Consider the following 114,514-nt stretch of genomic DNA (forward strand, 5'->3'; position numbering starts at 1 on the left):
GAGTCATACCCTCCCTGATTTGGAACTATCTATTTTCCGACAGTCCCTTGTAAAATAATGTAACTTCAAAGGTAAATCTTACCTTTTTTCATTTCACCTTTTTACTCCCCAAAAACCAAGCCGAACAATAAAAAAAGCAGAACATATTGTTCTGCTTCAACCGGAGAGGGTGGGATTCGAACCCACGCGCCCTTTCGGACAAACGGTTTTCAAGACCGCCTCGTTATGACCACTTCGATACCTCTCCGCATTTATTAAGTTGTTGCTGTGTATCAGCGACAAGATAGATAATATCATAGTGATACATTATTGTCAACACTTTTTTTAAATTTTTTTCAATTTCGGAAAAGATAATATTAAATGCGAAAGGAAGCGAAAGCCTCCGGACGCATTATTTTTTTACCTGAAAAGCACAGAAAGAGAGGTGAGAACGTGCGAAACTACCGATATTTGACATTCGGCGACCGCGAGAAAATCGAGACGGAATACGCAGCCGGAGGACGTCCGGCCGACATTGCGATCGACCTCGGCGTCCATGTGGCGACTATCTATAAAGAACTGAAAAGAGGCGACACCGGCCAGCTCGACAAGAACATGCGCCGAGAGTATAGCGCCGAACTCGCCCAGCGCCGACTCATTGAGAGCTTTAAGTGCCGCGGGCGAAAATCCCCCACTATATAAAAAAGAAAGGAGCGACAACATGGCAGCATTACACGAAATAGCTCGGCAGTACGCCGAAGAAATCCGCGACGGTATAGCGTGGGTGATTATATGGAAAACTGGCCGAAGCTGGCACGCTGAAAGCGTCTGGCTCAACCAAGACTCTGACACCTTCGAGCTGGAGGATCTGAGCACTGCCGCCGAAATTTTGGAGCAGGATCCGAACGCTGTCATGGTGAACGGCTACTACTGCGGGCACTTCGGCGAGAACATGACGATCGCAGAACTGGAGGCTGGTATTCTCTGGCACTACGAAGGCGGCTGCAATCTCCTGAAAGACTCAACAGCCTTCCCTCCTGAGCCAATACCTCGCCCGGAAAATCTCCCGGCAGATATGCCATGGTACGGCAAGGAAACCACTGAGGAACCGGATCCATATATATTCGACGGCTACATGAGCGTCGAGGACTACGAGAAACGCCAGCAGCTCATAGCTGCGGATCAGGCGCGAAGCGATCCGCTCCCGGACGAGTCGCCACCAGAACCTCAGCACACAGAGCTCACGATCCAGATCGGCCCACCTGCCGCAACTGCCCTGCTCGGCGCTCTCACCGACGCAATAAAGGCAGCAGCTCACGCAGTCCGGCAACTCATGGACAAGCTCGCGGAGCGGTTCCGGAAGTTCCGGCAATACGCACGAAAGGCCGTGGACACTTTTGTGGACTCCCTACTATATAGAGCCAACACCCACCCGAAATGGTGGCACCTATACAAACACGCACGGAAATGGAGAACCCGGAAGAAATACAAGCGGCTGCTTATGAGGCAGCTATGCAGCAGGCTGGCCGCTGGATAGGAGGTGATCCCATGAACGACTCGCGAAACCTAAGCGGGCCCGTACTCATGCCCGGCGCGACGGCTGCCGCTATGAAGTATGCCAAGAGTGCGGGCTGGACTGGAATGTAAGCAAGCAGGCGGTGATCCCGTGGTACGGCTACAAGTGCCCGATCTGCCGCAGCAAATACAGAAAAGGAGCAAAACCATGAGAAACGAAGTAATTTACGACAAAAACGGGCGCCCGGACATTATGGTGGTTTTTAAACCGTCCGAGCTGGGACTCCCTGACACCCTGAGGGGCCGCAAGGTTAAGGAATACGCGATCAGCAAGTACCAGAACACATTGATCGACGGCGTTCCGTACTCTCTCCCATTTATGAAACCGGCTGTGAATATCAGCCACGACGAAGCGATCCGCCTCTGCGAGAGCAAGGGCGAAGGCTGGCACCTGATCACTAACGACGAATGGGTGGCTCTCGGCTTCTGGAGCTGGGACAACGACACCATGCCGACCGGAAATACTGCGAGCGGAAAAAGCCACAGCCACCCAGAACAGACCGGCACTACATACGAAGGAGGCTGCGGCAAGACGTTGACCGGATCCGGCCCGGTTCAGTGGAATCACGACGGCACGGCCTACGGTGTAGCTGACATGAGCGGTAACATCTGGGAGCACGTCGGCGGCGTTCGGTTTATGGACGGTATGCCGCAGGTGATCCCGAACAATGGCGCAGCCTATGGCGCGGATCAGTCCAAAGACTCTCCAGAGTGGGAGGCAATCTACACCGAGGACGGCGATCCGGTTTACTACAACGTACACAACGGCGAGATCACACTCCAGCCGGTACACCCGGACGGCACCGACTATGACGGCGTAAAGTTCACGGATCTGGAAGTTCGCAGCGACATGGACGCACCGGACAGGCTGAAAGACCTCGGCCTCTATCCTGCCGACGACTACGAAAGCGACGAATACTTCTGGCTCGACTCTAACGGCGAGCGGGTTATTTATCGCGGGGGCAACTGGAGCAACGGTTCGAGCGCTGGTGTGTTCTGCCTCGGCGGCGGCGACTCCCGCGGCGTTGCGCACACGGGCCTCGGCTTCCGTGCCGCTTGCGTTCGGTTTATCTGCGACTCTGACACTCTGGACGATCTGGACTCTGACAAGAAGCAGCCAGAACCAAAAAAGCGTAGCATTTTAGCTCCGGACTTTATCGGACGGATCAAGCAGGCACTCGCCCGGCAGTTTCAGAAGCTCTACGAAGCCGCACACGGCGAGGATCCGGAAGGCTTCGCTGAACTGGCCGAGAAGGCAACAGACGAAGAACTCGCCAAGGCTGCAAAACTCAGCGCCACACTGGCTCAGGTGAACGCAGCCGTGGATATGTACGAGCTGACCGCTAAGCAGTTAAAGCTCGCAGCCACAACCTCGATCACAATCAAAACGGAGGTGAACGACCATGAATGAGCTCCGGGACATATTCACGAAATACAAAGCAGTCGTATTTTTTGACACTGAGACAACCGGGCTCGAAGCTGCCAGATCATTGAACTGGCAGCGATCAGAGTCGAGAAAACCGAACGGGGCACCCTCCGCATGGCCGACAGCGCCGACGTGTTCGTGAAGCTGCCGGAAGGTGAGCGGATCCCTCAGAAGATCGTCGAGCTAACAGGAATCACAGACGAGCAGCTCGAATACGAAGGAATCACCGAGGCTGAGGCTGCCGCTCGCTTCACTGAGTTGATCGGCGGCGGCCGCGTCCTTCTGGTAGCCCACAATGCACAGTTTGATCTCCTGTTTACTGCTGAAATGCTCCGGAGACACGGAAACGGTGGCCCGGAAGCCCTGAAAGCTGCCGACTATCTGGACAGCCTAACCGTTTACAAAGACCGCCGGGCATATCCTCACAAGCTGGCGAACGCGATCCTCACCTATAAGCTGGAGGACAAGGTTCAGAACTCCCACAGAGCGATCGACGACGTGGCGGCACTGTTTGAGGTGTGCAAGGCCATGGACGCGGAACGCTCCGATCTTCTCAGTTATGTGAACGTGTTCGGATATAACCCGAAGTATGGAGTAAGTGGGAAACGGATCGAAAAGGTGGCCTACTGGCCACAGAATTTCAACAAATACATGCAGGCTCCGAGCTATACGCTCCCGGCCAAACTCAGACAAAGAAGGAGGTAACAGAAATGCGAAGCAGCTCGCTGAAAGTATACAGCCCGGTGGAATACACCGGGTACAAAGAAAAAAGAAGCGGCCACCCGTCGGAACCGGGAAGCCGCACAGGCAATCGAAAAACCACGCGAAAGCCTAAGCCTATTTTATACCGGCTGCGCCGTTTTTGCAAGCGCCTGAACTGGAAAAGGATCGGCGGGCTGGCAGTCACCACAGTGGTGATCGTGTTCGCAGTACGCGGCGCCGTGGGTATGTTCTCGGAACACACACAGACAAAAAACGCCCCGACCGCAACCAGCAGCCCGGCGGCCGAAGAACCTCAATCCTACGTTTTCTACTACAAAGACGGGCAGGCCGTAAACTGGGAGGACGTCACAGACGCATGGGCCGCAGAGGCAGGATTCCAGAAGCGCTACACTCTCACCGACGCCGAGCGACTGGAGATCGCTCAGGTGCTCACAGCCGAAGCCGGAGGCGAACCCTTCGCCGGAAAGATCGCAGTAGCTCAGTGTATTCTCCAGACCTGCGAGGACGAAGGGATCCGACCGGACGAAGCGCTGCGCGTGTACGCATATAGCAAGCGCCGACCGGAGCCGACTCAGGAAGCCCTCGAAGCCGTGCAGGACGTGTTCGACTTCGGGATCGTGGCAACGACCGAGCCGATCAAATACTTTTACGCTCCCGCTCTCGTGGACAGCGAGTGGCACGAGTCCCAGATCTATGTAATGACCATTAACGGACACCGATTTTTTAAGGAGGCAACCGAATGAATAACGAAAACAAGCCAAGCGTGATCGCAGAGCTCACGGCTGCACTTGCCAGCATGGCGGAACGTGCCGCCGCTGCTGAGGCCGAAGCCGAGCAGTACAAGAAAAGCTCAGGCGAGTGGTATCAGTTTTTCACCAGCAAAGACAAGGAACTGAGAGACACGCAGGCAGAACTCCAGAAAGCCCTCGAAGCTCTGGAAGCAAAGGAAGGAGAACAGAACCATGGCAACGACAAAGAAAGCAATAGCTGAGGCCGAACAGGCCGCAGAAATCAAAGAAGCAACCGCAGCACCTACCGCAGAGCCGGAAGCTCCGGCCGTAACACTGGACGAGCTGGAAGGCATGGACATGAACATGTTCGATGTGGAGGAAACCGAAAGCGCTCCGCATCCGGTATGGCGTATCACTGACGACGGCTGCGCCGACTGGGCCTGCCAGAAAATCGCAGAAGAAAAGGCTGAGCTCGACCGGATCACCTCACTGGCAGACAGCCAGATCGAAAAGATCCAGCAGCGCGTCGAGGCAGCTCAGCGCAGATATGAAAACGGCACCCGTTTTCTCACCGGAAAGCTCGCGGAATACTTCGAGACAGTTCCACACAAGACAACCAAGACAAAGCACAGCTACCGCCTTCTCTCCGGCACTCTGGTGAAGAAAATCGGCGGCCGCACCATGAAACAGGACGACGACGCACTGCTGGCCTACCTGAAAGCCTCAGACAACGAGGACATGATCCAGACCACAGAGAAACCAAAGTGGGGCGAGTTCAAGAAGCGGCTCGAAATCGTAGGAGGCCAGATCGTAGACAAAACCACCGGCGAGCTGGTGGAGGGCGTGCAGATCATTGAAAAGCCGGACACCTTCACGGTGGACGTGTAAGGAGGTAGCGCATGGCAACAACCAAGGACACAACAGCAGCTAAAACGGCCACAACCCCACCGGTACCGCTGACGCTGCAGCAAAAATTCATCAAGCTGCGCGAAGCCGTTCCCTCTATCACCCAGAAGGCCCACAGCGACGGCGTAAAGTACAAGTTCGCGAAGATCTTCGACGTGTACCAGCTTCTCACTCCGGCCATGAATGAGTTCGGCGTCAATTTTGACATTGTAGGCGAGCAGGCAACCCGGCACAGTGAAAACGGGGATCCGATCTACTACTCCAACTTCACGCAGCACACCAGAAACGGCGACCGCATTGTCTGGGTGTACGAGGCCGACCTCACGATCCGCTGGACGAACGCAGACAACCCGGACGAGACTCTGGAAGTTACCCTCCACGCGATCGGAACGAATGACGGAGGGCCGGACAAGGCCAAAGGCTCCGCGTGGACGTACTGCCTCAAATACTACCTGTTCGAGAAGTTCGGCATTGATCAGGGCGACGACGATCCAGACATGAGCGACCACAGCAGCGAGCCCCCTCAGCAGAGCCAGAAGCAGCACACAGGAGCTCAGAACGGGAACCGGCAGGGAAACACCCAGCCGCAGGCGCAGAACGGCCAGACGGGGCGCTCAGGCGCCGCACGGCCACTCTCAGACGCTCAGCTCTCCCGCCTCTACCGTAAAGGCGAGGACGCCGGGTACTCTCAGCAGTCGATCAACGACTGGATCCTGAAAAAATACGGACAGCAGGATCCGCACAACCTGACGCGGGCCCAGTACGACGAAGCCTGCGCCGCTATGGACAACGCAAAGCAGCAAGGAGGACAAGACAATGCTTAATCATGTGGAGCTTCTGGGCCGTCTGGCTCAGGAGCCTGAAATCAGATACACACAGGGCGGCACACCGGTGGCGAGCTTCGACCTCGCCGTGCAGGTACCGAGCAAGAACAAGGATGCCGCTCCGGACTATATCCCGATCGTTTGCTGGAGAGAACGCGCTGAGTTTTGCGGCCGTTACCTCTCCAAAGGCCGCCAGATCGTAGTCGAGGGCCGGATCTCAACCCGTAAATGGAAGGACGAGAAAACCGGACAGAACCGCAAAGCCGTGGAGGTCACGGCCTCGAACATTTACTTCGCAGACAGCAACGGAGGCAACGCAAATGGCAATTCTCAGCCCGCCAACAATGACGGATTCATGGACATGCCGGACGACGGACAGCTCCCTTTTAACTAATCACACCGACCGGAGGACGACCGGAGGACAGACCGACGGAACTCCACGGCCAAACCAGAAACAAACCACGAAAGGAGGTGCCGACAGTGGCATGGATCCAAATTCACCAACAACTGAAAGACCACCGCAAGGTACTGGCTGCTGCTGACGAGCTCGACATTGAACCGGCTCACATGCTCGGCCTGCTGATCTCGTTCTGGCTCTGGGCCATTGATAACGCACCGGACGGATCCCTCGCTGGAATATCCGACAGAATGATCGCAAGAGCGGCCCAGTGGGACAAAGATCCGGAGGAATTTGTGGCCGCCCTGACCTCTGCGTCTCTGCTGGACGCAACAGAGGACGGCGTTCTGGAGATCCACGACTGGAGCGAGTACACCGGAAAGCTGATCGAACAGCGAGAAAATGAGAAAAACCGTTCGAGAGCCCGCCGCGCTGCTGCTAAGTCAAACGACCGGAGGACGACCGCCGGACAGTCTGCGGACGCAAGCAAGAGCGACCAGAAAAAGACCGCAGGTAGAGTAGACCAAACCAGAGTAAACCAGAGTAGACCAGAAAATAAGGGGGATACCCCCATAACCCCCGCGACCGAGAAGCAGCCAAGCGCTCAGGAGCGACGTTTCGCAGAGTTCTGGACTGCATACCCGAAGAAAGTCGGCAAGAAAGCCGCACAGAAGGCATGGGAAAAGGCAAAGCCTGACGCCGAACTGTTCGAGAAGATCATGCAGGCAGTGGCAACAGCTAAAACCTCGGAACAATGGCTGCGAGAAGGTGGCCGCTTCATTCCCAACCCGTCAACGTGGATCAATCAGGGGCGATGGGACGACGAACCTCTCCCACCTGCCGGATCCGGAAGCTATCAACAGCGACCGGGTGGAAATTGTGGAAAACCTGACACCATGGACGTACTCGCGGGGATAATCGCAGACGAGGAAGGAGGCTTCGAGATATGACAAAAGCAGACGCGGCTCGACTGGTGGCGATCGTCGTCACCGCCTACCCGAATTTTGACAAGTTCAAGGACGCGAAAGCAATCGAGGCCACGGTGAACCTCTGGGCTATGATGTTTGAACAAGACGAATCCGGGATCGTAGCGCTGGCGGTCAAAAAACACATTGCAACAAACAAATGGCCGCCGAGCGTGGCCGAAATCCGGGAGATCATGCTGGAGATCCAGCACCCGGAGCTCATAGAGCCGGACAAGGCATGGCTGGCCGTGAGCGACCTCATGTACAGCGCCGGACAATTCAACCACGGAGATCTCTCCCGCCAGCTCCCGCCTCTGGTGGCGCGGGCCGTTGAGTCAATCGGCTGGACTTCCCTCTGGGAAATGCACCGCAGCGCATACATAGGCGGCAAGCCCGGCATGGATCGGGTAGCCTTCATGCAACAGTACACGCCAATGTACGAACGGGAAAAGGCCCGCAGCATGACACCGGCACAATTAACTGAGAAGATCGACAACGTGGCCGGATCCCTTCCAGACAAAGGCCAACGCCTGATCGGGTACCGAGAAAGCGAACGCCGCAGGAAAGAGCAGGAAATAGCAGCGCTCACCCGCGGAGCCCTTCGGCTGGATAACCAGATCGCCGAAAAGACGAAGCTCGAACTCAGAGGGGAGGTGCTGGGATGATCCTACAAGGCGACGCACTGGAGGAACTCAGAAAGCTGCCGGATAAATGCTGCAGCGTCTGCGTAACTTCACCGCCCTACTACAACGCCAGAGACTACGGAGCAGCCGATCAGCTCGGAACCGAAAGCTCTCCGGAGGAATACATCCGCAAGCTGGTGGAAGCCTTCCGGGAAGTCGCCAGAGTCCTGAAAGACGACGGCACCCTCTGGCTGAATATCGGCGACAGCTACGCGAGGCATATCGAGGACGGAGGGATCAAACGCAAGGATCTGATCGGGATCCCGTGGCTGCTGGCTCTGGCTCTCAGAAGTGACGGCTGGTACCTCCGGGCGGACATTATCTGGAACAAACCCAACGCCATGCCGGAAAGTGCCAAAGACAGACCAACAAGATCTCACGAGTATGTTTTTTTACTCAGTAAAGCGGCCGCCTATTACTACGACGCCGAGGCCGTCAAGGAGCTGGCCGTCGGGTACGATCCGAAAAAGCCCGGCCGGAAGCGCGGCAACGCGAAAACCTTCCGCGGCGGCACTGCCTACACTCACGATCAGGCCAAAGCCAACAGCGCCGAGGTGGATCGAGGCAGCCACGGGCTCCAGAGAAATGAAACCGGCAAACGAAACCGCCGGGACGTCTGGACGATCGCCACACGGCCATATAAAGGCGCCCACCTCTCCACGTTCCCGGAGGAACTGGCCAAGATCTGCATACTAGCCGGGAGTAAACCGGGCGACACGGTTCTGGATCCATTCTCAGGAAGTGGAACCACAGGAGCCGCAGCCCTCAAAGAAGGGCGGAACTATATCGGGATAGAGATTAACCCTGACACCTGCAAAATACAAGAGCAGCGACTCGCTGAGGCTGCTCAGGAAGGAGCCAAACCATGAGACGCGGTGAAATTTATTATATCGAAAGCACATACCGGGAAACCGGAAGCGAGCAGAGAGGCGGCCGTCCTGCGGTGATCGTCTCTAATGACAAGAACAACGAAAACAGCGAGGTTGTGGAAGTGGTATACATGACCACCAAACCAAAGAATGACCTCCCCACTCATGTATTTATCCGGAGCGCACTCTCCCCTTCTACCGTCTTATGTGAACAGGTAAACAGCGTAAGCGTGAAAAGGATCGGGACGCTGATCGGAAAATTGACAAAGAGCGAGCTCGCAGCCGTGGACTCTGCTCTGGCAATCTCTCTAGGGATCGACTTCATGGATCCGAAGCCCGCAGCCAAAGAAACGGAGCATTTACTGGAAGAAATAAGCAAGCAGCCACTCCAGATCGCCCAGCAGGATCCAGACATTGAAAAGATCAAGCTCGAAACTGAGCGCGATCTCTACCGGAATTTATACAATGAGCTGCTGAGCAAAACCATGAAAGGAGTAAGCGCATGAGAAAAAAACTGGTTTACATCTGCTCCCCGTGCCGCGGGGACATTGAAAAGAACATAGAAAAGGCCCAGCGTTACTGCCGCGAAGCCGTCGAACTCTGGGACGACGTGATCCCGATCGCGCCACATGTATATTTTACCCAGTTCCTCGACGACACCAAGCCGGAGGAACGCACCGCGGGCATGGACATGGGCCTCTCACTTCTGGCTATGTGTGACGAGCTCTGGGTTTACGGTATCGAAAATCCGAGCGAGGGCATGAGAAGCGAGATCGAATACGCAAAGCAGCACCAGATCCCGATCCGGGACGCTGCCGAGCTTTACCGGAACCGCGAAGCCGAAACACTTCCGATCGGTGACGCACTGATCGTTCTCCCTTCTCACGTCGGGCACCTGAACGGAGTCGCTGCGATCGAATCCACCACCGTGCGGATCAATGGTGAAATGATCTTAGACCTTGCGATCGAGCTCAGACGACACCCCGGCCACGACATCACACTGGAGGCCGACAAAGGCGCAGGCTCGGAGGTAGATCAATGAGCTGGGACACAGTTCCGGGAAGAAATGGCGAAGGCTACCCGGATCCAACAGCCAGCACAGCCCTTGCACGGGTGCAGCATAGCCAGAAAGGACTCCAGAGCAAGCGAGCCGGTGAACACTTCGAGAATATGATCACCGCAAGCCTGAACTGGTACTGTGACAAGGGCGTGGCCTTCGTTGAAAAAACTCCGGAGCCCATGAAGCCGCTCAGAAAGCCAGATCGACAAGGCCGGTTTCTCGCCTGCTACACCAAAGCCGGGCAGCCAGACTTCAAAGGCACACTCACCGGCGGCCGGGCCGTGGTATTTGAGGCGAAACACACCGACAGCGACAAGATCGACCAGAGCCGCCTCACCCCTGAGCAGGTGGAAAGCCTGACGCTCCACCACAAACTCGGAGCTGCTGCCTTCATCATGGTGAGCGTGGGGCTGGAAAACTTCTACCGGGTACCGTGGGAAGTATGGCGAGACATGAAGCAGATCTACGGGCGCAAACACATGAAGCTCGAAGATCTGGAACCGTACCGCGTGCAATATATCGCCGGGATCCTCAAACTGCTGGAAGGTGTGGAGATCGACTACACCGAGGAAGGAGGCACGCCATGAAATGCGAATACTGCGAGCTCCGCAGAGTCGGGCCTTTTGTAATTTCAAAAGCCTGCGCCATGCTGAGCGGAAAGTTCATAAACAAACAGACGGGCGAACCGTTAAAAATTTGTATGCACCACATGGCCTCCCCAGATCCGTGCATGAATAACGGTATCAACTGCCCCATAAGAAAAGCAACCACCAAGAAGGTGGCCAGATGATCGAGAACTACACCAGACTATCTTCGCGAATATTCACAGCAACGGTGGTCGGAAAGGATCAGAAGGGGAGAAAAATCACAGAAGGCGTGGAAACGTACAAAACGCCAAGCGGAGTATACGAGATCAAAGACTGGGCCCGGCACGTTGAAAAGGCGGCCGAAGCCGACGGCCTGCTCCCGTTGCTGGAACAAATAAAACAGCATGTGAAAGAATACGCATGGATGAAAAACGCCAGCGACATAAATGTGCTGATTTTAGCGGCTGAGTGCCTGACCGGGCACGCTTATGAGCACTGGGAAGGCTTTACCGTACCAGTGAATACACAGGCAGACGAAACAGGACAACTTACATTTTGTTTTTAGTAAAGGAGGAAACCATGGACGGGATCACTAAACAGACACGCCGCCAAAGTTACGACGGCATACGAACACGCAGCGGCGAGCGCTGCAAGCTAATACTGGAAACCCTCGGAAACCGGTCAATGACCGTGGAAGAAATCACCGACGAGCTGGTGGCTGCTGGCCACCTGAAATACTACGACCGCAACTTCGTGGCGCCGAGACTCACAGAGCTGAAAGGCGCCGGAGTTCTGGAAGTCGTCGGGAAGAAACCGAGCAAAAGAACCGGAAAAAATACAGCCGTATGGGCTGCGGTAAGGAGGTAAGCACATGAAAAAGCAGAAAGTACAGGCAAAGATCAACCTCGAAGCTCTCGCAGGCGGAGCCTTCGCCGAGAAACTCAACGAGGCACTCATGCAGGTGGCTGAAAATATTCAGAATCCGAACACAGAAGCAACCACTAAGCGCCAGATCACGGTAAATATTAAATTTACGCCGAACAAAACCCGCCAAATGGTAGGAACCCAGATCGCTGTCACGACCAAGCTCGCAGCTACCGAAGCAATCGACACGCAAATGGTGATGGGCGTCAATATGAGAACCGGCCAGATCGAGATCGCCGAATACGACGGGCAGATCCGTGGACAGATGGATCTCTCCGACTTCACGGACGCCGATCAGGATCAGGAACCAGAGGAAACACAAGCTGCAGCTCCTACACCGGGACAGAATCCGACCGGCAAGCCTCTGGATCTTAAAAACAGGGGAAAACAGGCACCTGCTGCCGCTACTGAATTAGTTCCGGGCCGTGACTACGATCCGGACACCGGCGAGGTATACGAAACCGCTGGACAGTCTACGGACGACCGCCAGACAACCGGCGGACGCAATAACATGAAGGTGGTAAAAATCGCACCAGCAAAAGAAGCATAAGGAGGTCAAGAAAATGGAAGGAATCAAAGAAGCAATCGCATATATCACAGGGTTGGCCGTAAAGGCTGAGAAGCCAGAAACAATCGAGATCAACGGCCGGACATACTGCACGAAGGATCTCAGACGCTACGACGCAGCCGACAAGGCCGAGCCGATCAAAGCGACCACTCTCACCTCTCTGGTGGACTATATCAAGGAAAGCCGCGAGGAACTCCGCGACAGAATGATCATTCAGGTGGTAAGCGCCACAAAGGTGCTGCTCTACTCCGGGCTGCTGGCCGAGCGTGACCGTGAGACTCTGTTCGAGGTCAACGCCCTGCTGCCGCAGTTTGAGTATGGCCGCGAGTATGATCAGGAGAGCTTCCTCGTGGCTATGCAGTCATGCTTCCAGAAAACAGACGACCGCGAAGCCGTCACTATTATGGCGAGCAATATCGTGAACACACAGCAGGGAACCTTCTCAGACGACGGCGTAAGCCAGCAGGCAATCATCAAAACCGGAGTAACCACAAAGGACGCCGCCTTCGTCCCTAACCCGGTGAGCCTGATCCCGTACCGCACATTTTTGGAAGTTCCGCAGCCTGCGAGCGACTTCGTGTTCAGAATCAGCGAGGGACGCGGCGGAGCCCCTGCCTTCAAGCTGGTGGCTGCTGACGGTGGCCTCTGGAAGTCTCAGGCGGTGGACAATGTGAAGAACTACCTCGTCAAAGCGCTGGCAGACGTTCCGGATCGCGAGAAAATCACGATCATTGCATAATGTGGCCGACATAAATGTCGGGAACATACCGGGAGGGCCAAGCTCTCCCGGCAAACCAAAGGAGGACAAGAACATGCTGATCATAAACATAGTGCTGGCCCTCGTGGCTGCTCTCCTGCTTTCTGGAGTTATCGGAGAAAAGGACGGGCTCAGACAGCAGAACATCACGATCGCCTTCGTGGCCGTGATCGTGCTCATTATCGCATTAAATAGATTTTTCTAAGGGAGGACAAAACCATGGAATATAAACCGAAAGTTATCACCGGAAAAGTAACCGGCACCGGCTGGCCGATCGACGGCCATGTGCTCTGGTTCTCACAGTGGGACTACGACAACCGCGAGAGCTGGCACCTCTACGGCTGGGAGGACTCAGAGGACGAGGTAGTCATGCAGACCGTATTCAAGACCGAAACCGAGGCGGGCCTCTGCCTGTTCGACACTCTGGAGAAGTTCGCAGAGAACTGGAAGGCAAAGAAATGGGAGCCGCAGGGCTCGTTCTGCCTACCACTGGACAAGGTGGAAGTTCTGGAGGTAAAGCAGGAAGAAAGCACCAACAACACCCGCGAACAGCTCCGGGCTCACGGCTTCGATCTGGCGCCAAGAAAGCAGACCGACCGGGGCGGGATCCTCTGCCTCCCGCTGGACAAGAACCTGAACGGCGACGTGCAGGCCAAGCACCCGGACTGGGAGCCCGTCGAGTGCCCGACATGCGGCCGGAAATGCTGGAAACACCCGGAAGCCGACCGACTCGCCAAAGAACAGGGCGCGAAAATGCTCTGTACTGAGTGCGCGATCAAGGCTGGGCTCCTGTCACCGTTCCGAAAGGAAGGCCCAAACCGCGCGCAGCGAAGGAGGGCAAAGCGTGAAAGAAGAAAATAACACAGAGGGGCTCTACACCCTCAAAATAGACGCGAGGCACTACTTCCCCGACGGAAAAACAACATGGGACGTGCTGGAGGCACTCAGGTGTAGGAAATACGCAGAAGTGCTGGCCTTCTATCTGGAGTGTGACCTCGACGACATAGAAAAACAAGCTCACAGACTCGCGGAAAGCACCTCGCTGAGTTACTCAGAAGCGCTCCACAAGATCGGCGGAGATATGCTGCGGAGCAAGGAGAAAAAACCGGCCCCACTCTCCCTCTGGCCTATCAGACGGGAACCGGTTCGACCGAACCGCGCAGCCAGACGAGCAGCTAAAAGAAAAGGAGGACGAAATGGACGATAACAAGAACAAGCCTATGGGCTGGCCGATACTCTACACACTGGCAACACTCGCAGGCGTGGCCGTGCTGGCAATTCTGAAAGCCTGTGGCATTATTTCAATGAGCTGGCCCGTGGTGATCGCCGGGCTCGTGTGGGTACCCACCGCGCTGCTGCTGATCACTCTCTGGGTGGCCACTCTCCTGATCTGGATCGGACGAACCGAGAAAAAGATCAGGGAATACAATCGCAGGAGAAAGATCTCCCGCACTCTGGACGAATCCATGAAAGGGCTCACGCTAAACGGCGTCGGCCCCATTTATGGTATTAGAAGAAATAAAGGCGAAAACAACACCGACTACGAGAAAAGGATCCGCGAAAAGCTGGGGCTCTCCCCTCGCAGTCTACCGAAATACGAAACCATGGAACAGCTCACCCTCTCCAATGTGGGCCCGATCTATGGCGTCGTAAAGAAACAGGACGAGAGCTGGAAGCGCTACCGCCGCAGAATACTGAAAGCAGCCCGCACTCTGGACACCGTAAACGTACAGAACGCGCCGAAGCCGCGGAAGGAGTAGCCAATGCCAGAAATATGTGAAAAATGCTGGAACACCGGCTGCAAAGAAAACGAAATCCTCAGAGCGTCAAAGCTGGAGATCTGCCGCGCCTTCGAGTGCGGACTCATTCCAGCAGACGCCGGGGAGTATGTGAGGGAGGACGAATAAATGGACTACAAAACAGAAGCACAGCCAAAGGCAACCGCCGGAGGGGTACCGGTATTCTGCGCCCATGACGCGATCGTGGCCATTGAGAAGCTGATCCCCAACCCGAAAAACCCGAACACACACCCGGACGCACAGATCCAAGCGCTCGGCCGCATTATCCGCCAGACCGGGTGGAGGGCACCGATCACAGTGTCGAAGCGCTCCGGCTTCATAGTAAAGGGCCACGGCCGCCTCGCTGCTGCCAAGCTCGAAGGACTCACCGAAGTGCCGGTGGACTACCAGAACTACACGAACGAGGCCGAGGAATACGCCGATCTGGTGGCTGACAACCGGATCGCAGAGCTGGCAGAGATCGACAACAAGCTGCTGGCTGACATTTTCGCCGACATTGACACCGGCGAGATCCCAATGGAGCTGACCGGCTACACCGACAAGGAAGTGGAAAGCCTCGTCACCGGACTGGCCGAAGCCCTGCACAATGACCTCACAGAACCGGACGAGATCCCGGAAACTCCAGAAGGCGACGGAATGATCACTCAGAAGGGCGACCTCTGGATCCTCGGACGCCACCGCGTTGTCTGCGGCAACTCCACGGACGAGGACGCCATGCGCCTGCTGCTGGACGGAAAGCACCCGGAGATCCTTCTCACAGATCCGCCGTACTGCTCCGGAGGTTTTCAGGAGTCCGGGAAGTCCGTCGGAAGTATCGGAACAAAACAGTCCGACGGAAACGGCGGGCAGAAAACACCAACGATCAGCTCGGACAACCTCAGCACCAGAGGCTACCAAACACTGATGAGGGCCGTCCTCTCCGCTACCGACATAAAGGTGGCCTACATCTTCACAGACTGGAGAATGTGGCTCTATTTGTGGGATCTGGTGGAGGCTTCGGGCCTTGCGATCCGGAATATGATCGTCTGGAATAAGAAAACACCGGGAATGGGTAACGGCTGGAGGGCTCAGCATGAGCTCGTCATGTTCGCCCACAGGACAAAGCCAGCGTGGGACAACCACAAGGGCTACGGGAATGTGATCGAAGCCACCCGCTCCGGGAATGAACTCCACCCGACACAAAAGCCGGTGGAAATACTGGAGAAACTGCTGGACAATACACAGTGGGCCGAGGGTGTCCTCGACACCTTCGGAGGATCCGGCACGACTCTGATCGCTGCGGAAAGCATCGGGCAGCCTGCCTATGTCATGGAAATGGAGCCTGCATTTGTGGACGTGATCGTAAAGCGCTACATAAAGACAACCGGCAAGACGACCGGGATCCGACTGTTCAGGAAGGGCAAAGAGCTGGGCCGCGAGCACTTCGAGAGAATGTTCACGGAATAAGCCAGCGAAAGGAGGTGGAACCCATGCACCAGAACAGTGAGGCAAAACAGCCGAAGGAAACCGACGAGATTAAGAAAAAGCTGGAAAGCTACGCAGCACTCCACCGCAGGATCGACAACCAGATCGAACGGCTGGAGAATCTGGAGGCCGTCATGGGCTCCATATCCTCGCCGAGCTTCGACGGAATATCCGGAGGCGGTGGCGACGGAACCAGCAAACAAGAACGGCAAGTGATCCAGAAGGTAACACTGGAGGAAACGATCCGACGCATGATCGCAGACGAGGATCAGGAACGCAGCGAACTGGAGTCCCTGATCTCCGAAATGAAAAAGCCAGACGAGCAGACCGTGTTAGAAATGCACTACTTCGACGCAGCGAACTGGTGGACAGTATGTGCCGCCCTTCATGGTAGCCGGGAGGACTACGACGAACACGAGCAGCGCTACCTCAAAAGAACATTCAAGCTGCACGGCTCGGCGCTTCAATCGCTGGCCAAAATATACAGAGCAAAACAAGAACAGGGATAACAACGCCCGCCAGAAGCCACAGGAAGGCCGACGGCGGGCTTTTTTGTGTGCCAGAAGAAATACGCACACACTCAGGAGAAAGCCGCAGACGGAGCGCTCACGAGCACACAGGGGGATAAAAAGGGACAAAAAGGGATAAAAGGGGATAAACCACCGTGCTACTCTGTATAACAGCGAAAGCCGTCCGGGGACATGATAAAGATCCGGGCGGTTTTTCCTATGTGCCTACCCTCAGAAAAGAACTGGGAGGGGTGCAAATTTTCCACAGGAAGGAGCAAACACATGGGCGGTCTATTCTATACCGGCCAAAGCCGCCGAACCTCTGGCAGCTTCACCGTGACATGCTCCGGAGCTGAGGACATTGTGAAGCGACTCAACAAACTGGAGAACGGCGGACAGACGGCAATCAAGAAAACCGTCAACGACTTTATGAGCCGTGCGCCTGCGTGGGTATCGAAGGGAATCCGCGAACACTACGGGGTAGACACTGCCGCAATCAACGAGGCCAAACAGCAACCTCGGAGGGGGCAGAGCTCAATCCAAGTGGCGGGGGTTCAAGTTGATAGTGCCTCCCTCATTTATAAGGGGCGGACACTGACGCCAACGCATTTCAAAATGAGCCCAAAGTCCAGACCAAGCGCTCAGCAAAAGAAGCCGATCAGAATCCCCGGCCAACTGATCGCCGGAGCTGGTGACGTTGCAATGGTTCGACCACCGCGTCCGTACCAAGTCAAGGCGACGATCATCAAAGGCTCCCGCGTGAGCCTCGGCTCGAACGTGTTCCTCACCGGTGGAAACGGCGGCTCCATGCTTCCGTTTCAAAAGACTGGGAGGGGACGCTCCCCGATCGAGGCCGTGCGTACTCTGTCCGTGCCTCAGATGATTGACGGCAAAGCGCGCCAGACCATTGAGACAACAATCTCCGAGAAGCTCGGCGAACGCTTCAACCATTACATAGATCAGGTAATGAAGTAGACCAACGCTCCGAGCTCACGAGTCAAAGCCAAGCCAACGATCACGCGCCAAGCAGCAAGCCAAGCGCGAAGCAATCGAACAGCAAAGCCAAAGCGAAACCAAAAGCAACAGCAACAAAGAACAGCGAAACAAAGCGACCAAAGCAAAGAAGCAAAAGGCAAAGCAACTCGACCGAGCAACCGCGCCGAAATTTTTCCGCAGCCCGAAGGTACTGTCCGGGCCGCCAAACGCCTGCGGTGCTGGCGAGCCCAAAACACGCGCAGACTCAGAAAAATTTTTTCAGGCCGTTTCGTTTCGTTTGCCTCAAAGAAAGGAGGTGGCGCCATGGCGGAGGGCAAGCAGAATCTCCAAAACGCTGCCATTATTGCGAAGCTGTTCGGCGTCACCGACCGCCGGATCCAGCAGCTCGCAAAAGAGGGAATTATTCCAGCCGCCCAGAAGCGGCCGTATATGTTCGACCTGCTTCCGACGGTGCAATCTTACATCCGTTACCTGAGTGACAAAGCCAACGGCCGAGAGGCCAAAAGCGCCGACGCCGCTCAGGTTGAAATGGAGAAGCTGCGGGCTGAGGCTGACATGAAACGCAGTAAGGCAGACATGGCAGCCATGCAACTGAAAGAGCTCGAAGGCAAAATGCACCGCAGCGAGGACGTGGAGGCCGTGACGAATGACCTCGTTTACACTGTCCGCAGCATGATAATGGCACTCCCCGGACGTTTGGCCATGGACGTTGTGCAGGCGGCAAGCGCCAACGAAGCCTCGGCACTGATCCGGGCGGAGTGCTACAAAATTCTGAACGAGCTCGCAAACTACAACTACGATCCGGCGGTATATCAGCGGCGGGTGCGGGATCGTGAAGGCTGGAGCGACGTTATAGTGGCCGCTGATGAAGCCGACGACTAAAAAATCCACCGCGAAACTCAACGCAGCCATAGCACCGGCCATTCGCAACTTTAAGCCACCCGAAGATCTGACGGTGGCCGAATGGGCCGATAGACACCGCCGCCTATCCCCGGAGAACTCCGCGGAGTCTGGCCCGTGGCGCACTTCGCGCACGCCGTACCTGCGGGAACCTATGGAAGCGTTCACGGATCCGAAGATCCGTAAGATCGTAATGGTGGCAGCGTCTCAGGTGGGAAAATCTGAGCTGGAGCTGAACATAATCGGCTACATTATCGACCAAGATCCCGGCTCGATCCTGTTCGTCCAGCCTTCCCTCGACGACGCCCGAAAGTTCTCACGCCTCCGTATCGCTCCAATGATACGAGACAGCAAGGTGCTGAGGGCGAAAGTTTCCGACGTCAAAAGCAAAGACTCCGGGAACACAATCCTCCAGAAGTCATTCCCCGGCGGTATGCTCACGATCACAGGATCCAACAGCGCCTCCGCTCTGGCTTCCACTCCCGCCCGCTACATTCTCGGCGACGAGCGCGACCGCTGGGCCGTGTCTGCCGGTGCTGAGGGTGATCCGTGGGCTCTGGCCGAAGCCAGACAGGCCACGTTCTACAATGCGAAGGCCGTCGAGGTATCAACTCCGACCATAAAAGGCGCTTCAAATATCGAAAGCAGCTACTACCTCGGAACACAGGAACGCTGGTGCCACCAGTGCCCTGAGTGTGGAGAGTACGGCGAGATCACCTTCGACCGCGTACACTTTGAACATACGGTGGCCAAAGTCCGCGGGAAAAAGGCGTACAAGATCGTGGGCCCGATTACATGGTGCTGCCCCTCCTGCGGCTGCATAGTACCGGAGGAAAAAATGCGGAAGCAGCCCGCAAAGTGGATCGCCGAGAACCCGGCGGCCTACGACGAGGGCGTCCGTTCCTTCTGGCTGAACGCTTTTTCTTCTCCATGGACTCCGTGGGAAAAGATCGCGCTCAAATTTCTGCAAGCTAAGGACGATCCGCAAAAGCTCAAAGTAGTTTACAACACACTGCTGGGTGAGCTCTGGGAGGATCGCGGCGACATAGCCGACGAGGACACCATGCTGGCCCGGCGCGAGGACTACGGCACCAATGCCGACGGCTCTCCCGTCGAAGTTCCGGAGGGCGTTCTCGTTCTCACCTGCGGCGTAGATACTCAGGACAACCGTTTGGAGTATGAAGTCGTGGGCCATGGCTTCTACGGTGAAACGTGGGGCATAAAAAAGGGCTACATCATGGGAAAGCCAGACACCGACGAGGTATGGCAGCAGCTCGACGACGTGATCGATCACGTTTACCGCTTCAATGACGGAAAAGGGCTGCGGATCTCAATCACCTGCGTGGACTCCGGCGGCCACTACACACAAGAGGTATACACTCGCTGCCGTGAGCGTAAAAACAAGCGTGTTTTTGCTATCAAGGGCAAGGGCGGCGACGGGATCCCGTTCGTGACGCCTCCGTCAAAGGTTCCGATCAAGGACAACAAGCGGATCACCTGCTGGCTCTACACGCTGGGCGTTGACGCTGGAAAAGAAACGATCATGTCGAGCCTAAAGGTTCAGGAAGCTGGCCCGAAATATTGCCATTTCCCGATCCACGAGTCATGCGGCTACGATACCTATTATTTCAACGGCCTGCTCTCCGAGCGTCTGGAGCTCACGCAAACAAAGCGCGGCAACCAGTGGCACTGGGTAAAAATCCCCGGACACAACCGGAACGAGGCCCTCGACTGCCGAAACTATGCGAACGCCGGGCTAAAAATCATAGATCCGGACATGTTCGCGGTGGAGCGACGTCTGAAAAATGTCCAAGAAACGCCGCAAACCAAACCGGCGCAGCGCCGAAAGCCAAAACCGGCAGCCCGGAACTACTTCGACGAGTGGTAAGGAGGTGAACCCATGAGATCAAAAGAAACCATACAGCAAGAGCTCACAGAAACGAGGACGCGACTCAGTGCGTATCTGGCCCGTGAGGCTGACATGCTCAGCAAGGACGGGGTGCAGCTCTACACAATCGGCTCCAGAAACCTGCAACGGTACCAGACTTCGCTCGCTTCCGTTCAGGACATGATCGCGAAGCTGCAAAAGCGAGTCCGTGAGCTGGAGGCTGAACTGGCGGGCGGATCTGCTCGCCGTGCCGTGGGGGTAGTCCCCCGCGACTGGTAAATGGGTAAATGCTGGCCGATCGGCTGGCTTTACTACGGCGACGACTGCGGGACATTTTCGCTCCTTTAGATACCGCGGCCGCTGCCGTTTTTAATTACTTGCAAGGAGGTGAGAAAAACGAAGTACGACCAAACGAGGGGGCTATATCTCCCGGATAACGTACGCCCTCAGAATAAGGGCTACGGAGAGGCGGGCGCAAGCTGGAGAAAAAAAGCCGTGAAAGGTTTCAATGCTCCCAGCGGATCCGCTCACGAGGACATAGACTTCAACAACTACACCATGCGACAGCGTGCCCGCATGTTATACATGGCCGCGCCGATCGCTACCTCGGCGATCAAAACCAACCGCACAAACGTGGTAGGCGTCGGACTCAGGCTTAAAAGCCGGATCGACCGCGAAGTGCTCGGACTCTCACCGGATCAGGCAGAACGGTGGCAGAAAGAAACAGAGCGAGAGTTTTCCCTCTGGGCCAGCAACAAGAGAGCCTGCGACGCCACCGGCATGAATAACTTCTACGGGCTCCAGCAGCTCGCGCTGATCTCGTGGCTGCTCTCCGGCGACTGCATAGGGTTGATCAAGCAGTACGAAACCACTCGGCTGCTCCCCTACTCTCTCCGCGTCCACCTGATCGAGTCCGACAGAATCGCAACCCCGAACAACTACGGGGCCGGGACTACACTCTACTACACGACCGGAAAGAACTCAGAAACGGGCAACACCATATACGACGGCGTGGAAGTAGACAAGAACGGCATGGTGGTAGCGTATCACATACGCAGCAACTACCCGTATGAGCTCGGCGCTCCGGTTACTGAATGGGCCCGCGTTCTGGCATACCAGCAAAGCACCGGTCTTCCGAATGTGCTCCACGTCATTGACACAGAGCGCCCGGATCAGTACCGCGGCGTGAGTTATCTCGCGCAGGTGATCGAGCCGCTGCTGCAGCTTCGCAGGTATACCGAGTCCGAACTCATGGCCGCAGTCGTCGAGAGCTTTTACACTGCCTTCATTAAGACAGAAGCCCCGACTGATGAAATGCCATTCAATGAGGTGGATCCGGTACCACCCGGAGAAATGCGGAACCCGAACGAGTACAGCATGGGGCCGGGCCAGATCAATGTCATGGGGCCGGGTGAAAGCGTAGAATTTGCAAACCCGACGCACCCGAACGGCAGCTTCGACAAATTCGCCGTAGCGATCAGTGCACAAGTAGGCGCCGCGCTGGAAATTCCCAGCGATCTGCTCCTGAAATCCTTCAACGCCTCATACAGTGCGAGCCGTGCTGCTCTACTGGAAGCGTGGAAGGCGTTCAAAATGCGCCGCGAATGGCTGGCGGACGACTTTTGCCGCCCATGCTATGAAGTGTGGATGAGCGAAGCCGTGGCCCGTGGCCGCATATATGCGCCGGGCTTTTTCCAGAATCCAGCGATCCGCGCCGCGTATCTCGGCAGCGAATGGCTCGGCCCGTCTCAGGGACAGCTTGATCCGGTGAAGGAAATCACGGCCGAGATCCTCGCGTGCAGTGAAGGCTTCTCCACTCACGAGCAGAGCACGATCCGCCTAAACGGTGGCCAATGGGACAGCAATGTGGAACAGCTCAGACGTGAAAACGAAAAGCTCGGAGGCAATCCACCAGATCCGCACCAGAGCGGCACCGGAACAGCGGAACCGGACGGCGAACAGGATCCGCCAGAAGGCGACGACAATCCACACAACCCCGAAACAGCTCGCAAGAGGGGCACGGTGGCTCTCCGCAGTCTCGTGATCGGCGAGCAGATAAAGCAAACCATACAAGGAGGATAAGCCAATGAAAACCAAACATAGCGGCCTAATCATGGGCCCGGCTGCTGCTCCACAAGCTCCCGCGGCGACAAAGTTCTGGAATATGGCCAGCACCGGCGACGACGAGGGAGAGATCACTCTCTACGGCGACGTTATGAGCCAGCAGCCCGTTGACTGGTGGACAGGCGAACCGGAGCCCGGCCTTTTTATCACGCCGGAGGGCTTCATGGAGGATCTGGCAGCAGTCAAAGACAAGGGACACATCACCGTCAAGCTCAATAGCTGCGGCGGCGATCTCTACACCGGGATCGCAATCCACAACGCGCTGAAAGCTCTCAGCGGTGAGGTGAACGTCATTGTCGAGGGAATCGCGGCCAGCGCTGCGAGCGTTATCATGTGCGCGGGCGACACAGTGACCGTGTACCCCGGTTCCCTGATTATGATCCACGGCGTAAGCGTTATGCTCTGGGACTACATGAACATGCAGGACATGAAGCAGCTTATGAAAGGAATGGACGCCAGCGAGCGGGCCGTCGCCGAGATCTACAACAGCAAGACAGGGATCGAAGTCGATACTCTCCGCAGCATGATGACCAAGGAGACGTGGTTCACCGGCCGCGAAGCTCTGGAGAAGGGCTTCGCTGACGCAATCAAAGAGGACGAGGACGATCCAGAAATGAGCATGAGCGCCGACAGAAAGGTGCTTTTTGTTAATGGAGTACGCCACAATGTTGACGGGCTCCAGCATGTGCCGGGCACTATCCCGGTGAAAGCAATCGCGACTCCACCGGCTGCAAAGCCCGGAGCAAATAAAAAGAAGCCGACCGCAAAGGCGGCAAAAAAAGAAGGAGGTAACAAACCTATGGACGAGAATGAACTGAGGGCAGCATACCCGGAGATCGTGGCCCAGATCGAGGCCAGCGCAAGAACCGAAGCGCAGAACGCTTCCGGTGAGGCCGTGGCAGCAGAACGCCAGAGAATCGAGCAGATCGACTCTATCGCCGCCTCTATCCCGGATCAGCAGCTCGTACACGACGCCAAGTACGGCGACAACCCTTGCACAGCTCAGGAGCTCTGCTTCCGTGTTATGCAGGCCAGCGCAGCGTCCGGCCAGAATTTCCTCGCAGCATATCAGGCAGAGGGAGCAAAATCCGGAGCCGCAGACGTAGGCGCAGCACCTAACGGCGGCGCACCTGCAAACGCTCAGGAACAGGACGCAGCAGACATTCAGGCGGTAGTTTCTGCCTACAACCAGACCAAAGGAGGTACGAAGTAATGAGTAAAAGACTCGACGAAACGATCGGGGCCGTAGGCTTCGACAACCTGATCAACGGCCAGTACCCGCCCGCAGAGGTTTTCACCGTGAAGATCCGCAAGGAAGCCACCGAGGCCAAAACCTACAAGCGCGGCACTGTTCTGGCACTCTCCGCCGGTACCGCAGGCGACGGCTTGCGTGTAATTCTCGGTACCGCTGCGAAAAGCAACGAGACACTGACAGCCAACTGCGTGCTGGCTGACGACGTGGAAGTCGGAACCGCTTCCGACGCGGTAGCGACTGCATACCGTACCGGCCATTTTAACAAGAACAGCCTGATCACTGACAACAGCCATGCGATCAGTGAAACGGACAAGGAAGCGCTCCGCTCTGCCGGAATCCTGCTCTCTGACGCCGTAGCATACTAAAAAAACAAGGAGGACAGACAAATGGCTTTTAATTTTTATGATACCCACACACTGCTTGCCTCCGTGCAGCAGCTCCCGCCGCTTCACTCTTTCCTTTTGGATCGCTATTTCCCTACTAACGCCGCCTCTGACGTGTTCGCCACTGACGACGTGCTGGTGGAATACCGCAAGGGATCCAAGAAAGCGGCACCTTTTGTAGCACCTCGCAAGGGCGGAATCACGATCCTGCGCGAAGGCTACACCATGAAGCGCTTCACTCCGGCGTATATTGCACCGAAGCGCCCACTCTCCATTGACGACCTGAAAAAGAGAGGCTTCGGGGAGGCTCTTTATGCTAACCTGACTCCGGCCCAGAGACAGGGCGTGATCATGCTCGGAGATCTCGACGAACTCCGCGACATGAACACCCGCAGAAAAGAGGCCATGGCTGCCGAGGTAATCTTCACCAACGGCTGCATTATGCACGAGTACACGAACGACCTCGGCACTTACGAGGAAAAGGAAGTCCGTTACTATGACGGCACCAGCAACCCGGCAAAATATACCCCTTCCGCAGACTGGGCCGACACTGAGGCAGGCGGCAAGCAGATGATCGACGACGTGGCCGCCATGATCTCCATGTTGAGCAAAAGAGGGCTCCCTGCGACTGAGTGCCTCATGGCTCCAGACGTTGCGGATCTTTTCCTCCGCAATCCGTGGATCCTGAAACTGCTCGACAACCGCAACTACAATATCGGAGGCGTAGATCCTGAGACTCTGCCTGCCGGTGCTTCCAAGATCGCCCGCCTGAATATCAAGGGCCGAATGATCGACTTCCTTACTTATGAGGACACATACACCGAGCTGGACGGAACTGTAAAGCAGTATATCCCGCAGGGCATGATCGCGGTAGGCGCTCCGGCTGCTGGCCGTACTGTTTACGGCGCGATCACTCAGGTGGAGCAGGCCGACGGCGAGTTCCATACTTACACCGGCGTGGACGTGCCGAAGTATATCAGCGACGCTGCTCACAACACCCGCGAGCTCACTCTCAGCTCTGCGCCGCTGCCTATGCCTAACAACGAGTGCCCGTTCAGCGTGGCGAAAGTTATCAACTAAGCGTACCGAGTAGAAAGGAGCAAAACCATGAGAAAAATCAGGGTAACAGTGGGAACCGTCGGCTATTATGACGCCAAGCACGCCCACAAGAGAATGACAGCAGCGGACGGCCCATTTGAGTGCGAGGACACTCAGGCGGAGCACTTCGTCTCTGCTGGTGTCGCTGAATACGTCGGCGGCGCAATCGAAGTAGACGAGGCGGACGAGCAGGAAGTGACCGGCCACCTTGCAAAGAGCCAGCTCGAAGAAATGACGATCCAGCAGCTCCAGAACCTCGCCGGTGATCTCGGCGTTGACGTTACCGGCTGCAAAAAGAAAGCCGATTATGTGGACGCGATCGCAGCCGCAGAAGTAAACGCTGGCGGCATGGTTGACGACGAGGACACAGACGGCGACGATCTCCCGGATCTGAACGCAGCAGATCCGGAATAATGGAGGTGAGCACATGATCCGAATGATCAAAGGCACCTACGGGCTCGTTAAAAACGGAACCGTGGAACCTATGACGAAACACTCTCCTGCCTTCTCTATCAACGCAGCCCGCGAGGCTGAGCTGGTGGAGGCTGGCGTGGCCGTGTATGAGGCGGAGCCGGAAAGCACTTTCTCAGAATACAACGGCCTGAACATGACAGAGCTCAGAGAAGCTGCAGCAGCGTATGGCGTAGACGCGAGCGCAGTCCGCAGCAAAAAGGAAGTGATCGCCCTGATCGAGGCAGCCAAGGCCAAAGCCGACAGCTCCGCAAAAATCGAGGCGGAACCTTCCGAGGCGTAAGCTCGTGAGCTTCAAAGACCAAATAAAGCAGGATCTCTCGGACATTTTCCTGAATCTGGACGAGTTCGCAGACCTTCACCGAATCGAAGGGAAGGAAGTCCCGGTGGTAATTGACAGCGACATAATGGCCAAGCTGAGTAAAATCGGCGACAACCGTATTCATGGAATGGACGAGGCCGACATGGTAATCATGGGAAAAGCCTCCGACCTTCCAGAAAATCTGGATCCCGGCCGCCTTCTCAATCTGGACGGCCGCGAGGTGATCGTTGTCACTACCATGTCGGAAATGGGACTCGTACAGATCGCGGTTCGCCAGAATCGCATGAGCTAAGGAGGTGACGGCAGCATGACACTGGTAAACAGTATCGACAAAATAGTGAGCTGGCTCACTGAAAACGTATGCAGCAAGATCACCCTCAAACTGCCGGACGACTACCGGAACGACACCGGCTACGACGTTGTTATGGTAAACCCCGCGGCGTTCCCTTTATACGTTCCGGGAAAGGATCGGCTGCCGCCAAACGTGGCCGCTCCGATCCCTTCCGTCTGCGTGCAGCTCATGGAAGGAAGCGACGAGCTTATTCAGAAAAAGAGGCAGCTCCAGATCCGGCTCTGCCTCGCCTGCTGGAATCCCGGCCAACACGGCGGGGAGATTTTCAACCCTCGCGAAAACGCGAAGGCAACCGGCGGCTACTCCTACTACGTCAATACCGGAGAAGCTGCCAAAACATACTCGCGAAACATGGACGGCTGGCGCGATTACTACAATCTGGCCGACCTCGTACTCCGCGAGATCGAAACTGCGGAATATATCGCAGGCCATAGGCTCGTAAAAGAGCAAGGGATCAAGTTCGGCCCGTTCACAGAGGACGGCAATGTCTGGGACTACTACCCGTACTGGCATAGCTGGATCAGCTTCGCGCTGGAAATCGGAACGACTCCGGCGATCCCGAAAGAATACGAAGAATTTTTATAAGGAGGACTAAAACATGGCATATTTGCATGGCGCATATGGCGAAATCGGCGAAAGCAAAGTGGCTTCCGTCACTCAGGCCGACGTGGTGGCCGCGTATATCGGCACCGCACCGGTGAACCTGATCAGGGGTTACGCTGACAAAGATCTCGTTAATATGCCGGTAAAAGTAACCAATATGAGCGAAGTCCAGAGCCTCGTCGGCTACTCCGACGACTGGGAAACATTCACCCTCGGTTCTGCGTTCGCTGAGCACTTCGACAACACCGTCGGAAATGTGGGCCCGATCTATATCGTGAACGTGCTCGATCCTGCGGTGCATAAATCCGCACAGAAAACCACAAAGGCCCTGACCTTCACAGACGGCAAGGCAGAGTTTGAGAGCGACAAGATTATTCTCGACACCTTCGCGATCGCTGACAAGGCCGAGGGCGTGGACTATGCTCTCTCTTATAGCATGGCAAAGCACACAGTAACCGTGACACTGCTCAAAGAGACTGACGGGGCCGAACTCTCCGCAACCTTCGACACCGTGGATACTTCCAAGGTGCAGGCGGCCGACATTATCGGTGAGAAAACCGAAACCGGAGAATATACCGGACTGGCTTCCATGGCTCTACTCTATCAGTACCACAACGCCGTGCTCAATATTCTGGCAGCTCCGGGCTGGAGTCATATCCCGGCCGTATACAAGGCCATGGTGAGCACTATCCAGAAACTCAACGGCCACTGGGACGGCTTCGTTCACGCCGACGTTCCTCTGGAGGACAAAGGAACCAAGATCGACACGCTCGCAAAGGCTCAGAAATGGGCCATTGACAACGGCTACACCAGCGAGTTCTCGAAGGTATACTGGCCGAAGATTAAGGACGGCAACGGCCGGATCTTCTGGCTGTCCACAGTAGGCGCCGCCACTATGCAGCGCGTAGACCTGAGCCACGACGGCGTTCCGTTTGAATCTCCGTCCAACAAGGAAATCATGGCCACGAGCCAGTATTTCGGCGAGGACTCCAAGAACCGCGGCTTCGATCAGGAAACCGCGAACAAGCTCAACGAAAAAGGAATCACAACAGCCTGCTTCTGGGGTGGCCGCTGGGTATTGTGGGGCCCTCATACTGCTGCGTACAAGTACAACGGCAGCATGGACGCCCGCGCGATCTTCGACGTAAATATCCGTATGCTGGAGCATATCACGAACAGCTTCCAGAAGGATCACGGAACTGAGATCGACAGCCCTATGACTCCGCAGGACAAGGACAGCGTGCTGAATTTTGAAAAGGAAAAGCTCGACACCCTTCTGGGAATCGGTGCCCTGATCGGTACCCCGTCCGTGGAATTTGTGGAGAGCGCGAACCCTACCAGCAACATGCTGAACGGCGACTTCGTTTGGGACTTCTCCGTAACTAACACGCCTCCGTTCAAGTCTGGCACCGCTCGCGTATGCTACACAGACGAAGGCTTCCAGTCCTTTTTTGCTACTGAATAAGGAGGTGCAGAACAATGGCAAAATGGCTCGATATTAAAGGCCCGGTAGTGGCCGACACTGTATACGCGGACAGCACTCTGGTGGCGAAGGATGTCGCCTTCACTCTGCCCGGTATTGAATTTTTAACCGCTGACGTGCAGGCCATGGGTAACATGACCGTGCCACTGATCGGACTTCTGGAGAACATGGAGCTCTCCATTACAAAGATCGGTGTAGACAACGGCCTGCGCCGCATGAACCGCCTCAAAAAGCAGAGCTTCGAGTTCCGCTGGGTTCAGAATGTCGTAAAATCCGACGGATCCACCGCAACCGAAGGCTGCAAGGCTTTTGTGCGTACTATGCCGGGCTCATTCCCTGAGCTGGGCGTCGAAGTCGGCAGCGCAACCGAAGCCGAGAACGCTTACAACGTGACAAGGCTCCAGATCTACGCAAATGGCGTCGAGATCTGCTGCGTTGACCGTTTGGCTCAGATCCTCCGTATCAACGGCGAGGACTACATGAGCCAGATCAACAACCTGCTTTAATGCAGTAATCAAAAAATAACCACGGCCCGCCGGTCAAGCCACTGGCGGGCTCTTTTTTGCTTGAAAGGAGAACAAAATGAACGGAACCCTCACTCTGAAAAATCCCGTGATGATCAACGGGGACAAAATCACAGAAATGAAGTACGACACGAACGAGATCGACGGCGTGCTTTTCGCAACTGCTGAGGCAAAGAGAAAAGCGGCTGCAGGTATGAAGAACCTGTCCGTGTCCGCAGCGGCAGAGTTCGACTTCGGCCTCCACCTCTACCTCGGCTATGCTGCGATCGTGGCCGTGAATCCGACTTATGACTTTTCCGATCTGGAGCGCATGAAGGGCGCGGACGTTGTGGAGGTAATGGCCCTCGGCCGAAATTTTATGCTGAAATCGGAGCCGGAACCACAGGAAAACGACTCCGCAGAGCCTACCGCGACTACGCCAGAGTCTACCACACCAGCACGACAGAGCTCGAAAAAAAGCGAGTAACTGACTTCATCATAGAGTATGCAGAAGCGGCCGAGGATCTCGCAGCCGAAAAAAAACGCGCTGAGAAAAATCGGCCGCTAAACATAAGGAGGCCAAAGCACACAAGGAGGTGAGGACGTGGCAGACCATACTCTACAATCTACGATAGAGATCGCCGGATCCCTCAGCCCCTCCCTTCAATCGGCTATAAACGCGGCCGTCTCTCGTCTGGAGGAAATGAGCAAAGAAACGCTCGAAGCCGCCGGTGCTTCCGCACAGTTGGCGGCAAAGATCAGCACGCAGGAGACAGTCCTCAAAAATCTGGAACAAGGCTACGCCGACTACATTGTGACCGGCCAAGAAGGAACCGAGGAAGCCGAACAGCTCGCGAGTACAATCCAAGAACTGTCCGGTGAACTGACGGAAAATCGCGGCACGTTGGACGCGGCAGAAAAAGCCGCCCGTGCCCTGTCCGAAACCATGGACGACGCAGGCGGAGAAGCTGAAACGCTGCGCTCTACAATCTCCAAACAGGAGGACACCCTCCAACAGTTAAAACAGCGATACGTTGACGTTGCAACCGAACAAGGGGAAACCAGCGACGAAGCGCGGGAACTCGCTCGACAGATCCAAGACCTATCCAGCGAACTGCACGAGAACAAAACCAAGCTCTCGGACGCAGAGTACGCAGCGGACAAGTTGGACAATTCTCTGGAGGAAGTCGAAAGCTCGGCCAAAAAGGCAGACGACGGCTTCACCATGTTTAAGGCTACGTTGGCAAATCTCGCAGCCGACGCGATCATGCGAGCGGTGGACGGTATCAAAAATCTGGTCGGAAACGTCATAGAGTTGGGCCAAAACTTCACCAGCACCATGTCCGAGGTATCGGCAATCAGTGGCGCAACCGGTGAGGACTTCGAGAAACTGGAAGCCTGCGCCAGAGAATACGGCGCCACCACGGTTTTCTCGGCCAGCAATGCAGCCGAGGCCCTCAAATACATGAGCCTCGCCGGGTGGGACGCCGATCAGTCCACAAGTGCGCTGGGCGGCGTTCTGAATCTGGCCGCCGCTTCCGGCATGGAACTGGGAGCGGCTTCCGATATGGTAACGGACTACCTGAGCGCCTTCGCCATGGAGGCCGGAGACGCCGCATACTTCGCAGATCTGCTCTCCTACGCGCAAAGCCACAGCAACACCACGGCCGAAGCACTGGGCGAAGCCTACAAGAACTGCGCAGCCAACTTAAATGCAGCCGGGCAGGACGTCGAAACCGTCACCTCGCTGCTCGAAGGAATGGCAAACCAAGGTTACAAAGGATCTGAAGCCGGAACCGCCATGGCCGCGATTATGCGAGACATAACCAACGGAATGAAGGACGGCGCGATCAAGATCGGGGAAACCTCCGTGGCCGTAATGGACGCACAGGGCAACTTCCGAGATCTCACCGACATTCTCACAGAAGTGGAAGCCGCCACAAATGGAATGGGCGACGCAGAACGAGCCGTCGCGCTATCTTCCACTTTTACCGCAGACTCCACCAAGGGCCTGAACCTGATCCTCAACGAAGGCATGGACAATATCGCCGGGTACGAGGAAGAACTCCGCGGAGCTTCTGGATCCGCTGAGGAAATGGCCAATATTATGAACGACAACCTCAGCGGCGACGTGGCGGCAATGAACAGCGCCTTCGAGGAACTGGGGCTCAAAATTTACGACGCGCTGGAAAGTAAGCTACGAGCAGGTGTGCAGTTTATCACCAACGGCGTGATCCCGGCGATCGAATGGCTCGGCGGACATATCCCAGAAGTGACCATAGCGGTGAGCGGCCTCGGTGCCGTTATCGCGGCTATGAACTGGGGAACCATATCGAGCAAGATCGCAATGGTGAAGGGCGCACTGGTAAAACTCGCTGCAGCACTGGGAGGCGTATCGCTTCCGGCTATTGCTATTATCACAGTGATCACGGCCGTGGCTCTCGCCTTTACGAATTTATGGAAAAACAACGAAGAATTTAGGAACAAGATCACAGCGATCTGGGACGGAATCAAGGCCAAGTTCGACGAGTTCGGGCAAGGAATTGTGGACAGGCTCAACGCGCTGGGGTTCGAGTTCGAGGACATAACCGAAGTAATGAAGGCAGTCTGGGACGGCTTCTGCGAGGTGCTCGCTCCGATTTTCGAGGGCGTATTCCAGCAGATCAGCAATATTCTGAACGAGGCCCTCGACATTCTGACCGGCCTGTTTGACATCTTCGCCGGAATTTTTACCGGTGACTGGGACATGGTATGGCAGGGCGTCCAAGAAGTTTTCGGCGCAGTCTGGGACTTCGTTGTGGCAACCTTCGAGAACTGGATCAGCACGTTCACCTCTCTGGCGGACACCGTTCTGGGCTGGTTCGGCACCGACTGGGAAACCGTCTGGACGAATGTTAAAACATTTTTCTCAGACACATGGAACGCGATCTCGTCGTTTTTCTCCGGAATCCTGACGGGAATCAAAACATTTTTCACGGACACATGGAACGCGATCGTCTCGTTTTTCTCCGGAATTTTATCCGGAATTTATTCGAGCGTTACCGGAACCATGACCGAGATCCACGACACCTTCACGAATATCTGGGACTCAATCACCGGATTTTTGTCCGGAGCATGGGAAACAATTAAAAACATTGTGACCGTCGGGATCATGGCCGTGAAGGAAATTATCAGCGCAGCCTTCCAGATCATCACGCTGCCGTTTCGGTTTATCTGGGAAAACTGCAAGGACACAGTGCTCTCTATCTGGGAGACTATCAAGAGCGTGATCGGCGAAAAAATCGACGCCGTAAAAGAAAAGATCACCACGGTGACGACTGCGATCTCCAACGTAGCAAACGCAGCATGGAACGCAATCAGCTCCACGGCTTCCTCCCTCTGGGAAGGGATCAAAGGCACGATCGGTTCCAAAATCGACGCAGCCAAGGAGAAAGTAAGCACCGCGACGAGTGCGATCACCAGCGTGGCAAGTTCCGCATGGTCAAGCGTAAGCTCCACGGCTTCCTCTCTCTGGAACACAATCAGCTCCACAGTGAGCAGCAAGATCTCGGCGGCCAGTTCCGCCGTAAGCTCGGCAACGAGTACGATCACCAGCGTGGCAAGCTCTGCGTGGTCAAGTGTGAGCTCTACCGCTTCCTCTCAATGGGAAAGCATCCGGAGCACGATCAGCAGCAAACTGAGCAGCGCAAAGTCTACCGTTTCCAGCTTAATGAGTGGAATCACTTCCACCATGAGTTCAGGACTCAGCTCCGCACTCAGCACAGTGTCGGGTAAGTTCTCCAGTATTTACTCGACGATCAGCAGCAAAATGTCGGCAGCAAGGGACGCCGTAGGAAACGCGATCAGCGCCCTAAAATCAAAGTTTAATTTCTCGTGGAGCCTGCCACACCTGAAACTCCCTCATGTGAGTATCAGCGGCAGCTTCTCGATCAACCCGCCAAGCGTACCACACTTCGGTATTTCATGGTACAAGGACGGCGGTATTCTGACGCGCCCGACTATTTTCGGCGCAGCAGGTAACAATCTTCTGGCTGGTGGTGAAGCTGGCGCCGAGGCGGTGGTTCCTCTTGCAACCCTCTGGGATAAGTTGGAAACCATGATCACCTCAGTGTTCAACACTGCAAGCACAACCGGCGGATCTTCTGGCGAAGGACTCACAAGCACGGCCGGAAGGCTTCTGACTCTGGACGACTTCTCTCTCGGAAGTCTGGCAGACAGTGGCGGCGTGGTAGTTTACTACGACTTCTCCGGCTTCACATGGAGCCCACAGATCCAGACAGAAGGAACCGGCGACGACGCGGACGACTTCATGGCGAAGCTCAAAGCCCACGAGGCCGAGTTCTTCGACTGGCTGGAAGAATTTATAAAAATGCGGGAGGTGGCTCAATATGCGTAGAGTAACAGGCTACAAAGACTACACGACACGCGAAGGGGACACCTTCGACGCGCTGGCCCTCGAAATGTACGGGGAGGAAATGCTGGCGCACTATATCGCAGAATTTAACCCCGACTATGCGGACGTGCTGATCTTCGACGCGAACGTGGCCCTCCGGCTGCCGATCGTCGAAGGTGCAGAGACGCCGGAAACTCTGCCGCCGTGGCGCCGGGACTCTGAGGATGAGGACGACAGCGCGTGAACCTCTACTACAACGGGGTGGATATATACGGGGACGTGTCGGTGAACTACTGCGTGCACGAAATGTTCGCAGAAAAGCAAGCCGACACCCTCGTGATCCGCTTCAACGACACCAAGGGAACATGGAGCAAGTGGCAACCGGCCGAAGGTGACACCGTGCAATTCAAAGAAGGCGCGAGTGATACCGGGAAAATGTTCGTGCACTCCATGAAACCAGAAAACGGGCTTTTTACGATCCGAGCCATGTCCATGCCGAAAAGCGGCAAGACAAAAAAGAGTAAAAGCTGGGAGGGCGTCCGGTTCCTGCAACTGGCGAATGAGTTCGCAGGAAATCACGGGCTAACATTCCAGAACTACGGCTGCACGGATCAGGTTTACCCGTATATCAAACAGGACAACGAGACAGACTTCGCCCTATTTCACCGGCTCTGCACTCTGGAAGGCTGCCAAATGCTTATATTTGACGGCAAGCTACTGGCGTATAACGAGCAGTACATAGAGGGCCAGACTCCAGCCGGTAGCCTCTCCGTAGATGAAAACGGCGTTTTCTCCTATGAGGACAACCGGGGCGGAATGTACGGATCCTGCGAAATTGCAAGCGGAAGCTACTCCGGAAAATTTATAGCCGACAGCTCCAACAGCTCAGTGCTCCGCCCTGCGGTGCCTATTCAGGTAACCAGCAATGCAGAGGCGGCACGCTTCGCCAAGGGGCTGCTGCGGAACGCGAACAAGTTCGCCCGATCCGGCTACTTTTCCAAGTCACTTATGACCGGATATGCAGCCGCCAGCATTTTGACACTATCAACACCAAGGGCAACCATGTGGGACGGTACCGTTTTTGTGTATAAAGTCCGGCATGATTTTGTCGGAAATAAATCCACGATCTACTTCCGACACATTCTGGAGGGCTACTAATGGGAAACATCAATAAAGGCACGATCGCCAGCATATCAGGGAACACGGCTCGCGTTGTACCGTCTGACGCCGGGGCCAAGCCAACCGCAAAGATCACGATCCCGTGGCACCTCCGCGGATCCACCGGAAACCTCTCAAAAGGCACGGCGGTGGTTTATGTGGAGTTTGACGACTCCACCGGGCTGCTGCTGGGCCGGGCGGACGGTGAATGGGGGTGCTACCTGCCGAGCCTCTCGGCCGGTAATATCAACGTACCGAAGGGCGACGTCACAGCTCGCGGCATAAGCCTGAGCGGGCACACCCACGGAGGCGTCGAAACGGGCAGCGGATCCACTAAAAAACCAAACTAAGGAGGTACAGCCATGCCAACAATGGCACAGTGGGGCTCAAAAAAATGGGCCGTATCATCAAAGCAAGTCGTCGCGCTGGAGGGGCTGGCCTTTTCCTACGAGCAGGTGGCCGACGAAAACACCAGCACCGAGGACAAAAAGACGACTAACGAACGAGGCACCGAGCTTTTCCCCCTCTCATTCACCACCGTGCTGCACTCAGGCGCAGGCGTTGACGTATGGGCGGAGATCCAGAGCTGGAAGGCTCTCGTCACAAAAGTGAATTATTTCTATCTCGGCGGCAAGAAGCTGGGGCCGAAGCTCCAGCTCCGAAAAGTCGCGGTAAGCAACACAAAGGTGGACGGCAAGGGGCGGCTGCTTCTGGCCACTCTTTCCTTCACATTCAAGGAATACGATCCGGCCACCACCAGCGTGAAGGTAAGCACCACCGCGCTGAATGTGAAAGCGAGCACCGCCTCGAAGTCCGTCAAGAAAACAACCAACACAGCGGCCAAAAAGGCCACAAAGAAAACGATCAAAGTCGGCGACTATGTGAAGCCGACCGGCAGCAGGTACGCAACCGGCCAGAAGATACCAAACTGGGTAAAACAACGAAAGCATAGGGTGAGCCAGATCAAGAGCAGCCAAAATAAGGTGCTACTGGGCCACCCTAACGGGATCAATAGCTGGGTGTATCTGTCCGAAGTAACTCTCGCATAAGGAGGTGACGCCATGAGAGCAAGCGGAAACGGGAGCCCAGAAGTGTGCGCCGCCAATCTACTGAGGATCGTCCGCGGTGAAGTCGCATACGATCGCGTGCGCGGCGTTGACGGGACTCTGATCGACAAACCGAACGCGACCGACGAAGCCGTAGCTGACGCGGAGTGGGTTCTGGAAACCTTCGAGCCCCGCGTGGAGTCTGACAGTATCGCCTCAGATCCGGCGGCTGCCTTCTCTGGCGACTTCGGCATGATCGTGAACATTATCCAAAGAAAGGAGGACGAGGACGCATGAGCGAGCTTAAATTCATAGAGACAACCGACGAAACAATCTACACCGATATACTGGAAGAATTAGAGAACGGCGTCGGCGAGCCTCTCTACCCCGGTGACGAGCGCCGAATCTTCGGCGACACCATGGCGAAGGTGATCGTCACTGTTTACAACACAGTAAACGACGCCTGCCGCCAAAAAATGCTCCGATATGCAAGGGGCACTGTTCTGGACGCTCTGGGAGAAAACAGAGACGTGATCCGTCTCGATCCTACCTATGCCACTACCACCCTACGGTTCACAGTTACCGAAACGGTGGGCTCTAATATCATTATACCGGCCGGACTTCGAGTAACTGGTGACTTCGTTCACTATTTCCTGACAGACACCACAGCCGTGCTTTATGCAGGTAGCCTCTATGTGGACGTGGCAGCAACTGCCGAGGAAGGCGGCACGGACTACAACAACATAGACGAGGGCGAGATCTCCGAGATCGTGGACGTCTCCGACGTTCCACTACTCGACGGAGTAACAAACCTGACCATAACAGAAGGCGGAGGCGACCGTGAGGAGGACGAACCGTACCGTGAGAGAATCCGAGAGGCTGAGAACAAACTCAGCACCGCAGGCCCGGCCAAAGCCTACAAATACTGGGCGCTGTCCGCGAACTCTCTCGTCACGGACGCGGTGGTGGAATCCGAAAAGGAAACGATCACCAGAACCCTGAAAACCTACGCCGGGCACGCCTTCCAAGGTGGTGCCAATCTCCTGCCGGACACTCTGGTAGTTTTCCTGAGCGACGGATCCGAAGCCACAGCAGGGGCAGACTATACGGCCGAGTATGCCGACGAGCTTCTGACTCTCTCACTCTCCGGATCTCTCGCTGGAGCCGAGACGGTAAAGATCCAGATCGGCCGCAATATGTACGGCCGTGTCAAGATCGTGCCGATCTGCGCCGGAGGACAGATTCCGAGCGAGGACGTGCTGGCCGACGTGCTGGCCGCCTGCTCTGCGGACGACGTTCGACCTCTCACTGACATGGTAACGGTGGAAGCTCCAGAAACTCACGAGTATGACATAGAACTCACCTACTACACCACTAAAGCCAACGAGTCCGAAGTGGTGCAGAACGTGGAAGGATCCGGCGGGGCTATTGATCAATATATCAACTGGCAGGGCTCCACACTGAATCAGGACATAAACCCAGACGAGCTCCGGAAGCGGATCCTCTGCCCTGACTGGGCCGACGATCTAATCGGAGCCACCCGCGTGCAGATCATCAAACCGGAATACACCGAGCTCAACAGCACGACCGTGGCCAAGTTCTCCGGTAAAAAGACCGTGAAGCATATCGTCAGAGGATAAAGGAGGTGGACAGCATGGGCGGCATGAAAGTGTCAAACATGGATTTTATAAAACTGCTGCCCGCCTTCATGCAGGACGACGAGGCAGCGATCGCACTCAGCAAGGCCGTGAACAAGCTCATAGGTGAGCCGGGCAAACGTCTGGCCACAATCCGCACATGGGACAAGGTAGACGAGCTCACAGAGGCGGAGTGCAACGAAATGGCGTGGGAGCTGGACATTGACTGGTACGACTCCGAAGGCATGAGCCTGACAGAGAAGCGGAACACAATCAAGCTCGCGCAGCAGATCAAAAGAAAACGCGGTACCAAGTGGGCCGTTGAGCGTCTGATCGGCGCATACTTCGGCGAGGGCTACGTCATGGAGTGGTTCGAGATGGACGACTCCCCGTACACCTTCGCGGCTCTAACCACAAACGCGAACACCGACGGCGAAAATTTTAATAAATTTGTTGACGCCGTTCAGGCTGCCAAAAATGTGCGCTCGCATATCGCGGGCGTTTTCTATTACTGGCAGCAGGGGCCGGATCCCGGCATTGAGTGTGCGCTGAACACGGAGCTGCACCGTTATGATTTTGTGAAATGCGGTACCAACCCGCGAACGGCCACGATCGGCTTCGTGATAAAGCCGAGCATTGAAACAGATCCGGAAGTGAAGCCGTACCTATACGACTACACTCACGCCGGAACCACAACCTGCGGAACATATCCGCAGCCCGGAACACTCGGCGCCGTCGTAAAGCAAGCGGCTGCAGCCGAGCCTGACACCGAGGCGTTCCGCTACAACTACCCTGAATGTGGAATAACTCCACGGCCGGGGACGTTGGGCTCAGTTATAAAACGCGCAGCAGCCACGAACGAAAAGGCGGCCCTGTTCTGCTATCCGTTCGTAAAATGCGGAACTAAGCGCTGCGGGGAATAAACCGAAAGGAGGGCACAAAATGGCATACTTCGGCGAAGCCTACATGGGACGAAGGCGGCAGCAGTGGCTCCGCTCTCTCGCCTATGTCGAGGCTCAGACAAACGGCACATGGCACCACGGAACGATCAACCAGAAAAAGATCGAAGGCGAAAACGTGGTAGTTATGGCGACGTTCCCGACGCTGGACTCTATCGCCTGCACGATCAACGCCTCCCGTCTGATCGACACCTACGGGGAGCAGGCAGCATACCAGCAGAGAACTATCAACAAAGTGGCCGGACAGGGAACCATGATCAAGATCACGATCCCGATCTATGAAGTCACAGCATAAAGGAAGGAGGAAACAGACACATGTATAACGCAACAAAATGGCTCGACAAAGTGGTAGACGTCGATAGCGGCGAGGTCATTCAGGCCGGAACCGATCAGAGCGCCGCCCACTTCAACAACATGGAGAGCGGGATCACAGACGCCAGCGTGGCCGCTGCCATGCTCCTGATCGCAGCCGGAGAGCTCCAGTCTCAGACAGAGATCGAGCGCCACGTCGTAGAACTGAAAAACACGGCGAGCTATCCGTTCAACAACTCCGCCAAGACCGTGAGCCTTGCGATCACTCGCGACAACACAGACTACACCGTGGACGTGGATATTCAGGCCCACACCGGAAATGTCGGCGAGATCCAGATCTACGACAAGCAGCTCAACGGCTTCAAGGTCAAGTACGACGGAAGCGCAGAGAGCGCCACCCTTATTTTAAGAATCAAAGGAGGTAAATAAACCATGGCAAAAATCAACGACGTGCAGGTGATCGAGAAGAACACCGGCGAAAAGATCCAGTGGGAGCAGGACGGCTACCGTCTCAGCTTCGACGACGACGCGCTCAGCATCAAGGTTACCAAGTATCAGGGCGACGAGGCCCGCACCCTCGACGTGTGCATGGATCGCGGCGGTGATCTCATGCTCGGCACCCAGCCCGGCGGCCGCTATGTGGCCCAGATCGAGATCCCGGCCGCAACCTATACCGAGACACCGATCGAACCGCAGGAAGGCGCCGACGAGTCCGGCGATACCAACCGCCAGACCGTAGAGCGCACAAAGAACCCGCTCGACATGGCAGAGGTGAAGCTGATCCTCTGGAGCATTGAATAAGCAGAAAGGAGCACAAGAAAATGGCAAATTTTGACCTCACCAATCTGGCAGTAAAAATGATCTGCCCGAACAACGTCGTCAAGACAGACGACACCGATCTCCCTTCCGTTCTGGTGTATATCCCGAAGTTTAAGAACTCGGACGTACTCACCGGCGGAAATGACAGCACCCACCCGGCCTTTATCGTCAACGGCGTGGAAATCCCCGGCTTTTACTACGGCAAGTATCAGGCCAAGGTTTACAACTCCGTAGCGTACAGCCTGCCGGGCGAAGATCCGACCGCAAGTATCAACTTCGACACCGCACGCGCACGCTGCGAGGCCAAGGGCGCAGGCTGGCACCTGAGCACTAACGCAGAATGGGCCGCGATCGCTCTCTGGTGCAAGAAAAACGGCTTCCTCCCGTATGGTAACAACAACTACGGCAAAGACAGCCGCGAAAGTAATTACAAAGCCGTGCCGAGCTACTACGAAAGCGGCAAGATCGCGAGAGTTGCAACTGGCACCGGCCCGATCTCATGGAGCCACGACAAGACCATGGCTGGTATCTGGGATCTGAACGGCAACGTGTGGGAATGGCAGGGAGGAATCCGCCTTGTTTGGGGCGAGCTTCAGATTCTTGCAAACAACGACGCAGCCGATCCGGACAACCCTCAGAACGCAACGAGCACATGCTGGAAGGCCATCAACGCCGCAGACGGCGCCCTTGTAGATCCTGAGAGCAAGACGACCGACAGCTCCGCCCATGTTTCCGGTAAAACCGTAAAACTGGACTATGTGAACAACAAGTGGACGTACTCTACTTCGATCACCAACGCAAAAGATGAAAGCCGAAGCTGCGCCTTTTATCAGGCTACTGCTGACAGCTCGATCGGAGACGCTGCCAAGGTTATGCTGCGCGCTCTCGCCCTTCTCCCGGACTCCGACGTCACTACTGACGTATACGAGGGCGACTACATGTGGTGGAATAACGGCGTAGCCGAGCGCTGCGTGTCTCGCGGGGGCTGCTGGTACAGCGGTTCGGGCGCTGGTGTGTTCTACCTCAGCGGCGACGACTCCCGCGGCGATGCGGGCACGGTCATCGGCTTCCGTGCCGCTTATATCCCGGAAATCCGGTAATCTGGCAATCTGAAAATCTGGCATGAGGGTGGCACACCAAGCCACCCTCTACCCTTTTAAGGAGTAACAACATGGACAACTTGCAACTGCGGCAGCGTATCGTCCGGAGCATGATCCGGGTGAGCGAACGCACCGCAAATATGCGGAAACCCGAAAAATTCGAGTATCGCAAACACATGACGGCGGCGTTCATGGATATGCTGGAGCTCTGCATTGAGGCCAACAGGGCCAGAGGCTCGCGCCGGGTAGAACTCCAGAATAAAATGGACACCAAGCTGGACGTGCTGCGCTCTCTCGTAGACACGGCAGTCTCTCCGGAGGATCGCCTGATCTCTCCGGGGCTCCACGAAATATGGAGCAAGGAGCTGAACGAAATCGGGCGTATGCTCGGCGGCTGGAAAAAGTCGAACGAGTAAAGCCCGTGGGGAATGTGTCGAGATAAAGGAGGCGCTGCGTGTATCGCGGGGGCAACTGGAACAACGGTTCGAACGCTGGTGTGTTCTACCTCAACGGCAACAACTCCCGCAGCAATGCGAACACGAACATCGGCTTCCGTGCCGCTCTTGCCTTATTTGTTTATTTTCTGAGGGCCAAGGCCCAGCAGAAACGCCAAGGCAAAAGGGATGCATTTCCCGGCCGACAAGGCCAAAGATACACGCTCGTGCTGCTCTGCCGGTGGAGGCCACCGGGGACACCGAGCAAACCGCGCAGGCTGGCCGTTGTCTGCTATGCGGACAGAAGGCAGATCCGGATCCTATGGCGTGGCTGCCATAGCGGAAAGATCTCGCCAAGGATTGTCACACGCGGGCCATTATTATGACAACACAAGGAGGAACGAGGACATGGATCCAAGAAACCAGCCCTCCCTTCTGGAGAGAATATACTCGTGGGAGAATCTTCTGGACGCATACCACGAGGCAGCAAGCGAGAAGTGGTACCGCAACGACGTGACCGCCTTCGCGGCGAATCTGGAGGAAAACCTGATCAGCATACAAAACGACTTGATCTGGCACACCTACAAAGTGGGCCGGTACCGGCAGTTCTACGTCCATGAACCGAAGAAACGGCTCGTCATGGCTCTGGGCTTCCGGGATCGTGTCGTGCAGTGGGCGATCTATCTCCAGACAAACCAGTACCTCGACAATGGCATGATATACCACAGCTACGGGTGCAGGGTGGGAAAAGGAACCACCAGAGCAGCCGACCGGCTTCAATACTGGTGCACGCTCGTGGATCGAAAGCCGGGCAAATGGTACTACCTGAAACTGGATGTATCAAAGTATTTTTACCGGGTGGATCACAGGGTACTGCTCGACATACTCCGCCGGAAGTTCCCGAACGAGGACGGCTACCTCTGGCTTATGGAAACGATTATAAATTGCGACCATACGCCCTTCGGACTGCCTCCGGGAAAGTCCGCCGACGAGATCCCGCCGTCTGAAAGACTGTTCGAGGTAGGTATGCCGATCGGAAACCTAACGAGCCAGCTACTCGCGAACGTCTGCCTCAATGAGCTGGATCAGTATATCAAGCACGAGCTGAAAGCCCATTTTTACGACAGATACATGGACGACATGGCGCTGCTCTATCCTGACGCGGCCACACTGAACCGGTGGAGAGCTGCGATCGAGAAGTATCTGAACGAAGTCCTGCACCTCGAATTGAACAGCAAAACCACGATCGGACTCGTCAAGCACGGGATCACCTTCGTGGGCTGCCGAATCTATCCGGGGTACCGCAAACCGACAGCTCAGTCGGTCAAGAAAATGAAGGCACGTATGCGCTACATAGCAAAAGAGTATAAGGCCGGGCTGATCGACTTCGACGCGGTAGACGCGACCATGCAGAGCTACTTCGGACTTATGAGCCACTGCTCCACTCACGGGCTCCAGAAATGGATCGAGAAAAATATTATTTTCAAACGCAAAGAAATGGCAGACATAGAGCTGCCGCAGGAGGTGACACAATGGGAATTGAATCAGTTTTGATCGCCTGCCTTCCTTCGGCGATCACTGGGTTCTGCTTCTGGTGTATCGAGCAGAAAATCCAGAAACAGAGCAAGAAACTGGAGGAAGAAGAAAAACAGCGACGAGAAGCTCAGGACAAGCGCGAAAAGCTCCACGAACAACAGGAGCTTTTTTTAGTGCAGGGAGTGAACGCCGCGATCGCCCTCGGAGAAGCCACAGCCAGAGCCGTGCAGCGGATCCCGGACGCCCACTGCAACGGTGATATGCACGCGGCCCTCGACTATGCCGCCAAGGTCAAACATGAGCAGAAGGACTTCCTGACAAGGCAGGGGATCGAATCTATTTATGAAAGCTAAGGAGGTGACACCATGACTGAGGAAACACTGGAACCGGTAGAAACCGAAACAGATCCAGAGGAACGGATCCGAGAGCTGACAGCCGAAAACCGTCGGCTCCGGAAGCAGATCAAACGAATGAGAGAGGCTGCAGCCACCAGCAAAAAGGTGGAATTTTCAAAAATTATTTTCTGCGGCGTTTCAATCGTGACGATCTTAATTACCGTTTTTTCCTGCTGGATTATTTACTCCACCATGGACACCTCAGCCCTCGCCTACCTGATCCCGGCCGTGTTCGCTGAAATGGCGAGCGCGACCGGTTTTTACTACACGAAGGCCAAGGCTGAAAACAAAATCAAATTGATGAACGCCAACGGCGTGCAGCCAGAGGCGGACAACTTCAACGACTTCTAAGGAGGTGGAACATGTCACTCACTGGAAAAAACAACGAGGAAAAGATCTGGAATTTCCTCACCGGCAAGGGCCTGAACTCATACGGGGCCGCCGGACTCATGGGGAACCTGTTCGCGGAGAGCGGGCTCAACCCTCACAACCTCCAGAACACCTACGAGAAAAAACTCGGCTATACGGACGACGACTACACCGACGCGGTGGACTCCGGAAAGTATACCGGCTTCGTGCATGACTCCGCAGGCTACGGCCTCGCACAGTGGACATTCTGGAGCCGCAAGGAGGCACTCCTGAATTATGTCAAGGCTACCGGTGCCTCGATCGGAGATCTGGAAACTCAGCTCGGCTTCCTCTGGAAAGAACTCGCCGAAAGCTACGCCACGGTGCTGGCCGTACTGAAAAAAGCCACCAGCGTGAGACAGGCTTCCGACGCCGTGCTACTCAAATATGAACAGCCAAAGGATCAGAGCGCCAGCGTCCAGACAAAGCGGGCCAGCTACGGGCAGACCTACTTCAATAAATACGCAACCAAGACAACCAACAACACACAAGGAGGTAAAACCATGAGCAATAGTTCATTAGTGGACTGCACAGTTTACAGCCCTAACCACAGCGGAAAGAGAACCCACTCGATCGACCGCCTGACACCGCACTGCGTAGTCGGCCAGTTATCTGCCGAAACGATCGGTGCCTGCTTCCCTAAAGGCAGGGACGCAAGCTGCAACTACGGGATCGGGTACGACGGCCGCGTCTGCCTGATCGTGGACGAGTGCAACCGGAGCTGGTGCAGCTCCAGCAACGCAAACGACCAGAGAGCGATCACGATCGAGTGCGCCAGCGATAAGGCCGAACCATACGCCATGAAATCCGCAGTTTATGAGAAACTGATCAAGCTCTGCGCTGACATCTGCAAGAGAAACGGAAAAACGAAGGTGCTCTGGCTCGGCAGCAAGGAGGAGGCTCTCGCATACGAGCCGAAGGCGAACGAGATCGTCCTCACCGCGCACCGCTGGTTCGCAAATAAATCGTGCCCCGGCGACTGGCTTTATTCCAGATATGGGGAGCTCGCCGACAGAATCAACGCACTGCTCGGCTCTACTGACTCCGGCAACTCCGGCGGAAATAATACCCCGTCCGGCGGTTCCGGCGTGAAATACTACGTCCAGACCGGCGCCTATAAGCAGAAAGCAAACGCCGACGCTCAGCTCAAAAAGGTGAAGGCTGCCGGTTTTGACGCCATTCTCAAACAGTCCGGCGGCTTCTACAAGGTACAGACCGGCGCCTACTCCAAGAAAGAAAACGCCGACGCCGAAGTCAAAAAGCTGAAAGCGAAGGACTTCGACGCAATCGTAACGACCGACGGCGGAAACGCTGCCGGATCTGCAAGCTCTGAGATCAAAGTCGGCGACGTGGTTCAGTTCTCTGGTGGCCCTCACTACGGAAGCGCTGCAGCTTCAACTGCTGCCGGATCTCCGAAAGCTGGCCCGGCCAAAGTCACCAGAATTGTGAAGGGCGCAAAGCACCCGTACCATATCGTACACACTGACAGCCAGTCCAATGTCTACGGCTGGGTGGACGCGGCCAACGTCTCAAAATGAGCACGGCTGCCAGTGTCCTGCTGCTGATCGTGGCCATGGCCGTCCATGTGATCTGGATCCGCTCCCTCGTGGAGTGGGACGGCTCACCGTGCGACGCAGCAGACTGTAAAAACTGCCCGTACTATCCGGGAGAAAACAGAAAGGAGAACCAACACCATGAACGAAGCTATGACTCAGATCCTCAACGCAGCGACGCCGATCCTCTGCCTGCTCATTACTGCCGGTGGCGCCTACCTCGTGGCGCTGCTCAAACGCCAGACAGCCCAGATCGAGAAAGATCTGGACAATGAGACAGCCACCAAATACATGAACATGGCAGTGGACGCCGTAGCTCAGGCCGTGGCCTACACGGCCCAGACGTTCGCGGACTCACTGAAAGCCGAGGGCAAATTCACCAAAGAGAAGCAGCTCGAAGCCTTCGAGAAGTCCAAAAACAAGACGCTGGAGATCCTCGGCGACACAACCGTGGCCGCCCTCCGTGAGATTTACGGCGACTTCGACGCATGGCTCGAAACCAAGATCGAGCAGGTATGCAGAGAAACCAAGGCCGCCAGCGAGTCCCAGATCAAGGCAGCAACGGCCGACGCAGCAACAACCGCGGCAAGCGTAGCGGCAACGATCGCCACTACTGCGGTGCAGCAGCTCGCAGCCGAAGCTCCGGCCGCTGAATCTAAAACAGAATAGGCCCCTGACATGTTCAGGACATAAAGAAAGCCCGGCGGGAGTGTTATCTCCTACCGGGCTATTTTTTATAAGCAGGCCAGCGCCGCCTTGTATGCCTTCGATCTCGTGTTTGGCTTCTGGAAGTCGTAGCGATCGCGGCCCTCTACCGACTTCGCAAGAGCGGGATCCGCCGCCACCTGATCGGCAAACTGGCAAAACTTCAAATACTGCGGAGTTTTTCGAGGATCCACCAGACCGGAACCGGCCGCGCTGGCAGCAACCGCATGGGCGAAAAGGATCGCCTTCTCCCTGATTGGAAGCTGGCAAACCATACAGTCAAGCAAGCCGCCCTCTCCGGCCAGCGTAGAAAAGCAAACGCCACAACTCTGAGCATACTCCACAAGACCGGGAGCAGGATCCGGATCGTTTCCACTCTCCGCCCTGCTGATCAACGCGGTGGCGTCCACAACCGTGCAGCCTTCCGGCAAACGAACGCCAAGATCTGCGGCGTACCGCTGCTGCTTTTCAGACGGCGGGAGGAATGGGATCACCTCGACACTCTGCGGATCCACGCAGCCAAGAGTCGCCGCCTTCTCTACTGCTGCCGCTTCCGAAACGGCGTCCACCTTTTTGTACTTTTTCTTTCCTGTCCCCGGATCTTTTCCCCAGATCCCAAAAATTCCATAATTACAAAACCCGCCGAACGGGCCCTTCTTTCCAACCATGCCATGCCCTCCTAATTCTTTTTCGCGTCTATTCGCTTTTAGTCATGTTTGGGATAATTATAGGCGCCCGGCCATGGTAAAGTCAAGAAGCTATCAGTCATGTTTGGGATAAAGGAGGGTGAAAGTTTGAAACTCTACAAGCACACGAACGGAACGTGCAACGCCTCCGGCCCTGCGATCCGGGCCCTCCGAGAAAAGGCGGGAATATCTCAGGAACAGCTCGCCGCCAAGCTACAACTGGCTGGGCTGAATCTGAACCAGAAAGCAGTGAGCCGGATCGAAACCGGCGACCGCGTTGTGCCAGACTTCGAGCTGAGCTACTTCGCGACAGTGCTCGGCGTGCCAGTTTGCACACTGCTGGAATATGAAAAATGAGACGGGAAACCGCCTCTTTTTTTATGCGAAAAAGCGCGAAAATAAAGGAAATGAGCTTGACTATATACACCTATGGGTGTATAATAATATTACAAGGTAAGGGAAAACCTGAGTAAGAAAAAAGGAGGAAAACAGAAAGAACGAAAGGAGGGCACAACGGTGGACGAACAGAAAGAAAAGCAAACAAAAGAACTGCTCGAAGTTCTCGAAAAGGCTTTAAGAAGTGAAGCGGTGGAACGGATCACGATAACAATAAAGCCAAATCAAAAACCTAAGCAGTCCTAAAGGTTCGGCGGTGGGAAATTCCCACCCACCGCCTTTATTATATCCACCGGCTACAACAAAGTCAAGAAGGAGGCCGACACATGGAAATCACGGTAAAGGTAAATTATAAAAACGAAAAACTGCAAAAGCTCAGACAGGCCGCTGGCCTCTCCCAGTCGCAGCTCGCGGAAGCCGCCGGGGTAAACGTCCGAATGTATCAGAAATACGAACAGGGCGACCGGGATATAAGCAAGGCGCAACTCTCCACGCTGCTGCGGATCTGTAAAGCGCTGAGTTGTAAACTCTCAGATATAGTGACAGACGCGGAAACGTCCGAGCTTTTAGCAGAGTATGAGAAATAAGCACCACACATTCAAGGGGGCGGCTTCGGCTGCCCCTCATTTTTTGTATATTGGAGGTAAACCCATGAGAAGATTCAAACACTTAAGTAAATCCGACAGGATCCGGATCGAAACCCTGAACAATGACGGCAAGACTCCGAAAGAGATCGCGGAAGTTGTCGGCGTGCATATTAGCACAATATACCGCGAGCTGCAGCGCGGACAGTACACGCACCGGAATAGTGACTGGACAGAGGAAACCCGATACAGTTCAGACCTCAGCGAAATGAAATACCGGGCCAACCTTGCGGCCAAAGGCGCCGACCTGAAAATCGGAAACGATCACCGCCTCGCTGAATATATAGAAACCAAGATCGCAGACGAAAAGTACAGCCCGGAGGCCGTGCTGGGAGAAATCAAGGCGCAAGGGCTCCAGTTCAACACAGAGATCAAGAGTAAAAACACCATTTACAGTTATATCGAGAAGGGGATCTTCCTCAGGCTCACAAACAAAAACCTCCCGGTCAAGGGTGACAAGAAGCGCAGCTACCACAAGGTACAGACTCAGAAGCGCGCGCCGAAAGGCGAAAGTATAGAAAAGCGCCCGGAGATAATCGGCGAGCGTTCCACCTTCGGGCACTGGGAAATGGACACTGTAGTGAGTGCCAGACCGGGCAAGGCTGCGATCCTCGTCCTGACCGAGAGGCTCACCCGTAACGAGATCACGGCCAAGCTCCCGGACAAGAGCGCGGCCAGCGTAGTGCAAGCCCTCGACGATCTGGAAAAGGAATGGGGCGAGCTTTTTCCTCGCGTGTTCCAAACGATCACCGTAGACAACGGCAGCGAGTTTGCGGACTGCCCCGGCATAGAGCGCAGCATACTGGCGGAGGGATCCCGGACGAAGTGCTACTACTGCCACCCGTACAGCTCATACGAGCGCGGAAGTAACGAGAACCTCAACAAGATGATCCGCCGCTGGCTGCCAAAGGGGACGAACTTCGACGAGATCGGCGCCGAAGTGATCCAGACAATAACAAACTGGCTGAACAACTACCCGCGGAAGATCCTCGGATTTTTGCCAGCCAGTGCAGTATTTCAAGAGCAAATGGACGCCCTTTTGGGGGCCTAATAAAATTTATTTAATTTTTTTCGCATTTACTCTTGACTTTTCCCAATTTTTTTCAATTTCTTTTTTTGATCAGACTTTCTGCTAATATCAGATCTTCTGGCGTTGTAATCTTTATATTCTCATACGAACCTTCTACCAACTTTACTGCACAGTTTTCCATACGCTCTACAACCATCGCATCGTCTGTTATCCCTTTTTCATTTTCTTCATTTTCCATCAATTTAAAATATGCCTGACGAATCAATGCAGTCTCAAATACCTGCGGAGTCTGAATACACCACACAAATCTTCGTTCCGGTGTATTTACTGCGAAATCATTCTCATCTACAATCTTTACCGTATCTTTCGATGGCATTCCTGCCACACATGCCCGGTATTCTTTTACTGCCTGGTAAGTTCGTTCTATGATCGATTCATCAACAAACGGACGTGCTCCATCATGAATAAAGACATAACCTTCCGGTTCTATTTCTCTTAGTGCTTTATATACAGATTCATACCGTTCTTTTCCACCAACCACAATTTTATTAACTTTTGTGATTCCATAAGCTTCTATAATATTTTTCCGGCAATAATCAGTCTTACCTTCTCCTGTCACAAGAACAATTTCATCAATAATCGGAGATGCTGCAAATGCAGCAAGAGAATAGTAAAGTACAGGCTTTCCGCATATTTCCAGATACTGCTTCTGTATTTTTGTACCCATCCGGCTTCCTTTTCCTGCTGCCAGGACTACTGCTGTACATTTTTCCCTGTTCATATTATTCTCTCCTTTTTACCTGCATTTCGTGGTTCGCCCACTCTATCTTTCGCCAAGTTTCAGATTCGGGACTGCATTCAGATCCCATCCATGTCTGGTTCCATTTATGTATTCATAATAAGCCGCCACACCGATCATTGCTGCATTATCTGTACAGAAAATCGGTGACGGATAGTAAAATTCTATTTCATTCTTTTCACATGCCTGTTTCATTGCTGCACGAAGACTACTGTTTGACGCCACGCCTCCCGCAATTGCAAACTTATTAAGTCCATATTCTTTTACTGCATGCATTGCATTGTCTACCAGCACATCAGTAACTGCTTTCTGGAAGGATGCAGCAATATCAGCACGGTTGTATTCAATCCCTTTCATCTTGCAGCCGTTAATATAGTTTAAAACTGCTGACTTCACGCCACTGAAGCTGAAATCATATGGGGAATCTTCAATATGCGCGCGCGGAAATGGGATTGCATCTGGATCCCCCTCTTTTGAAAGCTTATCAATCTTCGGTCCTCCCGGATATCCCAGGCCAATTGCTCTAGCCACTTTATCAAAAGCCTCTCCTGCCGCATCATCTCTGGTTCTTCCAAGAATCTCATAAGTTCCATAATCCTTGACGCATACGAGATGCGTATGTCCCCCAGACACAACAAGACACAAGAACGGTGGTTCCAGTTCTAGATTCTCAATATAATTTGCAGAAATGTGCCCTTCAATATGATGAACTCCAACAAGTGGTAACTTTTTCGCATATGCGATTGCTTTTGCTTCTGCCACACCGACAAGAAGCGCACCAACAAGCCCCGGACCGTAAGTTACACCGATTGCATCAATATCATCCAGTGTAACCTCTGCATTTTCCAGAGCCTCTTCTATTACCTGATTAATCTTTTCAATATGCTTTCTCGATGCGATTTCCGGAACCACACCACCATATAATTTATGTAGATCTATCTGTGATGAGATCACATTTGACAACACCTGTCGTCCGTTCTTTACAACGGCTGCTGCCGTTTCATCACAGGAACTTTCAATTGCCAGTATTAATATATCCTTTTTCTCTGTATCCATATTTTTCCTTCTCTCTACTGCTTTGCTTATTCCGGGAAATCCAGTTCTGTTGTCATACGGTCTTTTCCTGCGATCGCATGTGGAAAGATTGCCCGCACTTCATCCATATATTCTTCCGGATGGCGCAGGGACGGGCTGTAATGCGTAAGCCACATTTCTCCCACCTCCGCCTCTTTTGCCAGGTTTGCTGCCTCATAAAAGGTCATATGCTTATATTCTACTGCCTTTGCCGCTTTTTCTTTTTCTCCGTACATTCCTTCGCAGATAAACAGGTCTGACCCTTTTGCATTCTTCCGGATAGAATCCGTCGGTCTTGTATCTGTACAATAGGTAAGCTTAATTCCTCTTCGAGGTGGTCCAAGGACCATCTCCGGCTTCAGTATTCTTCCGTCAAGCTCTACTGTCTCACCTTTTTGAAGATGTTTCCAGTATTCCTTCGGAATTTTCTGTTCTGTTGCCCTCTGCACATCAAATTTGCCGGCACGGTCGATCTCAATCGTATAACCGTAACAGATCACATTATGTTTTACACGAAATGCTTTCAGACGATATCCATCCATCTCAAAAATCTGTTCTGGCTCTGTAATTTCTCTATAGTGGATTTCAAATGGCAGTTCCGGCGCGATCACTCGCAGAGAACTCACCACTCTCTCCAGACCTTTCGGTCCAATCAGAGTAAGCGGTTCCTTTCTGTCCGCATTTCCCATTGTAAGAAGAAGTCCCGGAAGTCCGCTGATATGATCTCCATGGTAATGTGTGAAACAAATTACATCGATCGGTTTAAAACTCCATCCCTTCTCTTTTAACGCAATCTGTGTTCCTTCACCACAGTCAATCAGCAGCTGGCTGCCGTTATATCTTGTCATAAGTGCGGTCAGCCATCGATAAGGAAGCGGCATCATTCCACCGCTTCCAAGCAAACATACATCTAACATTCTAACTCCTGTTCTCCATATACCGGAATCTGGAAAGATGCTATCCAGGTATCATAACATTCCTCACAGATATCAAATCGATGGAGTTCTCCGTCTTTGTGCGAAAAATATCCCCATCTTTTTTCAACTGTAAGCATCTCTTCCTCCGGTATTCCATTTTTTATTGTGATTTCTTTTTTACATTTATTGCACACAATCTTTGTGACTGTATTTTTTTCTGTCTGAATTTTTTTATAATTACGCATCTTACTTCCTCCTGAGTATCTTTGCAAAAAAAGACTGCCATTTCATTTTTCAGCTCTTTCTATGTTCAGGTACATTATAACGTCACAGACTGACGCCCTCCAGTGGGAAGTCTTGTATATTCTTGCGATTTCTTCCATTTTCTAAACCATACGGCTCATCAGGATTGCATCTTCCGGATTTTTCCCTCCGTAATAGAACTTTCGCTCTCCATCGATTCCAAATTTGTTTTTTTCATAAAAAGCAATCGCTGTCTGATTACTCTTACGGACATCAAGAAGCATTCTTTTCAGTTGCTTTTCATGGCAGATCTGTTCCATAAATCCAAACAGCATCTGTCCAATTCCTCTGCGTCTTTCAGATTCAGCAACTGCAATTCTTGCAATCTCGCATTCATCCAGAACATAATAACACAGAAAATATCCCAGCAGGGTATCCCCTTCCATTGCTGCCGCACAAAAAGTATGCTTCTGTCTGACAGTTGATCTCACTTCATGATAACTCCACGGATCCGGAAATACGTCTGTTTCCATCTGCGCCACCTGTTCCATTCGTTCTCTGTCATTTTCTGTTATCAAAGTAATTTCTATGTTATCTCTATTACTCATGTGTTTTTTCTGCTTTCAGACGTTCTTCTCTTTCCCGTTCTGCCTGTGATACACGCAGATAATCCGGTTTGTGTTCCATTGCGGTTTCTGTTTTTCCTTCTTTATAATACTGAATTCCAAGCATACCGACTGCTGCCGCTCTCTGCTGGTTCATATGTGCCGGTGCAAATGCAATATCATAATTCGTCATCAATTCCTTCTCCAACCTGTCTTTATGCACCGGTACACCGTCTCCAAGAAAGATCACTGGTTTTCCATAAGTACAAAGTTTTTTGGCAAGTTCATCGATTTCGACTGCCATCTGTGCTTCCAAAACCTGCAGTTTATCACCGTCCATCTGATAAATACCAGTATATACCTGATTTCTTCTTGCATCCATGATCGGACAAATGATCCTGTCTGTATAACACAGATTATAAGCAAGTCCGTCTACTGTCGGAATGTGAATCAAAGGCTTCTTCAGTGCCAGCCCCAGTCCCTTTGCAGTTGCTGAACCAATTCTGAGTCCGGTAAATGATCCCGGTCCTCCTGCTACCGCAATCGCATCAATCGTATCCAGATTCATATCCGTCATCTTCACGATTTCATCCAACATCGGTAATAAGGTCTGTGAATGTGTCTTTTTATAATTGATCGTATACTCTGCAATCGTTTTGGAAATTTCGTTTTCTTCTTCAACTACTGCGACAGTTGCAACAAGTCCCGAACTGTCTATTGCTAAAATGCGCATATTATTCTCCTCTTTTCTCTACCGTAATCCGGCGGAAATCAAATCCCTGTTCCAGATCTTTTTCTATCGTGATCTCTGTCCGGTTCGCCGGAAGAATCTCATCAATCAGGTTCGCCCATTCGATCAGGCTTACACCGTCTCCATATACATAGTCTTCAAAACCAATCTCGTCCATCTCTTCAATATCACCAATCCGATACACATCAAAATGATAGAACGGAAGTCTTCCGTCATCATATACCTGGACTATTGTAAAGGTTGGACTGCTGATCGGTTCTTCAATCCCCAGTCCTTTTGCCAGTCCCTGGGTAAATACGGTCTTTCCGACGCCGAGATCTCCTACCAGTGTATAGACTTCTCCTGCTTTTGCATGACTCCCGATCTTCTTACCGAGATCATAGGTTTCTTTGGCACTTCTTGTTTCAATTATCATCTTCTGGTCTGCCTCCTAATTTGCACTGACGTGTCTGATATTGACTTTCTTGGCTGGCATATGTGTAGAAATCATCTGCACTGCTGCCGCATACTGTTCTCCCAGGGATTCTCTTGGAAAAATCAGTGCTCTTACCTTTGTTACATATATAATTACAGACTGACCGGTTGAAACTGCCTTCCGGAAATCTCCCCATTCATTAAGCACACTTTGTTCATCCTGTGAAATGCGGATTCCTTCTTCGTTAAGTTCATAACTAATCGGTTTCTGAAACATCGGGGAGCGCATTACCTGTTCTGCCGCACGTGCTTTTAAATGAAGTGGGTTTCCGATCAGAAAAATTGCGGCAAACAAAAAGAACGTTGCTGCTGTACTGTAGCTTCCAAACATGCATTGTCTGATTCCCAGCACCAGTGTTACACCACCGAAAATCACACCAACGATTCCACTAAGGCTTGTGTAGGAAGTATAGAGCATAAAATCAAACATGGCTTTTTTTGTCATTTTTACTTCAAACTTTATATTCATTCATTTTCCTCCATATCAGATTAAGTCACACCGATTATATCATACCGAATCTTTGGAAACAAGTCGTTACTGCTCACTCCGGGTTTAGAAAAACACTGTCTTTTCTTAACTTGTACTTGTATTTTATATACGCCTGCGCTATAATGTGTTCAAATGAACAAGGAAATTCTTCGGGGTAGGGTGACTTCTTATCGCTATAGTATAAGCAGAATTCCCAACCGGCGGTTACAGTCCGCGACCTGTCAGATTTCTGACAGCTGATTTGGTGCAATTCCAAAACCGACAGTAAAGTCTGGATGAGAGAAGAAAAAGTGATTTTGCAAATAATCCCCCCGACGTATTACGTCGGGGATTTTTTTGCATAGGCTTTCGAAGATTTTCCTCCTCAATTCATCTGATTATGTCAAGAGAAAAGGAGAGAAAAAATGAGTACAGATGTAATGACAAACCCAAAAACAACAACGAAAGAAAAAAAACGTATCAGCACAAAGGTAATTGCACAGATTGGTGTGCTCGGAGCAATCGCTATGGTTCTGATGTTATTTGATATTCCACTTCCATTTGCACCAACCTTTTACAAAATTGATTTCAGTGAAGTTCCGGTCCTTGTCGGAGCATTTACCATGGGACCTGTAGCCGGCGCTTTGATCGAACTGGTCAAAATCCTGTTGAACCTCCTGATCAGAGGTACATCAACAGCTGGTGTTGGAGACCTCGGAAACTTCCTGATCGGATGTGCAATGTGTATTCCGGCTTCCCTGATTTATCAGAAGTTACATTCTCGCAAGGGTGCGATCATCGGTATGGTAACAGGAACTGTTTTTATGACAATTGTCGGATGTTTTATCAATGCATACCTTCTGCTTCCGGCATACGCTGTTGCATTCCATATGCCGATCGACGCACTGGTTGCCATGGGAACCGCAGTCAACAGTCATATCAACAGTCTTCTGACTTTTGTTTTACTTTCTGTTGCACCTTTCAATCTGCTGAAAGGTTTCCTGGTATCATTGATCGTATTCCTGATCTACAAAAAGATCAGCCCGATTTTACAAATGGGACGCGAATAGATTATAATTTTACAAAGCAGCAAAAGGGGTTCGTTATGAGCCTCTTTTTTTATGAAACCAAAAAACAGAGAGAAGTCTGCCCAAGCCGGCATTCTTCTCTCTGTTGAATTTCTTTTGATTATAAAGTATCGTTTCTTCTTACATATCCTGGTTTTTCCGGATCTGCAATCAGTTCCTTTGCATGGACAATCCTTGCACTCTTGTCCACTACCTGCGCTTCAATCCGTGCATCCTCTCCAATTACAACTCCCGGAAGGATAACACTGTCTTTGACAACTGCACCTTTCTTAATTACGCATCCACGTCCGATTACCGAATTCTCAACAGTACCCTCGATCAGGCATCCATTGGAAATTACTGAACTCTTGACACTTGCTCCTTCATAATACTTTGTTGGGCATGAATCATTTGTTCTTGTGTAAATCGGCCAATTCTTATCAAACAAAGTCACTGCATTCTTCATATCGATCAGTGATAAGTTTGCATTATAGTAGCTCTTAAAATCTGTGATAGATGCAAAGAATCCTCGATGTGACACTCCACGTACATCCAGTTCACTGCATGCCATATTCACAATATCATTAAGTGTGAACATGGAAGAAATCTTTCTTCCCTTTTTAACCAGTTCCATAAACAGATCTTTGCGCATTACATAAGTGTCCATGAAAATATTACGGTTTTTCGCGTTACCATGGTTCGGTTCCAATGAAAGGACACCCTTCTGCTTGTTCAGATTAAGTGTTGAACAGTTCAGATAGTATTCTTTTGCATTATCCACACTGTGATATAACAGGGTAATATCTGCACCGGATTCAATATGTGTCTTAAGTAATTCATCATAATTCTGTGTATAAATCATATAACTTGGTGCAATAACTACATATGGATATTTTACAGCTTCAATACACTCCATATTTTCTTCATATGCCGCCAGGTCATTATTGTATACACTCCATTCTGCATTTGCAAAATCAGAATAAAGAATATGAAGACGACCACTCTTTGAGTTGATATTGTAATGACGGCCTGTTCCAAGATGTTCTGTAAGAGAACGCGGTTTTCTTCTTACATAAACCTGAATATGTTCGATTTCACTGTTGCTCATATTAGAGATTGGGAAATCGATAACTCTGTATCTTCCAAGGAATGAAACAGCACCAACCGGACGATAATTCTGCATCTCTCCTACCCGGATATTGTTGCCGGCAAAACTTACGATTCCAAATGCCTGTGCCATATTACTCATCCCCCTTAACACGTTTTGATACTAATTCAATATGTTCACTGTCTGCTGATCCGACAACTGCATTTTTGCCAATCTTTACGCCATCAGCCACAAGCGCTCTTGTTACAACTGCACCTTCTTCTACTTCAACGCCCGGCATCAGTACACTGTCAATAATCTGTGCACCTTCGCCGACTCTTGCACCTGTAAACAATACAGAATTTTTGACTTTTCCATTGATCACACATCCCTGGTTGATAAATGCTCTTTCAATCTCTGCTGTCGGGCCAACATACTGAGGAAGCACAGTTGTATCCTCTGTGTAAATCTTCCATGAATCATCATTCAGATCAAGTTCATTTTTACTATTGATCAGATCCATATTTGCTTCCCACAGGGAATCAATTGTTCCGACATCTTTCCAATATCCTTTGAACTTGTATGCATAGAGCTTTCTTCCATCATTCAGCATAGTCGGAATGATATCTTTTCCGAAATCATGATTGGAATCCTGATTTTTCATATCTGCAAGGAGCATCTTTCTTAAAAGCTTCCAGTTGAATATGTAAATACCCATGGATGCCAGATTGCTCTTTGGATTCTCCGGTTTCTCTTCAAACTCTACAATTCTTCCCTCATCGTCCGTATTCATAATACCGAAACGGCTTGCTTCCTTCATCGGAACCTCAATGACCGCGATTGTTGCATCTGCTCCAGTCTCTTTATGATAATCAAGCATATTATCATAATTCATCTTATAAATATGGTCACCGGAAAGAATCAGTACATATTCTGGTGCAAACATGTCCACAAAATCAATGTTCTGTGAAATTGCATCTGCTGTTCCTCTGTATACATCCAGATCCGCATCCGCTTTTTCACGCGGTGGAAGTACATAGACTCCGCTGTTCTGGGCATCTAACCCCCATCTGCGACCTGCCGCTACATAACTGTTAAGTAAAATAGACTCATACTGTGTCAGGACTCCTACATTATCAATTCCGCTGTTGGCACAGTTGCTAAGTGGAAAATCAATGATTCTGTATTTTCCACCATATGAAACCGCAGGTTTGGCTACTTTATTTGTAAGCTCGTGAAGACGACTTCCTCGTCCGCCCGCCAAGATCATAGCAAGCATATTATTCTGCTTCATAAGTGAATCCTCTCTTTCCTATTTGTCCTGTCTTATATTATACAATTTTTCTGTTAAATTTTCCACTTTTTTGTGCAAAAAATACATAAAAATTTATATTTTTATTATTATGATGTGTTCGAGGATTATGGGAATTGCGTAGCAATAGAACAATCCGGTTACATCAGTGAGCAGCAAAATTTACTTTCGACACTCACATCATCATTATTGTATTATATATGCTTTAAAATCCGAATTTATGTCTATTTTCTTTCCAGATTTTCCCCATTGCATATTCATATGTCTTATCAAAGACAAAAAGTATAAATTGTCCGAATACAACAGACATAAGCATTATTCCTTTTGCGGTCTTTTTTTCAGATAACATACTCCAGAAATATATTAAACCCGGAATATAAAGTACATTAAATACCAGATATTTCATGAGCCAGAAAAAGTTACGGCTTCTGATCCATCCGGAAGCTCTTCCAGAAAAATGCCATATTGTTTCTATAATTAGAATATAAAATCCCATAAATGCATAGGAAACCACATATAATTTATTCGGAGACAGAAGGATTGCCAGCAAAATTCCTGCCAGTAAAAAGCCTGCCCCGCTTTTCAATCCAAATTCCTGAATCACAATCCCGACAAAAAAGGACGCCGCCGCCAGTAAAAAAAGGGTATTCGTTTCGATCACACTGCCAAGCGCAATCCCCACTTCTGTCAGTGCAAGCATAACGCCTGCAAATGCAATCTTTTTTGTATTTAGATGCATGGACACAGATCTCCTCCCATACATTCACATAATGAATCTGCGATCCACAGATCACAGCACATATTTCCAGTTCCACACGGAGAGGAATTACGATTGCCATATCCCTGACCAAACGGATTACTATTATATCTCTGTGCTCCCCAGTTCAGCTGGTTCATCAGCTCTCTGTACTGCGGGTTATTCGGGTCCATATTCACTGCCTGCGCAGCATAATCCCTTGCCAGCACATTGTTGCCTACGCCGGCGTTGGCCATGGAACTTGCATAATACCATTGTGCAGTCCGGTCATTCATACGGTTCAACACATTGATCGCGTCCTGATATCTACGGTTATTGATAAAATTGAATGCCGCCTGCATCTCCGGATTCATATTATTGTACTGCTGATATCTGCCATTGCCATAAGATTGATTTCCATAGGAATTATTACCATAAGAATAGTTCCCTGAACCCGCGCCGTATCCGTAATTATATCCTCCATTCGCCCGCTCTTTCATAATTTCATCATAAGCTTCCTGTACTTCTTTGAACTTTTCTTCAGCAAGATCCTGAAGCGGATTATCCACATTGGCATCCGGATGATATTTCCGGCTCAATTCTCTGTACGCCTTTTTTATCTCCTCTTCCGACGCATTTGGTGATACGCCAAGCACCTCATAAGGATTCTTTGTCATCTTCCTTTTCCTCGCTTTTCTTTTCTTGTATCTTTCTGTAATGTTTCCATACGCCATCATACAGGATATTCCGCAGGATATCCACGTCCAGTATACATGGCAGAATTTCAAAATTTCTTGCGCATTCGCCGATCATCATGCACAGAATGTCTCTGCATCTTTCTTCATATCCGGCTTCTTCATGCATCTTTTTTAATGGATTATAAGTCCCTTTTTCCAGGTCCTTATCCAGATCTTCGTAAGCATCCATAATATAAATATATTTGCCCAGATAGAAACCGATCCCTCGAAGTTGCTGTTCCCAGCAGTCTTCTTTATATACCATCATCTCTTCCATCAGCCGGCCAAAACAGCCTGCCGGATAGTCAACTTCCTGTATACCCTGACTTTCATATTCCGAAAGCTTTGCCATTTCTTCTCTGATCACACGACTCTGCCTTGGATATTTCCAAATTGCTTTTTCTACTTTTCGCTTCAAAGCCATACTCCCGAGAAGCCCTGCTACTTTCTTCTCATCCTTCCAATCATCTTCCAGATGATAATACGCCATGATCAGATTCATATCGGCCGCATACTCTGTGATCTCATTTTCCAGCATTGGCTGTGGCTTTAACGGATGCATCTTACAGCGATGGCTTTCTGCCTTTGTTTCACTTTCATATAAAGAAGTAAGTAAAATGATCACAAATGTCATATCATAGGCAAGCGTAAGCTGACCTGCGCTGCCATACTGTCTCTTCAGTGACTGACAAAGGCCACAGTAATACGCTTTATATTTATGATAATCTTTTACTTTTAATTCCGGCTCATTCGCCGTCACATATCCGAACATGTATTACTGAATTCCTCTCATTGTAAGCTGGATCCGCTTCTTCTGTAAATCAACGCTCATCACCTTTACATCTACAACATCTCCTACGCTGACTGCTTCCAGTGGATGCTTGATAAAACGATCCGTGATCTGGGAAATGTGCACCAATCCGTCCTGATGCACTCCAATATCGACAAATACACCAAAGTCAATGACATTTCGCACGGTTCCTTTCAGAATCATTCCTTCCTTCAGATCCTTCATATCAAGGACATCCGTCCTGAGAATTGGTTTCGGCATCTCATCTCGTGGATCACGCGCCGGTTTTTCCAGCTCTTTGACAATATCCCGAAGGGTGATCTCTCCTATTCCAAGTTCTTCAGCGAGCTTTTTGTAATCTTTGATGGTAAGAGACAGACCTGCAAGTTTGCCGCCTGCAATATCTTCCGGCTTGAAGCCCTGCTTTTCAAGAAGCTTTCCTGCCGCCTCGTAAGACTCCGGATGTACACTGGTTCCGTCAAGTGGATTGGTTCCGCCCTGGATCCTCATAAACCCGGCACACTGCTCAAATGCTTTTGGTCCAAGTTTTGGTACTTTGAGAAGTTCTTTTCTATTCTCAAATTTTCCATTTTCTTCCCTGTAGGCAACAATATTTTTCGCAAGGGTTCCGGAAATACCGGAAATATAAGAAAGCAGCGGAGCCGATGCAGTATTTAGGTCCACACCGACTTTATTTACACAGTCTTCTACCACACCGCCAAGTGCTTCTCCTAATTTTTTCTGGTTCATATCATGCTGATACTGCCCGACACCGATCGACTGCGGATCGATCTTTACCAGTTCGGCAAGCGGATCCTGAAGACGTCTTGCGATGGATGTCGCGCTTCTCTGCCCGACATCAAATTTTGGGAATTCTTCTGTAGCAAGTTTACTTGCTGAGTACACAGATGCTCCCGCTTCATTTACGATCACATACTGCACTTTTTCCGGAATCTCTTTTAACAGTTCTACAATAAACTGTTCTGATTCTCTGGATGCTGTTCCATTTCCCAGGGAAATCAAAGAGATGTGATACTTTGGAATAATCTTTTTCAGCAGATCTTTTGCTGCCTGGATCTTCTTCGGAGTCGTAGGCGCTGTCGGATAAATTACAGTCGTGCCGATTACTTTCCCGGTCGGATCTACCACAGCAAGCTTGCATCCGGTACGGAATGCAGGATCCCATCCAAGCACAACCTGTCCGACGATCGGCGGCTGCATCAGAAGCTGCTCCAGATTCTTTCCAAACACAAGGATTGCGCCATCTTCTGCTTTTTCCGTCAGTTCGTTTCTCAGTTCACGCTCGATCGCCGGTGCGATCAGCCTCTGATAGCTGTCGACCACAACCTCTTTCAAAACCGGTGTTGTGTATGGATTATCCCTGCGGATCACTTTCTTTTCCAGATAACGGAGAATTTCCTCTTCCGGTGCTTCAATCTTAACACTCAGGAATTTTTCTTTTTCTCCACGGTTGAGTGCCAGCACACGGTGTCCGGCTACTTTGCTGACCGCTTCTGTAAAATCATAATACATCTCGTATACAGATTCTGCTTTTTCGTCTTTTGCAGCAGAAACCAGCGTACCCTTTTTGAACGTCAGATCGCGGATCCTCTTTCTGTAATCTGCCTCATCTGAAATATTTTCTGCAAGAATATCTTTCGCACCGTCAATCGCTTCCTGCACATTTTTCACGCCCTTTTCTTCAGAAACATATTTTTCTGCCTCTTTTTCCAGGGGCTCCTTACTATTCTGAAGAGAGATCAGAACCGCCAGTGATTCCAGACCTTTTTCTTTTGCAATTGTCGCACGGGTCCGGCGTTTTGGTCTATACGGACGATAAAGATCGTCCACCAGAACCTGCGTCTCTGCTGCCACGATCTGTGCTTTCAGCTCAGGTGTTAACTTGCCCTGTTCTTCAATACTTGCAAGAACCTGTTCTTTTTTCTCTTCCAGGTTCCGCAGATAGGTCAGTCGTTCATATAATTTACGAAGCTGTTCATCATCCAGTGTACCGTGTGCTTCTTTTCTGTAACGCGCAATAAACGGAATGGTATTTCCTTCATCAATCAGCTTTACAGCCGCATCTACCTGCCACTTTTTTACGCCCAGTTCTTCTGTTATTTTCTGGTTAATATCCATTGATATCCAATCCTCTCTTTTTGTTCGCTATGGATTTAATGATACCATGTCATCTCTTATTTTTCAATTCCCGTTAAAATTACAGAGTTCGCTCGGTTTTCTTGTCTTTTTCTATTAAATATGCTATACTACAGCTAATCTGACTGAAAAATTTTAAGAAAGGATTAACCAAATGTCAAGCGATATTGAAAAAGAGCCACTGTCCAGACAACAGAAAAAATCAAAAGAAACCAAAGCACGTATCTTTCATGCAGCCAAGACAATTCTGCAGAAGCAGGGATACGATCAGCTTTCCATAAAAAATATCTGTGATGAAGCAGGTGTCTCCAACGGCAGCTTCTATCATCATTTTAAAACCAAAGATGATCTTTTATCTTATTATATTGAAGAACAGCCAAGCATCAATCCGGATCTTCTGGATACGCCGGAAGATGCAGATGAGGCAAAGATCGGTATCATCCACGTTTATCTGAATTACGCACAGTACTGCCGGGAACTCGGAGTAGAATTCATGTCCAACTACTACACACCGCGCAACCAGGCACTGAACCCAACGATCCGTACCGAGCGACCGTACCCGATCCTTACCGTAGAGAATTATCTTCGCAAAGCGATTGATGCCGGCATCATTGCGCCAAAGATTTCCCTGGATGAAATCTGCACTGATATCCGTATGCTGGTTATCGGAAATGTATTTGAATGGTGTCTGCATAACGGAGAGACTGATTTTGAAGGTAATATCCGCCGTTCGATCGGGCATTATCTGGATGGCATTTTCTGATTTCACAGATATACCACAGCGTAAAATGAATTTTTCATATTCCTTCGCTGATTTTTTACAGCACATATTTTCAAAAAAGGTGTCATGGATTTTTATGTCCATGGCACCTTTTCGGCTTATCTGTTGTTATATAAACTTGTACATCGTTGTTGTTTCGTAAGTTTCGCCCTTCTCGCATACCGACCCGGCAAAATTCTCTTTATGGATTGCATCCGGGAAGAACTGTGTCTCGAAGCAGGCTGCCTGGCGTTTGTGGTAATGCGCCCCGCCTTTTCCTTTGGCATCAACAATAAAGTTGCCTGTATAAAGCTGCATTCCCGGAAGGTCTGTATAAACTTCCATAGTGATTCCGCTCTCTTCCGAGGACATCTCTGCCACTTTCGCAAATTCTCCTTTATTGTTCAGAACCCAGTTATGATCATATCCTTTCCCGAAATTCAGTGCTTCATAATCTGTCTCGATTTCTTTGCCAATTGCTTTCTTTGTGCGGAAATCCATCGGTGTTCCTTCTACCGGTGTGATCTCGCCTGTCGGAATAGACTCGGCATCGGCTCTGGTAAATGCATCTGCATCAATCCATACTTCCTGATCCAGTACATCTCCTGATGCATGTCCATCCATATTAAAATAGCTGTGATTTGTCATGTTGATCAGAGTATCTGCATCCGGAACTGCATGGTAAGCGATCTTCACTGCATTGTCTTCTGTCAGAGTATATGTTACCTCAATATGTACAGCTCCCGGATATCCCTGATCACCATCCGGGCTGTCCAGTTCAAATGTAATATGATCATCTGCGGTTTCTTTTACCTTCCACATTCTCTGGTTATAAAAATCCATTCCGCTGTGGAGATTATTGCCATTATCATTCTTTTCAAGCTGATAGGTCACTCCGTTCAGTTCAAAGGATGCTCCTCCGATACGGTTTGCACTTCTCCCGACAATTGCGCCGAAGAACAGATCTCCTTCTTCATATCCTGCTGCCTCATCATATCCAAGCACAACATCACACGGCTTGCCTTCTTTGTCCGGTACGATCACCTGTACCAGCGTTGCACCGTAATCGGATACTGCAATCTCCATTCCGTTTTTATTTGTGAGCGTATATAATTTTGTCTCGTCACCTTTAACTGTTGCACCAAAATCTGTTACTTTCATTTTTCCTCTTCCGCCCTTTCTGTTAATTGTGCCTGTAAAACAGACATCTCTTTTACAGGTGTTATTGTAACATAATTTTTTTATTTTTTGCACCCTTTATCGTTGTTCTGCCATTTTGTACATATTGCTGATATTTTTTATCATTTTGTGACAAAATTAACTTATTTGTCTATTTATTAACTTTGCTTGCAAGATTGTACTAAAATGCATACAATATCATTATAAGTGTGTCCATAGAGTTAATCTATAGTATTCAGATGTTTTCCCTATGATTTTCTTCATCTGTCCTGTAGATTAGCAAAAAAAGTTAAAGGAGAAAAAAGCTATGAGTAGACTTGAAATCACTGCACCAGACAAAGCCCAGCTGGTTATCGAAGGGCTCTACAAAGATCTGGAGCGAAGAATCGAATCCAGTCCTCCGGGACTATGTCCTGTTGACATGACTCGTGCTTTCCTGGAGATGTGTCATACACATACCTGTGGAAAATGTGTGCCGTGCCGTGTTGGTCTGTGGCAGCTGAAAAACCTGCTGACCGACGTTATGAACGGAGACGCAACTATGGAAACATTAGACCTGATGGAAGAACTCTCTGTATCAATCATGGAAGGAGCTGACTGTGCGATCGGGTATGAAGCAGCTCACATGGTTTACAAGAGTTTGATGGGATGTCGGGAAGACTATGAAGAACATGTGCGCCAGGGAAGATGTACCTGCCAGTACACACAGCCTGTTCCTTGTGTATCTTTGTGCCCGGCACATGTAGATATTCCGGGATATATCGCTCTTGTCGGAGAAGGACGTTACGCAGATGCGATCCGCCTGATCCGTAAGGACAATCCATTCCCGACCACCTGTGGTTTTATCTGCGAACATCCTTGTGAGGCACGCTGCCGTCGTAACATCGTAGACGATGCAGTCAATATCCGCGGTCTTAAGAGAATGGCTGCTGATTATGCCGGAAAAGTTCCACCGCCGCCATGCGCTCCATCTACCGGAAAGCGCATTGCCGTTGTTGGTGGTGGTCCTGGTGGATTAAGTGCAGCTTACTATCTGCAGCTGATGGGACACCAGACAACCGTATTTGAGATGCTGCCGGAACTTGGCGGTATGCTCCGCTATGGTATCCCGAACTACCGTCTGCCGAAAGACCGTCTGAACGATGATATCAATGCCATCCTTGAGACCGGTGTCAAAGTTGAATTTGGCAAACGGATTGGAAAAGATATGACAATCCAGAGTCTGCGTGAAGAATACGACGCAGTTCTTATTACAATCGGTGCAAGTACCGATAAGAAACTTGGTATCGAAGGCGAACACTCAGAAGGTGTCCTTTCTGCTGTTCAGTTCCTTCGTGATGTAGGAAAGAACCAGAACCCGGATCTTACCGGACAGGAAGTAGCCGTTATCGGTGGTGGTAACGTATCTATGGATGCTGTCCGTACCGCAAAACGTCTGGGTGCTAAAAAAGTCAGCATCGTTTACCGCCGCCGCGTGGCAGATATGACTGCCCTTCCGGCAGAGATTGAAGGTGCTGTTGCAGAAGGAATCGAAGTACAGACTCTGATGGCTCCTTCCCGCATCGAAACAGATGAAAACGGTCATGTAAAAGGAATCTACGTTACACCACAGATGATCAGTAAGATCAAAGACGGTCGTGCAAGTGTACGTCCGACAGGTGCTCCTGACGTATTTATTCCATGCCAGACACTGATCGTTGCAATCGGACAGGATATTGAATACCAGCACTTTGAAGAAGCCGGTGTTCCTGTACAGAGAGGTAAGATCTTAACCGAAAAATACGGCGGATTCGATAACATTCCGGGTGTATTTGCCGGCGGAGACTGTGCTTCCGGTCCTGCATCCGTAATCAAAGCTATTGCTGCTGCAAAAGTAGTAGCTGCTAACATAGACGAATACCTGGGATATCACCACATTATCAGCTGTGACGTTGAGATTCCTGAAGCGCGTCTTGATGACCGCCCGCCGTGCGGAAGAGTAAACATGACCGAGCGTGAAGCCTGCGAACGTGTCTGTGACTTTAACGGTGTAGAAAACTGCATGTCCGAGGCAGAAGCGAAACAGGAAGCCAGCAGATGTCTGCGTTGCGACCACTTCGGCTACGGCATTTTCAAAGGAGGTCGTGAAACATTATGGTAAATCTTACAATTGATAATATAAACGTATCTGTCCCGGAAGGTACTACTATCATGGATGCTGCCAAAATGGCGGATATCCCGATTCCAAAGCTCTGCTATCTGAAAGATATCAACGAGATCGCAGCCTGTCGTGTCTGTGTTGTTGAACTCGAGGGAATGGAACGGCTGGTAACTTCCTGCAACAACGTAGTAAAAGAAGGTATGGTAATCCATACAAACAGCCCAAAGGTTCGTACAGCCAGAAGACAGACTGTACAGCTTATCCTTTCCCAGCACGACTGCAAATGTGCTACCTGTGTCAGAAGCGGTAACTGTACTCTGCAGAGTCTTGCAAATGACCTGAACATCATCGAAATACCATTTAAGCAGCGTCTGGAAGAATTCCCTTGGGATAAAGAATTTCCGCTGATCAGAGACTCACAGAAATGCATCAAATGTATGCGCTGTATCCAGGTCTGTGACAAGATCCAGGATTTACATATCTGGGATGTGACAAGTACTGGTTCCCGTACTACCATTAATGTAACCGGCAACCATAAGATCTCCGAGGTTTCCTGTTCTCTGTGCGGTCAGTGTATTACTCACTGCCCGGTCGGCGCTCTGCGCGAACGTGATGATACAGAGAAAGTATGGGATGCAATCGCTGATGACAAGAAAGTCGTTGTTGCACAGGTTGCTCCTGCTGTACGTGCTGCATGGGGTGAAGCTCTTGGTCTTTCCCGTGAAGAAGCAACTGTCGGCAAGATCATGGATGCTCTGAAGAAAATGGGTATTGACTATGTATTCGATACCTCCTTCACAGCAGACCTTACTATTATGGAAGAAGGAAATGAATTCCTGCAGAGATTTACAAAAGGCGAATTAAATCTTCGTCCGATGTTTACCTCCTGCTGCCCTGGATGGGTACGCTTCCTTAAATCACAGTACCCACATCTGGTGCCACAGCTTTCAACAGCCAAATCACCACAGCAGATGTTCGGTTCTGTTATGAAGAGCTATTTTGCAGAATCCATCGGTGTGAAACCGGAAAATATGTTTACTGTATCTATCATGCCATGTGTTGCCAAAAAAGGCGAAAGTAACATGGAACTGTTCTATGGTGAATATGCCGGACACGAGACAGACGTTGTACTTACAACTCGTGAATTGACACGCATGATCCGTTCTGCACATATTGATCCTGCTTCTTTGGTTGATCGTGAATGCGATCCTCTGATGAAAGAATGGACCGGTGCCGGTGTTATCTTCGGAACAACAGGTGGTGTTATGGAAGCAGCACTTCGTTCTGCTCACTACCTTGTAACCGGACGTAACCCTGATCCGGATGCATTCAAGATTGTCCGCAATCCTGGTGGACAGCCAGGTGTTGTAGAAGCTGAGATCCAGCTTGGAGATGCTACTGTTCGTGCTGCTGTTGTCAGCGGACTCGGAAACACACGTAAACTGATCGAAGCAATCGAACATGGTGAAGTACATTATGATTTTGTAGAAGTCATGGCCTGCCCTGGCGGATGCGTCGGCGGTGGCGGTCAGCCAATCCATGACGGAGAAGAACTTGCACGGACACGTGGTGAAAATCTTTATTTCCTTGATAAGAATGCACCACTTCGCTTCTCACATGAGAACCCGGATGTACTCCGTCTGTACCGTGATTTCTTTGAGAAACCGCTTTCTCACAAGTCACATATGTTGCTTCACACGGATCATAACGCATGGGAGATGCCTAGATAAATCAAATTTTGCCCTCTAAAAGATTGTAACAAATATATAAATAATTTATAGAAGCCAAGTATTCTATAAACTAAGATATAGAAATTGAGCCCTTCTATATCTCTAAAATCCAGAAATGGGAAATGACCTGCCATGTCATTTCCCATTTCTGGATTCAACAAACTAGTATATTCTTTTTATACCTTCTAAGCTCTGTCAGATTCTTCTGTCATCTTCTTATAATACAGAATCAGATCTGCTGCCTGTTCATAGGACAACTCTGTAGTGCTGACCGAAAGATCATAATTCTTCGACATTCCCCATTCCTGTCCGGTATAATCCTTACGAAAAGCGCTTCTTTTCTCATCCACATCCTGGATCTTACGTTTCGCTTTCATTCTGCTTGTAATATGATCACGCTCTTTCACGCGTTCAATTCGTGTTTCCATGTCTGCATGGACAAATACACTAAAAGCTTCTTCTCGGTTTCTCATCAGATAACCTGCGCACCTTCCCATAATAATACATGGTCCTTCTTCCGCAAGCTCTTCAATCAGCTTAAATGGATATGGCTTCTTCTTCGGTTCTGCAAAATTCATTGCGATTGAATAAAGAAGGCTGTCCACCGGCTGTTCATCCAGATACTCCTGCATTTCTTTCTCGTATCCGCGCATCTTTGCAATTTCAAACAGCTTCTCTTTATCGTAAAACGCATAACCGGTACGCTTTGCCAGCAATTCACCGATTTCATGTCCGCCGCTTCCATATTCCCGTCCGATACAGATAATTGTTTTCTCCATATTCTGCACACTCCTCTCTAATACAGGTGATAGAAAATCGATGCACCTACAACCGTCATCAATCCGGCCACTGCAATAGAAAGACTGCTCATTGCTCCTTCAATCTCTCCGATTTCCATTGCCTTTGCCGTTCCCATAGCATGGGAAGCTGTTCCGATTGCCAGTCCTTTTGCAATCGGATGCTCAATTTTGCAGAGCTTACAGATTCCCTCTGCAAACATATTTCCAATAATCCCGGTAATTACGATCGCAGCAACTGTAATCGTCACAATTCCACCAAGCTCTTCTGAGATTCCCATACCGATCGCTGTGGTAATTGATTTTGGAAGAAGCGTTACATAGAACTGCTTCTTCAGGTGGAACAACATAGAAAATACCCATACACCGGCAAGGCTGACAAATACACCTGTTGTAATTCCTGCAATGATCGCTTTCAGATTCTTCTTAAGAAGATTCATCTGCTGATAAAGCGGAATTGCAAGACAGACTGTTGACGGTGTCAGAAGGTAACTCAGTACATTCGCTCCCTTATCATAAGTATCATAATCAATTCCAGTCACTTTTAGCACGATAATTACAAAAACAATCGAAACAAGAAGTGGATTGAAGATACCAATTTTTAACTTTTTACGCAAAAAAATTCCTGCTTCATATCCAAAAAGACTGATCGCCATACAAAAAAAGGTCGATCCATGCAGCATATTACTCATCCTTCTTCTCCTCTTTCTTCAGTACAAACTGAGCGGTTCTTCCACTCACGCCCATAACCAGCACTGTTGTCACTACAATTGTAACCATGATCGGAACAAGAACCGGTTTTAAGTCTCCCCATGATACCATCAGACCTACTCCTGCAGGGATAAAAAGCATCGGCATGATTTCAATCAGAAATCCACCGGCCTCATCAACTGCTTTCAAAGGAATTACTTTTGTCTGCAAACCTGCCAGCAAGATCAGCAAGCCATAAATACTTGCAGGAACCGGTAGTGGAAGGATTGCATGCAAAAGCTCTCCTGCAAAAGAAATCAATATGATAATCAAGAATTGTCTTATAAATTTCACAGTATTACCTCCATTTATTTTATGTTTATTTTTTAACACATGTACCAGAATAGCACTTTTAACACTCTGCCTCAATAAATTTTTGCATTTTTATTGTTTTTTTGACAATATCCTCTCATTCCGATGCTAGAATGAAACTAAATTTACAGAAGTGAAGGGATGACTTTATGTATCATTTTATAGCCAATCCTAACGCCCGCTCGGGTCAGGGACTTGCACTATGGGAAAAGATTAAATTAAAACTGATAGCAGAACATATAGATTACCAGATCCATTTTACACATCACCGGCATCACGCAACGGAAATTGCCGCCGAGCTTACCGCCTCCGGGGATCCTGTTACGATCGTTGTACTTGGTGGTGATGGAAGTGTGGATGAAGTAATCTGTGGTCTGCAGAATTTAAGCCGGGTTACCCTCGGTTACATTCCGATCGGCTCTGGCAATGATTTTGGCCGGGGACTTGCCCTTCCATCCGATACCATGAAAGCTCTGGATCTGGTACTTCATTCTGAACAGACGCGCAAGATCAATCTTGGTGTATTGCACTATCATGACAAGGTTCACCGTTTTGCCGTCAGTTCCGGAATCGGATACGATGCAGCTATCTGCCATCAACTTTGTATTTCCAAGGTTAAAGTCTTTTTTAACCGGCTTGGTCTGGGCAAACTTGCCTATGCAGCCTGCTCACTCTACCGTCTGCGCCGCTGTCAGCCAGATGAGATGGAAATTCTTCTGGACGATACTAAAAGACTTCATTTTAAACGGGTTTTCTTTGCCTCTGCATTTAATCTTCCTTATGAAGGTGGTGGATGCAAATTCTGCCCGGATGCCAAACCGGATGATGATCTGCTGGACTTTATTGTGATTGCAAATGTTCCCAAAATTATTGCTCTTGCAATTCTGCCGACTGTGTTTTCCGGAAAGCATACCCGACTTCCAGGCGTACATATCTTCCGCTGTAAAAAAGCAGAAGTACACTCAAAAATAGCACTTCCGGTACATTCTGACGGCGAACCGATTTATCTCCAGAAGGATGTTTCGTTCTCTCTCGAACCTGAGACACTGAAAATTATTACATAAAAGAAGGGGACTTTTCTATGCTGTTGTTTTGGATTCTTTTAACTGTTGTTGTATGTTTTTTCTTATATTTATATATGATCATGCCGAATACTTCCCGTCGAAGCAAAATCCTCCCTTATCTCAAGCGGGATTATGCCCATCGCGGACTACATGATTCTTCCCGGCTGATTCCCGAGAATTCTATGCTGGCATTTCGTGAGGCAGTAAAACAAAATCTTGCCATCGAACTTGATATCCATCTCACCCGTGATGGAAAAGTAGTCGTATTCCATGACGAGTCTTTAAAGCGGATCTGCAATGCCGAAGGGACAGTTGAGGATTCCACGTTTGATACGCTACAGCACCTGCATCTTTCCGGAACTTCGGAGCATATGCCACTTTTTTCAGATGTCCTTCGCTATGTCAATGGGCGGGTTCCTCTTCTGATTGAACTGAAACTTCCGGACAGCAATATGAAGCTCTGTCCTGCCGCATGGGATATTTTAAAGGATTATAAAGGGCCTTATATGGTCCAGTCTTTCAACTCACTTGGAATCCGATGGTTTCACAAGCATGCGCCTCAGGTTCTTCGTGGACAGCTTTCTTCTGCCCTGACTCGCACGAATCCGGAAAATCCTTTTCTGGCGCGCTTTTGTGTACAGTTCCTGCTGACCAACCTGATCTGTCGTCCGGACTTTATTTCTTATAAACTTGCAGATGCCGGCAATCCTTCCGTCTGGCTGAACCACTATCTGTACCGTATTCCGATGGCAGTCTGGACACTCCGCAATCAAAAAGCTTATAAAACTGCACGGAATAAATATGATATGTATATCTTTGAAGGTTTCTCCGTAAAATAGAGAATAGAAAAAAATATGAATGTTTTATGAAGTCTGTTGTCGAGAAAAATTTTTAATGTTATACTACCTCTAGTAACAAGGAAGAAACATCTTCACCCGAAGGAGCTGATTTTTATCATGAGTCATATTTTTAAAAAATTAAAGACACTGATGCATACATACAGCCATGCATGGGTATTACTATATGCTTTTATTTATTTTCCATGGTTTACTTATCTGGAACGCCATGTGACCGACAATTATTTTGTAATCCATTCGATATTCGATGACTACATCCCGTTTTGTGAATATTTCATCATTCCGTACCTGCTGTGGTTTGCTTATATTGCAGTCACACTGGGATATTTGTTCTTTAATGATAAACAGGGATTTTACAAAGCCTCCGCGATCATGTTCAGCGGTATGACCATTTTTCTGATCATCTGCACGGTATTTCCGAATGGATTGAACCTGAGACCGGAAGTATTTACACGTGATAACTTCTGTATCGAGCTGGTTAAACGGATCTATCAGACGGATACACCTACGAATGTGCTTCCAAGTCTTCATGTATACAACTCTATTTGTTGTTACATCGCAATTTCCCATTGCGAGAAGCTTCAGCACTCCAGACTGATCCAGAAAGGATCTCTTGTTTTAAGCATTCTGATCATTCTGTCAACCATGTTCCTGAAGCAACATTCCGTAGTGGATGTAGTTGCTGCATGTGTGATGGCATATTTCCTGTACACACTAATTTATGCACAGGAAGGTGCAAAGTCACCACGGCTTGCACGTCAGGTGATTTAAACACTTATAATTATTTTGTTTGATCCAAAGAAAGGACATCGCATTTCGCAAAATCGAAAAGCAATGTCCTTCTTTTATTTCACCTTCCATGCGCTAAACGCCGATGGCATGGAATATTCCTTTTGTATTTCTTCCGGATGTGCAAAGATCATCTCTTCTTTGCAGTTCTTCTCCAGTTCATCCACGATCACCTCATACGCAGTCATATGCCATTCAATATGGCTGAAAATATGCTTCGCATTCCGCAGCTTTTTCACACGAATCGGTGCAAGCCCGATAGATTTACTGTAAGCAGTTACTTCGTCCATCGTAAGCTTTCCGTCCAGATTCGGGAACTCATACATACCTGCAAGCAGTCCCTTATCCGGTCGTTTCCGGATTGCCACATGATCACCATCCTTAAAAATCAAAACGGTTCTCTCCTCAATCCTGCGCGCTTTTGCCTTTTTCTTCACCGGCAGTTCATTCTGGATTCCCAGCCTTTTCGCTTCACAGATTCCCGTAAGAGGACAGATTTCACACTTTGCCTCCCCATTCGGCACACAGACAATCGCACCAAGTTCGATCAGCCCCTGGTTAAAATCCGATGCTGCATCTTCCGGGATCACCGGTTCAATCGCATTTTCTATCTTTGTCCTGACGGACGCTTTCATAATATCTTCATCGCTCGCCAGCAGTCTTGATACCACCCGGAGAACATTTCCGTCCACTGCCGGCTTTGGAATTCCATAGGCAAAAGAAGAAATTGCCCCTGCCGTATAATTTCCAATTCCTGGAAGCGCCTTGATCTCCTCATAATTTTCCGGAAATTTTCCTGCGTATTCTTCCTCGATCTTCTGCGCTGCTTTTTGCATATTGCGTACCCGGTTATAATATCCAAGCCCTTCCCAGAGCTTTAAAAGCTTATCCTCCGGTGCCTCGGCTAGATCTTTTACCGTTGGAAGCTCTGTCATGAAACGCTCAAAAAATGGCTTTACTGCTTCCACTCTCGTCTGCTGTAGCATAATTTCAGACACCCATACCCGATAGGCATTTACATAATGTCTCCATGGCAGATCCCGTTTCCGCTCTCTGTACCATTCCACAAGCAGCCCCGGTGCTTCATAGAGCTGTGGATTGGTAAGTACTACCGGAACTTCGTCCGCAATTGCAATGGAATCCTCCGTTACAAAACAGTCCTTTGCGATCACCTGAACCCCGGTTTCCGCTGCTTCTGCAAGAACATCTGCAAATTCTTTGTGAGTCCGTCTGTTTGGTGTAAAATAACGTACTCCTTTCATCTGGACCACAAAGAATACATAAGCCTCGTACCCATCCTGCACCGCTTCTTCCAGCTCTTTTAAATGCTTCACTGCCCGCTCGCTCGGTGCATCCGGAAACTTTACCACGCCTTCTTCTTCCAGCGTAACCCCTTTCACTTCTATAAACGCTTTTTTCTCTTCATATTCCACATACAGGTCAAACCTGGAATTCTTATAGGTAACTTCCGGTCTGACGATCTTAACGTCCTTGAACCATCTCCCGGCTTCAATCCATTCCTGCACCACTTTGTTTGTCACCTGGGAATCCATATTGATCAGCCGGTCAGCCTTCCTGACACTGATCAGATCCCAGCCAGTCTTACGCCCTGCACTTTCAGACTTCCGGACAAACACTTCTGCTCCCGGAACCAGAAGTTCCGCGCACCTCCCTGTGTTCTTCACATGGACCGTTTCTTCTTTTCCATTTATTTCTATTTTTGCTATAAATCGATTAGGGCGCTTTAAAAAGCGCCCCTTTTGTATTCTCTCATATATCATATTATTGCTCCCGGTTTCCGGCTATCACAAGTGGAATCTGTTCATGCTCCGCTTTTCGGATATACTCTTTGCTGATCTGCGAATCCGTAATGATCTTGTATACATCCTTAACCGGACAGATCACGGCTCAAATCCGCAACTCTTACTTTTCCATTTTCTGTTACTTTCTGTAATATATGATTCCGTCTTTCCTGTAACATTTTCCCCTCCACATAACAGGCTATCTCAGATGTACTCTGGCCGGTCCGAGTTTTTTTGTTGCCAATGTCAAAATCGGTACAAACTTGTCCCCAAAATCCGGTTTTGGTACAATCAATTCCTTTTCTGTCTCATAATAAAATCCAATTGTCTTTGGTGTTGTAACTACCTTCTGGATCTGTTCCCATTCATAAGTTTCTTTTTTATCAGCAAACTCTACCTGGATACCTTCATCATTGAAAGTCATTTCATTCGGAACGTGGTAACGTTCAATTCTTTTTACCTGCTTTTTAGAACGGTATTTCAGAAGCAATGGTGTATACACAATAAACACAACCGCTGCTGCCAGATAAAAAATAATCTGCACGGGTTTTATCTTTCCCATAACCAGCATGATGATTCCCATAAAAGCAATCGCTGCTACCAGAATATTTGTCAGAAAACCTGCCAGTTTCGAATAAGTATGATATAACGTAAAGTCAAACAGGTATGTATCTGTCATCCGAACTGTAATTTTCTCTTCCACTTTCCTTTCTTTAATAGTTTTCACCCTTTCGTTCGACAACTATTCTCTATAAAACAAAAGTCCTCTTGTATTGTAACACACAAGAGGACTTCATTCCATAAACAAATTATAACATTTTTATTCTTCCGGTGCAGCTTCACCTGTAGCTTTGTAGTGAGCCCATCCTTCCGGTGAGTAAATACCTTTCTGTTTCTTCTGCATGGACTCTTTACAGGACGTGCTGCATGGGATGCAGATAAATTCGACAAGCTGATACGTGACGCTAAGGCAACCTACGAAGCACAGTAACCGGACTTCTCCAGTACAAAGCAAAATGTGCCTTTTCGATTCACTGAAAATACATATCCCATTAAATTCAAAAGCGGGGCAGTAAAAGGTTTGTCCTTTACTGCCCCGCTTTTCTTTTACCAATCTGTATACAGATCTATATTTCCGGATCCACTTCCGGTATCATATACTTTTCCAGCACCAAGTGACGTCTCTACAACTGTTCCTCTCGGGTAATCATCACTTGCCAAAACAATGTAACCATCGGCATCCCTGATTGTTCCATCACTTGCTATATGGCGTCCTGGAATCGCAAGCCCTCCTCCCGGAAGTACCTTCTGAGAATAGTAAGTCTCGGTATGTCCATTATACCAGATCCTTCCCTTTGACGGGGTAAGACCGCCTGATGGGATCACATAGCCACCGCTTCCGGAATTGGAAGAATCGGAACTAGTATTATTCGATGAATTGTTGTTGGAAGGATTATTATTGCCAGAAGAACTGTTATTCCCCGCTGAACTGCTGTTCCCGGAATTATTGCCCGCAGATGTATTACTTCCGGTGGAAGCTGACGCCTGCTTTGTCTCTTCCTGTGCCTTTTTTGCCAGCTGCTCATCCGCTTTCCTCTGGGCTTCCTCCTCCTGCTTTTTCTGTGCCGCACGTGCCGCCTCAAGCTGTGCATTTACCGTGGCAAGGTCTGTCGAAGTCTCTTCTGCTTTTGCCTGCAACGCTGCCTGTTCACTGTCCAGCTGGCTTTGCAGGTCAAGCAGATCCTGCTGCCTGCTTTTCAGTTCAGCCTCCTGCTCTTCAATACCTTCACGTACTTTCACCATATTCTCCAGCATATCCTTATCGTACTTTGTAATATTCTGGATAAAGTCTACACGGTTCAGGAACTCTCCCATACTTTTTGCTTCACATACCATAGAAAGCAGTGTGTCCGAACCATTTTCATACATGTACTTAATTCGAGTCTTCATGTTTGCATACTGTACTTCCTCGTTATTACGGGAAATCTGGAGCGATGCTTCCAAACGGAATACTTCATTATTAGACTCTTCAATTTTCACTTCTGTCTCAGCGATTTCATTGCTGATCGTAACCAGATCCTGGTTGATCCCTTCCAACTGACTCTGTAGATTACTGGTCTTATCTTCGAGGCTGTCCACCTCTTCTGCATGTACCGACATCCCCGACAGCGCGATACCGAATGCACAGATCAGAGAAAGTCCGCACTGTACGATTCGTTTTTTCTGCATTTTCATAAATGTAATCCTTTCTTGAATGTTTTGGGGTAACACTAAGATAGTATATACTATTTTAATCAAAAGAACAACCTTCTATTTTCCGGAAAGGTCTGTACACAGCCATTTCTTCCCATTTTCAACATACAAAAAGCTTCTTCAGATGCCATTTTTCTCTAAGTGTATGACAGCAAAAAGGAACAGGCTTTTTACTGATTTCAATCAGTTAAGCCTGCTCCCTTTTCAGCAGAGCCTATGCTGTCGGCTCTGCAACTGTTTTACTTTTATCTTTTTTCACTCTGTATCCAGCAGTTGTTCTGCAGATGACCGGATCAAAGATCAGGAACATTGCCGGAAGGACAGTCAGTACTACGATCACACTGATGATCGCTCCCCTTGAAAGAAGTTCACAGATAGAACCGATCATATCAACCTGTGTATAACAAGTCACACCAAATGTTGCCGCAAAAAAGCTCAGTCCACTAGTAATGATCGATGGCATACTGATTCTGTGTGCAATCGCAACAGATTCTTTCTTACTCTTGCCTTTCATACGTTCTTTCTGATATCTGGTCGTCATAAGGATTGCATAATCAACGGTTGCTCCCAGCTGGATTGCTCCGATAACGATACTTGCAACGAACGGAAGACTCTTGCCCTGATAGAACGGAATCGCCATATTAATCGTAATCGCAAACTCGATAACCGAAACCAGAATGATCGGAAGCGAGATGGATTTAAATATAAGCAAAATGATAATAAAGATTGCTGCGATTGAAATAACGTTAACCCTTGTCAGATCGATATCTGTTACATCCTGCAGGTCTTTCATCAGTGGTGCTTCACCGATTACCATTCCAGACTTATCATAGGATTTTACAATCTTATCAATCTGTTTGATCTGTTTGTTGACCTGCGGAGTTGCAGACTCATACTTGGTACATACAAACATCAACTCGGTATCCTTACCCTGAAGCATACTCTTTACATCATCCGGGATCATCGATTCCGGAATAGAAGATCCAACGATGGAGTTAAGTCCAAGTGTCCATTTTACACCTTTGACATCATCAATTTCACTCATCATTGCCTTTTTCTCTTTGGCATCCATGTCTTTATCCAACATAACTATATGCATTGTACTCATATCAAAGTCATCTTTCAGTTCACTGTTTGCCACATTTGATGGAAGTGACTGTGGAAGTGACTGTGCAATATTATAATAAATTTTTGTATGATTATTGCCATAAATAGCAGGAATAAGCAAGATCAGGAAAGCAACGATCCATACTTTGTAATGTTTGGTGATAAATGCTGAAACCTTATCCATGCTCTTGATCAGCGGTTTATGCTTGGTTTTTTCAATCGGTTTATCAAAGATAAGAATCATTGCCGGAAGGATTGTTACACAGCAAAGCACTCCAATGATAACACCTTTTGCCATAACAATACCAAGATCACGACCAAGTGCAAATGTCATAACACAAAGAGCTACAAATCCTGCTACTGTGGTGACAGAACTTCCTACAATGGATTTGAATGTATTAGAAATCGCATGTCCCATCGCACGGTTCTTATCTCCCGGGAAACGGCGCTTGTTCTCTTCGTAGCTATTCAGCAGGAAAATGGAGTAATCCATCGTAACACCCAGCTGCAATACCGCCGTCAGCGCTTTTGTAACGTAACAGATCTCGCCAAGGAAAATGTTACTTCCCAGATTATATACAATTGCTGCACCTATACTGATCAAGAAAAAAATCGGTACCAGGAAGGATTCTCCGGTAATTTCCAGCACCAGAAAAGAAAGAATTGCCGCAATTACAACATAAATCGGGACTTCTTTCATTGCTACATTCTTGATATCGGCTACAACACCTGTCATACCTGCAATAAAACACTGTTTGCTGGCAATCTTACGCATCTCACCGACTGCATTCATTGCTTCGTCAGATGAAGTCGTATTGTCAAATAATGCGAGCATCAGTGTTGCATCTCCGTTGTAGAAGGCTTTTCTCAAATCGGATGGTATCATCTCTACCGGCAGTGAAAGATCTGCCACATCACCATACCATAATACTTTTTCGACATGATCAACCTTATTAAACTGGTCTGCCAGCTTCTGGATATCTTTCATGTCCGTATCCTCTACAACAACCATGGCGAATGCACCCATACCATATTCATCCACCATAACATCCTGTCCTTCTACTGTTTCCAGTGATTCCGGAAGGTAACTGAGCAAGTCGTAGTTAATTCTTGTCTTCGCCATTCCAATAAATGACGGAATCAAAAGCAGTATCCCCAGTAACAAAATTATAAATCTGTGTTTTGCTATCCATTTTCCCGCTTTGACCACAATAATCATCTCCCTGTCTTTACATTTTTATTCTATAGAATATTATACAAAAAAATGACTGATGGTCAATATCAAATAGTCACAATAATTTCATAATTAAAAAATGAATTTTGGTCATTTTTAGCATGGTTAATTTTTTACTATTTTCCAAAAACTATAAACTACAAAAAAACTGCTACTGGCAGTTTTTCTTGCACACAAACATACTAAAAAGGGTGTTTTTCTGGTATATTACAGAGAAACACCCTTTGCTCTTAGCTCTTATTTACGAATCGTAGATACAGAATAGACCAGAATTTTCATACAGATTTCTTTTTCCGGATCAATCTCTACTGTAAGGATTTCACCATCCCGTTCTTTTACTGTTGCGATAATCCCTCCCATTGTAAGAACCTCATCTCCAACCTTGATCGAATCATGGAGTTCCTGCATTTTTTTATTCTTTTTCTTTCCCGGAACTACCATCATAAAATAGATCACTACAAACAATAGTACCGCATACAATAAAATCATCATCTGTGCATTCATACTCTTATCCTGCCTTTTTTGCTTTATTATACTACTTCAGATAAGCTTCTACAATCTTTACAAACATTGCTGATCCTTTGTAGAGCACGTCTTCATCTACATTAAAGTGTGGATTATGATGAGGAACATCCGTATGCTTTACCGGATTAGAAGAACTAAGGAAGAAAAATGCTCCGGGTGCTTTCTGTAAGTAGTATGCAAAATCCTCTCCTGCCATATTTGGTGCCGGAACTTTACTTACAACATCCTCTTCACCTACAACTTCTTTTGCGGCTTCAGTTACAAGTGCTGCCATCTCATCGTTATTGATTACCGGAGGTGCTCCCCAGTCCATCTCAACTTCTGCTGTTCCTCTGAATGTTGCCGCTGTACTCTTTGCAATCTCTTCAATTCGTTTTGCAAGGTACTGTCTTATTGGCTCTTCCAGTGCCCGGATCGTTCCTTCGATTTCTACTTCGCTTGGAATTGCATTATAAGCAACACCACCATGGAAATAACCAATTGTTACAACTGCAGCTTTTACTGCGGAAACTTCACGTGCAATGATTTCCTGCAGGTTAATTACAATATGAGACGCCATTGTAATCGGGTCTGTTCCTTTTTCCGGAGTAGATCCATGACAGCCAGTTCCTTTTACATGGATCACAAATCTGTCGAATGATGCCATACAACATCCAGGAGTAATAATGACCTTTCCTGCCGGGATATCTTTGTTGATGATACTTCCAATATGCTGTCCAAATACAGCGTCTACACCATCCATTGCGCCATCTTTGATCATAATCTCTGCACCTTTGGATAATTCTTCTGCTGTCTGGAACAAAAGCCTTACATTTCCTTTAATCTCTGCTTTGTGTGCATTTAAAACTTTTGCGGCTCCAAGAAGCATTGTAATATGATTGTCATGTCCACAGGCATGCATCAGACCTTCATGTTTGGACTTATAATCGACATCATTTGCCTCCGTAATCTTAAGTGCATCCATATCTGCACGGAGTGCAACCGTCTTACCTGGCTGCCCGCCCTTGATCTCTGCAATGATACTACTGTCTGTTCCTGAACATTTATAAGGAATTCCGAGTTCATCCAGTTTATCTGTTACATATTTCTGCGTTTCCGGAAGATCAAGACCAAATTCCGGAATCTGATGCAGTTCTCTTCGCATTTTTACGAGTTCTTCCTGTAAACCTTCACATTCTTTCCACATACTCATGCTTATTCCCTCTTTTCTCTATGAATCTTTTGCTTTTTATTCATTTCCCGCTAAGCAGTTTTCTTTTCTTTTACATATAACAGTCTTGCAAATCCAAGGCTTCCGAATACAGACACAACGATAAGTACCCATGCCGGAGGAGCAATCGTAAATTTAAGGATAAGCGGAAGTCCCATGCCAAAGATGGCAACTTTAGGATATTTCAATGCATAGGTTCCAAAAGTTCCTCCAAAAATTGCACCTGCTGCATATTTTGTAAGAGCGGATACAATAACATCTGGAAGTACGGATACAACTGCTGATCCTACTAAAACAGCTGCTGTTGTAGCAATCAGGTTTGTAATAATAGAACCACAGATTGCCATTGTAGAAGCCACCTCTGCCTGAAGCGTTCCTGGTTCACTCTCCGTCGTTTCAAGAGCCATTGTTGCACATGGAACTCGCATGTTACCGATATTTCCTGAAAGGAAACTTAAGTATGTACCAGTAAGTCCAAGAGCTGCATAGTAAGAAATTGGTTCAACAACATAGAATGCACCAAATGATAATGCAACCATTCCCCATCCTGCAAGTACTACTTTCGGATCCGGCCAGCAGTTATAGGTAATACACAGCCAGATAACCGGTATAAATGATGTAAATGCTGCGAGCAGGTTTGTAGGAGTACCGATTCTAATACTATTCTTTTTCCATTCTGACATTAATTCTTTATTTTCCATAATCATACCCTCCTATGCTCCAACTGCCATATCATAGATGATTGCAAATAACATTCCGATGATCATTGCAATACCAAGATTGTACTCTCTGATTTTTGGAACTTTCTTTGCTACAAATTTTTCAAGGATTGCCATTCCGATAATACCACCGGCAACGGCTGCTGCATTTCCCCATCCTTTACCAATTTCGTTGACATCCAGATAACCGAAGATACCAAGTGAACAGGCCCCACTCATTACAACCAGCCATTTTGAATCGCCACCGCTCATCTTTGTTCTTAAGTTTTCAAGTGCAGGTGTAAAAAGACCTGTTACAACCAGCCATCCGGCTCCGTTGAGTGCCATTACGAACCAGCTGACAGCCATAACTTTCAGTGTAAATCCAGCTCCTCCAAGCTCTGCGCCTGCCGCTTCAGCACCAAGCGTTGCTGCAGTAAGCTCTGTCGGTGCTGCACCAATGATGGAAAGTCTCTGCCATGCCATTGGACCTCCGATCGAAGTCATAAGACCAACCATTACGATAAATACACCAAGTGCAGGTCCGATTGCGGAAATGAGACCGACTCTGAATGCTGTCTTCGGCACTGTTGTCGGAATGTTTGCCTTCACTGTCATTTTCTTTGCCATTCGGATATAAAGAACAGCCTGGACAAATGCAATTGCTACAGTAATACCACAAAGCAAATACACGATCATTGAATTAGAAATCTCTACATAATCCATATACTCTCTTCCTTTCTTCTTTCATGTTCCTTTTTTGTTATCCAGTTTCCTCTTGTTGATGATAAGTTTACAACTTAATAACTTTTCTTTCTATATATATCATGTACAAATTTATCTTGATTTTTTTATATTCGACATCATTTTTTTGTATTTGTGATATAATTATTTTATCAGTTTTTGTATTTGAGATACAATTTTATTACAAGGAGACTAAAAATGACTGTCGAAGAACTATTAGAACTGCCAACTATTAAGGGATTAAAACTTATTTCCGGAAATCTCGGTGTACACAGAGAAATCTCCACAGTAACCGTCGTTGATACTCCGGATGGCTTCCAGTGGTTAAAAGGAAATGAAGTTGTGATCACAACGACCTATGCCCTGGAAAAGACGCCTAATGCTTTTCTTGATTTCATCAGCAAGCTGTTGTCAAGAAATATCAGTGCACTAATTGTCAAATCGGACCGATACATAAAGGTTATTCCGGAAAATGCCAAAAAACTTTGTGATGAAAAAGCTTTGCCACTGATCTACTGTCCGGCAATCTACGCATTTGCCGACATTATCAATCCAACTCTGTCCGGAATTATATCCAAACAGGCGGAGCAGCTAAAAGAATCTTCCAAGATTCACGAGAGTTTCCTGGAACTGGCAATAAATGACCGCTCTATCCATCAAATTTTGCAGACACTGAGTACTCTGATCCAGGAACCAACTGCCTATGTTGATACTGTTTTCCACAAAGTATATTTTTCTGAAAATGTAAGCGAGGATAGTCTTTATCTGAAGGGATTATCATATGAAATTATTTTAAATGAATACCGAGAGAAATATCAGTGTATCGACGTTGTCAATAAAGAGCAGAAATTTGGATATATTATGCTTCTTTCTGACCGTTCTGACCGGACATATCCGGATACTGACTCCAATATCTACAAAACAGCGATCGAATATGCCAGTATCGTAATTATCCTGCGTATGCAGATCCGAATCAGTAACCGGATGATCGAAGAGAAATATTACTCTTCTTTTGTAGGTGATCTAATGCTTAACAACGTCAAAACACGTGAAGAGATCAATACACGTGCCCATTTATACGGCTGGGATCTGGACGGCGGCGGATTTGTTGCGATCATCGATATAAACAATATTAAAAAGTATTATCTGCGTGATCTGGATACCGGAACAAATGAAAAGCTTCAGAAATATACAGACCGGATTTTTGATACTTCTATTAAGTGTATCAAGCAGGCATTCCCTTCCACTATTTATTATTCACAGAGTGACTTTATTGCTTTTCTGATCACTGGAAAATTGCCTGTCAGCGCCCGTAAAACCCTTGCAGATACATTCAGTCAAATCCAGCACAGTCTGTTGAACGCCGTTCCTTTTACTATTTCAATGGGAGTTGGAATGTATGTAGATGACATTATCAATATTCACAACAGCTACCAACAGGCAAAGCAGGTCATCCAGACTGTCTATCAGATTCAGCAATTTAACCGTCTGTTCTTTTATGATCAGATTGGAATCTATCGTTTATTATTTTCTATTTCATCCAATAACGAGGCAATTGAATTCTGCGATAAATATGTAAAGCCTCTGCAGCAATACGATGACCAGCATCATGCAAACCTGATTGAAACACTACAGTCTATCATCAACTGTGGATGGAATTTAAAGCTGGCATCTGAAAAGCTTTTTTTACATTATAATTCTGTGAAATATCGGTTTCAGAAAATTTGTGATTTACTTGAAATTGATTTGAGAGATAATTCCAGACATACGGAAATAGAACTTGCTCTTAAGATTTATTTGATTCAGAAAAATCAGATATAGCGTGGGATTTTTCGACTAACTCATTCACTCGCGGGATTTCGCCCTATAAATAAGTAAAAAAATACAGGGAAGAAATGCAAGCACTCTTCCCTGATATTATTTACTTATTGCACGGCTCAATGCCATCACGAATATTACTCGATGATTGTAGCAACACGTCCTGATCCTACAGTACGTCCACCTTCACGATACTTTAATCCCGTTTTACCTCATATTTTTTATGGTTTTCTCTCCAAAATACAGTGAAAAACGGCTGAATTGCACCACCTATTTTGATTTGCCTGATTTCTTGGCACCGTTTTGGCACCGGAGAATACTCAAACCGATTTTCTTTTGTAGATACTAGATACTTCTCTACCAACTTTATATTGCACCGGTAATTTTTAACTGTTATAATCGAAACATGGGTGCTACCATAACGGTAGGCGGTTAGTCCTTCTCCAGAGGGACTGTGACCCTCTGATTACATAGAAACCTGTAAAGGAATCCATTGGAAAGGAGGGCTAAGCCAATGAGTATTATTGACTTCATAGCAGTAGTGAGCTTCGGCTTAACCTGCTTTAGTATCGGATATACATTAGGCAAAGATAATCATAAACCACAAAAATAACCGCCCTGGTCTGGTAAACTAAGCGGTTATCTTTGATGATATTCTAAATAGTAAAACGGACTAACCGTCTATCGGTAGCACTCTTTTTCTATAATCATATTAGCACGCATCTGTGGAAATGTCAAAAATTTTCTTCTTTCTCAACTATATCTATTTCCATACATTTTTACAACCTATTTCAAGTGTTCCTCAAAAATTAATTCGAGTTCCTTATTCCCTCTCAAGAATTCATACTCTTTCTTATTTTCAATTTCCGAATACAATTCACGAACAAAATTTTTTCCAACTCCCGAAAAAGCTTTTCCCTGTGCAGTATCTTCATACCTGTAATACAAAGGGGATTGTGTCATATTCCAAGGCTTCTGTGATTCACTTAATAATCGCTTAATTAACTGGATACATTTTTCTACATCTTTTCGATATCCAGCAATCAGCAGATATGGCACTGTGTTGCCGTAATTCCATAGTCCAAACAATGATATCATGTGATCTGTAATCTCAGCAATTTTCTCTGCTTTATCATGATTTCCTGTCTCTTCTTCCATTTCTATTAACTTATACAAGTAGCTTTGGATATTGATAACTGCCTGTAGCAATTTCCCTTCTAAGAATAATGCAGCAGTATCTGTTCCTTCCTGATGTGCTAATACACTTGTTTTCATAATCGTTGCATCAATTACAGTATCAGGAATTTTTTTCAAAAGGACATTTGCTTCTTCATATTTCTCCATTTGGACATATTTTGTTGCAAGTATAAAAACGCTTGAATTTCTCACTCTTTCAACCTGACTATCTGCTGTTCGTTCCAGCCACTCAATAATAGCTGTATTATATTCCATTCGTTCTTCGTCATTAAGATCTGACAAAGTCAAAGATCCGTTCAGAACGGTTGCGATCGTATAAATTAATAAGTCGCAATGAGGATACTCCTGTATTTTACGAGATGCCATCTCGAAAGCCTTTGTAAAGCTGTCCAATGAAACTTCCGAAAGTTCATTCACAAATTGTCCAATCTCTTTTTCGGTCAATTCTTCACGAAACGAAAACAATTCATTCATATCAATTTTCAATAATCGTGCCAAAGCTGGAAGTAATGAGATATCCGGATATGTATTTCCCTTTTCCCATTTATTTACCGCAGGAGTAGAAACACCCAGATAATTTGCCACCTGTTCTTGTGTTAATCCCTCAGTTTTTCGATAGTTTTTTATCTGCTCACCAATACGCATTGTTCACACCTCCTGTCCTTATTTCCATTATAGCGTTCCCAATACATGTTTACAATTGAGCCTTTGTTTACTTATTACTTTCTTTTTTTAACTTTCAATTAATTTTCTCTAATATTTATATCATCAGCAACAAACTGCCCACAAATTTAAGAACGGGCTACTAACCCTCAAACGACAGTGTATTACATTGCATCAGTTAAACCAACCTTGTTATCCTGAATCACCACTCCTTCATCTTCGCTTCATGCCTATTTTTCATAATTTGCAACTGGTATATAATGACAGGAATTAGAAAAATCACAGCAATTATGCCTAAAATAACAGACCGATTTACGGTAGCAAATGCTGCGAGCATAAGCATTAATAAAAGCCAGGGATTTCGCAAATTACTGTAATAATTTGCCCTATCTTCATAGGACGTATGAAGTTCAAAAGGTTTTCCATCATTTTCTTTTTCTACAATCAGCAATTCCCTGTTAAATGTTGTAGTGTTTGTTGCAATACGACCGCCAATTTCAGCCCACGGACGCCAGCGAACTTTGCCAACAGAATAATTAAGATTGATATTTTTATAGAATACGGAATATCCCATTTCTTCCAAGAAATCATGGTAATCTTCAGCATTAGCTTTTGATTTTTGTCCTATAAACTCCACGCAATATTGAACTTGACCTGGCTTACATTTTTCAAATTCATAGAGTAATTTCCCCGTTCGAATAAGGCGATAACCTTTTTCAGCCATCTTATTCAGCCAGTTTTTCTGTACCGTCAATAGCCCACCAAAAAAACGATAACACTTTTTACTCATAGTGTACCTCCTACAATTCCGCTTGCAATGCCTACAAGTTCACGAAGTCTGATAAGTTCTTTTTCAGCTATCTCCTTTCCTTTTACAGTGATAAGATACTCTTTTTTTCTACCTTCACTATCTCCGAAAAGCTCAATCCATCCCTTTTCCTGCATTGAATTTAATGCACCATATAAAGTACCTGCTCCCAATGAAAGCCGCCCACCTGTTTTTTCTTCAATGAATTGCATGACAGCATATCCGTGTTTAGGTGAATAGAGTGAAAGCAAAATATAGAATGTCACTTCTGTGAGTGCACCACTTTTCACATTATCCCTCATAGCATCCCCTCCTTATTACGGTTACTGTAATAACTATATCAGTAACCGTAATAAAAATCAAGAGATGTGAAATAAATCTTAATAAGCAGGATAGTATTGTGCTTTTCCTGTTCAGTCCTTTACAAACAATACTTATATATAAAGTGTTTCTCTCAACACCATTTCTTCTGCACTGGCTTTTATATTATTCATCAGCCTAACCCACTTCATCTGATTCCGTACCTTTAATTCTTCAGTTACACCCTGTTTTTCTGCCATCTGTTCCATAAGCATTTCCACCTGTTCTCTGCTCTCCTGATCGATCTGATTCAGATGTTCCGTCAGCTTTCCAGTCAACAACAAGTATTGATATTTTGCTGATCTGTGTTCCTTCAGAAATTGTTTTCGTAACATTCCATATTTTCCATATGTCGGTTCTTCTTCATTCAGTGCCAAATCTGGCAAATAATAATCTCCTTGCAAAGTATATCTTAATCCGTTCTTTTCATCATAAATGTGTTTTTCCATAATCTTATCTCTCCATTTCTCTGTTTTTTGATTTAGTTTTCTTACGCTGCTGATTCTCCATCTCGCTCTTTTTCATTCCCCATGCCAATCTTTCATGAATATTTCCCTTCGGCATTTGCTCCATCCGTCGCTTTTCTTCCAGGACTTTCTCGTTTTGAATATCCTGCTGTACTGCTGTATCTACAGTTTCTATTCCAAGAACACGCACAACACGATCATACCTATCAGAAACACCTTGTAATATATCTTTTTCTTCTGACAATTTCTGATTGTCTTTACGTATATCATCCAGTTCTCTCTGAATAGCATTATATTTCTGTTTCACCTTTTGATATTTTTTCTTCCACCCTTCCACCTCTTTCGTGAGTTCTTTAACCTGAGCCGCCATTACAGCAACCTTATTCTTTATTTGAAGAAACAGTGGTTTAATTTTTTTGTCTCGATAGGTTACTGCCCGTTCTAGCGTGCCCGCCTCCGGCAGTAACATTTTAACCGTTCCATATTCTTTGATTTCTTTGCTCACACTATCCATAATCGGTTGTAGCTGTTCTCTGCGATCTTCCAGGCTTTTTAGTTCTTTTTCTGCGCTCCCTGCCTTTTGTTCTGCTTCTTGCTTCGCCTTGATTGCCTGTTCCTTATCGTCTTTTAAATTCTGGATATCTGCTCTGGATTCTGCAATTTGTGCTGTTAATTCTTCTTTTTCAGCAGTTAGATGCTCTTTCTCCTGCTCCAATTCCTGTACTTCCTTTTTCCGTTCTTTTTTCTTGAAGTTATAGACATCCAGATGTTCCTCATGAGTACCTTTCTGTTCCCATTCAATTCCATACTGCTTTGCAGTCTCTGCCAGAACTTCTTTTTCATGATTTATCCACTGATTCAGTTCCGTATCATGCTTATTTCCACCTTGAAATCCAAGACTTTTTAATGCCTGTTTCAGTGAAACTCTGGTATCCATTCCTTTTCCTTTCCAGCCCGTCACATAAGGAATAAAGTCAATATGGAGATGTGGAGTAGCCTCATCCTGATGCAGATAGCAACTAAATACCCGAAGTGTCGGATTCCGTTTCTGGAAATCTTTTACATACTCATCCAGTACGTTTACAGCCAGATCTCCTGCTTCTGTTCCAACAGCCATATCTTCTCGGTTTCCAATCTGGAAAATCACTTCATGGAACAACTTTTCCTGTTTTCCCTGCCGGATTTTTTCATAGTAATTTGTAATCTTCCGGTCTTTTCTTTTCCCGGTATTGTATCTCTCCACAGCATCATCAAATAACTCTTTGTAAACTTCTTTCAGATTTTCATTCTGGTAACAAATATTTAATTGTACTCTGTCTGGGTCTACATTCTCTGCGAAAAACTCTCTCCTGTTATGAGCCAGAGAACCTTTCCCAATCATACCGCTAATTGTTCGTTTTATCATAATGTTTCTCACCTCTTTTCTAATCAAGTGCTAGATATGGCACATAATTTTTATTCACGCCAGTAATAGCGATATTAAGAAACTTTCGCCGGATACGGCGGTTTTGTTACTTTTTTCAAAAGTAACGCAAAAGCACTTTCGACAGTCGTACCGTCCATCAAAAGTACCCTTGCGCCCTGCCGGGGGGCTATTCCTCCCGTTGGTCGGTTCACTCCTGCGTTACTTGTATACTGAATTATCCCGGTATCCTTGCCCGGATATATTCCAGATCACCACAATACGGTGTTCCTACAAGATACCATTCTCTTGCAGGATTCATTTCCATTCTAGTCTGAACCCATTCATCATCAAGCAACACTTCCAGGCATTCTCCACAGTGAAATCCTGTATCAATCCATAGATCTGATGATAATAATCCATATCTTTTGTTATAACTGTTATATCCTAATCTTCCTTCTCGCATTATGCCATTCTCCTTTCATTTAGCGTTTCCGCAGGGACGCCCTGAATCAGGGCTCCCTTTTGAAAATTCTCTTCTCCACCAACCAACTCCCGACTACATCTTACCAGCTTTCTACTTGTCTGCTATCTACAGGTGCGTGACACGCTCCTGTAATAAAGTGTTCAGAAAGAACCTTTACCATCGAAAGTTCTCCGGTATTCCCCGTCTGTCCAGATATTCCTGCCGGAACTTTTCTCTTTCTTCTTCCGTTGGTGCTGTTTTGGATTTGCTGTATACTTCACGATTCACCATTGCATCCAGTTTTTTCTCCAATCCCAACCGGATTATTTCTTCGCCATCGTAGTTATCCATCAAAAAATATTGTAGGAGTTGAAAGAATAACTCGTATGGAATCTGTACATTTTTATTTTGCATCTATTCTCCTTTCAAGGTGGCAAGATTCCCTCTTCTTAAGAAATGGTAATCTTGCCATCTTCCATTTTTATTCTGGCAGCATCCAATACCATTGGTTTCCACGTTTTACGGAATCAATTTCAAGTTCCCGTTTGGTGTTCCATAGCGTTTTACTTTTGATTCCTCTGGCTTCTGCTTTTTCTGCAATTTTCTTCTGAGTCATTCCTCCATTTGCCAGTATCTCAAGGAGAAATTCTTTTGCTTTCCGACCTTTCTGTCCTCTGCCATCTCCATTAAGAAGTTCATCGGCACTGATATCATATTCTCCAATCCATTCAAACCCATTATTCTTATCCAGTCTGAATGCAATGGAAGTTCCTTCCGGTGCAAGAGAACTCTTCGTATGACATACCACTCTTACTTCCGGTTCATCTTTCACTCGCCCGACAATCAGAACACTTCTTGCAGCAGCCTGAAAATCAATGGAGCCAAGTCCTCGATAAGAAGATTTGCCGTTGCTGTTTTTGTTCATATGACCGATTAAAATGACTGCACAGTGATATTTTTCTGACAGCACTGCGATACGCTTCATCAGTGGTCTGATCTCATTTGCCCTGTGCATGTCTACCTCTGCTCCCAGGAATCCCTGAATCGGATCAAGAACAACCATTTTGGCTTTTGTCTGCACGATTGCTTCTTCTAATCTGGCATCTGCCATTGTCAGTGGCTGGTCACTGTCATCAATCACCAGCACCCTCGAACAATCTGCACCTGCAGCAAGTAATCTGGGTTTGATAGTATCTCCTAGACCATCTTCCGCTGTCTGATAAATCACATTTACAGGTGACATAAAAGACTGTTCCTGAATATTATCTTTGGCATCTAGATCTTCATTCTCACTACCGACTTCATCACTTCGTTTTTCTTTTGTTGTATCAGTAACAGGAAGAATCGGCTCTCCTCTGGTCAGTTTTGCAATAATCTGAAGTACCATTGTTGTCTTTCCTTCTCCTGGATCTCCCTGTATAATGGTCACTTTTCCATAAGGAATAAACGGATAAAGCAGCCATTCTACCTGTTCCACCTCTACTGAATCCATATTGATCAGTTTCAGTTTTGGTTCTATTCTGCAATTCTTAATTTTGTTTTTTTCATTCATATTCATTCCATCATCTCCTCCTGCCCTTCCGGGCAAGTCTCTGATGAACAGATATTCGGGAATTGTCGTATTTCTCGATTCGTGATATACTGAATCTGCCAAGATGGTATATCAGTTAATCTGATTATCAGAGAACTTGCTCAGATTATTTATCTGGGCTTTTTCTTTTGCCTTTTCAACATTCATCTCTTTCTTCTCCCAATCCGGTAACTGCATTTTCATTATCCAGCAGATTTGCAATCTTCCTCTGCTGATTTGGATAAAGATGTCCATAAGTATTCAATGTGATACGAATATCTTTATGACCCAATCTGTCCCGGATCAGTAACGGTTCTACACCTTTCTCAATGAGATAAGCCACATGACTGTGTCTGAGATCATGCACTCGGATTTTCTTTACTCCTGCCAGTTCAATCTGCCGTTTCATCTTATGCTGTACCGCTTCCTGAACAACCGGAAACAATCTTTCTGTATCCGGCATTCCGTAGTGACCATCTACAAATTCCTTAATTTCCTCTTTCAAAAATTCTGGAATTTCGATTGTTCGAAAGGACTGTTTTGTTTTTGGTTCTGTGATAATATCCTGCATTCCTGTTCGGTAATAAGTCTTATTGATACTAAGCTGATTCTTTTCAAAATTGATATCAGCTTTTGTAATTGCAAGCAGCTCCCCAATCCTGCACCCAGTCCAGAACAGCATCTCAAATATAAGATAATATCTTGTTCCCGGCTCCATTGTCTGTATAAACTGTTTGTACTCGTCCAGTGTCCAGAAGTTCAAACTTCTCGAATCCGAATTTCCCATTCGTTTCACTTTCTTGCATGGATTAACTGGCAAATCATATATTTTAGCTGCATGTGTAAACAGACTGGTCAACTGATTCTGAATCATTCTCAGATAAGAATCTGAATATCCTTTTTTCTGAATTTCATTCTGCCACTGAATAATCTGTGAAGCCTTGATCTCACTCATCATCTGATTTCCAAAGTATGGAACGATATGCTGTTGCATCATATATCTTTTATTTTTGATTGTTCGATCTTTTAGGTCATTCTGTTTGTCTGAAAAATAAATCTCAATAAAATCGCTCAGTTTCATATCCATACTTCGCTCAGTGCTCAACTTTTTACTTCGTTCAAACTCCAATGCTTCTCGCTTTGTTTCAAATCCACGCTTTCTGCGTTTTTTCTTCTCACCCATAACATTTGTCTCAAACCACTGGGCTGTCCATTTTTTTGTGTCTTTTTCTCTGTAAGCCATATTAATCCTCCTTAATTTCCTGCTATTTCATAGCCATACATCTTTTTTGCCCAAAACGCCTTTGGTATTCTTCCAGCCATCGTAATATATCCCTGTGCAGCCAGTTCCTTATTCATAGCTTTCACCAGTTTATAAGCATAAGATTTTGAGCAGTTTAATTCCTGTGCCACTTCATCAGCACTCATCATATAATTGTAGCTTGCCATACTGCATCCTCCTTTCCTCTCCAGATACAGAATACGTTTACTGTATTTCTATATCTGTACGAATTTCGTAAATTGATAATATCATGTATTTATTTCATTGTCAATATTTCGTAAACATATTTTTACGAATTTCGTATATTATTTTCTCTTTATTTTATTCCAGGTCTGTGCTATGATATTCTATAGATTTATGTTTTTCGTAATTTTGCAATATATGAAAAAGGAGGATTCTATGGGTGACGGTAAAAATTTAAAGAAATATCTTGATGAAAAAGGCACAAATGTCCGTAAAATTGCAAAGGCAACCGGAATCAGTGCCACAACCTTATATTCAATTATTCAAAAAGATTCCAATATTCGATTTGATTTTGCTTTAAGACTTGCAAATGAATTACAAATTGATGTGAATGAGATATGTTCTGCCAGTCCATTTTCTGGCACAATTAAGGAAGAAGAGATTTATCCTACACTTCCAGACGGTTTGAACGGAGCATTAGACGCAAGCCGTGTAAAGACTTATTTAAAAAATTCTATGTACCCGTTGATGTATCTTTTCGGTAAGAACAGTATGCCTGATGTAGATAATCTGCTCACATCGTTCTATCAGCTTGATGATGAAGCCAGACAGGAAGTTGTGGAAACGATCCGTCTGAAACTGCAATATCATCGTGATCCGGAACGTGCTGAACAGATCAAACAGATCAAAGGCTGGTAAAAAAATTACTCCTGTGAATAGCAAATATTCGCAGGAGTTTCTTTTTGGCACCGTTTTGGCACCGCTAGACTGATTTTTCAATTTTAAATTTATCCGTATTTCATCTTTCTGATAAACGTTTCACTGTTTCTAATCTGATAATTTTACAAGCAATTCTTTTCTTAGAGTACAGAAAAACCCCAGAAACACAAGGTTTCTGGGGTATCTTACGTTTGGACACAAGTTATCTTGCGATAACAAATCTATTTTCAGATTGTATTACTCGATGATTGTAGCAACACGTCCTGATCCTACAGTACGTCCACCTTCACGGATAGCGAAACGAAGTCCCTGTTCCATAGCTACTGGATGGATCAGTTCGATTGTCATTTCTACGTTATCACCAGGCATGCACATTTCTGTTCCTTCTGGAAGTTCGCAAACACCTGTTACGTCTGTTGTACGGAAGTAGAACTGTGGTCTGTAGTTGTTGAAGAATGGAGTATGACGTCCACCTTCATCTTTTGTAAGAACGTATACCTGTGCAGTAAACTTGTGGTGGCAAGTTACTGAACCTGGTTTACAAAGAACCTGTCCTCTTTCGATTTCGTTTCTCTGAACACCACGAAGAAGAGCACCGATGTTGTCACCAGCCTGAGCTTCATCAAGAAGTTTACGGAACATTTCAACACCTGTTACAACTACTTTACGTGTTTCTTCTTTAATACCAACGATTTCTACTTCATCAGATACGTGAAGTACACCACGTTCTACTCTACCAGTAGCAACTGTACCACGTCCTGTGATAGAGAATACGTCTTCTACAGGCATAAGGAATGGTTTGTCTGTATCACGTTCTGGATCCGGAATGTATGAATCAACTGCATCCATAAGTTCCATGATCTTGTCTCCCCATGGTCCGTTCGGATCTTCAAGAGCTTTAAGAGCTGATCCCTGGATGATCGGAGTGTCATCTCCTGGGAATTCATATTCATCAAGAAGTTCACGGATTTCCATTTCAACGAGTTCAAGAAGTTCGTCGTCGTCTACCATATCACATTTGTTCATGAATACAACGATGTACGGTACACCTACCTGACGAGAAAGCAGGATATGCTCTCTTGTCTGAGCCATAACACCATCAGTAGCAGCTACAACAAGGATAGCTCCATCCATCTGAGCAGCTCCTGTAATCATGTTCTTTACGTAGTCAGCATGTCCTGGGCAGTCAACGTGTGCATAGTGACGTTTCTCTGTCTGGTACTCAACGTGAGCTGTAGAAATTGTGATACCACGTTCTCTCTCTTCTGGAGCTTTATCGATATCTTCAAAGTTCTCTGCTGTGTTTCCTGGTACTCTTGCTGCAAGTGTCTTTGTGATAGCAGCTGTAAGAGTTGTTTTACCATGGTCAACGTGTCCGATGGTACCGATATTACAATGCGGTTTTGTTCTTTCAAATTTAGCCTTTGCCATTTTGAATATCCTCCTTAAATATACCACCCAATAGGGCATTTTAGTTTACGATGTTTTAACTCGGCTAATACTGATTATATTTCATAAAGTACAGTTTTTCAAGCCTTTTTCGTATTTTTTATGCGTTTTTGTTAGATAAAATCTTTTCCTGAACAGACTTCGGAACTGGCTCATATTTTTCGAAGAACATTGAGTAGTTTCCACGTCCCTGAGTTCTGGAACGAAGGTCTGTAGAGTATCCGAACATTTCTGAAAGCGGAACATATCCTCTAACGATCTTTCCACCGCCGAGGTCATCCATACCTTCGATACGTCCACGACGAGAGTTGATATCACCGATAACATCTCCCATGTACTCTTCCGGCATAGTAACTTCAACTTTCATGATAGGCTCAAGGAGTACCGGGTCAGATTTCTTCATAGCATCTTTGAATGCAAGAGAACCTGCAATGTGGAATGCCATTTCTGAAGAATCGACTTCATGGTAAGAACCATCATATACGGTTGCATGAATACCTACTACAGGGAATCCACCAAGAATACCAGCTTTCATGGCTTCTTCAATACCTTCGCCTACAGCCGGAATGTATTCCTTCGGAATTGCACCACCGACAACAGTAGAATCGAATTTGTATGTTTCTTCACCATTGACATCCATTGGTTCAAATTTAACTTTACAGTGTCCGTACTGTCCACGTCCACCTGACTGTTTAGCATACTTGCTGTCAACATCAACTGCTTTTGTGAAGGACTCTTTGTATGCAACCTGCGGAGCACCTACGTTAGCTTCTACCTTGAATTCACGAAGAAGTCTGTCTACGATGATTTCAAGATGAAGTTCTCCCATTCCGGCGATGATTGTCTGACCTGTTTCCTGATCAGTATGAGCACGGAATGTTGGGTCTTCTTCTGCAAGTTTTGCAAGAGATTCACCAAGTTTACCCTGAGAAGCTTTTGTCTTAGGCTCGATAGCGAGCTCGATAACTGGTTCTGGGAATTCCATAGATTCAAGGATTACCGGATGCTGTTCATCACAGATTGTATCACCTGTAGTTGTAAACTTGAATCCGATCGCTGCTGCGATATCTCCTGAATATACTTTATCCAATTCCATTCTCTTGTTAGCATGCATCTGAAGGATACGTCCAACACGTTCTTTTTTATTCTTTGTAGCGTTCAATACATAAGAACCTGAATTCATAGTTCCTGAATATACACGGAAGTATGCAAGCTTACCTACGAACGGGTCTGTCATGATCTTGAATGCAAGTGCAGAGAAAGGTTCTTCATCTGAAGAATGTCTTACTACTTCATTACCATCTTCGTCAACACCCTGGATTGGCGGGATGTCTGTCGGAGCCGGCATATATTCAACGATTGCATCCAGAAGTTTCTGAACACCCTTGTTTCTGTAAGCAGATCCACAGCAAACCGGTACTGCTGTACATTCACAAGTAGCTTTTCTAAGAACTGCTTTGAGCTGATCTACTGTCGGGATTTCGTCCTCAAGATACATCATCATAAGTTCGTCATCCAATTCGCAAATCTTTTCAACCAGTTCTGTATGGTAAAGCTCAGCATCTTCTTTCATGTCATCCGGGATTTCACATACTGTGATGTCATCACCCTTGTCATCATTGTAGATGTAAGCTTCCATTTCCATAAGGTCGATGATTCCCTTGAAATCATCTTCTTTACCGATTGGTAACTGAAGAACGATAGCGTTCTTACCCAATCTTGTCTTAATCTGTTCTACAGCATTGTAGAAGTTTGCACCTAAGATGTCCATCTTGTTGATGAAGGCCATTCTTGGTACGTTGTATGTGTCTGCCTGACGCCATACGTTTTCTGACTGAGGCTCAACACCACCCTTAGCACAGAATACACCTACAGCACCATCCAGTACACGAAGTGAACGTTCAACCTCTACAGTGAAGTCAACGTGTCCCGGAGTATCAATGATATTGATACGATGCTCAAGAGCACCTTTTTTCGGTTTTGTATGATCTTCAAGTGTCCAATGACATGTTGTAGCTGCTGAAGTGATTGTGATACCTCTTTCCTGCTCCTGTTCCATCCAGTCCATGGTAGCAGTTCCTTCATGAGTATCACCAATCTTATAGTTAACACCGGTATAGTATAAGATACGCTCTGTAAGAGTGGTCTTGCCAGCATCAATATGCGCCATAATACCGATATTTCTGGTTCTCTCTAATGGATATTCTCTTCCAGCCAAGATTTTTTCCTCCTATAATTAGAAACGATAGTGAGCAAATGCTTTGTTTGCTTCTGCCATCTTGTGCATGTCTTCTTTCTTCTTTACAGATGCGCCAGTGTTGTTAGCCGCATCAAGAATTTCATTTGCAAGTCTTTCTTCCATTGTCTTCTCGCCTCTGTTACGAGAGTACAGTGTAAGCCAGCGAAGTGCAAGAGCCTGTCTTCTGTCTGCTCTTACCTCGATCGGTACCTGATAAGTAGCTCCACCGATACGTCTTGCCTTTACTTCAAGTACAGGCATGATGTTGTTCATTGCTTCTTCAAATACTTCGATAGCTGGTTTTTCAGCTTTCTCTGCGACTTTGTCAAATGCTCCGTATACAATTTTCTGAGCTACACCTTTCTTACCGTCAAGCATGATGTTGTTGATAAGCTTTGTAACTACCTTGTTGTTGTATAACGGATCCGCTAATACGTCTCTTTTCTGAGTATGTCCTTTACGTGCCACGGTTCTTCCCTCCTTATACATATTGGCAAAGCTTTGCTTTGCGTGAATAATTCATCGGTACTCACATGTGTCTTTCTATGTGTATCGTTGGCGGGACAATCTCCGATGCCTGCCACGTGGCAGGCGATATCTGAATTAAACCCGCAACCAACTATTCTCATAGTTCTGTTTGTGATACGATTTAGTTTCGTTTTACACTAAAATCAAGTGCTTATTTCTTTGCGTCTTTTGGTCTCTTTGCTCCGTATTTAGAACGAGCCTGACGTCTCTTTGCAACACCTGCTGTATCAAGTGTTCCACGAACGATATGGTATCTTGTACCCGGAAGGTCCTTTACTCTTCCTCCACGGATAAGAACAACGCTATGTTCCTGAAGGTTGTGACCTTCTCCTGGGATGTAGCTTGTTACTTCGATTCCGTTTGAAAGACGTACTCTGGCGATCTTTCTAAGAGCTGAGTTCGGTTTCTTCGGTGTAGCTGTCTTAACTGCTGTACACACACCTCTCTTCTGTGGTGCAGATGTGTCTGTAGCTCTTTTCTTCAAAGAATTGTATCCTTTCTGGAGAGCCGGTGCAGTAGATTTCTTTACAGCTGTCTGACGACCTTTTCTTACTAACTGGTTAAATGTTGGCATCTCTTTCACCTCCTATGAAGTAATAATTGGTTACGATTTTAAACAAGTTCTGTTTAAAATGCGCAGAAAAACAGTGCATCGTTTTTCGCACGCTTGTTTATTGTAGTATATTGCAAAAAAAAAGTCAAGGTATTCTGAAAAATATTTTCCAAATCATACCTTGACTTTTTCTTCATTTTTATTCTGTACTTACGGATCCTTCGATTATTTCTCCGTCTTTTACTTTTTTGATCAATCCAATGATCTCAGCCACTGAATTTTCATCCGGATACGTTACATAAAGCTCTTCATCTCCTGAAGAATAGCAGATATCTGTTCCCCCGGTTCCATCCGCTGCCACGGAATAAATATTCCATTTTGCATTGGTTCTGAGCTGAGTCTTGATCAGCGACTGGATCTGGCTGGAAGTAAAGTTCGTATCCACACCATCGCTGACGCTTTCAATAATATCGCTTGCCCCACGGAGCATTGCCGGTGACATCATCTTTTTAATGATTGCAGTGATAACTGCCTGCTGATGGACTCCTCTTCCGTTGTCCCCGTCTGGCAGTGCCTGACGTTCACGGCAAAAAGCAAGTGCACTAATACCATCAAAATGATTCATTCCTTCATTTACATGAATCTCTGCACCCGACTCCCATCCTGTATCAAATTCGAGATCTGATTCAACATCCAGTCCGCCAAGTGCATCAACCACACTGGTCATAGATGTAAAATTAACTCTTCCGAAAAATTCGATATCTGTATCATAAAGTTCTTCCAGCGTCTGCATAGACACATCCACACCATAGATTCCTGCATGTGTCAGTTTGTCGTCCTGTCCTCCGGATACTCCCGGGATTGGTACATAATAATCTCTAGGGGTCGTAATCAGTAATACCTGATGGCTCGTCGGATTAACAACCGCTACGATATTGACATCGCTTCGTCCCTGTTCTGTGATATCACCATTTGTATCAATACCACTCAAATAAACCGCAAATGGCTTTGTAACGCTTTCATCAGATGTATCGCTTTCAATTTCAACAACAATATTGTGCTTATAAATAACCTTTGTATCCTTTGTAAAGGTTGAATACTGTTCCTTGATAATATTACTGTAAGCTGAGTTGTAGATAATCGCATCTACTTCTCCGTCATATAATGCCTGTGCTTCTTCTCCCAGATTACTGTATTCCTGAAGAGTAATGTTCTGTCCCAGTTCCTTTTCAATCTGTTTGACTGCCGACTTCGTCTGGTCTCCACCAGTCGCATACTGAACACCAAATGTATATCCGGCTGCTGCTGATAAAGTATCTGCATTATCATCCGCCTTTACCGCAACTACCATGGAACTTGTTTTCTTATTGCTTCCGGTAATCTTCTGGAATGCATTATTTACTTTTCCTATATAGAAAGAACCCACTCCCAGAATGATGCAGATCAGTATACAGAATATCTTTCCGCCAATTCCTTTTCCTTTTGCCGCTATCTGTGTCAGCAAGGTAATTCCAAGCAGGATCAGCAGTACTCCGATCAGTACCAGGAAATAAGTAGAAGTAAGTACATTGAACAGCATCACATTCACTGCAAGTACTACAGACAGGATAAACTGGATAATTGCAAGTATAATTCCAATCGTTCTGCTTACCCGATTTTTCTTTCTTCCTCTGCGCCGTTTATTTTTACGATTCTTATTATTCTCCGGATCAGACATCTTTCTTATATTCTGATAGTCTTCTTCCGGTCTTCTTTTCTTCTTATCATTCGAAGATGATTTCTTTTTCGGTCGTTCTCTGTAGTAATCTTCCTCATCATCATAATATCGGGCAGATCTTCGGTCTTCTTCATAAGCATACCGGTTCTTCCCCTTAGCCCGTCTGCTTACTTCTCTGCTGTTATTGATACTTCGCATATTTCTATTAGAAGTTCCATCAGACGATCTTCTCCTTGCTGATTTTCTCTGTTCCATATACACTCACTTTCATTTGTTACATAACTATTACACGATATGACACTTTAATTACAATTACATCTCTATATAATATCGTTTTTACCTTATATTGTCAATATTTTCGTGTCAATCCGTATTTTGTGATTCTGCACAATTCTTCTGGAAATTTTTCAATCTGCCAAGGCATATAGTTTTTTTTTCACAGAAAGTTCCATCGGAATTTCTCATAAAACAAAAAGAAAACGAAGAACTCTTCTTAAGTCCTTCGCCTTCTTTATTATATTACTACTTTTTATTTATCTTCTACAAGATGGCATGCCACCTTATGTCCAGGAGCGATCTCTTTCATCTGCGGCATTTCCTTAAAGCAGCGTTCTGTCGCATGCTGACATCTCTCAGCGAAACGACAGCAGTTCTTCGGATTGATCGGGCTTGGGATCTCACCCTTGATCGGAATACGCTGGTTCGCTTTTGCTTTATTCGGATCTGCTTCCGGGATTGCAGAAAGCAGTGCCTGTGTATATGGATGCATCGGATGAGCATAAAGTTCATCTGTCTCAGCAGTCTCGACCATTGTTCCGAGGTACATAACAACTACACGGTCAGAAATATATTTTACGACACTAAGGTCATGCGCGATAAACAGGTAAGTCAGTCCTCTTTCTTCCTGCAGTTCTTTCAGCATATTGATAACCTGTGCCTGGATAGACACATCAAGAGCTGAAATCGGCTCATCACAGATGATGAATTCCGGATCAACAGAAAGAGCACGTGCGATACCGATACGCTGTCTCTGTCCACCTGAGAATTCGTGTGGGAAACGTGACATATGATCTTTATTAAGACCAACTGTAGCAAGCAGCTGCTCTACTTTTGCATCTGCATCCTTTGTTGACATTCCATGCTGTTTCAGACCTTCTCCAACGATATCCTTAACAGTCATACGTGGGTTCAGTGATGAATACGGGTTCTGGAAAATCATCTGTACCTTCTTACAGAATTCTTTCTGCTCTGCATGATTGTATTTGAAAATATCTTTTCCATCATAATATACATTTCCCGAAGTCGGATTGTATAACTTGATCATGGTACGTCCTGTTGTAGATTTACCACAGCCGGACTCACCTACCAGGCTGACTGTCTCACCTTTATAAATATCAAATGTAAGATCATCAACCGCTTTTAAGGTTTCTTTACGGCTGATTTCAAAATATTTACATAAGTTTTTCACCTGTACGAGAGGCTGTTTTTTTTCTGTATTTTCCATTTTACACCTCTCCTTTCTCAGTTACTTTTCTTCTCATGTCTGTATCCGGTGCATATTCATGCTGCAGCCAGCAACAGGTTTCATGTTCTTTTGAAAGCTCATAAGTCTGTGGCGGCATATCTTTACAGATTTCCATGCAGTATTCACATCTTGCTGCGAACGGACATCCTTTCGGAGGTGCAAACAGATCCGGAGGTGTTCCTTCGATTGGCTGCAATTTGTGGCCTTTTGCTGTATCCAGTTTGGCAATTGAATGCATAAGTCCTTTTGTGTAAGGATGTGCTGTATCATAGAAAATCTCATCTACAGATCCACGTTCTACGATCTTTCCTCCATACATAACCAGTACACGGTCGCAAAGCTTTGCGATAACACCAAGGTCATGTGTGATCAGGATAATAGATGTCCCAAGTGTTTTCTGAAGATTTTTCAGTACATCAAGAATCTGCGCTTCAATTGTAACATCCAAAGAAGTAGTCGGCTCATCGGCAATAACGATGCTCGGGCTTCCTACCAGAGCGATCGCGATCATAACACGCTGTTTCATACCACCTGAAAGTTCATGTGGATACTGTTTGTAACGGCGTTCTCCATCAGAGATACCTACCATTTTAAGGATTTCAAGTGCTTTTGCTTTTTTCTCAGCTGCACTCATACCTTTTCTTCCGACGAATACTTCTTCAATCTGTTTTCCGATACGCATTGTCGGGTTCAATGAGGTCATAGGATCCTGAAAAATATAACTGATCTCTTTTCCACGGAACTGACGAAGTTCTTTTTTGTTCATTTTCAGAACATCTTTTCCTTTATAAAGAATCTCTCCGCCTTCAAAGAATCCAGGCGGTTCCGGATTCAGTCTCATCAGGCACTGAGAGGTAACACTCTTTCCACATCCGGATTCTCCAACTATACCAAGAATTTCTCCCGGACGTACTTCAAAGCTGACATCACGAACAGCTTTTACAACTCCACCGTATGTACGGAAAGAGAATTGCAGATTTTTTACTTCCAATAAATTTTCCATCTTCTATACTCCTTCCTACTCGGTTCCTCTAAGTTTCGGGTCAAATGCATCACGAAGCCCATCACCAAGAAGATTCAGCGCAAGCATTGTTGTACAAATCAGGAATGCCGGTACAAATACCTGGTACGGATGAATTCTCAGCTGTGCGATTCCGTCTTTTGCAAGTACACCCCAGCTGCAGTTCGGTGGTTTAATACCCAGACCGATATAGCTCAGGAATGCCTCCTGGAAAATAGCTCCCGGAATAGCCATTGTCAGGTTTGTAATGATAAGTCCCATGATATTCGGTAAAATATGTTTTACAATGATTACGATATCCGGCACACCAAGGATCTTGGCTGCAGATACGAAATCAGATTCTCTCAGTTTTAATACTTCACCACGAACGAAACGACATCCACCGATCCATCCGACGCAACACATAGCAAGAATCAAACAGTGTACACCGTTACCAACAACTACCATAAGAAGAATGGTAACGATCAGACTTGGGATTCCGTATAATACGTCAACGACACGCTGGATAACCATATCGATCTTGCCACCGTAGAATCCTGAGATACCACCCATGATAGATCCAACGATTGCATTGATGATGCTGGCTGCAAAACCAATTGTCAGAGATACTCTCGCACCAGACCATGCACGAACCCAGAGATCACGTCCAAGAGAGTCTGTTCCAAACCAATGTGCTTTTGAAAAGCTCTGGTTCATCTCTGCCACACTCTGTGTTGCAATGTCATATTTGCTGAACATTGGAACAAAGATCGCCATAAGTACATAAAGTCCAATCAGGCACAATGAGAAGAATGCAATCTTATTCTTGCGGATTCGTCTCCATGCATCCTGCCAGTAACCAATATTCGGACGGGAAATAGACTCCATTGTCTTTGTATTTTTTCCTACAACTTTAAACTGTTCTTTTGTAATTTCTGCCATTTCTCGTCACCTACCTTTTTTTACCACTCAGACGGATTCTCGGATCTACAATACCGTATAAGATATCTACAATCAGGATTGACACGATCAGGAATGCTCCGTAGAAGATCGTCATACCAAGAACCAGTGTATAATCTGCCATGTTAATACTGTCTACATAATGTTTTCCCATTCCAGGGATTGCGAAAAGGGCCTCGATTACGAATGTTCCTGTTAATACAGATGCAACTGTCGGTCCCATAATGGTAATGATCGGTGTGATCGCATTACGGATCTGATGTTTAACTGTAATTCGGAAATCCGATAAACCTTTCGCACGTGCTGTCTTTGTATAATCTGAAGATACAACTTCCAGCATACTGGAACGCATCAGACGGGAAATGGATGCCAGTGTATAGAATCCAACCGCGATTGACGGTAAAATTGTGTGCTTAAAGCTTGTGTACTGCGCAACCGGAAGAATCTGCCATTTGATTCCGAAGAAATACTGAAGTACAGATCCCATGATGAAGTCAGGAATCGATGTACCAATGATCGCAATCAAAATACAGACGAAGTCCAGTTTCTTTCCTCGATTCAGTGCTGCTACAATTCCAAGGATCAGTCCGAAGAACAGTGCAAAGCACAGTGAACGGATTCCCAGGTCTGCTGAGTATGGGAATGAGTCAGCAATAATACGGTTAACTGTCTGACTTTCATACTTCATAGAGTACCCCAGATCACCATGAAGCACATTCTTCATATAAGTTATATACTGCTCTGCAAGCGGTTTATCCAAACCATAGTAAGCTTCCAGATTCGCTTTGATCTCCGGTGTCATCTTGTCACTTGAGAACGGATCTCCCGGCATCAGACGAACCAGGACGAATACAACACTTGTAAGTACCAAAAGTGTTACGATGGCTAATGCAACTCGTTTAGCTATATATTTTGCCATTCTTTTGTCTCCCTTCATTTTTCTTTATTTGATAGCTTTGATTATTTCACATACTTCCTATTGGCTGATACATACCAAATCTACCCCTCGAAATAATCAAAACCCTCAAATAAGCAGCCGGTGCGGACCAGTAAGTCCGCGCCGACCGCAAGGTATGTTACCATCCAACTGTATTATTCGCTGATGTCTGCATATACCAGATCGAAGTCATATCCGACAAAGTATACATTGAAGTTAGAAATCTTCGGATTGATCAGATACTGGTCTCTACGTAACTGAAGCGGTACAAGAGCGGAATCTTCTCCAAGGAAGATCTGTTCTGCCTGGAACAGCATATCCTGTCTTGTCTTAGCATCTGTCTCTGTCTGAGAATCTTTAAGAAGCTTGTCGTATTCAGCGTTCGCATATCCAGAGTGGTTATACTGACTATCGCTGATCCACAGTTCCAGATAAGAGTATGCGTCAGAGTAGTCCGGAACCCATCCTGTTACTACCATATCGTAATCTTTCTTAGTTTCCAGCTCCAGTCTCTGTTTGTAAGTTACCTGGTTGATTTCTACTGTAATACCAAGGTTCTTCTGATACTGTTCCTGAAGAACTTCAGCCTGCTTCTTAGCACCATCTGTATCAGTTGTAAGAAGAGTAATCTTGATGTCTGCCGGATTAGAAACGCCCATTTCTTTCATTGCTGCATCCAGATATTCTTTTGCTTTATCATTATCATTTTCTGCCGGGAATGGTGTATATGGATAAGCTTCTCCGTATGTCTGGTCATCTGCCGCCTGCACGTTTGGAAGTACAAGTCTCTGTGCAACGTCATATACGTCATTGTTAACCAGCTTGTTGTATTCTGTTCTGTTGATTGCATAGTTCAAAGCAAATCTCAGGTTCTTGTTAGCAAGCGGTCTGTCTTCTGACATGTTGAGCATGATGTAATCATCTGCACCTGTATAGTAGAATTCAGTATTTTCTGTATACTGATCTGTCATTTCAGTAGGTACAATTGTGATATCAACTTCGCCCTGTTCCCACATAGCAACCGCTGTCTTAGCATCTGCAACTGTCTTTACGCAGATTTCATCAAGCTTGATGCTGTCTGCATCCCAGTAATTTTCATTCTTAGAAAGGATCATTTCATCGCCGTGTTTCCACTCTGTCATCTTGAACGGTCCGTTATAAACAGATTTTTCCGGATCAGCTGCATATTCTTTTCCGTATTTTTCTACATAATCTTTTCTTGTAGGACCGAATGTTGCCATAGCAGCCATACTAAGGAAGTATGTAGCCGGATGTGCAAGTTCGATAACAACTGTCTTGTCATCTGGTGCAGATACGCCAAGTTCATCGACAGGTACAGAACCTTTATTTACTTCTGCACCGTTTTTGAGGATATATCCGATGAATGCGTAATCGCTTGCCATTTCTGGATCCATAAGTCTCTGGATACCATAAACATAATCGCCTGCTTTTACATCTTCTCCGTCAGACCATTTCAGTCCATCACGAAGGTGGAATGTATAAGTAAGTCCATCATCTGAAATATCCCAGCTTTCAGCTGCATCTGGTTTGACTTCGCCTTCCACGTTACGTGTCAGCATCGCATAGGTGCAGATTTCTGCTGTTGCACATGAGATAGAGTTACTGTTCTGTGGATCCATAGAAGGAAGGTCTTCACGAAGTGTGTAAGTAATTCTCTTCTTTCCTGATGAAGCACTGCTGTCATCTTTCTTGGAATCTTTGGATCCCGGTGTACCACAGCCAGCAAACATTGTTACTGTCATTGCTGTAGCAAGTAAAGCTGCTAATAATTTCTTTTTCATAAATGTTGTCCTCCTTTTTCATTTATAATTCTATTAGCTCATGTGTAGCACTGATCAGGTTTTCATATCCGTCTTTTGTGATGATGCCCTGATCCTCAAGTCTGACACCACCCCAACCCGGAATATAAAGTCCTGGTTCTACTGTCATTATGCTGTTCTCCTGTAAGATATTCTCACAGTTCAGTCCGATATTCGGAAGTTCATGGACGAACAGCCCAACTCCATGACCGATTCCTGTATAATTATACGGAAGGTATTCTGTATCTTTGATTGCTTCAAGCGAAGCTTCATAGCAGGAAGTTCCTGTCACACCGGCTCTTACAGATGCTTCTGTATCTTCTGTCATACGACGGCAGAGATCATAAACTTCTCTCTGTTTGGCGTCTGCCTTGCCGACAACTACTGTTCTTGTCATATCTGAAAGATAACCTTTGTACTGGCATCCATAATCCATCAATACGAAATCACCGTATTCGATTGGCTTACTGTCCGGAATCCCGTGAAGCAGAGAGCTCTTTGCTCCTGAAATAACGATTCCACCGTACGGTTTGGTATCTGCACCTTCCATTACCATGTAATGTGCAAGTCTGGATGCGATTTCTTTTTCTGTCACACCCGGACGGATGTCTTTTATAATTTTTTCAAATGCTCTGGATGCGATATCGCAGGCAACGGTAAGGTTCTTGATCTCTTCCGGCGTCTTGATCGCGCGGAAGCCTTCGATTACGTTCAGCGTCGGAACCATCTCAGCACTGAGTTCAGCCTGCATAGAGTTCCATTTTTCAAATGTCAGATGATCCTGTTCAAATCCGATTGTTTTAACTCCATCTTTGGCTGCGCAATATGCAACAGCTTTCCCCATGCTGTAGCCAAAATTGATTCGCCAGTTTACAAGTTCGTAATCCGGACATTCATAAGATGCCTGCTCTGTGTATCTTGCATCAGTGATAAAATACTGATTCGCCTTTGTGATAAAAAGGAATGAGTCTTCCCCCGTAAATCCGCTGATACAACGTACATTCGCCGGCTTTGCAATATAAAACGCATCCAGTCTTTCTTTTTCCATGTACTCTCGCAATTGAGTTAATCTGTCCATTTTTGTTCTCCTCTCATGTACTTTTGTTCTTCTGAGACGGTATATTTACCAGATATGTCCGTCCCTCTGCGACAATGTAATACTTTACTAGACCGCAGTCTAGTAGTGTAAACAAAAGAACGCCATGATTTGCATCATGACGTCCTTGTCTTCTTTCAAAGGTCATAGTTTCACGCTATGACGTCTATGTTTAATTATTAGATTGTCCGTATTGTATGTATAAAATCAATCTTTATACACTTTCGTAAATAACACTGTCTTCAGAGTTGCGTGAATTTCGAAGAAACCCCGTTTTAACAGTTCAATTTTGTAAATTCACTTAGATGAATATTTATTCATATGTGTAATTTTCCTTATTATAGAACCATACTCTAAGATTGTCAAGAGGAATGCTATTTATTTCACAATTTTATTTTCATTCCTTTCAAACCGTCTTGGTACATCCCGGTGATATACCCATATACTGACACAAGGTTCTTTTCCGGGATTGGAAATACTATGACGCTCTCTGCTCTTTATATATACACTGTCTCCCGGATGTAAACTGCAAATTTTTCCTTCCACCTCTACATTCAGAGTTCCTTTTATCACCATACACATTTCCGAAAAGACATGACGATATTCTTCTTTTTTCGCAGATTCTCCCGGTTCAATCGTAATATATTCAAAAATCGATTCTCCCTGACCAAAGTCTGCAACCTCAACCGTCATATTTTCTTCCGGATAAAGATGCTTACTCATTTCTTCTCTGTGTATAACCGTCTTTCCCGGCATTTCCCCTTCCAGTGCATACTGTATATCAATATCCAGTGCTTCACAAATTCGCGCAAGACTGTCCACATTCGGAGATGTCTTATTCTGTTCCAGCATACTCAGATAGCCCGCTGAAAGTCCTGTATATTCTCCCAAAACCCGGATTGTCATCATTTTCTTTTTTCTGCATTCTCTGATCCGTTCACCAATATGAGCTAAATCCAGCATATCACACCCCCTGATTTTCGATTGATTATTTATATGCTACTGTATTTTTTCATATTTTGCAACCCTTTATTTTTGTAAAGTGTTAAAGAATCGGAATTATTTTTCAAATATTTTTGTTTTTCATGTCTTTAAAGCAAGAAAAGCAGACACGCCATTCAACGTATCTGCTTCTCTTAGCATATAAAGCCTATTCTTCAACTGTAACTGTTTCGTCAGCATTTTCTTCGGTTTCAACAGTTTCTGCTGTCTCTGCCGATACTTCAGACTCAGTATCATCATCCATATCAAAATCATCAAAACTGATTTCGTCGTCCATATCCATACCAAGACCTGTATCAAGTTTAACGTCACGGTATTTTCTCATACCTGTTCCTGCCGGAATCAGTTTACCGATAATGACGTTCTCTTTCAGACCGATCAGGTGGTCAACCTTACCTTTGATAGCAGCCTCAGTCAGAACCTTGGTTGTCTCCTGGAAGGATGCAGCTGACAGGAAGGAATCTGTTGCCAGGGATGCCTTGGTAATACCAAGCATGATCTGTTCTCCTGTTGCAGGTTCTTTACCTTCTGTTACCATCTGTTCATTTACATCGTTGAACTCAAGGACATCCACCATTGTTCCCGGAAGGAATTCAGTATCCCCTCTTTCTTCGATGCGGATCTTCTTCAGCATCTGACGAACGATAACTTCGATATGCTTATCATTGATTTCTACACCCTGCAAACGGTATACTCTCTGTACTTCCTGAAGCATGTAGTCCTGTGCAGCACGAAGACCTTTGATCTTAAGAAGGTCATGTGGGTTCACGCTACCTTCTGTAAGCTCGTCACCGGCTTCCAGAACAGCTCCATCCTGTACTTTAATACGTGATCCATAAGGAATCAGATAAGTCTTTGTCTCACCTGTCTGCTGATTGGTAACGATGATTTCACGCTTCTTCTTTGTATCGTTCAGGTTTGCAACACCTGCGATTTCTGTGATGATAGCAAGACCTTTCGGCTTTCTTGCTTCAAAAAGTTCTTCGACACGAGGAAGACCCTGTGTGATATCTCCACCGGCTACACCACCACTATGGAAAGTACGCATGGTCAGCTGTGTACCAGGTTCACCGATTGACTGAGCTGCGATAATACCGACAGCTTCACCAACCTGTACCGGTTCACCTGTTGCCATATTGGCACCATAACATTTCGCACAGATACCAATGTGTGATTTACAGGTCAGGATTGTACGGACTTTCACTTTCTTAAGCGGTGAATTTCCATTTTCATCCACACCGTATTTCATAATCTTTTCTGCACGTTTTGGTGTGATCATGTGGTTTGCCTTTACAAGAACATTGCCATCTTTGTCACAGATTGTATAGCATGAATATCTTCCTGTAATACGTTCCTGAAGACTTTCGATTTCTTCATTTCCATCCATAAATGCATGCAGATACATTCCCGGAATTTCGGCATCTTTGCTTACACAGTCAACCTCACGGATGATCAGATCCTGTGATACGTCAACAAGACGTCTTGTCAGGTATCCTGAATCGGCTGTACGAAGGGCAGTATCTGACATACCTTTTCGAGCTCCATGCGCAGACATGAAGTATTCCAGTACGTCCAGACCTTCACGGAAGTTTGACTTGATTGGCAGTTCGATCGTATGACCGGTTGTATCCGCCATAAGTCCACGCATACCTGCAAGCTGTTTGATCTGTTTGTCAGATCCACGGGCTCCGGAATCTGCCATCATGAAGATATTGTTGTATTTATCAAGTCCTGTAAGAAGGGCTTCTGTAAGCTCATCATCTGTTTCTTTCCAGGTTTCTACAACCTCTTTGTAACGCTCTTCTTCTGTAATAAGACCACGTTTGAAGTTACGTGTGATCTTATCAACCGTTGACTGTGCTCTTGCGATCAGTTCCGGTTTCTGTGGCGGTACAGTCATATCTGAAATAGATACAGTCATAGCTGCTCTTGTAGAGAGCTTGTATCCCATTGATTTTACATGGTCAAGTACTTCAGCTGTAGCTGACGCACCATGTGTGTTAATAACTTTTTCAAGAATCTGTTTCAGCTGTTTCTTTCCTACATGGAAATCCACTTCAAGAACCAGTTCATTTCCTTCTTTTTCACGATCAACAAAACCAAGATCCTGCGGAATGATTTCGTTGAAAATGAAACGTCCAAGTGTAGACTCTACTGTACCGGTCTTCTTTGTTCCATCCGGCATCGTCTTTGTCACACGTACTTTGATTCTTGAGTGAAGAGTTACAACTCCGTTTTCATAAGCAAGGATCGCTTCATTCACACTCTTGAATACTTTTCCTTCTCCCTTGGCTCCCGGTCTTTCCTGCGTCAGATAGTAGATACCAAGAACCATATCCTGTGAAGGAACAGCTACCGGACCACCATCAGACGGTTTCAGAAGGTTGTTTGGTGAAAGCAGAAGGAAACGGCACTCAGCCTGAGCTTCTACAGAAAGCGGAAGATGAACCGCCATCTGGTCACCATCGAAATCGGCATTGAATGCGGTACATACCAGTGGATGAAGCTTAATTGCTTTACCTTCTACCAGAATCGGTTCAAATGCCTGGATACCAAGACGGTGAAGTGTAGGAGCACGGTTCAGCATAACCGGATGCTCTTTGATTACATCTTCAAGCACATCCCATACTTCCGGCTGAAGACGCTCTACCATTTTCTTAGCATTCTTAATATTGTGAGCAGCTCCGCTCTCAACAAGTTCTTTCATAACAAACGGCTTGAACAGCTCGATTGCCATTTCTTTCGGAAGACCACACTGATAGATCTTCAGTTCCGGTCCTACAACGATAACGGAACGTCCTGAGTAGTCAACACGTTTTCCGAGCAGGTTCTGACGGAAACGTCCTGATTTACCTTTCAACATATCAGAAAGGGATTTCAGTGCTCTGTTTCCAGGACCTGTTACCGGACGTCCACGACGTCCATTGTCGATCAGAGCATCTACAGCTTCCTGCAGCATTCTCTTTTCGTTTCTAACAATAATGTCCGGAGCTCCCAGTTCAAGGAGTCTTCTCAGACGGTTATTTCTGTTGATAATTCTTCTGTACAGATCATTCAGGTCTGATGTTGCAAAACGTCCACCATCCAGCTGTACCATCGGACGCAGATCCGGCGGAATTACCGGGATTGCAGTCATGATCATCCATTCCGGTTTGTTTCCTGATTCACGAAAAGCTTCTACTACTTCAAGTCTCTTAACGATTCTTGCTCTCTTCTGTCCGGTAGCACCCTCAAGTCCTGCCTGCAGTTCAGCATAATCTTTTTCAAGATCGATCGCTTCAAGAAGTTCTTTGATCGCTTCTGCTCCCATTCCTACGCGGAAGCCATTGCCCCAGTTTTCTCTTGCTTCCTGGTATTCAGCTTCTGAAAGAACCTGCTTGTAAGAGAGATCTGTCTCTCCCTTATCAAGTACGATATAAGAAGCGAAATACAGTACTTTTTCCAGAGTTCTCGGTGAAAGATCCAGGATCAGTCCCATACGGCTCGGAATACCTTTGAAATACCAGATATGAGAAACCGGTGCTGCAAGTGCGATGTGACCCATACGTTCACGTCGCACAGTTGCTTTTGTTACTTCTACACCACAGCGGTCGCATACAACACCTTTATAACGGATCTTTTTGTATTTACCACAGTGGCATTCCCAGTCTTTGCTAGGTCCGAAGATTTTCTCACAGAACAGACCGTCTCTTTCCGGCTTCAGTGTTCTGTAGTTGATTGTCTCCGGCTTTGTAACTTCACCTCTTGACCATTCCAGAATCTTTTCCGGAGATGCCAGACCTATTTTAATCGCATCAAATGAAATCGGTTGATACGTTGGTTCTTTTTTTGTTTCTGTCATTCTCGGCATCCTCCTATTCTAAATCCATGTCGTCATCAAAATCATCGTTCATATCGCCATCAAAATCGTCGAAGCTGTCATCTTCCTCCGGCTCATCTTCTACATCAACCAGTTCTCCTTCTGAGAATTCCTGCTTGCTGTATCCGTGTTTGCCGTAATCTTCGTCGTTATTGTAGCGTCTGTCTCCTTCAATAATGTGATTCAGGTTTGTATCACCGTAATCTACACTTTCCATGATCTGAACTTCTTCATTGTTCTCATCCAGGACACGTACATCCAGACCGAGTGACTGAAGTTCTTTAAGAAGTACCTTGAAGGATTCCGGAATTCCCGGTTCAGGAATATTTTCACCTTTGATGATTGCTTCGTATGTCTTCACACGGCCAACCACATCATCGGATTTAACTGTCAGGATTTCCTGCAGAGTATAAGATGCACCGTAAGCTTCCAGTGCCCAAACCTCCATCTCTCCGAAACGCTGTCCACCGAACTGTGCTTTACCACCAAGTGGCTGCTGTGTTACCAGTGAGTAAGGACCGGTTGAACGTGCATGGATCTTATCATCAACCAGGTGATGCAGTTTCAGATAATGCATGTGTCCGATTGTTACCGGGCTGTCGAAATATTCTCCGGTACGACCGTCTCTCAGTCTTACTTTACCGTCTCTTGAAAGCGGAACGCCTTTCCACAGTGCTCTGTGGTCTCTGTTCTCATACAGATAATCCATAACTTCCGGAAGAAGTTCTTCTTTATGTCTTGCTTCAAATTCTTCCCAGGACAGGTTAACATAATCGTTCGCCAGATCCAGGGTATCCATAATATCAACCTCGTTTGCACCATCAAATACTGGTGTTGCGATGTTGAATCCAAGTGCTTTGGCAGCCAGAGAAAGGTGGATCTCCAGTACCTGTCCGATGTTCATACGTGATGGTACACCCAGTGGGTTCAGCACGATGTCAAGCGGACGTCCGTTCGGAAGGAACGGCATATCTTCTACTGGAAGTACACGGGAAACAACACCCTTGTTACCATGACGTCCGGCCATCTTATCACCTACAGAGATCTTTCTCTTCTGTGCGATGTAGATACGGACTGCCTGGTTAACTCCCGGTGAAAGTTCATCTCCATTTTCTCTTGTAAATACTTTTGCATCTACAACGATACCGTATTCACCATGAGGTACTTTCAGAGAAGTATCTCTTACTTCACGAGCTTTTTCTCCAAAGATTGCACGAAGAAGTCTTTCCTCTGCTGTCAGTTCTGTCTCTCCCTTCGGAGTAACTTTGCCGACAAGAATATCTCCTGCACGAACCTCAGCACCGATACGGATAATACCTCTCTCATCCAGATCTTTCAGTGCATCATCACCTACGCCTGGAATATCACGTGTAATTTCTTCTGGTCCGAGCTTTGTATCACGGGCTTCTGCTTCATATTCTTCGATATGAACAGATGTGTAAACATCATTCTGTACAAGACGTTCACTAAGAAGTACAGCATCCTCGTAGTTGTAACCTTCCCAGGTCATGAATCCGATCAACGGGTTCTTACCAAGAGCCATCTCACCATTGGATGTAGAAGGTCCGTCTGCGATCACCTGTCCCTTTTCCACTCTTTCACCTTTGACAACGATCGGTCTCTGGTTGTAGCAGTTGCTCTGGTTGCTTCGCAGGAATTTGGTCAGCTTATAAGTCTTTTTTGTCTTGTCATCCTGTTTAATTGTGATTTCGGTAGATGTTGATCTCTCAACAATACCTCCTTCTTCTGCAACGACACATACACCTGAGTCGACAGCAGATTTTACTTCCATACCTGTTCCGACTACCGGAGCTTCTGTAGTAAGAAGCGGTACGGCCTGACGCTGCATGTTGGACCCCATCAGCGCACGGTTCGCATCATCGTTCTGCAGGAACGGAATCAGTGCTGTAGCAACAGAGAATACCATCTTCGGAGATACGTCCATGTAATCAAACATTCTTTTCTCGTATTCCTGAGTCTCATCACGGTAACGACCAGATACATTCTTATGAATGAAATGTCCTTCCTCATCCAGAGGCTCATTCGCCTGTGCTACATGATAATTATCTTCTTCATCCGCAGTCATATATACTACCTCTTCGGTTACAACCGGATTCTGCGGATCTGTTTTGTCAATCTTACGGTACGGTGCTTCTATAAATCCGTACTCATTGATTCTTGCATAACATGCGAGAGAGTTGATCAGACCGATGTTCGGTCCTTCAGGTGTCTCGATCGGACACATTCTTCCGTAATGTGAGTAGTGAACGTCACGAACCTCGAATCCGGCACGGTCACGGGAAAGTCCACCAGGACCAAGTGCAGAAAGACGTCTCTTGTGAGTCAGCTCACCAAGCGGGTTATTCTGATCCATGAACTGTGACAGCTGTGATGATCCGAAGAACTCTTTAACAGCAGCAGTTACAGGCTTGATATTGATCAGTGACTGCGGAGAAATGCCCTCCAGATCCTGTGTTGTCATTCTTTCACGAACAACTCTTTCCAGTCTTGAAAGACCGATTCTGTACTGATTCTGGAGAAGTTCTCCAACCGCACGGATACGTCTGTTACCCAAGTGGTCAATATCATCATCTTTACCGATTCCATATTCAAGATGCATATTGTAATTGATAGACGCCATAATGTCTTCTTTTGTAATATGCTTCGGAATCAGTTCATGAATATTCTTATGAATTGCTTCTTTCAGCTCATCGATATCTCCGGCTGTCTCTTCCAGGAGTTCAGCAAGTACCGGATAGTATACCAGTTCAGTTACGCCAACTTCTTCCGGATCGATTCCACATACAGCTTTGAGATCTACCATCATATTAGAAAGTACTTTGATATTACGGTCACTTTCTTCTCTTGCGATCCACACATATGGAACAGCTGCATTCTGGATGGCATCTGCAAGTTCTCTGTCAACGACAGCTCCTGCTTCTGCAATTACTTCACCTGTCATCGGGCTTACTACGTCTTCAGCCAGCGTATGTCCTGTGATACGGTTCTTGAGCATAAGCTTCTTATTAAATTTATAACGTCCAACCTTTGCAAGGTCATAACGTCTCGGGTCAAAGAACATGCTGGTGATCAGACTTTCTGCACTGTCTACAGCAAGCGGTTCACCCGGACGGATCTTCTTATATAATTCGAGAAGACCTTCCTGATAGTTCTCTGAAGTATCCTTTGTGAAACTTGCAAGAATCTTTGGCTCTTCACCAAAAAGATCGATAATCTCAGCATTCGTTCCAATACCAAGTGCACGGATCAGGACTGTGATCGGCACCTTACGGGTTCTGTCCACACGGACATAGAAAACGTCATTGGAGTCCGTCTCATATTCAAGCCATGCACCCCTGTTCGGGATAACGGTGCAAGAGTATAATTCT

124 protein-coding genes, 1 tRNA gene and 1 riboswitch (1 of these 126 cut by a window edge) are annotated in these 114,514 nt (G+C 47.5%); of the genes, 73 read left to right on the forward strand and 52 right to left on the reverse strand.

What is annotated here, in order from left to right; translation table 11 throughout:
* Positions 1-161 precede the first annotated feature (161 nt).
* Positions 162-247: transfer RNA gene (locus tag PG418_RS06045), tRNA-Ser, on the reverse strand.
* 113 nt (positions 248-360) lie between these two features.
* Between PG418_RS06045 and PG418_RS06050 the strand changes: the two genes are divergently transcribed.
* From PG418_RS06050 to PG418_RS06345, 60 genes are all read left to right on the forward strand, one after another.
* On the forward strand, positions 361-681 hold the full coding sequence (locus PG418_RS06050; RefSeq protein WP_005933190.1) for a helix-turn-helix domain-containing protein: 321 nt from the start codon (positions 361-363) through the stop codon (positions 679-681).
* Between the two features lie 19 nt (positions 682-700).
* A complete protein-coding gene (locus PG418_RS06055; protein ID WP_498837211.1) occupies positions 701-1,516 on the forward strand; it encodes a hypothetical protein in 816 nt (271 codons plus the stop codon).
* 186 nt (positions 1,517-1,702) lie between these two features.
* On the forward strand, positions 1,703-2,965 hold the full coding sequence (locus PG418_RS06060) for an SUMF1/EgtB/PvdO family nonheme iron enzyme (RefSeq protein ID WP_498837212.1): 1,263 nt from the start codon (positions 1,703-1,705) through the stop codon (positions 2,963-2,965).
* A 129-nt stretch (positions 2,966-3,094) separates the two neighbouring features.
* On the forward strand, positions 3,095-3,685 hold the full coding sequence (locus PG418_RS06065) for a 3'-5' exonuclease (RefSeq protein WP_498837213.1): 591 nt from the start codon (positions 3,095-3,097) through the stop codon (positions 3,683-3,685).
* A gap of 5 nt (positions 3,686-3,690) precedes the next feature.
* Positions 3,691-4,446 (forward strand): spore cortex-lytic protein, encoded by a 756-nt coding sequence (locus PG418_RS06070; protein WP_118607898.1) that lies wholly within the window; start codon positions 3,691-3,693, stop codon positions 4,444-4,446.
* Complete coding sequence (locus PG418_RS06075) at positions 4,443-4,694, forward strand: DNA-binding protein (protein WP_118607963.1); 252 nt, start codon at positions 4,443-4,445, stop codon at positions 4,692-4,694. Before PG418_RS06070 ends, PG418_RS06075 begins: the two co-directional genes overlap by 4 nt.
* Positions 4,666-5,322: a host-nuclease inhibitor Gam family protein gene (locus PG418_RS06080; protein ID WP_118607899.1), complete on the forward strand. Its 657-nt coding sequence runs from the start codon at positions 4,666-4,668 to the stop codon at positions 5,320-5,322. Before PG418_RS06075 ends, PG418_RS06080 begins: the two co-directional genes overlap by 29 nt.
* 11 nt (positions 5,323-5,333) lie before the next feature.
* Positions 5,334-6,164, forward strand: a complete 831-nt coding sequence (locus PG418_RS06085) for an ERF family protein (protein WP_009299106.1) — start codon at positions 5,334-5,336, stop codon at positions 6,162-6,164.
* A complete protein-coding gene (locus PG418_RS06090; protein ID WP_118607900.1) occupies positions 6,157-6,558 on the forward strand; it encodes a single-stranded DNA-binding protein in 402 nt (133 codons plus the stop codon). Before PG418_RS06085 ends, PG418_RS06090 begins: the two co-directional genes overlap by 8 nt.
* 86 nt (positions 6,559-6,644) lie before the next feature.
* Entirely contained in the window at positions 6,645-7,511 is an 867-nt protein-coding gene (locus tag PG418_RS06095) for an LvrA C-terminal domain-related protein (RefSeq protein WP_173878889.1), read from the forward strand.
* The gene (locus PG418_RS06100; RefSeq protein ID WP_270609818.1) at positions 7,508-8,191 is read left to right on the forward strand and encodes a replicative helicase loader/inhibitor; all 684 of its coding nucleotides are present in this window, start codon (positions 7,508-7,510) and stop codon (positions 8,189-8,191) included. The genes PG418_RS06095 and PG418_RS06100 overlap by 4 nt, the downstream gene beginning before the upstream one ends.
* The gene (locus PG418_RS06105) at positions 8,188-9,078 is read left to right on the forward strand and encodes a DNA-methyltransferase (RefSeq protein ID WP_498837214.1); all 891 of its coding nucleotides are present in this window, start codon (positions 8,188-8,190) and stop codon (positions 9,076-9,078) included. Before PG418_RS06100 ends, PG418_RS06105 begins: the two co-directional genes overlap by 4 nt.
* Positions 9,075-9,584, forward strand: a complete 510-nt coding sequence (locus tag PG418_RS06110) for a type II toxin-antitoxin system PemK/MazF family toxin (protein ID WP_498837215.1) — start codon at positions 9,075-9,077, stop codon at positions 9,582-9,584. Before PG418_RS06105 ends, PG418_RS06110 begins: the two co-directional genes overlap by 4 nt.
* The gene (locus tag PG418_RS06115; protein ID WP_498837216.1) at positions 9,581-10,120 is read left to right on the forward strand and encodes a DUF7768 domain-containing protein; all 540 of its coding nucleotides are present in this window, start codon (positions 9,581-9,583) and stop codon (positions 10,118-10,120) included. The genes PG418_RS06110 and PG418_RS06115 overlap by 4 nt, the downstream gene beginning before the upstream one ends.
* Positions 10,117-10,725 (forward strand): Holliday junction resolvase RecU, encoded by a 609-nt coding sequence (locus PG418_RS06120; RefSeq protein WP_004220590.1) that lies wholly within the window; start codon positions 10,117-10,119, stop codon positions 10,723-10,725. The genes PG418_RS06115 and PG418_RS06120 overlap by 4 nt, the downstream gene beginning before the upstream one ends.
* A complete protein-coding gene (locus PG418_RS06125; RefSeq protein ID WP_270466918.1) occupies positions 10,722-10,928 on the forward strand; it encodes a single-stranded DNA-binding protein in 207 nt (68 codons plus the stop codon). Before PG418_RS06120 ends, PG418_RS06125 begins: the two co-directional genes overlap by 4 nt.
* Complete coding sequence (locus tag PG418_RS06130) at positions 10,925-11,290, forward strand: hypothetical protein (RefSeq protein ID WP_270466919.1); 366 nt, start codon at positions 10,925-10,927, stop codon at positions 11,288-11,290. Before PG418_RS06125 ends, PG418_RS06130 begins: the two co-directional genes overlap by 4 nt.
* A gap of 14 nt (positions 11,291-11,304) precedes the next feature.
* A complete protein-coding gene (locus PG418_RS06135) occupies positions 11,305-11,592 on the forward strand; it encodes a DNA gyrase (protein ID WP_118659692.1) in 288 nt (95 codons plus the stop codon).
* Between the two features lie 4 nt (positions 11,593-11,596).
* A complete protein-coding gene (locus PG418_RS06140; RefSeq protein WP_498837217.1) occupies positions 11,597-12,199 on the forward strand; it encodes a YfdP family phage-associated protein in 603 nt (200 codons plus the stop codon).
* A 13-nt stretch (positions 12,200-12,212) separates the two neighbouring features.
* Complete coding sequence (locus PG418_RS06145; RefSeq protein WP_226814981.1) at positions 12,213-12,956, forward strand: hypothetical protein; 744 nt, start codon at positions 12,213-12,215, stop codon at positions 12,954-12,956.
* A 73-nt stretch (positions 12,957-13,029) separates the two neighbouring features.
* Positions 13,030-13,179, forward strand: a complete 150-nt coding sequence (locus PG418_RS06150) for a hypothetical protein (protein WP_498837218.1) — start codon at positions 13,030-13,032, stop codon at positions 13,177-13,179.
* A gap of 14 nt (positions 13,180-13,193) precedes the next feature.
* Positions 13,194-13,835: a hypothetical protein gene (locus PG418_RS06155; protein ID WP_498837219.1), complete on the forward strand. Its 642-nt coding sequence runs from the start codon at positions 13,194-13,196 to the stop codon at positions 13,833-13,835.
* Positions 13,819-14,181: a hypothetical protein gene (locus PG418_RS06160; RefSeq protein ID WP_498837220.1), complete on the forward strand. Its 363-nt coding sequence runs from the start codon at positions 13,819-13,821 to the stop codon at positions 14,179-14,181. Before PG418_RS06155 ends, PG418_RS06160 begins: the two co-directional genes overlap by 17 nt.
* On the forward strand, positions 14,171-14,734 hold the full coding sequence (locus PG418_RS06165) for a tyro protein tyrosine kinase-binding protein (protein ID WP_118043828.1): 564 nt from the start codon (positions 14,171-14,173) through the stop codon (positions 14,732-14,734). Before PG418_RS06160 ends, PG418_RS06165 begins: the two co-directional genes overlap by 11 nt.
* A 3-nt stretch (positions 14,735-14,737) precedes the next feature.
* Positions 14,738-14,881 carry a hypothetical protein gene (locus PG418_RS06170; protein ID WP_005933248.1) on the forward strand — a complete coding sequence of 48 codons (144 nt, stop codon included), beginning with the start codon at positions 14,738-14,740 and terminating at the stop codon, positions 14,879-14,881.
* Positions 14,882-16,219 carry a site-specific DNA-methyltransferase gene (locus tag PG418_RS06175; protein ID WP_498837221.1) on the forward strand — a complete coding sequence of 446 codons (1,338 nt, stop codon included), beginning with the start codon at positions 14,882-14,884 and terminating at the stop codon, positions 16,217-16,219. It abuts the gene before it with no gap.
* A 23-nt stretch (positions 16,220-16,242) separates the two neighbouring features.
* Complete coding sequence (locus PG418_RS06180; protein ID WP_498837222.1) at positions 16,243-16,746, forward strand: DUF1492 domain-containing protein; 504 nt, start codon at positions 16,243-16,245, stop codon at positions 16,744-16,746.
* A 282-nt stretch (positions 16,747-17,028) separates the two neighbouring features.
* Positions 17,029-17,721, forward strand: a complete 693-nt coding sequence (locus PG418_RS06185; RefSeq protein WP_226814974.1) for a hypothetical protein — start codon at positions 17,029-17,031, stop codon at positions 17,719-17,721.
* Between the two features lie 324 nt (positions 17,722-18,045).
* Entirely contained in the window at positions 18,046-18,624 is a 579-nt protein-coding gene (locus PG418_RS06190; protein ID WP_498837223.1) for a protoporphyrinogen oxidase, read from the forward strand.
* Positions 18,608-20,530, forward strand: a complete 1,923-nt coding sequence (locus PG418_RS06195) for a phage terminase large subunit family protein (protein WP_004220632.1) — start codon at positions 18,608-18,610, stop codon at positions 20,528-20,530. The genes PG418_RS06190 and PG418_RS06195 overlap by 17 nt, the downstream gene beginning before the upstream one ends.
* A gap of 12 nt (positions 20,531-20,542) precedes the next feature.
* Entirely contained in the window at positions 20,543-20,809 is a 267-nt protein-coding gene (locus tag PG418_RS06200; RefSeq protein WP_004220635.1) for a DUF6148 family protein, read from the forward strand.
* Positions 20,810-21,025: 216 nt separating this feature from the next.
* Positions 21,026-22,612: a phage portal protein gene (locus tag PG418_RS06205; protein ID WP_226973370.1), complete on the forward strand. Its 1,587-nt coding sequence runs from the start codon at positions 21,026-21,028 to the stop codon at positions 22,610-22,612.
* A gap of 4 nt (positions 22,613-22,616) precedes the next feature.
* On the forward strand, positions 22,617-23,867 hold the full coding sequence (locus PG418_RS06210) for a head maturation protease, ClpP-related (RefSeq protein WP_498837224.1): 1,251 nt from the start codon (positions 22,617-22,619) through the stop codon (positions 23,865-23,867).
* A complete protein-coding gene (locus tag PG418_RS06215; protein WP_270466931.1) occupies positions 23,867-24,274 on the forward strand; it encodes a head decoration protein in 408 nt (135 codons plus the stop codon). Before PG418_RS06210 ends, PG418_RS06215 begins: the two co-directional genes overlap by 1 nt.
* Before the next feature lie 21 nt (positions 24,275-24,295).
* The gene (locus PG418_RS06220; RefSeq protein ID WP_498837225.1) at positions 24,296-25,372 is read left to right on the forward strand and encodes a major capsid protein; all 1,077 of its coding nucleotides are present in this window, start codon (positions 24,296-24,298) and stop codon (positions 25,370-25,372) included.
* Between the two features lie 27 nt (positions 25,373-25,399).
* Positions 25,400-25,804 carry a hypothetical protein gene (locus tag PG418_RS06225; protein ID WP_004220650.1) on the forward strand — a complete coding sequence of 135 codons (405 nt, stop codon included), beginning with the start codon at positions 25,400-25,402 and terminating at the stop codon, positions 25,802-25,804.
* A 13-nt stretch (positions 25,805-25,817) separates the two neighbouring features.
* On the forward strand, positions 25,818-26,144 hold the full coding sequence (locus tag PG418_RS06230) for a response regulator receiver protein (RefSeq protein WP_154301618.1): 327 nt from the start codon (positions 25,818-25,820) through the stop codon (positions 26,142-26,144).
* Positions 26,145-26,148: 4 nt separating this feature from the next.
* The gene (locus PG418_RS06235; protein ID WP_498837226.1) at positions 26,149-26,475 is read left to right on the forward strand and encodes a hypothetical protein; all 327 of its coding nucleotides are present in this window, start codon (positions 26,149-26,151) and stop codon (positions 26,473-26,475) included.
* 15 nt (positions 26,476-26,490) lie between these two features.
* Entirely contained in the window at positions 26,491-27,120 is a 630-nt protein-coding gene (locus PG418_RS06240; RefSeq protein WP_498837227.1) for a hypothetical protein, read from the forward strand.
* 13 nt (positions 27,121-27,133) lie between these two features.
* Positions 27,134-28,603: a phage tail sheath family protein gene (locus PG418_RS06245; RefSeq protein WP_158438954.1), complete on the forward strand. Its 1,470-nt coding sequence runs from the start codon at positions 27,134-27,136 to the stop codon at positions 28,601-28,603.
* A 14-nt stretch (positions 28,604-28,617) separates the two neighbouring features.
* Positions 28,618-29,127: a phage major tail tube protein gene (locus PG418_RS06250; protein WP_498837228.1), complete on the forward strand. Its 510-nt coding sequence runs from the start codon at positions 28,618-28,620 to the stop codon at positions 29,125-29,127.
* Positions 29,128-29,203: 76 nt separating this feature from the next.
* A complete protein-coding gene (locus tag PG418_RS06255; RefSeq protein WP_005933302.1) occupies positions 29,204-29,611 on the forward strand; it encodes a hypothetical protein in 408 nt (135 codons plus the stop codon).
* A gap of 216 nt (positions 29,612-29,827) precedes the next feature.
* The gene (locus tag PG418_RS06260) at positions 29,828-33,520 is read left to right on the forward strand and encodes a phage tail tape measure protein (protein ID WP_498837229.1); all 3,693 of its coding nucleotides are present in this window, start codon (positions 29,828-29,830) and stop codon (positions 33,518-33,520) included.
* A complete protein-coding gene (locus PG418_RS06265) occupies positions 33,513-33,761 on the forward strand; it encodes a tail protein X (RefSeq protein WP_005933311.1) in 249 nt (82 codons plus the stop codon). Before PG418_RS06260 ends, PG418_RS06265 begins: the two co-directional genes overlap by 8 nt.
* On the forward strand, positions 33,758-34,675 hold the full coding sequence (locus PG418_RS06270) for a phage late control D family protein (RefSeq protein ID WP_498837230.1): 918 nt from the start codon (positions 33,758-33,760) through the stop codon (positions 34,673-34,675). The genes PG418_RS06265 and PG418_RS06270 overlap by 4 nt, the downstream gene beginning before the upstream one ends.
* Positions 34,675-35,025 carry a hypothetical protein gene (locus PG418_RS06275; RefSeq protein ID WP_008398612.1) on the forward strand — a complete coding sequence of 117 codons (351 nt, stop codon included), beginning with the start codon at positions 34,675-34,677 and terminating at the stop codon, positions 35,023-35,025. Before PG418_RS06270 ends, PG418_RS06275 begins: the two co-directional genes overlap by 1 nt.
* A gap of 12 nt (positions 35,026-35,037) precedes the next feature.
* Entirely contained in the window at positions 35,038-35,724 is a 687-nt protein-coding gene (locus PG418_RS06280) for a hypothetical protein (RefSeq protein ID WP_009299072.1), read from the forward strand.
* Between the two features lie 12 nt (positions 35,725-35,736).
* Positions 35,737-36,018, forward strand: coding sequence for a hypothetical protein (locus PG418_RS06285; protein ID WP_004220685.1), 282 nt, complete (start codon positions 35,737-35,739; stop codon positions 36,016-36,018).
* Positions 36,015-37,361, forward strand: coding sequence for a baseplate J/gp47 family protein (locus tag PG418_RS06290; RefSeq protein ID WP_498837231.1), 1,347 nt, complete (start codon positions 36,015-36,017; stop codon positions 37,359-37,361). The genes PG418_RS06285 and PG418_RS06290 overlap by 4 nt, the downstream gene beginning before the upstream one ends.
* 14 nt (positions 37,362-37,375) lie before the next feature.
* Positions 37,376-38,281, forward strand: coding sequence for a phage tail protein (locus tag PG418_RS06295; protein ID WP_004220696.1), 906 nt, complete (start codon positions 37,376-37,378; stop codon positions 38,279-38,281).
* A 19-nt stretch (positions 38,282-38,300) separates the two neighbouring features.
* The gene (locus PG418_RS06300) at positions 38,301-38,612 is read left to right on the forward strand and encodes a hypothetical protein (protein ID WP_498837232.1); all 312 of its coding nucleotides are present in this window, start codon (positions 38,301-38,303) and stop codon (positions 38,610-38,612) included.
* Positions 38,613-38,632: 20 nt separating this feature from the next.
* Positions 38,633-39,058 carry a hypothetical protein gene (locus tag PG418_RS06305; RefSeq protein WP_118043808.1) on the forward strand — a complete coding sequence of 142 codons (426 nt, stop codon included), beginning with the start codon at positions 38,633-38,635 and terminating at the stop codon, positions 39,056-39,058.
* A gap of 3 nt (positions 39,059-39,061) precedes the next feature.
* On the forward strand, positions 39,062-39,430 hold the full coding sequence (locus tag PG418_RS06310) for a hypothetical protein (protein WP_498837233.1): 369 nt from the start codon (positions 39,062-39,064) through the stop codon (positions 39,428-39,430).
* Between the two features lie 20 nt (positions 39,431-39,450).
* On the forward strand, positions 39,451-40,548 hold the full coding sequence (locus tag PG418_RS06315; RefSeq protein WP_498837234.1) for a formylglycine-generating enzyme family protein: 1,098 nt from the start codon (positions 39,451-39,453) through the stop codon (positions 40,546-40,548).
* 71 nt (positions 40,549-40,619) lie between these two features.
* On the forward strand, positions 40,620-40,964 hold the full coding sequence (gene avd / locus PG418_RS06320; RefSeq protein ID WP_004220709.1) for a diversity-generating retroelement protein Avd: 345 nt from the start codon (positions 40,620-40,622) through the stop codon (positions 40,962-40,964).
* 426 nt (positions 40,965-41,390) lie between these two features.
* Entirely contained in the window at positions 41,391-42,536 is a 1,146-nt protein-coding gene (locus PG418_RS06325; RefSeq protein ID WP_498837235.1) for a reverse transcriptase domain-containing protein, read from the forward strand.
* Positions 42,515-42,871 (forward strand): serine/threonine protein kinase, encoded by a 357-nt coding sequence (locus PG418_RS06330; RefSeq protein ID WP_118043805.1) that lies wholly within the window; start codon positions 42,515-42,517, stop codon positions 42,869-42,871. Before PG418_RS06325 ends, PG418_RS06330 begins: the two co-directional genes overlap by 22 nt.
* 12 nt (positions 42,872-42,883) lie before the next feature.
* Positions 42,884-43,264, forward strand: coding sequence for a hypothetical protein (locus PG418_RS06335; RefSeq protein ID WP_055236818.1), 381 nt, complete (start codon positions 42,884-42,886; stop codon positions 43,262-43,264).
* An 11-nt stretch (positions 43,265-43,275) separates the two neighbouring features.
* Entirely contained in the window at positions 43,276-44,859 is a 1,584-nt protein-coding gene (locus PG418_RS06340; protein WP_498837236.1) for a phage tail tip lysozyme, read from the forward strand.
* A 156-nt stretch (positions 44,860-45,015) separates the two neighbouring features.
* Positions 45,016-45,543, forward strand: a complete 528-nt coding sequence (locus PG418_RS06345; RefSeq protein ID WP_005933351.1) for a hypothetical protein — start codon at positions 45,016-45,018, stop codon at positions 45,541-45,543.
* Positions 45,544-45,608: 65 nt separating this feature from the next.
* Here the strand turns inward: PG418_RS06345 and PG418_RS06350 are convergent, their stop codons facing one another.
* Positions 45,609-46,247: a hypothetical protein gene (locus tag PG418_RS06350; RefSeq protein ID WP_118043803.1), complete on the reverse strand. Its 639-nt coding sequence runs from the start codon at positions 46,245-46,247 to the stop codon at positions 45,609-45,611.
* A 126-nt stretch (positions 46,248-46,373) separates the two neighbouring features.
* Between PG418_RS06350 and PG418_RS06355 the strand changes: the two genes are divergently transcribed.
* The 4 genes from PG418_RS06355 to PG418_RS06370 all read left to right on the forward strand — a co-directional run bounded on the left by PG418_RS06355 (position 46,374) and on the right by PG418_RS06370 (position 48,356).
* Positions 46,374-46,622, forward strand: a complete 249-nt coding sequence (locus tag PG418_RS06355; RefSeq protein WP_009299062.1) for a helix-turn-helix domain-containing protein — start codon at positions 46,374-46,376, stop codon at positions 46,620-46,622.
* Positions 46,623-46,781: 159 nt separating this feature from the next.
* The gene (locus PG418_RS06360) at positions 46,782-46,907 is read left to right on the forward strand and encodes a hypothetical protein (protein ID WP_004220727.1); all 126 of its coding nucleotides are present in this window, start codon (positions 46,782-46,784) and stop codon (positions 46,905-46,907) included.
* An 80-nt stretch (positions 46,908-46,987) separates the two neighbouring features.
* The gene (locus PG418_RS06365; protein WP_004220730.1) at positions 46,988-47,248 is read left to right on the forward strand and encodes a helix-turn-helix domain-containing protein; all 261 of its coding nucleotides are present in this window, start codon (positions 46,988-46,990) and stop codon (positions 47,246-47,248) included.
* 64 nt (positions 47,249-47,312) lie between these two features.
* Positions 47,313-48,356, forward strand: a complete 1,044-nt coding sequence (locus PG418_RS06370; protein ID WP_498837237.1) for an IS30 family transposase — start codon at positions 47,313-47,315, stop codon at positions 48,354-48,356.
* 52 nt (positions 48,357-48,408) lie between these two features.
* On the opposite strand, the gene ispD is transcribed toward PG418_RS06370, so the two are convergent.
* The 8 genes from ispD to PG418_RS06410 form a co-directional block, all read right to left on the reverse strand.
* On the reverse strand, positions 48,409-49,116 hold the full coding sequence (gene ispD / locus PG418_RS06375) for a 2-C-methyl-D-erythritol 4-phosphate cytidylyltransferase (protein WP_498837238.1): 708 nt from the start codon (positions 49,114-49,116) through the stop codon (positions 48,409-48,411).
* Positions 49,117-49,158: 42 nt separating this feature from the next.
* The gene (gene tsaD / locus PG418_RS06380; RefSeq protein WP_008373677.1) at positions 49,159-50,190 is read right to left on the reverse strand and encodes a tRNA (adenosine(37)-N6)-threonylcarbamoyltransferase complex transferase subunit TsaD; all 1,032 of its coding nucleotides are present in this window, start codon (positions 50,188-50,190) and stop codon (positions 49,159-49,161) included.
* Positions 50,191-50,216: 26 nt separating this feature from the next.
* Positions 50,217-51,125 (reverse strand): ribonuclease Z, encoded by a 909-nt coding sequence (locus PG418_RS06385; RefSeq protein WP_117559249.1) that lies wholly within the window; start codon positions 51,123-51,125, stop codon positions 50,217-50,219.
* Complete coding sequence (locus tag PG418_RS06390) at positions 51,119-51,370, reverse strand: hypothetical protein (RefSeq protein ID WP_055158650.1); 252 nt, start codon at positions 51,368-51,370, stop codon at positions 51,119-51,121. Before PG418_RS06390 ends, PG418_RS06385 begins: the two co-directional genes overlap by 7 nt.
* 141 nt (positions 51,371-51,511) lie before the next feature.
* Positions 51,512-51,976: a ribosomal protein S18-alanine N-acetyltransferase gene (rimI, locus tag PG418_RS06395; protein WP_055247571.1), complete on the reverse strand. Its 465-nt coding sequence runs from the start codon at positions 51,974-51,976 to the stop codon at positions 51,512-51,514.
* Positions 51,969-52,706: a tRNA (adenosine(37)-N6)-threonylcarbamoyltransferase complex dimerization subunit type 1 TsaB gene (tsaB, locus tag PG418_RS06400; RefSeq protein ID WP_008373668.1), complete on the reverse strand. Its 738-nt coding sequence runs from the start codon at positions 52,704-52,706 to the stop codon at positions 51,969-51,971. Before tsaB ends, rimI begins: the two co-directional genes overlap by 8 nt.
* Position 52,707: 1 nt before the next feature.
* Positions 52,708-53,139, reverse strand: coding sequence for a tRNA (adenosine(37)-N6)-threonylcarbamoyltransferase complex ATPase subunit type 1 TsaE (gene tsaE / locus PG418_RS06405; protein WP_022220008.1), 432 nt, complete (start codon positions 53,137-53,139; stop codon positions 52,708-52,710).
* A gap of 15 nt (positions 53,140-53,154) precedes the next feature.
* Complete coding sequence (locus tag PG418_RS06410; RefSeq protein WP_055247568.1) at positions 53,155-53,667, reverse strand: YcxB family protein; 513 nt, start codon at positions 53,665-53,667, stop codon at positions 53,155-53,157.
* Between the two features lie 162 nt (positions 53,668-53,829).
* A riboswitch (FMN riboswitch) is annotated at positions 53,830-53,979 on the forward strand.
* 113 nt (positions 53,980-54,092) lie between these two features.
* On the opposite strand from PG418_RS06410, the gene PG418_RS06415 reads away from it, so the two are divergent.
* Complete coding sequence (locus PG418_RS06415; RefSeq protein WP_498837239.1) at positions 54,093-54,737, forward strand: ECF transporter S component; 645 nt, start codon at positions 54,093-54,095, stop codon at positions 54,735-54,737.
* A gap of 118 nt (positions 54,738-54,855) precedes the next feature.
* Here PG418_RS06415 and glgD read toward each other — a convergent pair whose 3' ends face one another.
* The 6 genes from glgD to PG418_RS06445 form a co-directional block, all read right to left on the reverse strand.
* Complete coding sequence (gene glgD / locus PG418_RS06420) at positions 54,856-55,974, reverse strand: glucose-1-phosphate adenylyltransferase subunit GlgD (RefSeq protein ID WP_055247566.1); 1,119 nt, start codon at positions 55,972-55,974, stop codon at positions 54,856-54,858.
* Position 55,975: 1 nt separating this feature from the next.
* Positions 55,976-57,115 carry a glucose-1-phosphate adenylyltransferase gene (locus PG418_RS06425; RefSeq protein WP_008373659.1) on the reverse strand — a complete coding sequence of 380 codons (1,140 nt, stop codon included), beginning with the start codon at positions 57,113-57,115 and terminating at the stop codon, positions 55,976-55,978.
* A gap of 223 nt (positions 57,116-57,338) precedes the next feature.
* Entirely contained in the window at positions 57,339-57,872 is a 534-nt protein-coding gene (locus PG418_RS06430; RefSeq protein WP_055156248.1) for a hypothetical protein, read from the reverse strand.
* Positions 57,863-58,546 (reverse strand): DnaJ domain-containing protein, encoded by a 684-nt coding sequence (locus PG418_RS06435; protein WP_498837240.1) that lies wholly within the window; start codon positions 58,544-58,546, stop codon positions 57,863-57,865. Before PG418_RS06435 ends, PG418_RS06430 begins: the two co-directional genes overlap by 10 nt.
* Positions 58,527-59,378 carry a DUF5685 family protein gene (locus PG418_RS06440; RefSeq protein ID WP_270476275.1) on the reverse strand — a complete coding sequence of 284 codons (852 nt, stop codon included), beginning with the start codon at positions 59,376-59,378 and terminating at the stop codon, positions 58,527-58,529. Before PG418_RS06440 ends, PG418_RS06435 begins: the two co-directional genes overlap by 20 nt.
* A gap of 3 nt (positions 59,379-59,381) precedes the next feature.
* Positions 59,382-61,535, reverse strand: a complete 2,154-nt coding sequence (locus PG418_RS06445; RefSeq protein ID WP_498837241.1) for a Tex family protein — start codon at positions 61,533-61,535, stop codon at positions 59,382-59,384.
* A 172-nt stretch (positions 61,536-61,707) separates the two neighbouring features.
* Between PG418_RS06445 and PG418_RS06450 the strand changes: the two genes are divergently transcribed.
* Positions 61,708-62,316, forward strand: coding sequence for a TetR/AcrR family transcriptional regulator (locus tag PG418_RS06450; protein ID WP_022220003.1), 609 nt, complete (start codon positions 61,708-61,710; stop codon positions 62,314-62,316).
* A gap of 126 nt (positions 62,317-62,442) precedes the next feature.
* On the opposite strand, the gene PG418_RS06455 is transcribed toward PG418_RS06450, so the two are convergent.
* On the reverse strand, positions 62,443-63,474 hold the full coding sequence (locus PG418_RS06455; protein ID WP_498837242.1) for an aldose epimerase family protein: 1,032 nt from the start codon (positions 63,472-63,474) through the stop codon (positions 62,443-62,445).
* A 325-nt stretch (positions 63,475-63,799) separates the two neighbouring features.
* On the opposite strand from PG418_RS06455, the gene PG418_RS06460 reads away from it, so the two are divergent.
* Both PG418_RS06460 and PG418_RS06465 read left to right on the forward strand, forming a co-directional pair.
* Positions 63,800-65,632: an NAD(P)-binding protein gene (locus PG418_RS06460; protein WP_008373640.1), complete on the forward strand. Its 1,833-nt coding sequence runs from the start codon at positions 63,800-63,802 to the stop codon at positions 65,630-65,632.
* The gene (locus tag PG418_RS06465; RefSeq protein WP_008373638.1) at positions 65,626-67,362 is read left to right on the forward strand and encodes a [FeFe] hydrogenase, group A; all 1,737 of its coding nucleotides are present in this window, start codon (positions 65,626-65,628) and stop codon (positions 67,360-67,362) included. The genes PG418_RS06460 and PG418_RS06465 overlap by 7 nt, the downstream gene beginning before the upstream one ends.
* 185 nt (positions 67,363-67,547) lie before the next feature.
* On the opposite strand, the gene PG418_RS06470 is transcribed toward PG418_RS06465, so the two are convergent.
* Genes PG418_RS06470 through PG418_RS06480 form a run of 3 tightly spaced genes read right to left on the reverse strand, consistent with a single transcriptional unit; the run spans position 67,548 to position 69,203 of the window.
* Positions 67,548-68,141 carry a cytidylate kinase-like family protein gene (locus PG418_RS06470; RefSeq protein WP_008373636.1) on the reverse strand — a complete coding sequence of 198 codons (594 nt, stop codon included), beginning with the start codon at positions 68,139-68,141 and terminating at the stop codon, positions 67,548-67,550.
* 17 nt (positions 68,142-68,158) lie between these two features.
* Positions 68,159-68,851 (reverse strand): LrgB family protein, encoded by a 693-nt coding sequence (locus PG418_RS06475; protein WP_055156236.1) that lies wholly within the window; start codon positions 68,849-68,851, stop codon positions 68,159-68,161.
* Positions 68,844-69,203, reverse strand: coding sequence for a CidA/LrgA family protein (locus tag PG418_RS06480; RefSeq protein WP_022220001.1), 360 nt, complete (start codon positions 69,201-69,203; stop codon positions 68,844-68,846). The genes PG418_RS06475 and PG418_RS06480 overlap by 8 nt, the downstream gene beginning before the upstream one ends.
* Positions 69,204-69,370: 167 nt before the next feature.
* Between PG418_RS06480 and PG418_RS06485 the strand changes: the two genes are divergently transcribed.
* From PG418_RS06485 to PG418_RS06495, 3 genes are all read left to right on the forward strand, one after another.
* A complete protein-coding gene (locus PG418_RS06485; RefSeq protein WP_498837243.1) occupies positions 69,371-70,285 on the forward strand; it encodes a diacylglycerol/lipid kinase family protein in 915 nt (304 codons plus the stop codon).
* A gap of 80 nt (positions 70,286-70,365) precedes the next feature.
* A complete protein-coding gene (locus PG418_RS06490) occupies positions 70,366-71,124 on the forward strand; it encodes a glycerophosphodiester phosphodiesterase family protein (protein WP_306663733.1) in 759 nt (252 codons plus the stop codon).
* A 117-nt stretch (positions 71,125-71,241) separates the two neighbouring features.
* On the forward strand, positions 71,242-71,913 hold the full coding sequence (locus PG418_RS06495; RefSeq protein ID WP_055247549.1) for a phosphatase PAP2 family protein: 672 nt from the start codon (positions 71,242-71,244) through the stop codon (positions 71,911-71,913).
* A 74-nt stretch (positions 71,914-71,987) separates the two neighbouring features.
* Here the strand turns inward: PG418_RS06495 and mutY are convergent, their stop codons facing one another.
* The 8 genes from mutY to PG418_RS06535 all read right to left on the reverse strand — a co-directional run bounded on the left by mutY (position 71,988) and on the right by PG418_RS06535 (position 81,486).
* Positions 71,988-73,712 carry an A/G-specific adenine glycosylase gene (gene mutY / locus PG418_RS06500; protein ID WP_498837244.1) on the reverse strand — a complete coding sequence of 575 codons (1,725 nt, stop codon included), beginning with the start codon at positions 73,710-73,712 and terminating at the stop codon, positions 71,988-71,990.
* Between the two features lie 220 nt (positions 73,713-73,932).
* A complete protein-coding gene (locus tag PG418_RS06505; protein WP_207719237.1) occupies positions 73,933-74,412 on the reverse strand; it encodes a YcxB family protein in 480 nt (159 codons plus the stop codon).
* A gap of 428 nt (positions 74,413-74,840) precedes the next feature.
* Positions 74,841-75,968, reverse strand: coding sequence for a coiled-coil domain-containing protein (locus tag PG418_RS06510; protein ID WP_008373621.1), 1,128 nt, complete (start codon positions 75,966-75,968; stop codon positions 74,841-74,843).
* Positions 75,969-76,200: 232 nt separating this feature from the next.
* Complete coding sequence (locus PG418_RS06515) at positions 76,201-78,312, reverse strand: efflux RND transporter permease subunit (RefSeq protein WP_173692467.1); 2,112 nt, start codon at positions 78,310-78,312, stop codon at positions 76,201-76,203.
* A 252-nt stretch (positions 78,313-78,564) separates the two neighbouring features.
* Complete coding sequence (yajC, locus tag PG418_RS06520) at positions 78,565-78,831, reverse strand: preprotein translocase subunit YajC (RefSeq protein ID WP_008373617.1); 267 nt, start codon at positions 78,829-78,831, stop codon at positions 78,565-78,567.
* A gap of 31 nt (positions 78,832-78,862) precedes the next feature.
* Positions 78,863-80,038, reverse strand: a complete 1,176-nt coding sequence (locus PG418_RS06525; RefSeq protein ID WP_044999150.1) for a M20 metallopeptidase family protein — start codon at positions 80,036-80,038, stop codon at positions 78,863-78,865.
* Positions 80,039-80,094: 56 nt separating this feature from the next.
* The gene (locus tag PG418_RS06530) at positions 80,095-80,763 is read right to left on the reverse strand and encodes a hypothetical protein (RefSeq protein WP_022219995.1); all 669 of its coding nucleotides are present in this window, start codon (positions 80,761-80,763) and stop codon (positions 80,095-80,097) included.
* A 12-nt stretch (positions 80,764-80,775) separates the two neighbouring features.
* Positions 80,776-81,486: a DUF5058 family protein gene (locus PG418_RS06535; protein WP_195255529.1), complete on the reverse strand. Its 711-nt coding sequence runs from the start codon at positions 81,484-81,486 to the stop codon at positions 80,776-80,778.
* Positions 81,487-81,702: 216 nt separating this feature from the next.
* On the opposite strand from PG418_RS06535, the gene PG418_RS06540 reads away from it, so the two are divergent.
* Positions 81,703-83,325, forward strand: a complete 1,623-nt coding sequence (locus PG418_RS06540) for a PucR family transcriptional regulator (RefSeq protein WP_195255530.1) — start codon at positions 81,703-81,705, stop codon at positions 83,323-83,325.
* A gap of 783 nt (positions 83,326-84,108) precedes the next feature.
* Here PG418_RS06540 and PG418_RS06545 read toward each other — a convergent pair.
* From PG418_RS06545 to PG418_RS06590, 10 genes are all read right to left on the reverse strand, one after another.
* The gene (locus PG418_RS06545; protein ID WP_118593911.1) at positions 84,109-85,164 is read right to left on the reverse strand and encodes a helix-turn-helix domain-containing protein; all 1,056 of its coding nucleotides are present in this window, start codon (positions 85,162-85,164) and stop codon (positions 84,109-84,111) included.
* Between the two features lie 220 nt (positions 85,165-85,384).
* Positions 85,385-85,972, reverse strand: coding sequence for a DUF2812 domain-containing protein (locus tag PG418_RS06550; protein WP_118224602.1), 588 nt, complete (start codon positions 85,970-85,972; stop codon positions 85,385-85,387).
* On the reverse strand, positions 85,969-86,292 hold the full coding sequence (locus PG418_RS06555; RefSeq protein WP_055056227.1) for a PadR family transcriptional regulator: 324 nt from the start codon (positions 86,290-86,292) through the stop codon (positions 85,969-85,971). Before PG418_RS06555 ends, PG418_RS06550 begins: the two co-directional genes overlap by 4 nt.
* A gap of 132 nt (positions 86,293-86,424) precedes the next feature.
* Positions 86,425-86,799, reverse strand: coding sequence for a TnpV protein (locus PG418_RS06560; RefSeq protein WP_117767282.1), 375 nt, complete (start codon positions 86,797-86,799; stop codon positions 86,425-86,427).
* A gap of 4 nt (positions 86,800-86,803) precedes the next feature.
* The gene (locus PG418_RS06565; protein ID WP_118224601.1) at positions 86,804-88,222 is read right to left on the reverse strand and encodes a plasmid recombination protein; all 1,419 of its coding nucleotides are present in this window, start codon (positions 88,220-88,222) and stop codon (positions 86,804-86,806) included.
* A 235-nt stretch (positions 88,223-88,457) separates the two neighbouring features.
* Positions 88,458-88,685 carry a DUF5348 domain-containing protein gene (locus PG418_RS06570; RefSeq protein ID WP_055258605.1) on the reverse strand — a complete coding sequence of 76 codons (228 nt, stop codon included), beginning with the start codon at positions 88,683-88,685 and terminating at the stop codon, positions 88,458-88,460.
* Positions 88,686-88,859: 174 nt separating this feature from the next.
* Complete coding sequence (locus PG418_RS06575; protein WP_055258607.1) at positions 88,860-89,099, reverse strand: hypothetical protein; 240 nt, start codon at positions 89,097-89,099, stop codon at positions 88,860-88,862.
* Positions 89,100-89,166: 67 nt separating this feature from the next.
* Positions 89,167-90,243: an AAA family ATPase gene (locus tag PG418_RS06580; protein WP_182389691.1), complete on the reverse strand. Its 1,077-nt coding sequence runs from the start codon at positions 90,241-90,243 to the stop codon at positions 89,167-89,169.
* A gap of 169 nt (positions 90,244-90,412) precedes the next feature.
* Positions 90,413-91,498, reverse strand: a complete 1,086-nt coding sequence (locus tag PG418_RS06585; RefSeq protein ID WP_055258611.1) for a site-specific integrase — start codon at positions 91,496-91,498, stop codon at positions 90,413-90,415.
* An 11-nt stretch (positions 91,499-91,509) separates the two neighbouring features.
* The gene (locus PG418_RS06590; protein WP_055258613.1) at positions 91,510-91,704 is read right to left on the reverse strand and encodes a hypothetical protein; all 195 of its coding nucleotides are present in this window, start codon (positions 91,702-91,704) and stop codon (positions 91,510-91,512) included.
* 232 nt (positions 91,705-91,936) lie between these two features.
* Between PG418_RS06590 and PG418_RS06595 the strand changes: the two genes are divergently transcribed.
* Positions 91,937-92,419, forward strand: a complete 483-nt coding sequence (locus PG418_RS06595) for a helix-turn-helix domain-containing protein (RefSeq protein WP_015541737.1) — start codon at positions 91,937-91,939, stop codon at positions 92,417-92,419.
* Between the two features lie 258 nt (positions 92,420-92,677).
* On the opposite strand, the gene tuf is transcribed toward PG418_RS06595, so the two are convergent.
* From tuf to rpoB, 14 genes are all read right to left on the reverse strand, one after another.
* Positions 92,678-93,871 carry an elongation factor Tu gene (gene tuf / locus PG418_RS06600; protein ID WP_498837245.1) on the reverse strand — a complete coding sequence of 398 codons (1,194 nt, stop codon included), beginning with the start codon at positions 93,869-93,871 and terminating at the stop codon, positions 92,678-92,680.
* 118 nt (positions 93,872-93,989) lie between these two features.
* On the reverse strand, positions 93,990-96,107 hold the full coding sequence (fusA, locus tag PG418_RS06605) for an elongation factor G (RefSeq protein WP_044999122.1): 2,118 nt from the start codon (positions 96,105-96,107) through the stop codon (positions 93,990-93,992).
* Between the two features lie 18 nt (positions 96,108-96,125).
* Complete coding sequence (rpsG, locus tag PG418_RS06610; RefSeq protein ID WP_207642082.1) at positions 96,126-96,596, reverse strand: 30S ribosomal protein S7; 471 nt, start codon at positions 96,594-96,596, stop codon at positions 96,126-96,128.
* Positions 96,597-96,807: 211 nt separating this feature from the next.
* Complete coding sequence (rpsL, locus tag PG418_RS06615; RefSeq protein ID WP_008373516.1) at positions 96,808-97,230, reverse strand: 30S ribosomal protein S12; 423 nt, start codon at positions 97,228-97,230, stop codon at positions 96,808-96,810.
* Between the two features lie 178 nt (positions 97,231-97,408).
* Complete coding sequence (locus PG418_RS06620; RefSeq protein ID WP_147574828.1) at positions 97,409-99,181, reverse strand: LCP family protein; 1,773 nt, start codon at positions 99,179-99,181, stop codon at positions 97,409-97,411.
* 274 nt (positions 99,182-99,455) lie between these two features.
* Positions 99,456-100,430 (reverse strand): ABC transporter ATP-binding protein, encoded by a 975-nt coding sequence (locus PG418_RS06625; protein ID WP_008373513.1) that lies wholly within the window; start codon positions 100,428-100,430, stop codon positions 99,456-99,458.
* Position 100,431: 1 nt separating this feature from the next.
* Positions 100,432-101,454, reverse strand: a complete 1,023-nt coding sequence (locus tag PG418_RS06630) for an ABC transporter ATP-binding protein (RefSeq protein WP_055155422.1) — start codon at positions 101,452-101,454, stop codon at positions 100,432-100,434.
* A gap of 15 nt (positions 101,455-101,469) precedes the next feature.
* Positions 101,470-102,393: an ABC transporter permease gene (locus PG418_RS06635; protein WP_008373509.1), complete on the reverse strand. Its 924-nt coding sequence runs from the start codon at positions 102,391-102,393 to the stop codon at positions 101,470-101,472.
* 10 nt (positions 102,394-102,403) lie between these two features.
* Positions 102,404-103,330, reverse strand: coding sequence for an ABC transporter permease (locus PG418_RS06640; RefSeq protein WP_022219960.1), 927 nt, complete (start codon positions 103,328-103,330; stop codon positions 102,404-102,406).
* A gap of 173 nt (positions 103,331-103,503) precedes the next feature.
* Positions 103,504-105,150: a peptide ABC transporter substrate-binding protein gene (locus tag PG418_RS06645; RefSeq protein WP_498837246.1), complete on the reverse strand. Its 1,647-nt coding sequence runs from the start codon at positions 105,148-105,150 to the stop codon at positions 103,504-103,506.
* Between the two features lie 22 nt (positions 105,151-105,172).
* On the reverse strand, positions 105,173-106,246 hold the full coding sequence (locus tag PG418_RS06650) for a M24 family metallopeptidase (protein ID WP_498837247.1): 1,074 nt from the start codon (positions 106,244-106,246) through the stop codon (positions 105,173-105,175).
* Between the two features lie 396 nt (positions 106,247-106,642).
* Positions 106,643-107,227 (reverse strand): helix-turn-helix domain-containing protein, encoded by a 585-nt coding sequence (locus PG418_RS06655; RefSeq protein WP_008373502.1) that lies wholly within the window; start codon positions 107,225-107,227, stop codon positions 106,643-106,645.
* 187 nt (positions 107,228-107,414) lie between these two features.
* Positions 107,415-111,107 carry a DNA-directed RNA polymerase subunit beta' gene (rpoC, locus tag PG418_RS06660; protein ID WP_044999120.1) on the reverse strand — a complete coding sequence of 1,231 codons (3,693 nt, stop codon included), beginning with the start codon at positions 111,105-111,107 and terminating at the stop codon, positions 107,415-107,417.
* Positions 111,108-111,120: 13 nt separating this feature from the next.
* A protein-coding gene (gene rpoB, locus PG418_RS06665; RefSeq protein ID WP_022220336.1) for a DNA-directed RNA polymerase subunit beta crosses the window boundary here: on the reverse strand, positions 111,121-114,514 show its 3' portion. Its footprint extends 476 nt past the window's final position; only the last 3,394 of its 3,870 coding nucleotides appear in the window; the start codon falls outside the window, past its right edge — the gene reads right to left on this strand; it ends in the stop codon at positions 111,121-111,123.

Origin of the sequence: Bariatricus sp. TF06-38A (assembly GCF_027690675.1) — a bacterium.
Lineage (GTDB): Bacteria > Bacillota > Clostridia > Lachnospirales > Lachnospiraceae > Allocoprococcus > Allocoprococcus comes.

What these genes read in the sequence shown, in the direction of transcription:
- PG418_RS06050 (WP_005933190.1), top strand. Translation starts at nt 361, where the DNA reads ATGCGAAAGGAAGCGAAAGCCTCCGGACGCATTATTTTTTTACCTGAA.
- PG418_RS06055 (WP_498837211.1), top strand. Translation starts at nt 701, where the DNA reads ATGGCAGCATTACACGAAATAGCTCGGCAGTACGCCGAAGAAATCCGC.
- PG418_RS06060 (WP_498837212.1), top strand. Translation starts at nt 1,703, where the DNA reads ATGAGAAACGAAGTAATTTACGACAAAAACGGGCGCCCGGACATTATG.
- PG418_RS06065 (WP_498837213.1), top strand. Translation starts at nt 3,095, where the DNA reads ATGGCCGACAGCGCCGACGTGTTCGTGAAGCTGCCGGAAGGTGAGCGG.
- PG418_RS06070 (WP_118607898.1), top strand. Translation starts at nt 3,691, where the DNA reads ATGCGAAGCAGCTCGCTGAAAGTATACAGCCCGGTGGAATACACCGGG.
- PG418_RS06075 (WP_118607963.1), top strand. Translation starts at nt 4,443, where the DNA reads ATGAATAACGAAAACAAGCCAAGCGTGATCGCAGAGCTCACGGCTGCA.
- PG418_RS06080 (WP_118607899.1), top strand. Translation starts at nt 4,666, where the DNA reads ATGGCAACGACAAAGAAAGCAATAGCTGAGGCCGAACAGGCCGCAGAA.
- PG418_RS06085 (WP_009299106.1), top strand. Translation starts at nt 5,334, where the DNA reads ATGGCAACAACCAAGGACACAACAGCAGCTAAAACGGCCACAACCCCA.
- PG418_RS06090 (WP_118607900.1), top strand. Translation starts at nt 6,157, where the DNA reads ATGCTTAATCATGTGGAGCTTCTGGGCCGTCTGGCTCAGGAGCCTGAA.
- PG418_RS06100 (WP_270609818.1), top strand. Translation starts at nt 7,508, where the DNA reads ATGACAAAAGCAGACGCGGCTCGACTGGTGGCGATCGTCGTCACCGCC.
- PG418_RS06105 (WP_498837214.1), top strand. Translation starts at nt 8,188, where the DNA reads ATGATCCTACAAGGCGACGCACTGGAGGAACTCAGAAAGCTGCCGGAT.
- PG418_RS06110 (WP_498837215.1), top strand. Translation starts at nt 9,075, where the DNA reads ATGAGACGCGGTGAAATTTATTATATCGAAAGCACATACCGGGAAACC.
- PG418_RS06115 (WP_498837216.1), top strand. Translation starts at nt 9,581, where the DNA reads ATGAGAAAAAAACTGGTTTACATCTGCTCCCCGTGCCGCGGGGACATT.
- PG418_RS06120 (WP_004220590.1), top strand. Translation starts at nt 10,117, where the DNA reads ATGAGCTGGGACACAGTTCCGGGAAGAAATGGCGAAGGCTACCCGGAT.
- PG418_RS06125 (WP_270466918.1), top strand. Translation starts at nt 10,722, where the DNA reads ATGAAATGCGAATACTGCGAGCTCCGCAGAGTCGGGCCTTTTGTAATT.
- PG418_RS06130 (WP_270466919.1), top strand. Translation starts at nt 10,925, where the DNA reads ATGATCGAGAACTACACCAGACTATCTTCGCGAATATTCACAGCAACG.
- PG418_RS06135 (WP_118659692.1), top strand. Translation starts at nt 11,305, where the DNA reads ATGGACGGGATCACTAAACAGACACGCCGCCAAAGTTACGACGGCATA.
- PG418_RS06140 (WP_498837217.1), top strand. Translation starts at nt 11,597, where the DNA reads ATGAAAAAGCAGAAAGTACAGGCAAAGATCAACCTCGAAGCTCTCGCA.
- PG418_RS06145 (WP_226814981.1), top strand. Translation starts at nt 12,213, where the DNA reads ATGGAAGGAATCAAAGAAGCAATCGCATATATCACAGGGTTGGCCGTA.
- PG418_RS06150 (WP_498837218.1), top strand. Translation starts at nt 13,030, where the DNA reads ATGCTGATCATAAACATAGTGCTGGCCCTCGTGGCTGCTCTCCTGCTT.
- PG418_RS06155 (WP_498837219.1), top strand. Translation starts at nt 13,194, where the DNA reads ATGGAATATAAACCGAAAGTTATCACCGGAAAAGTAACCGGCACCGGC.
- PG418_RS06165 (WP_118043828.1), top strand. Translation starts at nt 14,171, where the DNA reads ATGGACGATAACAAGAACAAGCCTATGGGCTGGCCGATACTCTACACA.
- PG418_RS06170 (WP_005933248.1), top strand. Translation starts at nt 14,738, where the DNA reads ATGCCAGAAATATGTGAAAAATGCTGGAACACCGGCTGCAAAGAAAAC.
- PG418_RS06175 (WP_498837221.1), top strand. Translation starts at nt 14,882, where the DNA reads ATGGACTACAAAACAGAAGCACAGCCAAAGGCAACCGCCGGAGGGGTA.
- PG418_RS06180 (WP_498837222.1), top strand. Translation starts at nt 16,243, where the DNA reads ATGCACCAGAACAGTGAGGCAAAACAGCCGAAGGAAACCGACGAGATT.
- PG418_RS06185 (WP_226814974.1), top strand. Translation starts at nt 17,029, where the DNA reads ATGGGCGGTCTATTCTATACCGGCCAAAGCCGCCGAACCTCTGGCAGC.
- PG418_RS06190 (WP_498837223.1), top strand. Translation starts at nt 18,046, where the DNA reads ATGGCGGAGGGCAAGCAGAATCTCCAAAACGCTGCCATTATTGCGAAG.
- PG418_RS06195 (WP_004220632.1), top strand. Translation starts at nt 18,608, where the DNA reads ATGAAGCCGACGACTAAAAAATCCACCGCGAAACTCAACGCAGCCATA.
- PG418_RS06200 (WP_004220635.1), top strand. Translation starts at nt 20,543, where the DNA reads ATGAGATCAAAAGAAACCATACAGCAAGAGCTCACAGAAACGAGGACG.
- PG418_RS06210 (WP_498837224.1), top strand. Translation starts at nt 22,617, where the DNA reads ATGAAAACCAAACATAGCGGCCTAATCATGGGCCCGGCTGCTGCTCCA.
- PG418_RS06215 (WP_270466931.1), top strand. Translation starts at nt 23,867, where the DNA reads ATGAGTAAAAGACTCGACGAAACGATCGGGGCCGTAGGCTTCGACAAC.
- PG418_RS06220 (WP_498837225.1), top strand. Translation starts at nt 24,296, where the DNA reads ATGGCTTTTAATTTTTATGATACCCACACACTGCTTGCCTCCGTGCAG.
- PG418_RS06225 (WP_004220650.1), top strand. Translation starts at nt 25,400, where the DNA reads ATGAGAAAAATCAGGGTAACAGTGGGAACCGTCGGCTATTATGACGCC.
- PG418_RS06230 (WP_154301618.1), top strand. Translation starts at nt 25,818, where the DNA reads ATGATCCGAATGATCAAAGGCACCTACGGGCTCGTTAAAAACGGAACC.
- PG418_RS06240 (WP_498837227.1), top strand. Translation starts at nt 26,491, where the DNA reads ATGACACTGGTAAACAGTATCGACAAAATAGTGAGCTGGCTCACTGAA.
- PG418_RS06245 (WP_158438954.1), top strand. Translation starts at nt 27,134, where the DNA reads ATGGCATATTTGCATGGCGCATATGGCGAAATCGGCGAAAGCAAAGTG.
- PG418_RS06250 (WP_498837228.1), top strand. Translation starts at nt 28,618, where the DNA reads ATGGCAAAATGGCTCGATATTAAAGGCCCGGTAGTGGCCGACACTGTA.
- PG418_RS06255 (WP_005933302.1), top strand. Translation starts at nt 29,204, where the DNA reads ATGAACGGAACCCTCACTCTGAAAAATCCCGTGATGATCAACGGGGAC.
- PG418_RS06260 (WP_498837229.1), top strand. Translation starts at nt 29,828, where the DNA reads ATGAGCAAAGAAACGCTCGAAGCCGCCGGTGCTTCCGCACAGTTGGCG.
- PG418_RS06265 (WP_005933311.1), top strand. Translation starts at nt 33,513, where the DNA reads ATGCGTAGAGTAACAGGCTACAAAGACTACACGACACGCGAAGGGGAC.
- PG418_RS06275 (WP_008398612.1), top strand. Translation starts at nt 34,675, where the DNA reads ATGGGAAACATCAATAAAGGCACGATCGCCAGCATATCAGGGAACACG.
- PG418_RS06280 (WP_009299072.1), top strand. Translation starts at nt 35,038, where the DNA reads ATGCCAACAATGGCACAGTGGGGCTCAAAAAAATGGGCCGTATCATCA.
- PG418_RS06285 (WP_004220685.1), top strand. Translation starts at nt 35,737, where the DNA reads ATGAGAGCAAGCGGAAACGGGAGCCCAGAAGTGTGCGCCGCCAATCTA.
- PG418_RS06290 (WP_498837231.1), top strand. Translation starts at nt 36,015, where the DNA reads ATGAGCGAGCTTAAATTCATAGAGACAACCGACGAAACAATCTACACC.
- PG418_RS06295 (WP_004220696.1), top strand. Translation starts at nt 37,376, where the DNA reads ATGGGCGGCATGAAAGTGTCAAACATGGATTTTATAAAACTGCTGCCC.
- PG418_RS06300 (WP_498837232.1), top strand. Translation starts at nt 38,301, where the DNA reads ATGGCATACTTCGGCGAAGCCTACATGGGACGAAGGCGGCAGCAGTGG.
- PG418_RS06305 (WP_118043808.1), top strand. Translation starts at nt 38,633, where the DNA reads ATGTATAACGCAACAAAATGGCTCGACAAAGTGGTAGACGTCGATAGC.
- PG418_RS06310 (WP_498837233.1), top strand. Translation starts at nt 39,062, where the DNA reads ATGGCAAAAATCAACGACGTGCAGGTGATCGAGAAGAACACCGGCGAA.
- PG418_RS06315 (WP_498837234.1), top strand. Translation starts at nt 39,451, where the DNA reads ATGGCAAATTTTGACCTCACCAATCTGGCAGTAAAAATGATCTGCCCG.
- avd (WP_004220709.1), top strand. Translation starts at nt 40,620, where the DNA reads ATGGACAACTTGCAACTGCGGCAGCGTATCGTCCGGAGCATGATCCGG.
- PG418_RS06325 (WP_498837235.1), top strand. Translation starts at nt 41,391, where the DNA reads ATGGATCCAAGAAACCAGCCCTCCCTTCTGGAGAGAATATACTCGTGG.
- PG418_RS06330 (WP_118043805.1), top strand. Translation starts at nt 42,515, where the DNA reads ATGGGAATTGAATCAGTTTTGATCGCCTGCCTTCCTTCGGCGATCACT.
- PG418_RS06335 (WP_055236818.1), top strand. Translation starts at nt 42,884, where the DNA reads ATGACTGAGGAAACACTGGAACCGGTAGAAACCGAAACAGATCCAGAG.
- PG418_RS06340 (WP_498837236.1), top strand. Translation starts at nt 43,276, where the DNA reads ATGTCACTCACTGGAAAAAACAACGAGGAAAAGATCTGGAATTTCCTC.
- PG418_RS06345 (WP_005933351.1), top strand. Translation starts at nt 45,016, where the DNA reads ATGAACGAAGCTATGACTCAGATCCTCAACGCAGCGACGCCGATCCTC.
- PG418_RS06350 (WP_118043803.1), bottom strand. Translation starts at nt 46,247, where the DNA reads ATGGTTGGAAAGAAGGGCCCGTTCGGCGGGTTTTGTAATTATGGAATT.
- PG418_RS06365 (WP_004220730.1), top strand. Translation starts at nt 46,988, where the DNA reads ATGGAAATCACGGTAAAGGTAAATTATAAAAACGAAAAACTGCAAAAG.
- PG418_RS06370 (WP_498837237.1), top strand. Translation starts at nt 47,313, where the DNA reads ATGAGAAGATTCAAACACTTAAGTAAATCCGACAGGATCCGGATCGAA.
- ispD (WP_498837238.1), bottom strand. Translation starts at nt 49,116, where the DNA reads ATGAACAGGGAAAAATGTACAGCAGTAGTCCTGGCAGCAGGAAAAGGA.
- tsaD (WP_008373677.1), bottom strand. Translation starts at nt 50,190, where the DNA reads ATGGATACAGAGAAAAAGGATATATTAATACTGGCAATTGAAAGTTCC.
- PG418_RS06385 (WP_117559249.1), bottom strand. Translation starts at nt 51,125, where the DNA reads ATGTTAGATGTATGTTTGCTTGGAAGCGGTGGAATGATGCCGCTTCCT.
- PG418_RS06390 (WP_055158650.1), bottom strand. Translation starts at nt 51,370, where the DNA reads ATGCGTAATTATAAAAAAATTCAGACAGAAAAAAATACAGTCACAAAG.
- rimI (WP_055247571.1), bottom strand. Translation starts at nt 51,976, where the DNA reads ATGAGTAATAGAGATAACATAGAAATTACTTTGATAACAGAAAATGAC.
- tsaB (WP_008373668.1), bottom strand. Translation starts at nt 52,706, where the DNA reads ATGCGCATTTTAGCAATAGACAGTTCGGGACTTGTTGCAACTGTCGCA.
- tsaE (WP_022220008.1), bottom strand. Translation starts at nt 53,139, where the DNA reads ATGATAATTGAAACAAGAAGTGCCAAAGAAACCTATGATCTCGGTAAG.
- PG418_RS06410 (WP_055247568.1), bottom strand. Translation starts at nt 53,667, where the DNA reads ATGAATATAAAGTTTGAAGTAAAAATGACAAAAAAAGCCATGTTTGAT.
- PG418_RS06415 (WP_498837239.1), top strand. Translation starts at nt 54,093, where the DNA reads ATGAGTACAGATGTAATGACAAACCCAAAAACAACAACGAAAGAAAAA.
- glgD (WP_055247566.1), bottom strand. Translation starts at nt 55,974, where the DNA reads ATGGCACAGGCATTTGGAATCGTAAGTTTTGCCGGCAACAATATCCGG.
- PG418_RS06425 (WP_008373659.1), bottom strand. Translation starts at nt 57,115, where the DNA reads ATGAAGCAGAATAATATGCTTGCTATGATCTTGGCGGGCGGACGAGGA.
- PG418_RS06430 (WP_055156248.1), bottom strand. Translation starts at nt 57,872, where the DNA reads ATGCATCTAAATACAAAAAAGATTGCATTTGCAGGCGTTATGCTTGCA.
- PG418_RS06435 (WP_498837240.1), bottom strand. Translation starts at nt 58,546, where the DNA reads ATGACAAAGAATCCTTATGAGGTGCTTGGCGTATCACCAAATGCGTCG.
- PG418_RS06440 (WP_270476275.1), bottom strand. Translation starts at nt 59,378, where the DNA reads ATGTTCGGATATGTGACGGCGAATGAGCCGGAATTAAAAGTAAAAGAT.
- PG418_RS06445 (WP_498837241.1), bottom strand. Translation starts at nt 61,535, where the DNA reads ATGGATATTAACCAGAAAATAACAGAAGAACTGGGCGTAAAAAAGTGG.
- PG418_RS06450 (WP_022220003.1), top strand. Translation starts at nt 61,708, where the DNA reads ATGTCAAGCGATATTGAAAAAGAGCCACTGTCCAGACAACAGAAAAAA.
- PG418_RS06455 (WP_498837242.1), bottom strand. Translation starts at nt 63,474, where the DNA reads ATGAAAGTAACAGATTTTGGTGCAACAGTTAAAGGTGACGAGACAAAA.
- PG418_RS06460 (WP_008373640.1), top strand. Translation starts at nt 63,800, where the DNA reads ATGAGTAGACTTGAAATCACTGCACCAGACAAAGCCCAGCTGGTTATC.
- PG418_RS06465 (WP_008373638.1), top strand. Translation starts at nt 65,626, where the DNA reads ATGGTAAATCTTACAATTGATAATATAAACGTATCTGTCCCGGAAGGT.
- PG418_RS06470 (WP_008373636.1), bottom strand. Translation starts at nt 68,141, where the DNA reads ATGGAGAAAACAATTATCTGTATCGGACGGGAATATGGAAGCGGCGGA.
- PG418_RS06475 (WP_055156236.1), bottom strand. Translation starts at nt 68,851, where the DNA reads ATGAGTAATATGCTGCATGGATCGACCTTTTTTTGTATGGCGATCAGT.
- PG418_RS06485 (WP_498837243.1), top strand. Translation starts at nt 69,371, where the DNA reads ATGTATCATTTTATAGCCAATCCTAACGCCCGCTCGGGTCAGGGACTT.
- PG418_RS06490 (WP_306663733.1), top strand. Translation starts at nt 70,366, where the DNA reads ATGCCGAATACTTCCCGTCGAAGCAAAATCCTCCCTTATCTCAAGCGG.
- PG418_RS06495 (WP_055247549.1), top strand. Translation starts at nt 71,242, where the DNA reads ATGAGTCATATTTTTAAAAAATTAAAGACACTGATGCATACATACAGC.
- mutY (WP_498837244.1), bottom strand. Translation starts at nt 73,712, where the DNA reads ATGATATATGAGAGAATACAAAAGGGGCGCTTTTTAAAGCGCCCTAAT.
- PG418_RS06505 (WP_207719237.1), bottom strand. Translation starts at nt 74,412, where the DNA reads ATGACAGATACATACCTGTTTGACTTTACGTTATATCATACTTATTCG.
- PG418_RS06510 (WP_008373621.1), bottom strand. Translation starts at nt 75,968, where the DNA reads ATGAAAATGCAGAAAAAACGAATCGTACAGTGCGGACTTTCTCTGATC.
- PG418_RS06515 (WP_173692467.1), bottom strand. Translation starts at nt 78,312, where the DNA reads ATGATTATTGTGGTCAAAGCGGGAAAATGGATAGCAAAACACAGATTT.
- yajC (WP_008373617.1), bottom strand. Translation starts at nt 78,831, where the DNA reads ATGAATGCACAGATGATGATTTTATTGTATGCGGTACTATTGTTTGTA.
- PG418_RS06525 (WP_044999150.1), bottom strand. Translation starts at nt 80,038, where the DNA reads ATGTGGAAAGAATGTGAAGGTTTACAGGAAGAACTCGTAAAAATGCGA.
- PG418_RS06530 (WP_022219995.1), bottom strand. Translation starts at nt 80,763, where the DNA reads ATGGAAAATAAAGAATTAATGTCAGAATGGAAAAAGAATAGTATTAGA.
- PG418_RS06535 (WP_195255529.1), bottom strand. Translation starts at nt 81,486, where the DNA reads ATGGATTATGTAGAGATTTCTAATTCAATGATCGTGTATTTGCTTTGT.
- PG418_RS06540 (WP_195255530.1), top strand. Translation starts at nt 81,703, where the DNA reads ATGACTGTCGAAGAACTATTAGAACTGCCAACTATTAAGGGATTAAAA.
- PG418_RS06545 (WP_118593911.1), bottom strand. Translation starts at nt 85,164, where the DNA reads ATGCGTATTGGTGAGCAGATAAAAAACTATCGAAAAACTGAGGGATTA.
- PG418_RS06550 (WP_118224602.1), bottom strand. Translation starts at nt 85,972, where the DNA reads ATGAGTAAAAAGTGTTATCGTTTTTTTGGTGGGCTATTGACGGTACAG.
- PG418_RS06555 (WP_055056227.1), bottom strand. Translation starts at nt 86,292, where the DNA reads ATGAGGGATAATGTGAAAAGTGGTGCACTCACAGAAGTGACATTCTAT.
- PG418_RS06560 (WP_117767282.1), bottom strand. Translation starts at nt 86,799, where the DNA reads ATGGAAAAACACATTTATGATGAAAAGAACGGATTAAGATATACTTTG.
- PG418_RS06565 (WP_118224601.1), bottom strand. Translation starts at nt 88,222, where the DNA reads ATGATAAAACGAACAATTAGCGGTATGATTGGGAAAGGTTCTCTGGCT.
- PG418_RS06570 (WP_055258605.1), bottom strand. Translation starts at nt 88,685, where the DNA reads ATGCGAGAAGGAAGATTAGGATATAACAGTTATAACAAAAGATATGGA.
- PG418_RS06575 (WP_055258607.1), bottom strand. Translation starts at nt 89,099, where the DNA reads ATGCAAAATAAAAATGTACAGATTCCATACGAGTTATTCTTTCAACTC.
- PG418_RS06580 (WP_182389691.1), bottom strand. Translation starts at nt 90,243, where the DNA reads ATGAATATGAATGAAAAAAACAAAATTAAGAATTGCAGAATAGAACCA.
- PG418_RS06585 (WP_055258611.1), bottom strand. Translation starts at nt 91,498, where the DNA reads ATGGCTTACAGAGAAAAAGACACAAAAAAATGGACAGCCCAGTGGTTT.
- PG418_RS06590 (WP_055258613.1), bottom strand. Translation starts at nt 91,704, where the DNA reads ATGGCAAGCTACAATTATATGATGAGTGCTGATGAAGTGGCACAGGAA.
- PG418_RS06595 (WP_015541737.1), top strand. Translation starts at nt 91,937, where the DNA reads ATGGGTGACGGTAAAAATTTAAAGAAATATCTTGATGAAAAAGGCACA.
- tuf (WP_498837245.1), bottom strand. Translation starts at nt 93,871, where the DNA reads ATGGCAAAGGCTAAATTTGAAAGAACAAAACCGCATTGTAATATCGGT.
- rpsL (WP_008373516.1), bottom strand. Translation starts at nt 97,230, where the DNA reads ATGCCAACATTTAACCAGTTAGTAAGAAAAGGTCGTCAGACAGCTGTA.
- PG418_RS06620 (WP_147574828.1), bottom strand. Translation starts at nt 99,181, where the DNA reads ATGGAACAGAGAAAATCAGCAAGGAGAAGATCGTCTGATGGAACTTCT.
- PG418_RS06625 (WP_008373513.1), bottom strand. Translation starts at nt 100,430, where the DNA reads ATGGAAAATACAGAAAAAAAACAGCCTCTCGTACAGGTGAAAAACTTA.
- PG418_RS06630 (WP_055155422.1), bottom strand. Translation starts at nt 101,454, where the DNA reads ATGGAAAATTTATTGGAAGTAAAAAATCTGCAATTCTCTTTCCGTACA.
- PG418_RS06635 (WP_008373509.1), bottom strand. Translation starts at nt 102,393, where the DNA reads ATGGCAGAAATTACAAAAGAACAGTTTAAAGTTGTAGGAAAAAATACA.
- PG418_RS06640 (WP_022219960.1), bottom strand. Translation starts at nt 103,330, where the DNA reads ATGGCAAAATATATAGCTAAACGAGTTGCATTAGCCATCGTAACACTT.
- PG418_RS06645 (WP_498837246.1), bottom strand. Translation starts at nt 105,150, where the DNA reads ATGAAAAAGAAATTATTAGCAGCTTTACTTGCTACAGCAATGACAGTA.
- PG418_RS06650 (WP_498837247.1), bottom strand. Translation starts at nt 106,246, where the DNA reads ATGGACAGATTAACTCAATTGCGAGAGTACATGGAAAAAGAAAGACTG.
- PG418_RS06655 (WP_008373502.1), bottom strand. Translation starts at nt 107,227, where the DNA reads ATGCTGGATTTAGCTCATATTGGTGAACGGATCAGAGAATGCAGAAAA.
- rpoC (WP_044999120.1), bottom strand. Translation starts at nt 111,107, where the DNA reads ATGACAGAAACAAAAAAAGAACCAACGTATCAACCGATTTCATTTGAT.